We start from the raw sequence: 85399 nt of genomic DNA on the forward strand, positions 1-85399 counted from the left end.
GGCGCGGGCGGCATCCTTTTCGGCCACCACCAGGTCCTTGACCTGCCTACCGGCGCGCAGCAGTCCCGACAGCAGCGCCGCGCCCATACCTCCACCGCCGACGATCGCGATTCTGGCCATGCCGGAAAGCATGGCAGATGCGGGCCGGGCTACGCGCTCGGCACCATCGCGAGTTGGCGGGTCTGCACCACGATGTGGCCCTCGCTGTCGACGACGATGTGGTCCTCGTCGAACCAGTCCTGGCCGATCTGCACCGTCGTGCACAGCACGCGTAGCCACCCGTCGGCGGGCCGGGTGCGCAGGTACGCCGTCAATTGCACGGTGGGTGCCCACCCCATCCGGTTCACGCCGAACGTCACCGGGGCGGACACGTCTCCGCACAACAGCGCGAACAGCACGTCGGGCACCGCGCCCTTGGGCCGCACCCAGTGCTCGATCACCGGGGGCCCACCGTCGGACCGCGGCGCCAAGGAGGTCAGGGAGGGCCGGATGTCGCAGCCGTGCGCCAGATGCACGATGTCGGCCATCGGGTGGCCGGGCCCGATCGGTTCCAGACCCGGCGGCGGATCCGGCTGCATCAGCGGGATGACGGGGTTGACCGACAGTAGCGGCGCGACGTGGTGTTCGGGCTCGCCCAGCGTCACCGCGGCCCGCACGGCGGTGCGGTCGCCCTGGTTGAGTTCGACGTCGATCAGACTGACGCGACGGCCCCGCTTGCGCACCGTGGTGACCGCCCGCAGCGGGCCGGGATCCGGTGCCCACAGGAAGTTGCCCGACACCGCGATCGGCTCGACGTCGCCGCCGCCGTCGTCAGCGCCGCTGCGATATTCGGTGCGGGCCGCATTCGCACACAAGGCCAGCATCGCCCCGCCGTGCACCTTCGGGCCGATGGTCCAGTGCTCGTTGAGCGCACCGTCGTACACGCCGTCCCCGGCCGGGGTCAGCGCCATCGCGTCGGTGAACAGGGTTGAGCTCGACATGTGTCCTCACTTGTGATCAGCGCAGCAGATGCGCGCGGGCGAACTGCAGCGACTCGGCCAGCAGCGCCTCACGTTCGCCGGCCGTGCGCGCGCCCGAGGTGGTGACCTCAAGGATCACATGCCCGGAAAAGTCCCCGGCAGCCAGCATCTGGCAGATCTCGACGGTGGGCTGGGTGCCGCGGCCGGGCACCAGGTGCTCGTCGGTGGAGGCGCCGCTGCCGTCGCACAGATGAAGATGCACGAGCCCGTCGCCCATCCGGCGGGCCATCTCGATGGCGTCGGTGCCCGCGGTCGCGGTGTGGGACAGGTCCAGCGTGTAGTGGGCGTGGTTGCCGTCCAGCGGGTCGTAGGACGGGGCGAACGCCGAGATGCCCGGCCCCGGTTTACCGCCGCGCTTGCGCATCCGCTCGATCGAGGTCTGGCCCGCCCCGAAGAACCGGTCGGCGCGGAACGGGAACATGTTCTCGACCGCGACCAGCACGTCGCTTTTGGCCTCGAGTTCGGCCACCTGCTCGGTGAAGCCTTCGGCGTAGCGTCGCTGCCAGCGAAACGGCGGGTGCACCACCACGGTCTGGGCGCCGAGCTGTTCCGCGGCGCGCACGCTGCGCTCCAGTTTGGGGATCGGGTTGGCGCCCCACACCCGCTGCGAGATCAGCAGGCATGGCGCGTGCACCGACAGCACCGGCATGTCGTAGCGCTCGGAGAGCTTCTCGACGGCGTCGATGTCCTGGGACACGGTCTCGGCCCACACCATCAATTCGACGCCGTCGTAGCCCAGCTTCGCGGCGTACTCGAATGCGGCCTCGGTCCGCAGCGGATAGACCGAGGCCGTCGACAGGCCGACCTTGATGGCGGGGCGCACTGTGTTGTCGGCCGGCCCCTTAACCCGACTGCAGCAGCGCCAGCGGGCCCAGGGTCACCAACGCGCCCACGGCCACCGCGATCAGCGTGCTGCCGATGTCCTCGGTCTTGCGCACCACCCGCACCCCGACCACCAGGCCGAGGATCACCAGCACCGACAACACCAGCGCGACGATGTTGTTCCACATCCACAGCTGGTCGAACGCCACGAACAGCCCGGCGCCGAAGGCGACGGCCAGCACGCACTGCCCGACGACCAGGGCAGCGTGGGTGAACCTAGACATCCCGGACGGCTGGGCGGCGTCGTCGAGGTCGTCCTCGAGTTCGGCGTCTGGTTCGGTCTCGCGCGGCCCGCCACGGGCCAGATCGTCGGCGACGGTCTGGCCGCCGAACAGCGTGCCCCCGGTGGAGCGCAGGTAGGACGGCAGTTCGTCGCGGTCGTCGACATCGAGGTCGGTATCTCCGGCGACATCCAGGTCGGTTTCCTCGTCGTCCAGATCCTCATCCAGGTCTGGTTCGACGAGCGCGACCGCGGCATCGTCGTCCTCGGTGAGATCCGGGCCGGGGTCCGGGCTCATCTGCTCGGCGGCGGCCCCGGCCCCGTCCGCACCGAAGCGGCGCGGCGCGAAGGCCGAGCGCCGCGGCGGGGTGAAGAAGTCCAGGTCTTCGTCGGTCTCGCGGCGCGAGACGTGCTCCGCGTAGTCCGACACCGCGTCGGCGTAGTCGCCGTCGGTGTCCTCGGTGTCTTCGGCGTCTTCGTCTTCGGCGTCGGTGTCGGTGTCGGCACGGTCCCCGGGGGCTTCGAGTTCCTCGGGGGTTTTCTCGGCGATCTCCTGTGGAACCTCGGCCTTTTCGACGGCGGCCTCGGGTTCGTCGTCGACGGCAACCATCGCCTCGGCGGTCGGGGCGGGCTCGTCCTCGGGTGCCTCGTCCCGCACGATCGGGATCTCGCCGGTCAGCTCGGCGACCGTCACCGAGCCGTCACCGCGCCGCCGCCGGCGCCGGCCGCCGACGGGCGGGGCGCCGATCGTGCCGTTTCTCGCCAGCAACTCCGCGACCGAGATCGGGCGGGTGTTGCTCTGGCTGTCGTCTGGTCCTGTCATTTCTGTGTTGCCTCTGGCCTAGTACTTCGTTGACGTCGGCGCCGTGCGCGCCTGTGGTTCGCCGCTCAGCCTCCCTGCACGGGTGTCTGCACTGGAGCTTGATCGACGACACCGCCGACGAAGCCGCTGCCGTTCGCTTCGCTGTCGAGTTTCCGCAGAATCAGCCCTTCTCGCAACGCCCATGGACAGATGTCCACGGTTTCGATACCGAGAGCCTTCATGCTTGCCTCAGCTACCAACGCCCCGGCGACGATCTGTGGCGCCCGATCGGCACTCACCCCTTCCAACTCGGCACGGTCAGCCGCGGTCATCCTAGAGATGAATGCTATGAGCTGCCGCAAGCCCGTGGCCGTCAGTGTCCTCTTCACCCGCGGTCCTGCCCCGGACGGCGCCGCGCCCGTCAGCCGGGCCAGCGAACGGAACGTCTTGGAGGTGGCCACGGCGAGGTCGGGGGTCCCGGCTTCGAGCACCTCGGCACCGGCGTCGGCAAGCTCGGTGGCCAGCCAGTCGCGCAGCATCGCGACCCGGCGTCGGCCGGGCGGGTCGTCGGGCAGCCACTCACGGGTGAGCGTGCCCGCCCCCAGCTGCAGCGACAGCGCCACGTCCGGCTCCTCGTCGACCCCGTTACACAGCTCCAGCGAGCCGCCGCCGATGTCGATGTTCACGATGCGCCCGGCGCTCCAGCCGTACCAGCGCCGCACGGCCAGAAACGTCAGCCGCGACTCGTCGACCCCGGGCAGCACCTTGAGGTCCACCGTGGTCTCGGCCAGCACCCTGGCGAGCACCTCTTCGGAGTTCGTGGCGTCGCGCACCGCGGACGTGGCGAACGCCATCAGCTCCGCACAGCCCGAACTCGACGCGATCTTGGCGAACTCGTCGACGGTGTTGATCAGCTTGTCCGCGCACTTGCGGGTGAGCCTGCCCTCGCTGTCGATGGCCTCGGCCAGGCGCAGCGACGCCTTCGTCGAACTCATCGGCGTCGGATGGCCGCCGCGACGGGCATCGACCACCAGCAGGTGGACGGTGTTGCTACCCACGTCGAGCACGCCTAATCGCACGTCTCAAACCTAATGGGTTTACCGTTGATTCTTGTGAGCGCATCGCATCCTGGCGAGGTGGAACTCGACTTCGCCCGTGAATGGGTGGAGTTCTACGACCCAGACAACCCGGAACATCTGATCGCCGCCGACATGACGTGGCTGCTGTCGCGGTGGACGTGCGTGTTCGGCACCCCGGCCTGTAAGGGCACGGTGGAAGGCCGGCCCGACGACGGCTGCTGCTCGCACGGCGCGTTCATGTCCGACGACGACGACATCGCCCGCCTCGACGACGCGGTCAAACACCTGACCGACGAGGACTGGCAGTATCGCGCCAAGGGGCTGGGCAAAAAGGGCTACCTGGAGATGGACGAGTACGACGACAAGCCCAATCTGCGGACCCGAAAGTTCAAGGGCGCGTGCATCTTTTTGAACCGGCCGGGTTTCGAAGGCGGAATCGGGTGCGCACTGCACTCCAAGGCGCTGAAGATGGGCGTCGAACCGCTGACGATGAAGCCCGACGTGTGCTGGCAGTTGCCGATCCGGCGCACCCAGGAGTGGGTGGAGCGACCCGACGGCTCGGAGATCCTCAAGACCTGGATCACCGAGTACGACCGCCGCGGCTGGGGCGAGGGCGGCGCAGACCTGCACTGGTACTGCACCGGCGACCCGAACGCACACGTCGGAGCCAAGCCGGTGTGGGAGTCCTACGGGCCCGAACTCACCGAGTTGCTCGGCGAGAAGGCTTATGCCGAACTGGCGGCGATGTGTCGACGCCGCGGCGGGCTGGGCCTGATCGCCGTGCACCCGGCGACCCGCCTGGCCGAGTAGCGATTTCGGCGTGGCGGGTCGCGCTGAGCGCGACTGCGTGCACCGAAATCGCGGGTCAGCCTTCGAGTTTGTAACCCAGTCCGCGGACGGTGACCAGGTGCACCGGGTTGGCCGGGTCAGGTTCGATCTTCGAGCGCAGCCGCTTGACGTGCACGTCGAGGGTCTTGGTGTCGCCGACGTAGTCGGCACCCCACACCCGGTCGATCAGCTGCCCGCGGGTGAGCACCCGTCCGCTGTTGCGCATCAGATACTCGAGAAGGTCGAACTCCTTGAGCGGCAACGTGATCGGGTTGCCGTTGACCGACACCACGTGACGCTCGACGTCCATCCGCACCGGACCGGACTCCAGCACACCGTCGCCGACTGCGGCGTCGTCGTTGTCGGCGCCGCGGCGCAGCACCGCCCGGATGCGCGCGATCAACTCGCGCGCCGAATACGGTTTGGTGACATAGTCGTCGGCACCGAGTTCGAGCCCGACCACCTTGTCGATCTCGCTGTCGCGGGCGGTCACCATGATCACGGGCACGCTGGAGCGCGCCCGTAGTTGCCTGCAGACGTCGGTGCCGCTCATCCCGGGCAGCATCAGGTCGAGCAGGACGATGTCGGCGCCGGACCGCTCGAACTCAGCGAGGGCCGACGGCCCGTCGGTCACCACGGTGGCCTCGAAGCCCTCCCTGCGCAGCAGGAAGGCCAGCGGATCTGCCAAGGACTCTTCGTCCTCCACAATCAGCACACTGGTCATCGGTCGTGTCGGTCCTCTCCATCGGGTTGGCGCTCTTGGTCGTCTTGGCAGTCATCGGGATAGGCCGGAATCGACAGCGTGAACGTCGAACCGGTGCCGGGTTGGCTCCACAACCGGATCGACCCGTTGTGGTTGGCGGCGACGTGCTTGACGATCGCCAGCCCCAGTCCGGTGCCACCCGTGGCCCGCGACCGGGCCTTGTCGACGCGGAAGAACCGTTCGAACACCCGCGCCTGATCGGCCGGGTCGATACCGATGCCGCGGTCGGTCACCGCGATCTCGATATCGTCGCCGCGGCGGCGCCTGCTCACCGACACCGCGGTGCCCTCCGGCGAGTAGGAGATGGCGTTGGACACCAGGTTGGCGATGGCGGTGACCAGCAGCGACTGGTCGCCGAGCACGCGGTAGCCGGTCGGGGCGTCGGTGGTGATCTCGATGTCGGCGTTGTCGGCGGCCACCTTGTAGCGCGACAGCGCCTCGGCCACCACGGTGTCGACGTCGACAGCCTCCAGATCGGGCAGCCGCTCGCCGCCCTGCAGCCGGGACAGCTCGATCAGTTCGCCGACCATGTTGGCCAGCCGGGTGGATTCGGTGAGCATCTTGCCGGCGAACCGGCGCACGGTCTCGGGATCGTCGGCCGAGGCCATCACGGCCTCGGCGAGCACACCCATCGCCCCCACCGGCGTCTTGAGTTCGTGGCTGACGTTGGCGACGAAATCCCTGCGGGTGGCCTCCATCCGGGCGTGCTCGGACTCGTCGTCGGCGTAGACCACCGCGAACCGCCGATCCAGCTCGGTCAGCAGACGCACGTGGCCTCGCACCGAGAGCCCGGAGCGGCCGGTGGGCTTGCGCGGCGTGAGATCGACCTCGACGTCATCGCCGGTGGCCAGCGTGCGCTGCGCGGCCAGCCACGCGCGGTCGTCGAGCAACCGGCCGCGCACCACCCCGAGCTCGCCGGCGCGACGGTTGCAGTAGACGACGTCGCGGTAGGTGTCGACCACGACGATCCCGGTCGGCGACTGCGCGACGATGTGTTCGAGCATCTGGGAGACGGTGATGCCGGCCTGCGCGGTGACCCGCCGTTGCCGACGGTCACGGAACCGCGGCACCAGCCCCGCCCCGATGGCCACCCCGGCGGCCAGCGCGAGCAGTGCCATGAACACCGCGAGCAGCAGCGCCGAAACGACACTCACGTGAAAAGCGTACGCATACGGTGAACGGCATCCCAGCAGCGTGCGGCCGAACCGGGACACATCACACTCGGAATGCCCGAAATTCGGGGTTCCGACGGCCGCTGTTCACCCGGCGTTTGCCGGGCGGTGCCTCAGGGCGTTACTTCGCGCCCTGCGCGGCCACCGCGGCGGCGCCTGCGGCCGCGGCCTCGGGATCGAGGTAGGTGCCGCCGACGACCGTCGGCTTCAGGTCGCCGTCCAGGTCGTAGCGCAGCGGGATGCCGGTGGGGATGTTGAGCCCGACGACCTCCTCGTCCGACATCCCGTCGAGATGCTTGACCAGCGCGCGCAGCGAGTTGCCGTGCGCGGCGATCAACACGGTCTTGCCGGCCCGCAGGTCGGGTTCGATGGTCTGGGTGTAGTAGGGGACGAACCGCTCGACGACGTCCTTGAGGCACTCGGTGCGCGGCGGGCCGCCCTCGATGTCGGCGTAGCGCGGATCCCCGTCCTCGCTGTATCTGCTGCCGGGTTCGATCGGCGGGGGCGGGGTGTCATAGCTGCGCCGCCACGCCATGAACTGCTCCTCGCCGTACTTCTCCTTGGTCTCGGCCTTGTCCAGGCCCTGCAGCGCGCCGTAGTGGCGCTCGTTGAGCCGCCAGTGCCGGTGGACCGGGATCCAGTGCCGGTCGGCGCGGTCCAGGGCCAGGTTCGCGGTGGTGATCGCACGGCGCAGCAGCGAGGTGTAGAGCACGTCGGGCTGGCGGTCCAGTTCCTTGATCAGTTCGCCGGCGCGGACGGCTTCGGCCCGGCCCTTCTCGGTGAGGTCGACGTCGACCCAGCCGGTGAACAGGTTCTTCGCGTTCCAGTCGCTTTCGCCGTGGCGGAGCAGGATGAGCGTGGCAGTGTCTTTCGAGCCCATGACACAGAGACTAGTCGGCGGCCCGAGCGCGCCTGAGGTGGCTTGAGGCCCGCGCCGAGATCGACGAAATGGCGTGAGGTTCTCGCACAAATCCGCCCGTGTGTCCGTTGGGCGGAAAAAAGGGGTCAGTCGTCGTCGATCAGGTGCGCGAAGGCGCGCAGGTTCTTCAGCGATTCACCCCGCGACACCCGCCACTCCCACTCCTTCTGGATCGACGAGCGAAAACCCAACTCCAGCAGCGTGTTGAAGTCCGAGTCGACGGCCTCGAGCACCTGACCGAGGATCCGGTCGACCTCGTCGGGGGTGACCGACTCCAGCGACATCCGGCCCACCAGATAGATGTCGCCGACGTTGTCGAGCGTGTAGGCCACCCCGTAGAGCCTGCGGTTGCGCTTGAGCAGGAAGCGGTAGACGCCCTCGTGGTTCTCGTCGGGCTGACGGCAGACGAACGCCTCGATGCGCACCGAGTGCTCACCGATGGACAGGATCGTGTTGGTGGTCAGCCGGCGTTCACCGGGCAGTTCGACGATGATCCCGGGCAGCCCGCCGTGCGCGCCCTCGTGATAGGAGCACACCAGCCCGTTCTCTTTGCAGGCGTCCTCGATGACCTGCCGCGGGTTCACGCCCGCACCCCGCGCCGCATGGTGAAGCGCCGGCCGTTGCGCCGCGCGGGCAGGTCCGGTCCGCCCAGCCGGGCGCGGTGGTCGGCGATCGCGCGGCCGTAGCTGGCCAGCAGCGCGTCCACGGTGCGACGCCACGAGAACGACGCGGCGTGCTCGACCGCGGCGGTCCGCATCGCGTGGAGGTCGCGGCCCAGCAGTGCGTCGATGGCCCGCGCCCAGTCGCCGACGTCGTGGCCGTCGACCAGCGTTCCGGTCACCCCGTCGCGCACGGCCACCGGCAGCCCGCCGACCGCCGCGGCCACCACCGGGGTGCCGCAGGCCTGGGCCTCGATGGCGACCAGCCCGAACGATTCCGAATAGCTGGGCACGGCAACAAGATCGGCGGCCCGGTAGACGTCGGCGAGCGCTTCGCGCGTCTGCGGCGGCAGGAACGTCACATGCTCGGCGATCCCGAGGTCGTCGGCCAACCGGATCAGCGCGTCGGGGGCGGCCAGACCGCTGCCCGACGGACCGCCGGCCACCAGCACCCGCAGCCGGCTCTTGTCGGGGAGTTCGGCCGCCGCACGCAGCAGTACATCGGGGGCCTTGAGCGGCTGGATGCGCCCGACGAAGGCCAGCACCCGCTCGTCGTCGGCCAGCCCGAGCGCGGCGCGCGCGGCGCGGCGGTCACCGGGGGTGAACGTGTCGAGGTCGACGCCCGGGTGCACCACGTCGATGCGGGCCGGATCGGCGTTGTGCAGGGAAACGAGTTGCTGCGCTTCGGTTTCGGTGTTGACGATCAACCGGTCGGCCTCGTCGACCACCTGTTGCTCACCGACCGCGCGCAGCGGCGGTTCGGGCGTGTCGCCGTCGGCCAGTGCGGAGTTCTTGACCGCGGCCAAGGTGTGGGCGGTGTGCACCAGCGGCACGGCCCACCGGTCCCGGGCGAGCCAGCCCACCTGCCCCGACAGCCAGTAGTGCGAGTGCACGACGTCGTAGTAGCCGGGCTCGTGGGTGGCCTCCGCGCGCAGCACACCCGCGGTGAACGCGCACAGCTGGGTGGGTAGATCGTATTTGTCCAGACCCTCGAACGGCCCGGCCACCACATTGCGCACGATCACCCCCGGCGCCACCGGCACGACGGGCGCGTCGGTCGAGGACGTGGCCCTGGTGAAGATCTCCACTTCGACGCCGCGAGCGGCCATCTGGAGGGCGGTCTGCAGCACGTAGACGTTCATCCCGCCTGCGTCGCCGGTGCCCGGCTGCGCCAACGGGGAGGTGTGCACCGACAAAACGGCTACACGTCTGGGTGCCGGATCCGTGGCTGGGCGCACACACTCATGTCTACACCGTGGCTTCCGGGCGGGGCGCCAGCGCCCGGCGCATCGCCCCGACCGGGTCGGCGTAGAGGCCGCCGAGCGAGACCACCCCGGCGCCCGCCTCCTGCACCCGGTTCCCGAACGACGTGACCCGGATCTGGCGCGGGGCCATCACCGACCGCCCCGCGAATGCGGCCTCGACCAGCCCCATCCCCTCGGGATACTCGGTGAACCCCTGCCCACCGACCACCAGGTCGTCGGGGTTGAGCATGTCGCGCAGCAGCGCGACGGCCTCGCCGAGCACCCGCGCCCGCTCGGCGAGCAGCGCCTGGGCCCGGTCGTTGCCGGACCGGGCGGCCCTGAGCACGCCCGGCATCGTCGAGCCCGGTCCGTCGGCGGGTACGACGCGCGCCGCGCGCGCGGCGACCAGCACGGCCTCGTCGCTGACCGTGGACTCGAGTTGGCCGGTACCGCCCAGCAGTTCGGAGTGCGCGGGCAGCGCGGCGATGGTGCCCGGCCCGCTCTCCGGGGAGTGCACGCGGCCACCGATCGACAGCGCGTAGCCGACGGTCTCGCGGGCGTAGACGTACAGGCTCGTCGACGCCGGGGTGGGCGCCCGCCGGGTCCGCAGCAACAGTTCGGCGCCGGCCATCGCGTCCACGTGGGAGGCCACCGACACCGGAAGGCCCAGCGCCTCGGCCAGCACCGGCCCGACCGGGGCGTCCGACCAGCCGAGCCGCGGATGGTCGAGGGAGCCGGTGGCGCCGTCGACGACGCCGCCCGCGGCCACCCCCACCCACAGCGGGCGACGCCGGTGCCAGCGGCTCAGGTACCGGCGGGCGCTGTCGGCCAGCGACGCCAGCGCGGCGGACTGTGCCCCTTTCGGCGTCGGGGTCTCGACGACGTCGAGCGTGCGGCCAAACAGGTCGGTGGCCACGATGCTGGTGGTGCGGGCGCCGATGTGGATGCCCAGCGTCAGGTACGGCTCGTGGTTGACCTCGACAGGCACCCGTGGCCTGCCGACCGCGCCCGACACCGCCAAATCGGCGCGCTCACGCAGAATGCCGGCGTCGAGCAGCGCGGTGACCTGCCGGTTCACCGTGGCGATGCTCAGTCCGGTGACGCGGGCGATGACGTCGCGCGCGATCGGTCCGCGCGAACGGGCCGCGCCGAACACCGAGGCCGCGGCGGCGTCGGCCACCCGCAGCGAGGGGGCCACGACGTGGTGTCGGGCCAACAGCACGCGCTTGGCGTGAGCGGCCGAGGCGGGACGGGGAAGAGTGGTGGTGCGCACGGGGTGTCCTTCGGGGAGTCGACGGGAGGTGGGTCGGCGCCACACCTGGCGACTCAGCGGGACAGCGAAGCAGTTATCCGGGGTCGCTCAAGCGCGGCAGATCGCGCGGCGACAACAACAGCTCCGGGACACGAGGAGAAATTTAGCACGGGAACTACAGTTGGGCAGATGATGACCGCGAACAGTGACGGCCGGATTGCGGTGGTCACCGGCGCCAGCGCCGGCATCGGCGAAGCGACCGCGAAAACCCTTGCCGCCCAGGGTTTTCATGTGATTTGCGTGGCGCGCCGCGCCGAGCCGATCGAAGCGCTGGCCGCCGAGATCGGGGGCACCGCGATTGTGACCGACGTCACTGACGCCGACGCGGTGGCCGCGTTGGCCGACCGCGTCGACAGCCTGCCCGGGCAGGTCTCGGTGCTGGTCAACAACGCCGGCGGGGCCCGCGGCCTGGAATTGGTGGCCGAGGCCGACATCGAGAACTGGCGCTGGATGTGGGAGGCCAACGTGCTGGGCACGCTGCGGGTGACCCGCGCGCTGCTGCCCAAGCTGATCGACTCCGGCGACGGGCTGATCGTCACCGTCACCTCGATCGCCGCGTTCGAGACCTACGACGGCGGCTCGGGTTACACCTCGGCCAAGCACGCGCAGGGCGCGCTGCACCGCACGCTGCGCGGTGAGCTGTTGGGAAAACCGGTGCGGCTCACCGAGATCGCGCCGGGCATGGTGAAGACGGACTTCTCGCTGCGCCGGTTCGACGGAGACCAGGACCGGGCGGCCAAGGTGTACGAGGGGGTGACCCCGCTGGTCGCCGAGGACGTCGCGGAGGTGATCGGGTTCGTCGCATCGCGGCCGGCGCACGTCAACCTGGACTTCGTGGTGATCCGGCCGCGCGATCAGGCCAGCGCCTCGCGCTTCAACCGCCGCTAACCGGTGATTCGTGTGCGTTGAGGAGCGCTCACCGCAACAGAATGCACACAAATCGCTCAGCGGCCGGCCGGTTGCGGCGCCCCCGACGGCGTGGCGGGTGCGGTGCTGGGAATCGCGTCGGGCGAGGGCGCCTCGGTCAGCGCCGACATCGCCTTCCACTCCTCCCACGGCACCACCCAGTCCCAGATGTCGCCGTCGCTGTAGGACAACTCGATGCGGGTCCCGGTGACCTCGACGGGGTCGCCGTAGATCGCCGAGCGGAAGTACTGCTCGGCGTCGCCCTCGGACAGGTTGATACAGCCGTTGGTGACGTTGCTGCTGCCCTGCGACCCGAGGCTGGCCGGGTTGGCGTGGATGAACTCGCCGTTGTTGGAGATCCGCACCGCCCACCGCTCGTGGATGTTGGCGTAGCCGGCGGCCGGGTTGGTCATCCAGAAGTCCTCGTACTTCTCGGTGACGACGTGGATGCCGCTGCGGGTGACGTTGCGGTCCAGGTCGCCCTCGCCGTAGCTGCAGGCGAAGTCCATGATGACCCCACCCAGCTCGTCGATCACCTGGATCCGGTGCGACGGCGCGTGTGCCCGCACCACCTGGCGACGACCGATCTCGAAGTGCAGCGTCGCGTCCTGCGCGCCGTAGGCGCCGTCGCCGAACGGCACGCCGTAGAGCCGGGAGTCGACGTTGACCTTGGTGCCCGGCGGGAAGTACTCCCTGCTGCGCCAGTGCATGCGTGAGCCGCCGACCTCGTCGGGCAGCCACGCCCAGCCGCCCTCGACGGGCGGGTCGGTGGTCACGGTGACGGCCTTCTCGACGGCGGCCTTGTCGCTGACCGACGCATCGAACTGCAGGATGATCGGGGCGGCCACACCGACGACCTGACCGTCGGCGAGCTGGAACTGCCCGCTGACCTGTCGGACGGGGTTGACGGTGGTGAAGCCGCCTTCGACGGGCACGGCCTTGCCGTCGCGTCCGACCACCGAGCCGCTCCAGCCGTAGTCGACGCCATAGCCCAGCGGTTCGGTGGTGTGAAACGAGGTGCGGTCGCGGTCCAGCACCCCGGCGACGACCCTGCCGTCCGGGTTCCTCAGCGCGATGCGCTGAAACCAGCCGTCGGTGACCTCGATTCGCACCGGCGCGGTCGGGTTCACGTCGGTGGCGCCGGCGGCAGGCTCGAAGCTGATCGACGGGGCGGACGGTGCGCTCGCCTCGCCGGACGTGGTGGCCGACCGGCCCGCGCACGCGGCCAGCGCGCCGGGAGCGACGAGGCCGATCGCGAGCACGGTCAACGCCCGCCGCCTGCTGACGTGCGGCGGCACCGCGTCGAAGCTGGGGCCTGGGCTCACGTGAACCCAGCGTACCTACAGAGAGCAGCCGACCAGGGTCGGCTCGGGCACCAGATCGATCCCGAATGTCGTTCTCACACCGTCGCGTACCGTCCTTGCGAGCGCAATCACATCGGCGGTCGTGGCCCCGCCGCGGTTGGTGATCGCCAGCGCATGCTTGGTCGACAGCCGGGCGACCGCCCCCTCGCCGGGATAGCCCTTGGCGAAGCCGGCGCGCTCGACGAGCCAACCCGCGGCCAGCTTCACCCCGTCCGGCGCGGGGTAGTTGGGCACCGGACCCTCGACGCTGTCGCTGATCCGCCGCAACGTCGCGGGCGTCACCACCGGGTTGGTGAAGAACGAGCCGACGCTCCAGGTGTCGTGGTCGGGGTCGTCGAGCACCATTCCCTTGCGCGCCCGCAGCGCAAGCACCGCCGCCCGCACCTCGGTCGGATCGACCCGCGAATCCGGTTCAGCGCCAAGCGCCTTGGTCAACTCCCCGTAGCGCAGCGGTGCGCTTCGGCCGTCTGGGTCGAGCGCGAACTCCACTTCGAGCACGATCGAGTCCTGCGAGCCCTTGAGCACGCTGGTGCGGTAGCCGAACCGCAGCGTCTCCGGAGTCACCCAGCGCTGCTCGCCGGTGCGGCGGTCCAGCAGCCGCACCCGCCGGATGGTGTCGGCCACCTCGGCGCCGTAGGCCCCGACGTTCTGCACCGGGGTGGCTCCCGCCGAGCCCGGGATGCCCGACAGGCACTCCAGTCCCCCCAGCCCGTGTGCCAGGGAGGTGACCACCACGTCGTCCCAGGACGCACCCGCTTCGGCGCGCACCACCGTGTCCTCGACGGTGATCTCCGAGTTGGCGATCAACACCACCGTGAGGTCGGGCAGGTCGTCGGCCAGCACGACGTTGGACCCGCCCGCCAGGATCAGCGGATCACCGTCGAGCGTGCGCAGCACGTCGATGACCTTCTGAGTGGTGTCGCACCTGATCAGCCGCCGGGCCACCGGCCCGACCCGCAGCGTGGTCAACGGCGCCAGCGGCACCGCCTCCTCGACGGCCGCACCCCCGATGAGCGAACTGACCACGGGCGGTAACGGTAGCCTGGCCAGCTATGCCGCGCTCATTCGACATGGCCGCCGAATACGAAGGCACCGTCGAACAGGTCCACCAGGCGTTCAGCGACCAGCGGTACTGGCTGGCGCGGTTGACCGATTCGGGTGCCGACGACTACTCGCTGGAGTCGATGACCGTCGACGCCGACGGCGGCATCGACGTCGTGACGACGCAGACGCTGCGCTCCGACCGGCTGCCCGGCATCGTCACCCAGTTCCACCGCGGCGACCTGATCTTCATACGCGAGGAGACCTGGTCGCCTGTCCGGGACGGGCGGGCCACCGCGACGGTCAACGGCGCCATCAAAGGCGCGCCGGCCAAGCTCGGCGGCACCGCGGTGCTCGCCCCGACCGACGGCCGCTCACGGCTGGAGTTCACCGCGACCGTCGAGGTCAACGTGCCCCTGGTCGGCGGCAAGATCGAGAACTTCATCGGCAGTCAACTCGTCGAGTTGCTGATCGCCGAGCAGCGGTTCACCACGGCGTGGCTCACGGAGAACGCGTAGCGCCGCCCAGCGCGGTCAGGCAGAACCGCCACAACCGCTCCTTGAGCTCGTCGAGTTCGCCTTCGGCGTGCGGGGCGAAGGCATAGAAGTGGTAGACCGAGCGGACCAATTCGGTGATCAACCACGAATCCCACTCGGGATCACAGGGATTGAGCAGTCCGGCATCGATGGCGGCAACCACTTCGGTACGCACCAGATCGACGAACGGCTTCTCGGCGTCGGCCAGCTCCTTGGGAAACTGCCGATGCAACCGCCAGCGCGTCGACACCACGAACCGTGCCATCGAGGCGTCGCGGCTGTCGCCGCCCAGACGCTCCAACGTCGACATGATGTAGAAGCGCAGCCGCATCAGGGGGTCGGGCATCTCGGCGGTGGCACTGACCCAGCGTTCGCACGCATCCACCATCGCGTCGCCGACCACGGCCAGCAGCAACTCGTCCTTGCTGGCGAAATACCGGTAGAAGGTCTGCAGCGCGACCCCGGCTTCGGCGGCCAGTTCCTGGGTGGTGAACTCGTCACCCTTGGTGGCGACCAGCCGCCGCGCGGCATCGAGCATCTGGCGAACCTGCTGGGCGATGCGCTCGCGGGAGCGCTGTACGGCCGCCGATCGCTCCACGGCACGCTCCACCCAAGACACCGGGAAATGCTAGCGCTCAGGCCTGTCGCGTGGGTCGGCTCGACGACCGCGCGAGCAGCGCCGAGACCCAAAATGTCGCGGCCGCGTCCATCCAGTTGGGCAGCTGCATGGCGACGACGTCGCCGGGGCCCACCCCGCGGGCACGCAACCCGGCCGCCAGACGTCGCGCCACGGTCTCGACCTCGGCGAAGGTGCCGGTGAACGGCCGCACGCTCGAGTGCACCCGAAACGCGGTGTCGGGGCTGGCCGTCAGCGCCTCGGACACCAACGCGCCGAGGGTTTCCGACGTCCACCAGCCCTCGGCTTCGTACCGCGCGGTCAGAGTCGCGGGGACGGCGCCTGCGGTGATCAGTCGGTCCTCCATGGCGGTGCGAAGCCTGCATCCGAGCGGGTGTGATCATAGCAACACTCTTTGTGAGATGAGAGTGTGATTCTCGTTCTACATGCATCGAAAGCACCCTTTTGTGCCAGTACGCTGACGACATGCGGATCGCCCTCGCACAAATCCAAAGCGGCACCGAGCCCACCGCCAACCTCGGACTGGTCGAGGACTACACCCGGCGTGCCGCCGATGCCGGCGCCCGGCTGGTGCTGTTCCCCGAAGCGACGATGTGCCGGTTCGGTGTCCCGCTCGCACCGATCGCCGAACCGCTGGACGGGCCGTGGGCGTCCGGGGTCCGCGCGATCGCCGAGCGGGCGGGCGTCGTCGTCGTCGCGGGCATGTTCGTTCCCGCCGATTCCCGGGATGGCCACCCCAGGGTGACCAACACCCTGCTCGCGGCGGGCCCCGGCCCGGACGGATTCATCGACACCCACTACGACAAGATCCACCTCTACGACGCCTTCGGATTCACCGAATCGAACACCGTCGCGCCCGGCACAGAACCGGTGGTGATCACGGTCGACGGCGGTCAGGGTCCGGTCGCGGTCGGCCTCACGCTCTGCTACGACATCCGGTTCCCCGAGCTGTACATCGAATTGGCCCGCCGCGGAGCCCAACTCATCACCGTGCACGCGTCGTGGGGCAACGGCCCCGGCAAACTGGACCAGTGGACACTGCTGGCCCGGGCGCGCGCCATCGACACCACCGGCTTCGTCGCCGCCGTCGATCAGGCCTACCCGGGCGACGAGCTCGCGGCCGCCGGCCCCACCGGCGTGGGCGGCAGCCTGGTCGCCTCGCCGGTCGGGGCCACCGTGGTGGTGGCGGGTGCCGACCCGCAGCTGCTGGTCACCGACGTCGACCTCGACGCCGCGGCCAAGGTGCGCGAGACGATCGCGGTGATGAGCAACCGCGCAGAGTTCACCCGCACAGGTAAGGCAGAATCGCGGGGGTGACCGATCCCTGGGCTCGCCCCAATCAGCCACCCGAGCCACCCCAGCCACCGCCGCTTCCGCAGGGCCCCCCGCCACCTGCACAGGCTCCGCCGCCGGCGGCCGAAGGACCGGGCCCGCAGCCACCGGCTGAGCAGAAGCGCTCGCCGGCGGAGGTGCTCAAGAACCTGTTCCGCGACCCGCTGTCGATCGTTCTCGTGGTGGTCATCGTGGTGGCGCTGACGGTGGCCGGCGTGCTGGCCGGCGAGTTGTACGCCCGCAACCGCGCCGACAGCGTGGTGGCCAAGGTCGTCGAATGTGTGGTGCGCGACGACGCCAGCGCCTCCTTCGGCGCCCTGCCGCCGTTTCTCATCCAGCACATGTCGGGCCACTACACCAACATCCACATCGAGACCGCGGGCAACCAGATCCGCGACGCCAAGGGCATGCGGGTCAACCTGACCATCAAGGACGTGCGCCTCGAGAACACCCCGACCTCGAGCGGCTCGGTCGGCTCACTGGTCGCCGACATCAACTGGAGCGCCGACGGCATCCTTCGCACCATTCAGGACGCCATCCCGCTGGTCGGCTCCTTCGTCACCGGTGTGACGACCAACCCGTCGGCCGGAACGATCGAACTGGAGGGTGCGCTGGGCAGCGTCACCGCCAAACCCGTCGTCGACGACAACGGGATCGCGCTGGAAGTCACCAGGCTCACCGGGCTGGGCTTCAGCCTGCCCCGCGAGACCGTGCAGCCCGCGCTCGACGCGTTCACCTCGCAGTTGACGAAGAACTATCCGATGGGCATTCACGCCGATTCGGTTCAGGTCACCGACTCCGGTGTGGTGAGCCGCTTCTCGACGCAGAACGCATCGATCCCGAAGAGCGAGGACGATCCCTGCTTCGCGGGGCTGTAACCTCAGCCCAGTCGGTCACCCCAGCGAAAGCTGTTGACGTACTTGCCCATATCCATCGCCAGCTGAAGGTTGGCCCCGGAGGGATGGCCCGTCCCGAAGTCGCGGGTGAACTCGCGGTACGGGCCGATCGCCGCCGCGACCAACGCGTAGTCGTGCTTGACCGCCGTCATCACCACCAGCCGAAGTCTGGTGAATCTACCGCTGGCGTCCTGCGGATACTCGTCGGCGACGATGCCGTATCCCGGTTCGTATCCGACCATGGCATTGGGGATCTCGTACTCGACGGTGGCGTTCGGATACGTCGCCTTCACGAGGTCGTCGGTGATCTGCTGCGGGGTGCGGCCCTCGGCGGGCAGTCCGAGCAACTGCATGGTGCCGGTGTCGCCGCCGACGAAGTCCAACTCCACCCCGTCCGGTCGCAGTATCGCGTTGTAGGCCGTCCCCGGTCCGGGGTACTGCACGGAGAATTCTCCGTCGGCGGAGACGAAGCGCGGGTTGGACTCGACCGGTTCGGCGATCGGAGGCCGCCCGCAGTCCGGCGGGCACACGTACTTCGGCGCCTCCGGAGTGGCCAGTGCGGCGACCGTCACTCCCCCGGCGAACGCGACGGCCAGGCCCGCCCCGAGCACCGTCAGCAGTCGCGGGTATGAGGTGCGCCGAACCGGCACCGCCGCATAGGAATCCGCGGGCAGCGCATAGCCGGGCGCCGGTTCGGTCTCGCGGTCGGGTCGGGTGCCGGGCGACGCAGGAGGTGCCGCCCGCCGCGAGACCCCGCAGTTCGGGCAGAACTCCGTGTCGGGGATGACGTGCTCACAGTGCGGACACCGCGCGTGCGCACCCTCGGTCGTCGGTTCGTGCACCTCGCCCAGAAGCACGACCTGCAGGCCGAATCGCAGGGCCAGCAGCGCAATGACCGCGATGAGCAGATGCACCCCTGCGTGCATTCCCTCCAGCAGCGGCGACAGCTCCAGCGGCCCCACCGCGAGGTAAAGCCCCAGTGTCACAAGCACACCGAAGACAATGAGCTTGGGCCTGCCGAACCACAGCGCCGCGCCGACCAGTCCGCCCAGCGCCGCAGCGGTCAGCGGCAGCGCAACCCCCTGGATGGCCGCCTGCACCAGCAGGCCCCCGATCGGCCGGTCATGGTCGGTGATGCCGGTCGCGAACTGCGGCGCCGACCGGGTCAGTGTCCCCGCCGCGGTGAACACCAGCGCACCCCACGCCCCTATCGCGTAGCCGTCCAACGCTTCTCGGGTATCCGGCCGTGACAGTCGCATGACCACCACCGGCACCAGCATCAGCACCGCCGCGCCCACCGGGATCACCATTCCCAAGATGGTGTCCTCGACCGACGGTGCGGCGCCGAGCGCGACATCGTGGGTTTCGGCGATGATCCTGCCGGTCACCCAGGCCCAACCGATGCCCAGCGCGACGCCCACCCCGGCGGGCAGCGCCAGTGAACGGATCGGCAGGTCGCGACCGACACCGGACTCGCGCAGATACAGCGCGAAGATCAGCGGGGGGCCCAGCGCGCCGACGACGATCAGCGCCGCCTGACAGCGCACCAGGGCGAGGGTGAGCAGCGCCAGCGCCAGCACGGCCAGCCCGGCCCGGAACGGCGCGCGCGACGAGTGTGGCAGGTGCGGAAGCAACGAACTGGCCACGGCCAACCGGAGCGTGTGCTCGCCAGGGGCCGCCGCGTAGGCGCCCAGGCGCAACCGGGTGCCGTCGTCGTCGCGGCGCGCGAGACGGGCACCGCAGTTACCGCAGAACGCGGCGACGGGCACCTCGGCGCGGCACCCGGGGCAGTTCGTCGTCGGCACCGCAGGACCCGATCCACTCACCGAGGCGCCGTTCCCTTCTGGATGTCGAGAAGGTTGCGCGCGAGGTTGTAGGTGTTCGGGGTGCCCAGCCCGGTCACCAGGTCATAGCCGGGCTGAGCCAGGTCGACCGCGTTGCCGCCCTTGCGCACATCGCGGAATCCGGGACGGTTCGATCCGCTGGCGACCCGATACAACAGGGGGTTGAGGTCGCCGAGCAGTTGCCCGCCGTTGGCCAGCAGGTACTGGTTCATCAGCGCGGTCAGTGCGGCCCAGATCGGCGCGGCCTGCGACGTGCCGCCGCCGACCACCTCGCGCTGGTCGAAGATGAACCTGACGCCGGTGAACGGGTCGGCGACGGCGGCGACGTCGGGTGTCAGGCGGCGTCGTTTGGTGTCGCGCGTGACCGACAACTGCTCCTGCCACGGGGGCCGGTCGAACAGGGCCGACACCCCACCGCTGGTGCCCTGCGACAGCGGTGAATCCACCCACGCGTGTTCGGCCAGCCACTGCCCGCGCGGGCCGGTCGACAGCGTCGTGCCGCCCACCGAGGTCATCGTCGGCAGGGAGGACACCGAGTCCAGCCCGACGTCGTCGGGTCCCGGTGGGGCAGACCATTTCTCGCCGCCCTTGCACTCCAGGCCCGCGGTGTCGCCACTGGCGTCGAACGCCGACGTGCCGCGGCGCTGCGCGGCGGTCAGCGCGGCCTGCACCGGCGCGAGATCAGCTGCAGTCACCATCGCCTCGCAGCCCCACCCGATCGACAGGCTCCAGACCGCACCCGGGAACCGGCGGTCGGCCTCCTCGAACATCCGGCCGATCTTCTCGTAGGCGCCGTCGCCCTCCACGGTCGGCCGCGCGTTGACGAGGACGAGCTGGGCATCCGGCGCGATGGCGTGCGCCACCTGCAGATCCATCGCCGCCTCGCCGTTGGATTCCTCCGGCTGACCACCGACCAGCACGGGGGTGAACCGGGGCAGATCCGACGTGTCGGCGAACGTGTCGAGGTCTTCCTGGTCGGCTCTGTCGAAAGCGAAGACGACGATGGTCTGGCCCTTACCGGTGAAGCCGGCATCGACCAGCGGTGTGGCGTTGTAGGCATCGAGCAGTCCGCGCGGTGTCAACCCGCCCTTGGGCACGTCCAGCGGAAAGAAGCCCGGGCTGGCCGTCCGATGCGGCGTGTAGCTCATGATCCGGCCGACACCGGTGACCACGTCGCGCAGCGCGGCAGGCACCGACGGCTGCTGCGCAGAGGCGTAGAACTCCTGCCCGTCGAGGCCGCGGTAGTCGCGCACCGGCACGCCGAACGCGCGCGCCACGTCGGCCGCGGCGCCCTCGACGATCGCCCACCGGTCGCCGGTGCGCCATCGCACCCACAGGCCTTCGGCGCCGGCCCAGTCCGTCAGGGCCCGGGCGCCGTGCGTATCCGTCAGGGTGACGGTGAGCTGCGCGTCACCCGACCGGGATGGCCCCAGGTCGCTCGAGCTGGCCAGCAGCTTCGCATACGGGCCGGTGATCGTCTCCGCGGTGCGGGGCGCACACCCCGCGCACAGATCGGATGCGACCAGCAGCACCGCCGCCGCGGCCAGCGCCGAGAGCCTGTGCTTACTGACCCCGGGGGCCGTTGTGGCGGCCCGGTGTGGGCCCCTGAGCCGGAGGCGCATGAACGGTTGGCGAGAACGGGTTGGGGCCGGAGTCGATACGTGGCGCCTTCTCGGTCGGTTCCACGGGAGCGGCCGGAGACGTCGGGGTGGTCTCGGTGGTCGTCTCCGTCTGAGTTGTCTCAGTGGTTTCAGTGCCAGGGGCTTGCTCCTCGTCGCTGGAACAGGCCGCGGTCAAGGCGCCCATCGCGACGATGGCGCCCATACCGACAACCGCCGAAAGCCTGCGAAGCAAACGCGTGTGATCTGTCATGTGGAGATCCTATCTGCCGGTCTACCTGTTAGGAAGCGCTTCCGGCCAAGATCATCACACAGCTACCCACTGTTTACAGCAAATTTTCGCAGTCAGCGTCAATTATTGGCCTGGTCGTGCGGCCGATCATGAGGCTCTGCGTCCAGGCCGTCGAGCACCGTACGGGTGCCGGACAGGCCCAGGCGGGTGGCGCCCGACTCGAGCATGGCGATCGCATCGGCCGCGGTGCGGATGCCGCCGCTGGCCTTGACCTCGGCGCGAGGTGCGACGGTCGCGACCATGAGTTCGACCGCGCGCACCGAGGCACCGCCGGCGGGATGGAAACCGGTGGACGTCTTGACGAAGTCCGCCCCGCCGTCGACGGCCGCCAGGCACGCGTCGACAAGCGTCTGCTCGCCCGCGAGATCCAGCAACGCCGCCGACTCGACGATCACCTTCAGCGTGACCCGGTCATCGAGTGCGGCGCGGACCGCCGCGACGTCGTCGCGCACCGTGCTCATGGCGCCGGCCACCGCGGCACCGACGTCGATCACCATGTCGATCTCCGTCGCGCCCGCGGCCGCCGCCAGCCGCGCTTCTTCGGCCTTGATGACCGAAAGGTGTTTGCCCGACGGAAATCCCACGACGGCGGCGATCGTCAGCCCCGGTTCGGCCTCGCGACGGGCGGCCGACACCATCGACGGTGACACGCAGATCGCGTACACACCGAGTTCGGTGGCTTCGCGGGCCAACCGTGCCACGTCGGCGTCCATCGCCTCGGGCTTGAGCAGCGTGTGGTCGACAAGCGCGGCCACCTCGTCCCGGTGGTGACCGCGCATCAGAACGGTTCTTCGGTACCGCCGGGATTGCAGCCGGCCTCGAGCATCTGCTGTTCGGAGACCTCAGGCCGCCACGGTTCGAGGTTCCAGCTGCTCTTACCGGGTCTGCCGAGTTCGGCGAACTGCCAGTGGCAGTCGAACTGTTCGCGCATACCGGGCAGGTCGGCGTCGGGTGACAGCGCCAGCACCTCGGCCCATGCCGAGTCGGCGGTGACGGCGCTGCCCAGGCCGGACGCCTGGCGCCCCGAGGCCGTCGGATACACCCGCAGGCTGGACAGGTCGCCCCACTTGGCCCACGTGACGTTGTCGATGTAGGGCGGTGGGGGCGCGGGGTCGGCCACGGCGACGGGAGCGGCCAACAGTGGCGCGACGGTACACACGGCCGCTGCCGCGACCGCAGCCATCCCGCGCACTATCGCGACTTCCCCTGAATCTCAAGGATTTTGGGCCGCACATCGACGAGATAGACGCCGGCGGCGACCGCGGCGATCACGGTGCCGATGATGCTGGCGCCGAACACCAGCGCCAGCAGGACGCTGACACCGAGGATCACCAGCCAGACCGGCTTGGTCAGCTTGTCTGCGGCGGTGTACGCGTCGGGGCGCTGCATCGCGGCGTGCACGAACGAATAGACCGCCGCCACGATCACCGCGATCTGCAACGCGAAGAGGACGTAACCCACAAGGACTTGGAGATCCACGCTCCACAGCCTATGCGGGTTACGTCCCCTTGGTCGACTCCGGGCCGAAGCCCAGGTGTCGGATTTCTTACTTCTGGGTGACCTTCTTGGCCGCGGCCTTCTTGGCCGGCGCCTTCTTGGCCGCGGCCTTCTTGGCCGGCGCCTTCTTGGCCGTCGACTTGGCAGGCGGCGCCGACTTCTCGGCCTTCCGCGGCAGCTCGACGCCGACCAGCTTGGCGGCGCGCTCGCCGACGGCGCGGGTCTGCGCGGCGACGTTGCCCAGCGCCTCCTGCGTCAGCTCCACGGCCTGGTCGGTGTAGCCCTCGACGCGGCCCGCGGCCTCGTTGAGACCCGACTGGGTGCGCAGGCGCTCGATGGCCGCCTCGCCGCGCTCGACGAGCCGGTTGTAGGTGGTCTGCGCGGCATCGGCGTAGGTCTCGGCGAACTTGCGAAGCTCATCGGAGCTCAGCCGGTCGCGGATGTCGTCGAACTGGGTGGGCAGCTCCTCCTGCAGCTTGTTCAGGCGGGCGCGGCTCTCCTCGACGCGGGCCTCGGCGTCGGAGCGGGCGTCGCCGGCGCGGTCACGCAGGGTCGCCACGATCTCGTTGACACGCTCCAGGGCCAGGTCGGCAGCGCCCACCGCGGCAAGTAGCGGGGCCTTGAGGTCGTCAGCGGTCGGCTGGTTGCGGGCCGGAGTGGTCTTCTTGGCCATGTCGTAATTCCTTTCAGTACAGCGTTTTTGAAGTTTCTGATGTGGGTGTGGTCAGTCGGTGTGTCTAGTCAGTCGTGGGCTCCTCACCTTGGGCCTCGTTCTGCTGGCAAAATGACGTGTAGATGTCGAGCAGCACCTGCTTTTGCCGCTCGGTGATCGCCGTGTCGGTGACGATGGCGTCGCGGACTTCACTGGTCTCGCTGGGCTCGAGGATCCCGGCCCTGACGTAGAGCACTTCCGCGGAGACCCGCAACGCCTTGGCGATCTGACTGAGCACGTCGGCGGATGGCTTGCGCAATCCCCGCTCGATCTGGCTGAGGTAGGGATTGCTCACGCCGGCCTTCTCGGCCAACTGCCGCACCGAAACCTGGGCAGCTTCGCGCTGGGTCCGGATGAAGGTCCCGATGTCCTGCGCGGCGGTCTGTGCAGCACTGGACACGACGGTGGCAAGATTTTCATCCTGCGACATTCACGGCCCCCTCGACTCGTTCAGGTTGGATAACTCAGGTGCGACAACTCCAACCGTACGTCGGGGTGCTAACTTTTGCAAGCAGCGGTTAGCGCAGGTCAGAAGAGTAGTTGGGCTACGGAATAGATCACGAGCCCAGCCAGCGCCCCCACCACGGTGCCATTGATCCGGATGAATTGCAGGTCACGGCCCACGTGCAATTCGATGCGTCGACTCGCCTCGTCGGCGTCCCACCGCTCGATGGTCTCGGTGATGATCGCTGTGATCTGCACCCCATATTCGGTGACCAGGTGTTGGGCCGCGCGGATGATCCAGTTGTCGACCTTGTCGCGCAGGTCGGCGTCGTCGCGTAGCGACTCCCCGATGTGCACCGCGGCCGCGGCGATGCGGCCACGCAACGCCGAGGACGGGTCGTCGATGGATTGCAGGATGATCCGCTTGGCCGTCGACCAGGCCGTCTCGGCGGCCCGCGCCACCTCATCGCGGGCCATCACCTGCTCCTTGACGTTCTCCGCCCGCTGGATGGTGGCGTCGTCGTTCTGCAGGTCGTCGGCGAACTCGAACAGGAATCGAGTCGCCGAGCGGCGCAGCTCGTGGTCGGGGTTGCGGCGCACTTTGTCGGTGAAGTCCATCAACTCGCGGTGAATGCGGTCGCCGACCAGGTGGTCCACCCAGCGCGGTGACCAGGTCGGTGAATCCCGCTCGACGACGCGCTCGATGATGTCCCCGGCGTTCAGCGACCACTGGAAGGCCCGGTCGGCGAGCAGTTGGATGAGTGCTTCCTGGCGGCCCTCGGCCAGCAGCGAGGCGAGTACCCGCCCGATCGGCGGGCCCCACTTCGGTTCGGCGATGCCCTTGACGATCATCCGGTCCAGCACCTGCTGCACGTCCTCGTCACGCAGCATCTCCACCAGAACCCTGAGCACATTGGAGGTTTCGGCCGCGACCCGCTCGGCGTGCGAGGGTTCCGAAAGCCACTTGCCGAGCTGGCCCGCGACCTGCGCGTCGCGCAGCTTGGTCGCGATGACCTCCGGGGACATGAAGTTCTCCCGCACGAACGTGCCCAGGCCCTCGCCGAGCTGGTCTTTCTTGCGTTTGATGATCGCGGTGTGGGGGATCGGGATGCCCAGCGGATGCTTGAACAGCGCGGTGACCGCGAACCAGTCGGCCAGCGCGCCGACCATGCCGGCCTCGGCGGCCGCACGGACATAGCCGACCCAGCCCGCGGCGCCGTGCGACTGCGCCCAGGTGCAGACCAGAAAAACCACCGTGGCGCCGAGGAGGAAGGACAGCGCGACGACCTTCATTCGCCGCAGCCCGCGCTGCCGTTCGGCGTCGGCGGCGCTGTCGGCGCCCGCCAGCGACTCGGCGAAACTGGGGCGCGCTGCCGGGTTGGCCGTCATCGTGCGCCGGCCGGCGGGCGGTCTGTGTGCCACTGCTCCATCATCCGCTACGACGGGCGCGGGTTCGCTGCCAGAACGCTGACAGACAAGATCAGCCGTACTATCGAGGGGAACTACGGAACGGATCGCGGAGATAGTGGCACAGCAGACCGAGGCTATTGCCGTCAAGACCGATGGACGCAAGAGGCGCTGGCACCAACACAAGGTGGAGCGCCGAAACGAGCTGGTAGACGGCACCCTGGAGGCCATCCGGCGGCGCGGCAGCAACGTCAGCATGGACGAGATCGCCGCCGAGATCGGCGTCTCGAAAACAGTGCTGTACCGGTATTTCGTCGACAAGAACGACCTGACCACCGCGGTGATGATGCGGTTCGCGCAGACCACGCTGATTCCGAACATGGCAGCGGCGCTGTCGTCGAACCTGGACGGCTACGACCTGACCCGCGAGATCATCCGCGTCTACGTCGAGACGGTGGCCGCCGAGCCCGAGCCGTACCGGTTCGTGATGGCCAACAACTCGGCCAGCAAGAGCAAGGCGGTGGCGAACTCCGAGCAGATCATCGCCCGCATGCTGGCGGTGATGCTGCGCAGGCGGATGGCCGAGGCGGGCATGGACACCGGTGGCGTCGAGCCGTGGGCGTATCACACGGTCGGCGGCGTGCAGCTGGCCACGCACTCCTGGATGTCGAACCCGCGAATGACCTCCGACGAGTTGATCGACTACCTCACGATGCTGTCGTGGAACGCGCTGTGCGGCATCGTGGAGGTCGGCGGATCGCTGGAGAAGTTCCGTAAGGCGCCACACCCGTCGCCTGCGCTGCCGCCGAAGCAGTAGATCCGACTAGCCTGCGGGCATGTCCTCCTCCGATATGCCGCGTCTGCTGAGGTTCGCCGCCGGCGACCAGATCGCCGATCTCGACACACGGGCCACGCCCGGCTTCGGCGGCGACAAATCGGACGCCGCCGACGTGCAAGACGAACGCAGCGCTCGGCTGGCCGAGCTGCAGGAGATGCTGTACGCCAATCACAAGGCATGTGACGATCAGCGATCGGTGCTGTTGGTGCTGCAGGGCATGGACGCGGCCGGTAAGGGTGGAATTGTCAAACACGTTGTCGGCGTAGTCAATCCGATGGGCGTGCGCTACACCGCGTTCGGCAAACCGACGGAAGAGGAGCTGGCGCACCACTACCTGTGGCGGATTCGGCGGGCGCTGCCGCCGCCGGGGCACATCGGCGTCTTCGATCGCTCGCATTATGAGGATGTGCTCGTCGTGCGGGTGCACAATCTGGTGCCAGCCGACGTCTGGGAGCCGCGCTACGACGAGATCAACGCGTTCGAACGCGAACTCGTCGACGGGGGCACGACGGTGGTCAAGGTCGCGATGTTCATCTCGCTCGACGAGCAGAAGGAGCAATTGCTCGAACGGCTCGAGGACCCGACGAAATACTGGAAGTACAACGCGGGCGACATCGACGAACGCCTGCTGTGGCCCAAGTACCAAGAGGCTTACCAGGCGATGCTCGATCGCACGTCGACCGAGTACGCGCCGTGGCATGTCGTGCCGTGCGATCGCCGGTGGTACAGCCGCTTGGCGGTCACCGAAATGCTGATCTCAGCGCTCGAGGGGTTGGACTTGTCGTGGCCGCCCGCGGATTTCGATGTCGAGGCCGAGCGCCGTCGACTGCTCGACTCTTAGCGCGCCGAGCGTACGGTTGCTGACGCATATCGGCGATTTTTCGTCAGAAACCGTACTTTGGGGAACCGTTTGGCGGGTCCGTGCGCCTAATCAAATGTGGACGGCATCATCCTAGGAAGCCACGCGCTGGCCGCCGGCATCGTGACCCGCCAGACTCTGCGCACGAAATACGTTCAGGTGTATCGCAACGTCTATGCACCGGCGGGTCTCCGACTGACGGCGACGCACCGCGCTGTCGCGGCGTGGCTGTGGTCCCACGGGACGGCCACCCTGGTCGGATGCTCGGCCGCGGCGATGCATGGGACGCGTTGGCTGCCCGACAGAGGCCCAGCAGAGATCGCACATTCTCGCGGCTCATCACCGCCGGGCATTCTCATCCACCGCGGTGTCATCGCTGACGACGAGATCTGCATGCGCGCGAGCATCGACTGCACGACACCGGCCCGCACCGCGTATGACCTCGGTCGATGGACCGTCGGCGACACCGGAATCGAACGGATCGACGCGCTTCTCAACGCCACCGGATGCACCGTCGCCGACGTCGAGCACATCGCCGCCCGCTACCCCGGCGCGCGCGGTATCCGTCGGCTACACGCCGCGTTGGGCCTCGCCGACGGCGGCGCGGAATCCCCGAAGGAAACCGAACTTCGGCTTCTGCTCGTGCGCGGCGGGCTCCCTCGTCCCGTCACCCAGATCAGGGTCGGTAAGCGGCGCGTCGACATGGGCTGGCCGCAGTGGAAAGTCGGCGTCGAGTACGACGGCGAGCAGCACTGGACCAATCCCGACGACTATGCCGACGACATCGAACGCCTGGAATTCCTTGCCTCACAAGGCTGGACGATCGTCCGGGTGAGCTCACGCCAGCTGCGCTACCAGCGCGACGAGATCCTGCGGCGGGTCCGACGGGTGCTGGCTGCCTACCTGTAAACCTCCGCTACCTGTAAACCCCCGCTACGCATCAGGCCCCGCCCAATATATGGACGGGGCCTGATGGCCAAGCGTGTGGCTTAGTGGCTCAAGCCTGTCGGTTCCACTTCCTCCTCGCGGCCCGGGGGCCGCGCATCGTCAGTGGAACTGACCCTCCTCGGTCGAGCCCGCCAGCGCCGTCGTCGACGACGTCGGGTCGACCGTGGTGGCAATCCGGTCGAAGTAGCCGGCGCCGACCTCGCGCTGGTGCCGGGTCGCGGTGTAACCCCGCTCCTCAGCGGCGAATTCGCGCTCCTGCAGTTCGACGTAGGCGCTCATCTGGTTGCGGGCGTAGCCGTAGGCCAGGTCGAACATCGAGTAGTTCAGCGCGTGGAAGCCGGCCAGCGTGATGAACTGGAACTTGAAGCCCATCGCGCCGAGCTCCTTCTGGAACCGGGCGATCGTCGCGTCGTCGAGGTGCTTCTTCCAGTTGAACGACGGCGAGCAGTTGTAGGCCAGCATCTGGTCGGGGAACTCGGCCTTGACGCCCTCGGCGAACTGCTTGGCCAACTCGAGGTCCGGCGTGCCGGTCTCCATCCAGATCAGGTCCGCGTACGGCGCGTACGCCTTGGCCCGCGCAATGCACGGCTCGAGGCCGTTCTTGACCCGGTAGAACCCTTCCTTGGTGCGCTCACCGGTGATGAAGGGCCGGTCGCGCTCGTCGACGTCGGAGGTGATCAGCGTGGCCGCCTCGGCGTCGGTGCGGGCGATGACGACGGTCGGCACGTCGGCGACGTCGGCCGCCAGTCGGGCCGAGGTCAGGGTGCGGATGTGCTGCTGGGTGGGAATGAGCACCTTGCCGCCCAGGTGGCCACACTTCTTCTCCGACGCCAGCTGGTCCTCCCAGTGCGAACCCGCCACACCCGCGGCGATCATCGCCTTCTGCAGCTCGTAGACGTTGAGCGCACCACCGAAACCGGCCTCGCCGTCGGCGACGATTGGCGCCAGCCAGTTCTCCACCGAGGTGTCGCCCTCGACCTTGGCGATCTCATCGGCGCGCAGCAGCGCATTGTTGATGCGGCGCACCACCTGCGGCACCGAGTTGGCCGGATACAGGCTCTGGTCGGGGTAGGTGTGGCCGGACAGGTTGGCGTCACCGGCGACCTGCCAGCCCGACAGGTAGATGGCCTTGAGGCCCGCGCGCACCTGTTGCACCGCCATGTTGCCGGTCAGCGCCCCGAGCGCGTTGACGAACTCCATGTCGTGCAGCTGGTTCCACAGCACCTCGGCGCCGCGGCGGGCCAGCGTGTGCTCCTCGACGACGGAGCCCTGCAGGGCCACCACGTCGGAGGCGGAGTACTCGCGGGTGATGTTCTTCCAGCGAGGGTTGGTGTCCCAGTCCTTCTGGATCTCTTCGGCTGATCTCGGCTTGCCCACGGTTGACATGGCTGCTCCTTCGACTCCTGCGAGTTCTGTTAATACTGAGACGACATCGCTGTCGTGATGACTTGAGGATGCCTCATGACATAACCGCAGGTCCAGTCCATAGTTATGCGAACTTCAGCCAACGCGTCGCCGATTTCTGCAAATTTTGCGAAGACGCCTAACACTTGACCGGTTCAGAAGCTACCGGCCGGTAACACGTTTGCGCACGTCAGTACGGTCGTACTGTTTGATTCGCGCGGTCGGGCCCCGGCTACCGCGTGAAGATGCAGGCAACGGCCTTGGTCTCCGCGCCGACCACATATGTGAGCGTTGTAACAGTGCGATCGGTCAGGTCCGGGCCGAACTGATCGGTGGAACCCGGCGGATACACGTGGCTCAGAATCTCCAGCTTGTCGCCCAACGCCACCGCGGCGTCGTGCTCCATGGTCACCCGCAGGGGATGACGATTCACCTCGGGGTGATGGTGCAGGTAATCCTCGATGACCGACCAATACACCGAGTTGTTCATGTGGTCGAATATGTCGATGTCGCTGACGCGGATCGGGAAGTCACGAACCTGGTCGGCGTCGTCGCGGCTGCCCGCCGACAGGTACGCCTTCCACCGCAGCCGGTCGACGTCGGTGGTGCGCTGCAGGCCCTCCAAGAAGTCGTCCGAGATGCGCGCCGGCCCCTGTGTCTCCCGGTTGATGTTGATCCAGAAGGCCTCGGATTCGATCAGGCCGCCCTTGCGGCCGTCGATGCGCACCCGCATCTCGCACCATCGGTTCGACGTCCCCGAACACCAGCGCCGCAGCCGCAACATGTCCTGGAACTCGATGGGCCTGATCAGATCCACCATGGTGCGGCGCACGATCCACAGCGGATGTGTCTCCTGGAAACCCATCTCGCGCAACTGATCGGAGCCGATGTCCTGGATGTGTCGGGTGGCGGCGTCGAACTTCAACCGACCCTCGCGGTCCACGTCGGCGACCCGTAGGGGCCACTCGATGTCGAACACATCGGGGTGTGGGTCGGGAACGGGCATCATGTCTTTGCCCAGGCCCTGTGTGCCGAGTGCCCGCTTGGTACTCACGGAGGCCGATCCTGCCACAGCCGCCGGTCTGCCAACAATGCGAAGATGGCCTTCGCAGCGTTGTTAGGCTGGATGGCGTGGCGAAAACGTTTGTCGGCTCGCGCGTTCGACAGCTCCGAAACGAACGTGGTTTCAGTCAGGCGGCGCTGGCTCAGATGCTGGAGATCTCGCCGAGTTATCTCAACCAGATCGAACGCGACGTGCGTCCGCTGACCGTCGCGGTGCTGCTCCGGATCACCGAGGTGTTCGGCGTCGACGCCACGTTCTTCGCCTCCGAGGATGACACCCGGCTGGTCGCCGAGCTGCGTGAGGTGGCGCTGGACCGCGACCTCGACCTCGACATCGACCTCGCCGAGGTCGCCGACATGGTCGCCCAACACCCGACGCTGGCGCGGGCCATGGTCAACCTGCACCGGCGCTATCGGTTGACCACCACGCAGTTGGCCGCGGCCACCGAGGACCGGTTCACCGATGGCAGCGGCTTCAGCTCAGGGTCGGGGTCGATCACCATGCCGCACGAGGAGGTTCGCGACTACTTCTACGAGCGGCAGAACTATTTGCACGAACTCGACACCGCCGCCGAAGAACTCACTTCCACCATGGTCATGCAGCGCGGCGAGCTCGCGAGCGATCTGGCCAACCGACTGCGGATCGTGCACGGCGTCGTCATCCGCCGACGCGACGACCTCGGCGAGACAGTGCTGCACCGGTTCGACCCGACGACGAAAATTCTCGACCTCAGCGCCAGCCTGTCGTCGGGCCAGACGGTGTTCAAGATGGCCGCCGAATTGGCCTACCTGGAGTTCGGCGACCTGATCGACAAACTCGTCGACGAGGGCAAGTTCACCAGCGAGGAATCCACGACCCTGGCGCGCCTGGGGCTGGCCAACTATTTCGCGGCCGCAACGGTGTTGCCCTACGGTCAGTTTCACGACATGGCCGAGAACTTCCGCTACGACGTCGAACGCCTTTCGGCCTACTACTCGGTGTCCTACGAGACGATCGCCCACCGGCTGTCCACGCTGCAACGCCCGTCAATGCGTGGCGTGCCGTTCTCCTTCATCCGGGTCGACCGTGCGGGAAACATGTCGAAGCGCCAGTCCGCCACGGGCTTTCACTTCTCCTCCAGCGGCGGTACCTGTCCGTTGTGGAACGTCTACGAGACGTTCGCCAACCCGGGCAAGATCCTGGTGCAGATCGCCCAGATGCCCGACGGGCGCAACTACATGTGGGTCGCGCGCACGGTCGAGCGCCGCGCTTCCAGATATGGTCAGCCCGGTAAGACATTCGCGATCGGTCTGGGCTGTGAGCTTCGCCAGGCGCACCGGTTGGTCTACTCGGAGGGCCTCGACCTCTCCGGTGACTCGAAAGTCTCAGCGACGCCGATCGGGGCGGGTTGCCGCGTCTGCGAGCGCGACAACTGTCCGCAGCGCGCCTTCCCCGCCCTCGGCCGCGCACTGGATCTCGACGAGCACCGCAGCACGGTGTCGCCGTACTTGGTCAGGCAGACATAGACTCGCTCCGGTGAGCGCCATCGAGCCCGCGCGTATCGCGCCCGGCGGATTCAAGGAACTCGGCCCGCTGAACTGGGTCATCGCCAAGCTGGGCGCGCGAGCGATCCGGGCGCCCAGATTCAGCCTGTTCAATGTGCTTGGCCAGCACCGCCTTCTGTTCCTGGCCTGGCTGCCCTACAGCGGGATGCTGCTCGGACTGCTGAGCAAGCTGCCGGTCAAGGACGCCGAGACCGTCATCCTGCGGGTGGGCCACCTGCGCAACTGCGAGTACGAACTGCAGCAGCACCGTCGGCTGGCCCGAACCCGAGGTCTCGGCCCCGAGGTGCAGGCCAGGATCTTCGAGGGGCCGGATGCCGAGGGGCTCACCGACCGGCAGCGCGCACTGATCACCGCCACCGACGAGTTCGTCGTCACCCGCGGGGTGTCGGCCCAGACCTGGGCGGTGCTGGCCCGGCACCTGACCAAACCACAGCTCATCGAATTCTGCATGCTCGCAGCGCAATACGATGGACTGGCCGCGACCATCACCACGCTCAACGTGCCACTGGACTTTCCGGACTGACCGCCTACAGGTACGTCACGCCGAGCACGACCAGCGAGAACAGCACCGGCGAGACCGGCAGCGCCCACAGAAACGCCGCCCACACCTCGGACTTGCGCCGGTAGCAGCGCCAGCCCGTGGCCGCGCAGACCGCGCCGAGCACGAACGACGTCGCGGCGACCACGAGCACCCAGGTGCTGACGCTGGTGGTCGCGACGGCCAGCGAGATCTCGGCCAGCCACAAGATGTGCCCGACCACCAGTCCGCCGATGCCGGCGACCCAGATCGCCCTCAAAAGTTGATCATGTGGCCGGCCAGCCCGTGGAAGCACTCCTGCAGCGCCTCCGACAACGTCGGATGCGTGTGCACGTTGCGGGCCAGTTCGTTGACCGTCAGATCCCATTTCTGCGCCAGGGTCAACTCCGGCAGCAGTTCGGAGACGTCGTGACCGATCAGGTGTCCGCCGATCAGTTCGCCGTAGCGCCCGTCGGCGATCAGCTTGACGAATCCGCTCGGATCCCCCAGCCCGTGCGCCTTGGCGTTCGCGGTCAGCGGGAACTTGGCGACCTTGACGTCGTAGCCCTCCTCGCGGGCCTGCTCCTCGGTGAGCCCGAAGCTGGCGACCTGTGGCTGGCAGAAGGTGGCGCGCGGCATCATCCGGTAGTCGCCGAGCGTCAAAGTCTCTGCGCCTCCGATCGTTTCGGCGGCCACGATGCCCTGAGCCTCGGCGACGTGGGCGAGTTGCAGCTTGCCGGTGACGTCGCCGATGGCGTAGATGTGCGACACGTTGGTGCGCATGTAGTCGTCGATGCCGATCGCGTTGCGGTCGGTCAGCGCCACCCCCGCCGCGTCCAGGCCGTACCCCTCGACGTTGGGCGCGAACCCGATGGCCTGCAACACCTTGTCGGCCTTGAGCTCGTCGGACTTGCCGTCCTTGCTCACCTGGACGGTCACCGTCGATCCGTCATCGCTGATGGACTCCACCTTGGTGCCGGTGCGGATCTTGACGCCGAGCTTCTTGAACTGTTTCTCGATCTCCTTGGACACCTCGGCGTCCTCGTTGGGCAGGGCGCGGGGCAGGAACTCGACGATCGTCACGTCGACACCGAAGTTGCTCAGCGCGTAGCCGAACTCCATGCCGATCGCGCCGGCGCCGGCGATGATGAGCGAGGACGGCAACTCGCGCGACATGATGAGTTCTTCGTAGGTGACGACGTTGTCCGACAGCGAGGTGCCCGGCACGAGTCGGGTGCTGCTGCCGGTCGCGATGATCGCGTTGTCGAAGCTGACGGTCTCGGTGCCGCCCTCGTTGAGGTCGACCTTCAAGGTGTTGGCATCGGTGAACTTGCCGTAGCCGTGGATCTCGGTGATCTTGTTCTTCTTCATCAGGAAGTGCACACCGGCGACGCGGCCGTCGGCCACCTTGCGACTGCGGTCGAAGGCCACCCCGTAGTCCATGGTGGGTTCGCCGCTGATGCCGAAAGTCTTGGCCTCCTTGGTGATGATGTGGGCCAGCTCGGCGTTGCGCAGCAGCGATTTGGATGGGATGCAGCCGACGTTGAGACACACCCCGCCCCAGTACTTGGGTTCGACGATTGCGGTGTTCAGCCCCAGTTGTGCGGCGCGAATGGCTGCGACGTATCCGCCGGGACCTGCTCCGAGAACAACGACGTCATAGTGGGTCACGCCCCTACCCTAATCGCCCGGCGCGATGCCGACCTCAGTAAGGGATCAGGCCCACCAGACAGCGTTCGGCCCACTGGCAGAAGTACAGGCCGTGCAGCACTGCGGCGCCTGCGGTGGCGGCCAGGGGCGCCGACATCACCGCGACGGCCAGCCCCGACACCCACGGCCGGTTGGGCACCATCGCGATGAGCAGACCAATGACGGTGCACAGGATCAGGAAGACCAGCACGACGAACACCGGCGGCGTCTTGTCCAACGAGTGATACCACCAGTAATACAAGCCCCACCCGGCTGCGGCCGCGGCGAGCCACACACAGGCCACCACCGCCACGAACGTCCACCGCTTGAGGTACCGGTAGTTGCCGGGCACGACGACGGGGTGGGCGACGGGCTGGGCCGGTGGCGGCAACGGCGGGTCCGGCTGGGCCGGCTGGGCTGCCAACTCGCCGGTGAACTCGGGCAGGTACGGCTCGGTCGGCTCGCCCGTCAACACTTCGCCCCCGGTATCAGGCACCGCTCACCGCCTGGATCGCCACCAAAACCCCGAACCACCCCGGCGCGATGGCCAGCACGAACGCCCCGAACGCCGTGATCCAGCGTCGCCCGGAGAACAGGATCGCGAGCATGCCGATCGCACCGGGGATCCCGACCACGAGCGCGATCACCACGTCCGGCCGCATCGCGACGCTGACCAGCATGGTCGAGGCGATTCCCAAAATCAGCCCGACCGCGGTCCCCACCAGCAGGGCGCCGGTGAGCAGCCATGCGCGAGGCAGCGGTATCACGTATTCGAGGTTAGCGCCGATCCGGCGTCATCCTTTTGAGCCACGCGGTTGCGGCCGCACACCTCGTGCGTACTCGACACCCGTGATCGGCGGCTGTTCGGCCAGCGCCCGGTTCTCCTCGTCGGTGAATGCGCGGCCGCGGGACAGGAACCGCATGCCCTCGGGCGCCTCGATGCTGAACCCGCCGCCGCGGCCCGGCACCACGTCGATGACCAGCTGGGTGTGCTGCCACGCCTCGAACTGCGGGCCCGAGATCCATACCGGGGTCTCCGAGGCGGTGCCGGTGAGGATGCCGAGCAGGATGTCGCGGTCGCCGACGAGGAACTCACCTTCGGGGTAGCACATCGGCGAGGAGCCGTCGCAGCAGCCGCCGGACTGGTGAAACATCAGCGCGCCGTACCGGTCCTGCAGTGTGGCCAGCAGATCGGCGGCCGCCTCGGTGATCAGCACCCGCGCCGGCGCCGCCATCACACACCCCACCCGTATTGGCGGCCCCACCTCCGGCGCGAACGTTCATTACCGCTCGAAAGATCCGCGAAAAGTCGAGCGGTAATGAACGTTCGGCGGGAACGAAGTGTGGTGATCAGAAGAAGCCCTGGGCCTTGTCGCTGTAGCTCACCAGCAGGTTCTTGGTCTGCTGGTAGTGGTCCAGCATCATCTTGTGGTTTTCGCGGCCGATGCCGGACTGCTTGTAGCCGCCGAACGCCGCGTGCGCGGGGTAGGCGTGATAGCAGTTCGTCCACACCCGGCCGGCCTTGATGTCGCGCCCCGCGCGGTAGGCGGTGTTGCCGTCGCGGCTCCACACCCCGGCACCCAGCCCGTAGAGCGTGTCGTTGGCGATGGCGATCGCGTCGTCGTAATCGCGGAACGACGTGACCGCGACGACCGGGCCGAAGATCTCCTCCTGGAAGATGCGCATGGTGTTGGTGCCCTCGAAGATTGTCGGCTGCACGTAATAGCCGCCGTTGAGGTCCCCGCCGAGTTGTGCGCGCTCGCCGCCGGTGACCACGGTGGCACCCTCGGACTTGCCGATCTCGATATAGGACAACACCTTTTCCAGCTGGTCGTTGGAGGCCTGTGAGCCGATCATGGTCTCGGTGTCCAGCGGATCGCCCTGGCGCACGGCCTTGGTGCGGATCGCGGCGAGTTCGAGGAATTCGTCGTAGATGTCGGCCTGCACCAGGCTGCGCGACGGGCACGTGCACACCTCGCCCTGGTTGAGCGCGAACATGGTGAACCCCTCCAGGGCCTTGTCCTGGTAGTCGTCACCTGCCGCCATCACGTCGGAGAAAAAGATGTTGGGGCTCTTGCCGCCCAATTCCAACGTCACCGGGATCAGGTTCTGGGAGGCGTACTGCATGATCAGCCGGCCGGTGGTGGTCTCGCCGGTGAAGGCGATCTTGGCGATCCGGTTGCTGGAGGCCAGCGGCTTGCCCGCCTCGAACCCGAAGCCGTTGACGACGTTGAGCACACCGGCGGGCAACAGATCGCCGATCAACGACATCAGGTACAGGATCGACGCCGGGGTCTGCTCGGCGGGTTTGAGCACTACGGCGTTGCCCGCGGCCAGCGCCGGCGCCAGCTTCCAGGTGGCCATCAGGATCGGGAAGTTCCACGGGATGATCTGGCCGACCACGCCGAGGGGCTCGTGGAAGTGGTAGGCCACGGTGTCGTCGTCGATCTGGCTCAGCGAGCCCTCCTGGGCACGGATCGCCCCGGCGAAGTAGCGGAAGTGGTCGACGGCCAGCGGCAGGTCCGCGTTGAGGGTCTCGCGGATCGGCTTGCCGTTGTCCCACGACTCGGCCACCGCCAACGCCTCCAGGTTGGCTTCGATGCGGTCGGCGATCTTGTTGAGGATGACGGCGCGTTCGGCGGGTGCGGTCTTCCCCCACGCCGGCGCGGCGCCGTGGGCGGCGTCGAGCGCCTTGTCGATGTCGGCCTCGGTGGAGCGGGCCACCTCGGTGAACGGCTGGCCGGTGACCGGTGTCGGGTTCTCGAAATACTCGCCGGCGACCGGCGCCGCCCACTCCCCGCCGATGAAGTTGCCGTATCGCGACTCAAACGACATCAGGGCATCTGCCGATCCGGGACGGGCGTAAACAATCATCAGTGACTCCTCGTGAACGGTGTAACCGAGCTCACACTACGCCGAGCGGCCACAATGGTCGGTGTGGACGATCCCTACCTCTGGCTCGAAGACATCACCGGCGAAGCGGCGTTGGACTGGGTGCGCAAGCACAACGAACCGACGCTCGCCGAGTTCGGCGGCCAACGCTTCGAGCAGATGCGCGCCGAGGCGCTGGAGGTGCTCGACACCGATGCGCGCATCCCCTACGTGCGGCGACGTGGGGATCACCTCTACAACTTCTGGCGCGATGCGGCCAACCCGCGAGGCGTGTGGCGCCGCACCACGCTGGACAGCTACCGCCGGGAGGATCCCGACTGGGAGGTGATCATCGACGTCGACGCGATCGCGGCCGCCGAGGACGAGAACTGGGTGTGGGCAGGCGCCGACGTGATCGAGCCCGACCGCACCAGGGCGCTGGTCAGCCTGTCACGCGGCGGCTCGGACGCCGCAATCGTGCGGGAGGTCGACATGGGGACAAGGCAGTTCGTGTCCGGCGGGTTCGAGCTACCCGAAGCCAAGACCCAGATCACCTGGGCCGACGAGAACACCGTCCTGGTCGGCACCGACTTCGGCGGGGACTCCCTGACCGAGTCGGGCTACCCGCGTCTGGTCAAGCGGTGGCGGCGCGGCCGGCCGCTCGCCGACGCCGAGACGGTGTTCAGCGCGGAGACGACGGACGTCATCGCGGCGGCATCGGTGGATCGCACACCGGGCTTCGAGCGCACCCTGATCAGCCGGGCCGTCGACTTCTTCAACGACGAGGTCTACGAACTGCGCGGCACGGAACTGATCCGCATCGATGCGCCGACCGATGCCACCGTCTCGGTCCACCGCGACTGGCTGTTGATCGAGTTGCGCACCGACTGGTCCGTCGGGTCGACGACGTACCCGGCAGGGTCGCTGCTGGCGGCGGACTACAACGAGTTCCTCGCGGGCACCGCGGATTTGGCGGTGGTGTTCGCACCCGACGAGCACACCAGCCTGCACCACTACGCGTGGACCCGCGACAAGCTGGTGGTGGTGACACTGGCCGACGTGGCCAGCCGCGTCGAGGTCGTCACGCCGGGAACGTGGCGGACCGAGCCGGTAGCGGGGGTGCCCGCCAACACCAACACCGTGATCGTCACCGCGGACGATCTGGGTGACGAGATCTTCTTGGACTCAAGCGGATTCGATACGCCGTCTCGGTTGCTGCACGGAGCAGCCGGCGGCGAGCTGACCGAGATCAAGCGTGCGCCGTCGTTTTTCGACGCCGCCGATCTGGTGGTCTCCCAACACTTCGCACAGTCCGACGACGGCACCTCCGTCCCGTACTTCGTCGTCGGCCACCGCCACGTGACCGCGCCCGGCCCGACACTTCTCGGCGGCTACGGCGGCTTCGAGGTGGCTCGCACGCCCAGCTACGACGGTGTGCTCGGTCGACTGTGGCTGGCCAGGGGCGGCACCTATGTGTTGGCCAACATCCGTGGCGGCGGCGAGTACGGGCCGGGTTGGCACACCCAGGCGATGCGCGAGAACAGGCATCTGGTGTACGAGGACTTCGCTGCCGTCGCAAGGGATCTGGTGGCGCGCGGAATCACCACCGTCGAGCAGTTAGGCGCCCAGGGCGGCAGCAACGGCGGCCTGTTGATGGGTGTCATGCTGACCCGCTATCCGGAGCTGTTCGGCGCGCTGGTGTGCAGTGTGCCACTGCTGGACATGCGCCGGTTTCACCTGTTGTTGGCGGGCGCCTCCTGGGTAGCCGAATACGGTGATCCCGACAACCCCGACGACTGGAAGTTCATCTCCGAATACTCGCCATATCACAACATTTCAGCAGACACGACGTACCCGCCGGTGCTGATCACCACGTCCACCCGTGACGACCGTGTGCATCCGGGCCACGCCCGCAAGATGACCGCGGCGCTGGAGGCGGCGGGCCACCGGGTGCACTACTACGAGAACATCGAGGGCGGACACGCCGGCGCCGCCGACAACGCCCAGATGGCATTCCGGGCGGCGTTGATTCACGAGTTCTTGTGGTCCACGCTCAACTGACCAACATGTCACCGAGGAATCGGTCAGGACCGGTGACACCGGGCAGCACGAAGAAGAACCCGCCGCCGACGGGCAGGATGTACTCTTCGAGCGGTTCGCCCTTCAACCGGCTCTGCACGGTCAGAAAGCCCTTCTGCAGGCTGCGCTGGTAGGCGACGAAGGCCAGGCCCTGATCGAGGCGTCCGGCGCCGTCGAATCCGCGTGAATAGTTGAAACCCCTGCGCAGGATGAGGTTTTCCGCGGTCTGTGGTGTGCGGGGATTGGCCAGCCGGATGTGGGCGGTCAGCGGAATCCGCTTGCCCTCAGGGTCCTCGGCGTAGTCGGGGTCGTCGAACTCGTCGTCGCGGCCCAGCGGTGCGCCGCTGATCTTGTTGCGGCCGAAGATCACCTCCTGTTCGACGAGTTGGGTGCGATCCCAGAACTCGACGAACATCCGGATGATGCGGATCGCCTGATACGAGCCGCCGACTGCCCACTCCGGCTCGCCGTCGTCGGGCCCGACCCAGACGTGGCGGTCCATCACGGCGCTGTCATCGACATCGAGGTTGGAGGTTCCGTCCTTGAATCCCAACAGGTTTCGCGGTGTCGCCGCCTCCGACGCGCGACCGGCCCCGATACCGCGCGCATAGCCGTCGACCATCCACCGCAGCACCAGATCACTTCGGGTGCGACGCATCAACTGTCGCAGCGCGTACTGCACGGTGTCGTTGTGCCCGGCCTCGAAGATGATCGCCAGATCACCGTGGGAGAGTTTGGGGTCCAACCGGTCGTTGGCCAGAAACGGCATCGTGACCAGTTCCCTGGGCTTGCGGTCGGACAACCCGAAGCGGTCGTCGAACAACGACGCGCCGACGCTGACCGCGATCGAGAGGTCGTCGGCCGGTGGCTTGTCGCCGAGAATGCCGGAGTCGACGGGCGGGTAGGCGGGATCGCGGGTCTTCGGCGGCTCACCGGCCATCAAGCCGCGGATCTCCTCGGTGAGTTCGCGCAACGTCGCCTCGAGGCCGGCCCGGTCCTTGGCGTGCACGTTGAACGAGGCGATCATGCCCTGCTCTGGGATCGGCAGGGCGGTGATCCCGGTCTGGTGCGGCCCCTCGAACGGGACGAAGCGCCCCGCCCGCGCCGCCCGCGGCTCGGAATCCGACGACGCGCATCCGACCAGCCCACCGGCGCCCAGCGCGGCGCCTGCGCCTAGCGCGCCCGTGACGAAACCACGACGGGAGACGCGCGAAAACCGCCGAGTCACTTCAGGTTGAGCACTCCGGCGACTTGGGACAGATTCTCGGAGAGTCCGGCGAGCTCGGCCTTGAGCGTGTCGATCACCTGCGGGGACACGGTGACCTCCGGGCAGCGCGGCGAGGGGTACGGATCGTTCTCGGTGCAGAACAGCACCCAGCCGTCGCCACGGCGCAGCGGCGCCAGGGTCTCGAACACCGAGCCGACTCCGGCCTCGATCTTGCCCAGCAGCGCCGGATCGGCTTCGACCAGCGCCGGACTCAACTTGCCGACGGCGTCGCGCGAGCCCTGCAGGTTGGCGTCGAAGTCCCACAGGTCGGTCTTGGAGTAGCGGTCCTCCTCGCCGGTGATCTTGCCCTCCGAGATCTCCTCGATCAGTTCGGCCGCGCCGTTGGCCACGTCGACGGGCTTCACCTCAACCGCGGGGAACTGTGCCTTGAGCGCGGCGACGTCCGAGTCGAGTTGGTCGGCGAACGGGGCGGCGCCCTCGGTGGTGTTCTGCTCGAACAGGATGTATTCCAGGCGGTGCCACCCGGTGAACTCGGGATCGTCGACACCGGCGAAGTCGTCGACCCGGGCGTCGATCTTGCCGTCGATCTCCTCGACCAGACCTGCGATCGGCTCGATGCGCTCCCACGGCACCCGCGACGGGGCGTACGCGTCCTGGGCGGCCTGCAGGTCACCGGCGCGAACGGCGTCGGTGAAGACCTTGACGACCGCCTGGAGTTCGTCGATGTTGCTCTGCGCGTATGCCTTGTAGTCCTGAGCCGCCTTCTCCAGCACCTCGGGCGCAACGGCGGCGGCCGCCGACGTCGACGTCTCCTCGGTGGTGGTGGTGGTATCGGAGCTACCCGAGTCACTCGAGCAGCCGGCCAGGATCAGGCTCAGTGCGGCGACGGGCACGGTCCATCGGAGTATGCGGTTCATATGCACCTTCAAGCTCGGAGAGGGTGAACATAACATCCGGCAAGCTCTCAAGGTAGGCATACCTAATTGCCCGGATGCCGGTCGCCTCGGCTGCCAGACTTCAACCATGACGACCACGCCGCAGTTCGAGACTCTGCTGTATCGGGCCGACGGGCCCGTCGCCACCATCACGCTCAACCGGCCCGACCACCTCAACACCATCGTGCCGCCGATGCCCGACGAGATCGAGGCCGCCGTCGACCTCGCCGAACGGGATCCGGCGATCAAGGTGATCGTCCTGCGCGGCGCGGGTCGCGCGTTCTCCGGGGGGTACGACTTCGGGGGCGGGTTCACCCACTGGGGCGAGGCGATGAACACCGACGGCCGGTGGGACCCGGGCAAGGATTTCGCGATGGTCAGCGCCCGCGCGACCAGCCCGCATCAGAAGTTCATGGCGATCTGGCGGGCGTCGAAACCCGTCATCGCCCAGGTGCACGGCTGGTGCGTCGGCGGGGCCAGCGATTACGCGCTGTGCGCCGACATCGTGATCGCCAGCGACGACGCGGTCATCGGCACGCCCTACGCCAGGATGTGGGGCGCCTACCTCACCGGCATCTGGCTCTACCGGCTGAGCCTGGCGAAGGTGAAGTGGCATTCGCTCACCGGTGAACCGCTGACCGGAAAGGAGGCCGCCGCAGTCGAACTCATCAACGAGTCGGTGCCGTTCGAAAAGCTGGAGGCCCGCGTCGCGGAGATCGCCGACAAGCTGGCCCGGATCCCGCTGTCACAGTTGCAGGCCCAGAAGCTCATCGTCAACCAGGCTTACGAGAACATGGGCCTGGCCTCCACCCAGACGCTGGGCGGCATCCTCGACGGGCTGATGCGCAACACCCCCGACGCGCTGGACTTCGTCGAAACCGCTGCCTCACAAGGGGTTCGGGCGGCCATCGAGCAGCGCGACGGGCCGTGGGGTGACTACAGCCAAGCCCCGCCGGACAAGCGCCCCGACCCGTCGCACATCATCGAGCCCTGACCCTCGACGAGAGCAGCGCGTCGAGGTCGGCAAGCGCGCGCAGCGTGTCGTTGAGGTGCGTGCAGGTGCTGGTGCCGACCAGCTCACCGCGGACCCGGTCACGCACCTCGGCCAGCCGCATCCCACGGACCCGCGTCGCGCTGCCGATGGCGCCCGGACACTCCTGCCACGGCAGCACCTGGACCGTCGCGGCGACCGACGCGATCGTGCGGGTCGCGAGGTCCACCGATCCGGTGACCGTGTACTCGTGCACGATCGTCTCGACGCCCTCGTCGTCGACGTGGGAATCACGAAAGTGCGCGTCGAAGTCGGCTGTGTCGCCGGAACTGTCGACGGGAATCAGGTCCAGCCGCCGCAACCGACGCATGCCGTCGGGACGAAGCGGTGCCACGGCATGCATCCCGTCGGCGTCGAGGGGCGGAGCGATCGGACCGCGCGCGGTCGGGATGATGTCGTGGCGTCGGGCATAGGACACCATCGAGGCGTCGGGCGCGAACCCCGCGCAGATGCCGGCCATGCGGTTGGCGGTGCCGGCGGGCAGTTTCTCCTCGACGCCGTGGCGGATCGCCGCGTGCTGCACCCCGTAACCGGACACCAGCGCCGCGCCCACCCAGTCGTCGAGCAGCAGATTCAGCAGACCGGCCCGGCGCACCTCGTCGGGGAACAGCGTCGCGACGTGCGCGCGAAACCCCGGGCCGACGCGGCTGCCGGTGAGTTGTGCGAGCGGCCCGTCGGGAGCGATGTCGACGATGACGCGGTCGGCCAACCGCGCGCGCACTGCGACCTGTTCGAGTACCTCCACCGTGGGCGGCCCCGTGACCACCACGTCACGCGCACGGAGGTCGACCTCGGCGGCGCCCGTGCCGGCGGGATGGGTGTCGATGGTGCTGGTGCGCCGCAGCATCCCCGCGGTCAGCGGCGGCCACGCCTCGACCGGCCGCTGCGGGCCCACGATGTCGGTGACGAAGGGCATGGCCTGACGTTACTAGTCGCGCCTCCACAGGCCACCCACCATCGCGACCAGCACCCCGAACACCACCAGCGCGCCACCGCCGGCGAGCGTGTAGTTCAGCCAGGTGTGCAGGCTGTCTTCGGCGTGGCCCACCATGACCTCGGCGATCCGGCGGATATCACCCGAGGTCTGGTTCAGCGCACGGTTGATGTGGTCGCGCGCCACCTCCAGACCAGCCCACCCGGCGGCACCGACGAACAGCGCCGAAACCCCCAGCGCAGCAAGGCCTTTACCACGCGAGCGGGTGGCGGCCAACATCAGCAGAGCGAACACGCCGGTCAGGATCGTCGTTCCGACACTGACCCACGGCCCCCATGTCGACAGCAGCCGCAGCTGGCCGGGCCGCAACGCAGAGTTCTCCGGAACCGTGATCGGCACCGTCAATGTCTGCGGGACGGCCAGATCCAGATCGCCGAGCACCTGTGTGATCGACGGGTCGTTGAGCATCGGTGCGATGTCGACGAGCCACCGGTCACCGGCGCCGTCGTCGGCAGGCACCGAATCGGTGAACATCCAGCGGTGCGCGATGCGGTTGGCCTGGGCGAACTGCCCGGGGAAGCCGGGGTTGGCGGTGTAGGCCGTGGCTACCTCGCGGACCAGGGCCGTGTTGTTCAGCGGGTATCCGTTGCGTTTGGCCAGCGCGAGAATCTGGGTCGTCAACTCCGAGGCCATCGCGGTCTGCAGTTCGGGGTCCTGTGCGGCGTCGGCGGCCAGCGCGGCGTAACCGTGCTCGCTGACCACGTTTCGCTGCACCCACATGCTCGGCACCGCCACCGTCAGCAACACGGTCGTGACAAGCCACAAGAACACGGTCGCCACCAACCGCACGCGTGGTCCTCCCCAGGAATGTGAAAAGCGAAAAGTGACGCGTTATTTGGCCACGCGTCGGGGCGTGATGAGCGCGAGTTTGGTCATGAGCCGATTCATCCGCTTGAGCGCCTTCGGCGAGTTGTTGTAATAGTTACCGCCGGCGCCGATGTTGGTGCGCGGCGCGACCACCGTCTCCTGCCGACAGTACTTGCGCAACCCTTCGGCCCCACCGAACCGTGCCCCGAGCCCCGAGGTCTTCCAACCGCCCATCGGCGCCGTCGTGCACATCAGGTTGGAGATCACGTCGTTGATATTGACGGCTCCGCAGTCGAGTTCGACCGCAACGTCTTTCGCGCGCTTGACATCTTTGGAGAACACCGACGCGCTCAGCCCGTATGGACTGTCGTTGGCCAGCCGGACCGCTTCTCCGACCGTGGCGACCTTCATGATCGGCAGCGTCGGACCGAACGTCTCCTCGGTCATGCACAGCATCGAATGGTCGACGTCGACGATCACCGTCGGCGGATAGAAGTGGCCTTCGCCCGCGGGGCGTTCACCGCCGGTGAGCACCCGGGCGCCCTTGGCCTTGGCGTCGGCGATGTGCCGCTCGACCACCGAGATCTGGCTCTCGTCGATCATCGAGCCGAAGTCGTGGCCGTCACCGGCGCCGACCTTCAACTTCTCGACGTCCCGCAGCACGGCGGAGACGAACTGGTCGTAGACGCGGTCGAGGACGTACACCCGTTCGACCGACACACACGTCTGCCCCGCGTTGAACATCGCCCCCCACACCGCGGCGTGCGCGGCCAGGTCGATGTCGGCGTCGTCGAGCACGATCAGCGGATCCTTGCCGCCCAGTTCGAGACTGACCGGGGTGAGCCGGCGCGCCGCACGCTCCATCACCTTGGCGCCGGTCGCGCTGGAGCCGGTGAACTGGATGAAATCGGAGTTGTCGATGACGGCCTCGGACACCTCCCGCGCGCCCTGCGCCAGCGCGAGCACCTCGGGCGCCCCGCAGTCCTGCCAACCGCGCAGCAGCAACTCGGCGGTCAACGGTGTGCGCTCGGACGGCTTGAGCAACACCGCACAGCCCGCGGCCAGCGCGCCGATGGCGTCCATCAAGGCGTTGGCCACCGGATAGTTCCACGGCGCGATGATGCCGACCACCGGACGCGGCCGGTAGTGCACCTCGATCTTCTTGATCGACAGGAACGGCAGTGGCGCCGGCCTGCGCTCTGGCGCCAGCGCCTTCTCCATGGTCTTGATGTAGTAGGAGGCGATCATGATCAGCAGCGGCACCTCTTGGGCGGCGTCGGTCGCCGATTTGCCGGTCTCGGCCATCAGCAGCGACTCGATCTCCTCGCGGTGCTCACCCAGCCACACCGCGTAGCGGGCCAGCACCTTCGCGCGGCCCCCCGCGCCGCGGGCCTCCCACTCGGGCTGCGCCGCGCGCAGGCCGGCGGTGATGCGAGGCACGTCGGCGCGATCCGTCCACCGCACCGTGCCGGCCTCTGCGCCGGTCGCGGGATTGCGGATGCTGGCTGGCGGTTCGGCAGGCACATCGACGTCAGGCGTGGCGGTCATGGGTCCATGCTAACCGCCGCGTGTGACGCAGATCGCAGCAGGCTTGACACGTGTCAATTCCGGGTTGGCGACCAGCGCCGCCACGCACACGATCGCCGTTCCGAGCAGGACGCCACCGACCGTATCGGTGAAGTAATGCCACACGAACGCCTGACCGAGCATGCCGAGCAGGCTGACGATCACCGCCGCGACGATCGACCACACCGCGGCGGAGGCCACCAACACGACCATCCCCCACACCACCACCGTCACCGTCGTGTGGCCGCTGGGATAGGCGTAGAAGCCCTCCTTGCGCCGACCGAACAACACTTTCAGGCCCTGGACGAGCGCCCATGCCAGCGCCGGCGACGCCACCGCGACCGCGGCCAGCCGCCAGCGCCTGCGCGCCACGGCCACCGCCACCGCGACCGCCAGCACCGCTGCCAGCACCCACGGCTTGGAAAACCACAGCAGCCATTGAAGGTAGGGGTCGTCGCGGTAGGCGCGGAACCACTCGTCGAGCGGCGTGGAGTACTTGCCGACCGACACGCCCAGGATCACGAACGCGGTGAGGGCGACGGGTGGCCACCACCGGATCACGCGATGCCCCGCAGGTAGGCGGCCTGGCCGAGGTGCTGGGCACTGTCGTCGACGATGCTCACCAGGCGCACCCCGGCGGTCACCGGCGGGTCCCAGCGTTCGTCGACGATGCGGCTCAGCTCCTCGGGGGTCACCGAGGCGAGGTACTCCAGCGTCGCCTTGTGCACGGCGCGGTAGTACCCGGCGAGCAAGTCCGCCGGCGCGTGCACCTTGGCGACCTGGTCGGGGGTGTGCCCGTAGCCCATGTCCTCGCGCGGCAGATCCAGGCCGAACCGGTCCACCCAGCCGTCGCGTAACCAGATCTGTTCGGTGCCCGCGATGTCGCTGAGTTGGAGGTCGTGTTGGCGCGCGCTGTGCCAGATCAACCAGGCGATGCTGTTGGCGGAGGGGGTGGGTCGAAAGTCTGCGACCTCGTCGGTGAGCCCCTCGGTCAGCTCCTCGACGTGCTCGATGAGCCTGGTGAACGCGTCGCGCAGCAGTTCGCGGGCAGCCGCCGCATCTGGGGTCGCATCTGAGCCAGCCATGTCTCGACGGTACTGCGCTCAGCCCTGCGGTTGCGCGCCGTGGAAGACCGCCTCGATGTTGTTTCCGTCCGGGTCCCGGACGAACGCGCCGAAGTAGCCGGGGTGGTATTCGGGCCACAGCCGCGGCGCGTGCAGCGACTCGGCGCCGGCCTCGAGCGCGGTGTCGTAGAACGCGGTGACCGCCTCGGCGTCGGCGGCGCGGAAGGCGAAGTGCACCTCGCGGTTGGGGCCTGCCGCGTCGCCGGCGTTCATGTCGGCGATCCAGAAGTCCGGTTTACCGTCCCGGCCGTAACCGATGGCGACCTGATAGTCGAGCTGGCGGGTGTAGCCGAGCACCGCGAGGACCTTGTCGTAGAAGGTTTTGGATTTCTCCCAGTCGGCGCAGTTGATTCCGAAATGGTCAATCACCGGCTCATCCTGGCACGGCGTACCGACACCGTCGTAGATTCGACACATGTATGACGTGATCATCCGCAACGGCACGATCGTCGACGGTCTCGGTGGCGAACCCTGCGTGGGCGACGTGGCGGTCGCCGACGGCGTCATCGCCGCCGTCGGCGCGGTAGACGGTGCGAGCGCCCGGGAGATCGACGCGACCGGCCTGTTCGTCACCCCCGGCTTCGTCGACCTGCACACCCACTACGACGGGCAGGCGGTCTGGTCGGATCGGATGACGCCGTCCTCGGCGCACGGGGTCACCACCGCGGTGATGGGCAACTGCGGCGTCGGCTTCGCACCCTGCCGAGCCGAGGATCACGACGTGCTCGTCGACGTGATGGAGGGTGTCGAGGACATCCCCGGTGTGGTGATGGTCGACGGGCTGCCGTGGAACTGGGAGACGTTCCCCGAGTTTCTCGACGCGCTGGAGACGCGACGCCGCGACATCGATGTGGCCGCCCTGCTGCCGCACTCACCGCTGCGGGTCTACGTGATGGGCCAGCGCGGCGTGGCCCGTGAACCGGCCACCGCCGAAGACCTCGCGATGATGCGCAAACTGTCGGCCGAGGCGATCCAGGTGGGTGCGCTCGGCTTCGCGTCGTCGCAGTTGACCCTGCACAAGAGCGGAAGCGGCAGTCTCATCCCGAGTCACGGCGCGGCCTACGCCGAGTTCGAGGCCATCGCCCGTGGTGTCGACGACGCGGGCGGTGGCCTGCTGCAGTTCGTGCCCGACCTGGTCTCCGGTGACTACGAACCGGCGCTGAAGACGGTGTTCGACGTGGCCGAGGACGTCGGCCTGCCGGTGACGTTCACGCTGGCGATCGGCAGCGCCGGCGAGCCGTTCTTCCTCGACGCGCTGAGGATGGTGGAAAAGGCCAACGCGGCGGGCGGCGACGAGGGTCCCCGCGTCACCGCGCAGATCTACCCGCGGCCGATCGGCCTGTTGCTCGGCCTCGAGCTGTCCGGCAACCCGTTCGTGATGTACCCGAGCTACCAGGAACTGGCCGGGCTGCCGCTGGCCGAGCGCATCGCCGAAATGCGCAAACCCGAGGTGCGTCAACGCATTCTGTCGGACCAGCCATCCGGTGAGGGTCATCCGCTGATGTTCGCGGCGCAGGCGTTCGACTGGATATTCCCGCTCGGCGACCCGCCCAACTACGAGCCGCCGACCTCGGAGAGCATCGCCAACCGCGCCCGAGCCCGCGGGGTCAGCCCACTCGAAGAGGCATACGACCGGCTGCTCGACGAGGACGGGCACGCGATGCTGCTCGTCGCACTGGCCAACTTCCGCGACGGCAGCCTTGACACGATCGCCGAGTTGATCCGTCGCGAGGACGTGGTGCTCGGCCTCGGCGACGGCGGCGCTCACTACGGAATGATTTGCGACGCAAGCTATCCCACCTACATGCTGGCGCATTGGGCGCGTGACCGCGCGTCCGGACGGCTGTCGGTGGCCGAGGCGGTGCGCGAACTGACGTCGACGCCGGCCCGGGTCGCCGGCCTGGCCGATCGCGGCCGGATCGCGGTGGGCTACAAGGCCGACCTCAATGTCATCGACCACGACGCGCTGCGCTTGCACAAGCCGGTGGTCACCCACGACCTGCCTGCCGGTGGGCGCCGCCTGAACCAGACCGCCGACGGCTATGTCATGACGATGGTGTCCGGCGAGGTCATCGCCGAGAACGGTGTGCCCACCGCGGCGCGTCCCGGTCGGTTGGTCCGCGGTCGTCAACCCGCGCCGTCGACATGAGCGTCAAAGTCGACCTCGACCAGTTGGGCGGCACGCTGGCCGACTACCCGGTCGGGTACTTGATCACGGTCGGCGACGACTACCGGGCGCACACGGTCGCGGTGACGCCCGTACTCGCCGACGGCGTGCTCGACGTGGGCCCTGTCGGTGCCACCACGCAACGAAATGTCACCGCGCACAACGCCGTCACCGTTCTGTGCCCACCCGCCCAGCCCGGCGGCTACTCGTTGATCGTCGACGGCACCGGCCGTCTGACCGACACGTCGCTGCAGGTGCTGCCCGGCCGCGCGGTGCTGCATCGCAAGGCCGCCGAGGACTCGCGCGCGACAGACCCGGGTTGCCTGCACGACTGCGTGCGACTGGAAAGCTGACCTCAGGGCGCGAACATCGCCGGAAGGATGGCCCGCAGCAGGCCTTCGTCGCCGCCATACTCCGGCGGACCGGGCTCGGCGAGCAGGCTGAACGCGATGCGCCCCATCCAATGCGCAAGCAGTTGCGGTGCGACGTCGGCACGGACCTCCCCGGCGGCAGCCGCTTCGGCGATGCGATCGCCCAGCACCTCGTAGATCACCTGGCGCCAGGACTCCGAATGCTCCACGGCGCGGTGAGTCCAGGTCAGGTCGTTCGCCGAGATCAGCGATTGCAGCGCCGGCGACTTTCGGCCGATCTCGACACCGGTCACGGTCGCGGTGATCACCCGCTCCACGAACGGCATGTCGGCTTCGAAGCAGCGATTCACGGCGGCCATCACCTCCTCGATCGCGCGCATGAAACAGGCGGCCAGGATCGCGTCACGGTTGGGAAAGTAGCTGTAGACCGTCGTGCGGTGCACGCCCGCCTTGGCCGCGATGTGGGTCATCTTGGTGCGACTGGGTCCACGTTCGGCGTAGCAGGCTTCGGCGGCGCTCAGCAGTCGCTGCCTGGCCTCGTCCTCGTCGAGGACGACGCCGTCGCCCCACGCGGGCGCCCGATTCGTCGCTGTCACGGCCCCATCAGACATTCCAGCAGTATGACGCACTGTTGATAAAAACTACACTTTTCCATATTGTGTCGTTTGGCCGGTACCGGCTCGTCTGAGGGGATCCGCGTTGACCAACGCCACCGCTAGTGCGCGCAAACTCGTGATCGGAGCCAGCGGCTTCCTCGGCTCCCACGTCACCGGGCAACTGGTAGAGCGCGGCCACCAGGTGCGAATCATGTTGCGGCACAGCAGCTCGACCAAAGCGATCGACGACCTCGACGTCGAACGGCACTACGGCGACATCTTCGACGATGCGGCACTGCGCGAGGCGATGGCCCGCTGCGACGACGTCTTCTACTGCGTCGTGGACACCAGGGCGTGGCTGCGCGATCCCGCGCCGCTGTTCCGCACCAACGTCGAGGGCCTTCGACACGTGCTCGACGCCGCGGTCGACAGCGACCTTCACCGGTTCGTGTTCACCAGCACCATCGGCACCATCGCGCTCAGCGAGGACGGTCGCCCCGTCACTGAAGATCTCCCGTTCAACTGGATGGACAAGGGCGGCGCCTACATTCGGTCCCGGGTACAAGCCGAGGAACTGGTGTTGGAGTACGCGAAACACCGCGGCCTGCCTGCGGTGGTGATGAATGTGTCCAACACCTACGGCCCCGGCGACTATCAGCCGACACCGCACGGCTCGCTGGTGGTCGCGGCCGCTGCCGGCCGGATGCCGGTGTATCCCAAGGACATCGCGTCGGAAGCGGTCGGTATCGAGGACGCCGCCACCGCACTGATCCTGGCCGCCGACAAAGGCCGCGTCGGCGAACGCTACATCGTCTCCGAGCGCTTCATCTCCGCGCGTGAACTGTACGCGACCGCCGCCGTCGCAGCGGGCGGTAAACCGGCGCGGTTCGGCGTCCCCCGAAAAGCCCTGTACGCGCTGGGCTTTGTCGGTGAGCTGGCGGCGCGGGTGCTTCGCCGCGACATGCTGCTGGGCACCCTGTCGGTCCGGTTGCTGCACATCATGTCGCCGATGGACCACAGCAAGGCCGCGCGCGAATTGGGCTGGACACCGGAACCGATTCACGATGCGGTGCGCAAGGCCGTCGAGTCCTACCGGGCACAGGGCCTGGTCCCCTAGGAGCGAACACGATGCGAATTATCGTCACGGGCGGCAACAGCGGGGTCGGCAAGGCGACGGCGGCCTCGCTGGCCGCCGCCGGCCACCGGGTGCTCATCGCGTGCCGCGACGTGGCCAAGGGAGAACAAGCCGCGGCGGGCATGGCCGGCGAAGTCGAGGTGCGCCAACTGGACCTGGCCGACCTTGCCGATGTGCGGCGGTTCGCCGATACGGTCGACACCGTCGACGTATTGGTGAACAACGCAGGCGTATTGGGTGTTCCGTTGCAGCGCACCGCAGATGGCTTCGAGATGCACATGGGCACCAACCATCTCGGCCATTTCGCTCTCACGTGTCTGCTCGGTGACCGGATTCGCGACCGGATCGTGGTGGTGGCCAGCACCAACCATCAACTGGCCCGTCTGCATCTCGACGATCTGAACTGGCATCGACGCAAGTACCGGATGTGGTCGGCATACGGCGAGTCGAAGCTGGCCAACGTGCTGTTCGTGTCCGAACTGGTGCGCCGGGGCCGCACCGCCTACACGTCGGACCCCGGGATGACCGACACGGCGATCACCCGCAACAGCTCCGGAATGCTTCGCCGGGCAAGCGTTCTGCAGTCCCGCATCGCCCAGACCCCCGCCGACGGCGCCCGCTCGACCATCCAGGCCGTCACCACCGATCTACCCAACGGCACATACATCGCTCCCCGTGGGCTCGCACACCAGTGGGGCGGACCGAAACCGACCAAGCTGCGTGCCCACGCACGAGACCCGCGCAGTGCGCGCCGCCTGTGGGACCTCTCCGTCGAGCTCACCGGCTGCGATCTTCGGTAATCCTGGCCGCAGAGACGAAGAAGCCCGGGGTGCCGAAGCACACCCGGGCTTTTTCGTTGGACGGACTTAGAAGTCCATGCCGCCCATGCCGCCGGTCGGGTCGCCCACGGGAGCGGCCGCCTTCTCCGGCTTGTCGGCGACGACCGCCTCGGTGGTCAGGAACAGCGCCGCGATGGACGCCGCGTTCTGCAGCGCCGAACGCGTCACCTTGACCGGGTCGGCCACGCCTGCCTTGAGCAGATCCTCGTAGTCACCGGTCGCGGCGTTCAGACCGGTGCCCGCAGCGGAGTTGCGGACCTTCTCGGCGACAACGCCGGGCTCCAGACCCGAGTTGAACGCGATCTGCTTCAGCGGGGCTTCCAGCGCCACCTTGACGATGTTGGCGCCGGTGGCCTCGTCACCGTCGAGCTTGAGGTCGTCGAGCGCCGGGGCCGACTGCAGCAGGGCCACACCGCCACCGGCGACGATGCCCTCCTCCACGGCGGCCTTGGCGTTGCGGACCGCGTCCTCGATACGGTGCTTGCGCTCCTTGAGCTCCACCTCGGTGGCAGCGCCGGCCTTGATCACCGCAACACCGCCGGCCAGCTTGGCCAGGCGCTCCTGCAGCTTCTCGCGGTCGTAGTCGGAGTCGCTGTTCTCGATCTCGCTGCGGATCTGGGCGACCCGGCCCGCGATGGCCTCGCTGTCGCCTGCGCCCTCGACGATCGTGGTCTCGTCCTTGGTGACCACGACCTTGCGCGCCTTACCGAGCAGCGAGACATCGGCGGTCTCCAGTGAGAGGCCGACCTCCTCGCTGATGACCTGACCACCGGTGAGGATGGCCATGTCCTGCAGCATCGCCTTGCGGCGGTCACCGAAGCCCGGCGCCTTGACGGCGACCGACTTGAAGGTGCCGCGGATCTTGTTGACCACCAGGGTCGACAGCGCCTCGCCCTCGACATCCTCGGCGATGATCAGCAGCGGCTTACCCGACTGGATGATCTTCTCCAGCAGCGGCAGCAGATCCTTGACGGTCGACACCTTCGAGGACACGAGCAGGATGTAGGGGTCCTCGAGGACCGCTTCCTGACGCTCGGCGTCGGTGACGAAGTAACCCGAGATGTAGCCCTTGTCGAAGCGCATGCCCTCGGTCAGCTCGAGCTGCAGGCCGAAGGTGTTGGACTCCTCGACGGTGATGACACCCTCGTTGCCGACCTTGTCCATGGCCTCGGCGATCAGTTCACCGATCTGCGTGTCACCGGCCGAGATGGCGGCGGTGTTGGCGATCTGCTCCTTGGTCTCGACCTCCTTGGCCGACTTGAGCAGGGTCTCGGTGATCTTCTCGACGGCCTTCTCGATGCCGCGCTTCAGGCCCAGCGGGTTGGCGCCCGCCGCGACGTTGCGCAGGCCCTCGCGAACGAGTGCCTGGGCCAGCACCGTCGCCGTCGTCGTTCCGTCTCCGGCGACGTCGTCGGTCTTCTTGGCGACCTCCTTGACCAGCTCGGCGCCGATCTTCTCGTAGGGATCCTCCAGCTCGATCTCCTTGGCGATGGACACACCATCGTTGGTGATCGTGGGGGCGCCCCACTTCTTCTCCAGGACGACGTTGCGGCCCTTGGGCCCCAGCGTCACCTTTACCGCGTCGGCGAGGCTGTTCAGGCCCCGCTCCAGGCCGCGGCGGGCCTCTTCGTCATACGCAATTGTCTTGGCCATTGCGAAGTGTTCCTCCGGATTGGGGATGCACGTCTCTCGGCCGGGTGCAGTGCCCGCGACGGACGGCTTCGGGTGTGCTCCGCTGGTGCGGCCCCTCGCCTCACCGTCCCGACCTAGCACTCACCGGTCGCGAGTGCCAATTGCATTCTTAGCACTCGACCAGGGAGAGTGCAAGGTCGGTTACGGTACCCGCAGCCCGTTCAGCACGACATCGACGAGCCACGATGCGGCAACAATCGGAGTGCATGCTCCGTTTCCCACCCTTCCGAGGAGACCCCATGGCCAAGTGGACAACAGCCAACATCCCCGATCAGACCGGCCGTACCGCGGTGATCACCGGCGCCAACACTGGCCTTGGCTACGAGACTGCCAAGGAACTGGCCGCCAAGGGCGCCCACGTCGTGCTGGCTGTCCGCAACGTGGACAAGGGCAAAGACGCCATCGAACGCATCACCGCGGCGGTCCCCGGCGCCGGCGTCGCCATCCAGGAGCTCGACCTCGGTTCACTCGAATCCGTCCGCGAGGCCGCCGCCGCGCTGCGGTCCGACTACCAAACCATCGATCTGCTCATTAACAACGCCGGGGTGATGATGCCGCCGAAGTCCACGACCAAGGACGGTTTCGAATTGCAGTTCGGCACCAACCATCTGGGGCATTTCGCGCTCACCGGCCTCCTGCTGGACCGCCTGCTGGCGGTACCGGGCTCCCGCGTCGTCACGGTCAGCAGCTCCGGGCACCGCGCAAGCCGCCGCGGAATCCGCTTCGACGACCTGCACTGGGAGCGCGGTTACCGCCGGGTGGTCTCCTACGGTCAGTCCAAGCTCGCCAACCTGATGTTCACCTACGAACTGCAGCGCCGACTGACCGGCACCACCACGATCGCGGCGGCCGCACATCCGGGCGGCTCCAATACCGAGTTGGCGCGCAACCTGCCCGTCGCGGTGCGCTTGGCCATGTCCGCGCTGGCGCCGATGATGCAGGGCCCCGCGATGGGGGCACTGCCGACCTTGCGGGCGGCCACCGACCCCGGCGTGCTCGGCGGGCAGTACTTCGGCCCGGACGGGTTCGGCGAGCAACGCGGCCACCCGAAGCTCGTCGAGTCCATTCCGGCCTCGCACGATTTCGCCGCCCAGCAACGGCTCTGGGCCGTGTCGGAGGAGTTGACCGGAGTCACCTTTCCGGTCGGCTGACTATGGCAGGCTGACCACCGATGTCACTCGTCGATCCCCGGCAGGTGCCGCCTTACCCACCCCCGCGCTACACCGCACCCGAACCGCAGGCCAGTGCCTGGGTGCGGCGCGGCACCCAACCGGCCGATTACGACTCGTTCGGGTTGGTGAAGTATCACTACCTCGCCGACCAGAAAGCCACCGCCGGGGATTACGGGCTGTACCGCGTCGAGATCGCACCGAAGGGCGGCGGCCCGGGACCGCACTTCCACCGCGCGATGTCCGAGGCGTTCTTCGTCCTGTCCGGAACGGTCAAGCTCTACGACGGCAACGGCTGGACCGACGGACATGCCAACGACTTCTTGTACGTGCCGCCTGGAGGCATCCACGGGTTCCGCAACGAGGCCGACGAGCCGGCGTCGATTCTGATGCTGTTCGCGCCCGGCGCGCCGCGCGAGCACTACTTCGAGGGCTTCGCCGCGCTGGGCGACTTGACCGACGACGAGCGTCGGGAGTGGTTCATCAAGAACGACAACTTCTTCATCGAGTGACCCACCGCGCCGCCAGATACGGCGCCGTCCGGCTGCCCTTCGCCTGACTCACCTTCTGCGGAGTGCCCGCCACGACGACGCGACCACCGTCGTGGCCCGCGCCCGGTCCCAGGTCGATCACCCAGTCCGCCCCGGCGACCATCCGCATGTCGTGTTCGGCCACCACCACCGTGTTACCCGCGTCGACGAGGCGGTGCAGTTGCGCGTCGAGCAGATCCACATCGGCCGGATGCAGCCCCGTCGTCGGTTCGTCGAGGACGTAGAGCGTGTGGCCGCGGCGGGGCCGCTGCAGTTCGGAGGCCAGCTTGATGCGCTGGGCCTCCCCGCCGGACAACTCGGTGGCGGGCTGGCCGAGCCGCAGATATCCCAACCCGACCTCGCGCAGCGTCGCCAGGCTGCGGGACGCGCCCGGGATGTCCGCAAGAAACTGTGCGGCTTCGTCGACGGTCATGGCCAGGACGTCGGCGATGGAGTGGTCGCGGTAGCGCACCCGCAGCGTGGCTTCGTTGTAGCGGGCGCCCCCGCACGTCGGACAGGTGGCGTATGTGCCTGGCAGGAAGAGCAGTTCGACCGATACGAAGCCCTCCCCCCGGCAGGTCTCGCATCGGCCTTCTGCGACGTTGAACGAGAACCGGCCCGCCGTCCAGCCCCGGCGGCGTGCCGCCGGCGTCGCGGCGAACGCCCGCCGCACGGCGTCGAACAGGCCGGTGTAGGTGGCGAGCGTCGAACGCGGGGTGCGCCCGATCGGTCGCTGGTCGACAGCGACCAGTCGGTCGATCACGTCGACGCCCTCGGCCGTTACCCCGATGCTGGCGTCGTGATCGAGGTCGACGATCTCGGCGTCGAAATCGTCGGTGTCACCGTCGCTTTCGGCCAGGCCCACGTCGCGGCCCAGATGACGCTTCACCACATCGCCGAGAACCTTGACCACAAGCGTCGACTTACCTGAGCCGGACACACCGGTGACGGCGGTGTAGACGCCGAGCGGCAGGTCGACATCCACGTCGCGCAGGTTGTGAAAACAGATGCCCCGCAATAAAAGCTGCGATGCCGGTTCACGAGGGGCCCGCGGTTCGGCCGCCTCGCCACCGAACAGGAAGCGACGGGTGATCGACTCGTCGACCTCCTTCAGGCCGGGCACGGGTCCGCTGTAGAGCACCCGCCCTCCTAGCTCGCCTGCGCCGGGGCCGACGTCGACGATCCAGTCGGCCCGGCGCACGACATCCATGTCGTGCTCGACGATGAACAGTGAATTACCCGCCCGCCGAAGGCGATCCAGCACATCGAGCAGCGGCTCCGCATCGGCGGGATGCAGGCCGGCCGACGGCTCGTCCAGCACGTAGAGCACCCCGAACAATCCGGCTCGCAACTGCGTGGCCAGACGCAGCCGCTGCAGTTCACCCGGCGACACGGTCGGGGTGCGACGGTTCAGCGTCAGATAGCCGAGGCCGAGGTCAACGAGCACCTGGATACGCGCGACCAGATCGGCGGCGATCATCGTGGCGACCTCGGTGTGCTCGCCGGACTCTGTCGACTCGAACGCCGCCGCGGCGTCGTGCGGGCCGCGGTCGGGCGCAGCACATCGGCGAGGTCGGCCAACGGCATCGCGACGAAGTCGGCGATCGTCCGACCGGCGAAAGTCACCTTCAGCGCCTCAGGTCGCAGACCCGAGCCGTGGCACAATCCGCAGTCCACGCTGTCGACGTACTGCAGGACGCGACGGCGCATCGTCGCGCTCTGCGAGTTCGCCAGCGTGTGCCGGACATGGCGTTCCGCGCTGGAGAAGGTTCCGTTGTAGTAGTAGTCGGCGGTGACCGGATGCTGGCTCGGATCGATCTCGACGGTGGGCTGCTCGTCGGTGAACAGGATCCAATCACGTTGGCGCTTGGCAAGTTTGCGCCACGGCTTGTCGATGTCAAACCCCAGCGTGATGAGGATGTCGCGCAAATTCTGTCCCTGCCAGGCGCCCGGCCACGCCGCGACGGCGCCTTCGCGAATGGTCAACGAGGGGTCCGGCACGAGCGTCTGCTCGGTCACCTCGTGGATCCGGCCGATACCGTGACACTTCGGGCAGGCACCGACGGCCGTATTCGGAGAGAACGCATCGGAGTCGAGTCGTTCGGTGGCGCCGCGCGGATACGTCCCAGCACGGGAGAAGAGCATCCTCAGGAGGTTGGACAGGGTGGTGACGGTGCCGACCGTGGACCGTGACGTGGCCGACCCCCTGCGCTGCTGCAGTGCCACGGCGGGGGGCAGCCCGGTGATGTCGTCCACCTTCGGCGCGCCGGTCGGCAGCAACAGTCGTCGCGCATACGGCGCGACCGACTCGAAGTACCTGCGCTGCGCCTCGGCGTAGATGGTGCCGAACGCCAGCGACGATTTGCCGGAACCGGAGATGCCCGTGAACGCCACCAGCGCGTCGCGCGGCGCGGCGACGTCGACGCCCCGTAAGTTGTGTACGCGGGTACCGAAGACACGAACGCACGGGTCGATGTCGTCGCTGGGCGTGGTGGGGGTTGCCGACATGGTTGGCGCAGAGTACCCACGTCGCGCCAGGACAACCAGCGTGTTAGCTGTGGGTGCTTTCGGGCCGTCTGTAACGCGGCGTCGGCCACTCGGCGCCGGCGGGCGGATCGCGGCCACTGGCCACACTCGACACACCGGCCGCCCCGGCGACACGCCACACAGAGATGCGCGGCCGTAATCCCTTGCGCTAGGCTGCTGTCCGATCAGTGAGGAGTCTTTGGGTGCGGGCAGACACAGCGCCCGACACCCAGGCTTTGCGAGGCTGGCAGCGTCGGGCATTGGTGCGGTATCTTGGTGCCAAACCGCGTGATTTCCTCGCTGTCGCGACCCCGGGCGCGGGTAAGACTACGTTTGCCCTGCGCGTGGCCGGCGAGCTGTTGGCCGACGGTACCGTCGAGCGCATCACCGTCGTCGTGCCGACCGAGCATCTCAAGATCCAGTGGGCGCTGGCCGCCGCCAGGCTCGGCCTGTCGCTGGACCCGAAGTTCTCCAACAGCGCCGCGCACCACTCGTCCGAGTACCACGGCGTCGTCGTCACCTATTCCCAGGTGGCCAGCCACCCCACCCGGCACCGGGTGCGCACCGAGAACTACCGCACCCTCGTCGTCTTCGACGAGATCCACCACGGCGGTGATGCGAAGAGCTGGGGCGAGTCCATGCGCGAGGCGTTCAACGACGCCACCCGCCGACTGGCGCTGACCGGCACACCGTTCCGCAGCGACGACAGCCCGATCCCGTTCGTCACCTACGAACCCGACGGCACCGGGGCGATGCGCTCGCGCGCCGATCACGTCTACGGGTACTCCGAGGCGCTGGCCGACGGCGTGGTGCGGCCCGTGGTGTTCATGGCCTATTCCGGCGAGGCCCGCTGGCGAACCAGTGCTGGTGAGGAGTACTCCGCGCGTCTCGGCGAACCGCTCAACGCCGAGCAGACCGCGCGGGCATGGCGCACGGTGCTCGACCCGAACGGCGAATGGATCCCCGCGGTGCTGCAGGCCGCCGACACCCGACTCAGCCAGCTGCGTAACGGCGGTGTGCCCGACGCGGGCGCGATGGTGATCGCGTCGGACCAGAAGGCCGCGCGCGCGTACGCCAAGGTGCTGACGACGCTGACCGGTGAGGCGCCGACGCTCGTCCTCTCCGACGATCCCGGCTCCTCGGACCGCATCGCGGAGTACGCCACGGGCACGTCCCGGTGGCTGGTCGCGGTGCGCATGGTCTCCGAAGGCGTCGACGTGCCGCGCCTGGCCGTCGGCGTCTACGCGACGTCCGCGTCCACCCCGCTGTTCTTCGCGCAGGCGATCGGCCGCTTCGTCCGCTCCCGGCGGCCCGGCGAGACCGCGAGCATCTTCCTGCCGTCGGTGCCCGCGCTGCTCGACCTGGCCAGCGAGATGGAGGCACAGCGCGACCACGTGCTCGGCAAACCGCACCGCGAGTCGCAGGGCGAGTGGGACGACGCGGCGCTCGAGGACGCCAACAAGCAGAAGGACGAGCCGGGCGATCCGGCCAACGGCTTCGAGATGTTGGGCGCGGACGCCGAACTCGACCAGGTGATCTTCGACGGCTCGTCGTTCGGCACCGCGGCGGCCGTCGGCAGCGAGGACGAGGCCGACTACCTCGGCATCCCCGGCCTGCTCGCCCCCGACCAGATGCGGGACCTGTTGCGGCGCAGACAAGAAGAGCAGATGACGCGTCAGACCGCATCGGGCGAGGTGCCGCGGGTCTCCACGCACGGCCAGCTGCGCGAACTACGCAAGGAACTCAACACGCTGGTGTCGATCGCCCACCACCGCACCGGTAAACCGCACGGCTGGATTCACAACGAGTTGCGCCGGATCTGCGGCGGGCCACCCGTCGCCGCGGCCACGACCGATCAGCTGCGGGCGCGCATCGAGGCCGTGCGCACGCTGCGGGCCTGACACCACCGTCCGCGAGCGGGGAGGGGTCGGACTAGCGCGACTCGGCGATCGAGGCGAGGTTCTTCAGCGAGTTGTCGAGGTGCTGCGGCTCGAACGGCGGGAACTCGATGTCGCGCATGTGCGGCACCACGTTCGACCAGTCGTAGGTCAACGTGACCGCCGTCTGCTCTGGCCCCGATGCTTCGAGGTCGTATCGCCAGATCCACCCGCCCCATTGGAGCTCAGTGCCGTTCATCAGATAACCGCGCTGCTCGGGACCCTGGCCCGGCTGCCAAGCGATGGCGTGCGGCTGGTCGAAAACCTCGAGTAGGTTGGCCATCTCGTAGTGCTTCTCGGGATGGTTGTCGTGATACATGGCCATCCGGAAGACCTGGCCGACCTCGGTCAGCGGTTCACCGTCGAGCGGCTCGCGTACCCATCCGGTCCCGTCGATCAGCTGATGCGTCGACGGGTCGGCGAGCACCTCGAACACGGTCTCGATCGGGGCGTTGACGATTGTGGTCGCGTGGAGGTGTTGTTCTGTCATGTCGATACAGACCGCGGCGGGCGCGAGAAGTCATCGTCAGAACACTCCGCAGCCGGCCACGCCGCACAGGTGCGAACTGACCAGCAGCACCGGCCACAGCGCCACCATCACCGCCAGCGCCGCCAGATCCGCGAAGATCGTGAAGTCGCCGGACAGCGCCGACTCGAGTTCACCCATCAACTCGATGTGCAGCGCCGTGTAGATCACCCCGAAGATGAGGTAGCCCAACGCGAGCCACAGCACCAGCTCCAACACGGTGTTGACACCGCGCTTGAACAGCGCCTGCTCCATCCGCTCCCACAGATTCTGATCGGCCATCACAGCCCCAGCAACGCGGGCAGGTCGGCCACCGACTCCACGACGTGGTTGGGCTGCATCGCGAATTCGTCGGCGGCCCACCGGTCCAGCGTGTCCTGACGGAACTTGCCGGTCCGGACCAGCACACCGGTCATGCCGACGACCTGGCCGGGCAGCACGTCGTTGGTCAGGTCGTCGCCGACCATGTACATCTCGTCGGGATCCACGCCCAGACGGTTCGCCGCGGCCAGGAACCCCTCCGGGGCCGGCTTACCGACCGCGGTGGCCTTACGCCCCGAGGCGGCTTCCATCCCCGTCAAATACATACCGGTGTCGATGCGCAGGCCGTCGGTGGTCGTCCACGCCGTGCTGCGGTGCATCGCGACCACCGGCACGCCCTGGGCCATCCAGTCGTAAACCCACGACAGCGTGGTGTGGCTGTACTCCGGGCCCGCCCCGCCGAGCAGGACCACGTCGGGGGTTTCCGGGGTCCGCGGCCCGCTGGAGTCGCTGGAGTACACGAAGTCGACCCCGGGCATGTCCTCCTCGGCGATGCGGCCGTTGTTGACCAGGAAGCACCGCGCGTCGGGGTAATGGTTGCGCACATACTCGGCGGTGAGCACCGCGGCGGTGATGATCTCGTCGGCGCGTACCGGCATGCCCGCATCGGTGAGCAGATCAGCGATCTGGGCCCGGGTGCGGGTGGTCGTGTTGGTCAGATATGAGCAGGCGATCTGCCTGTCGGTCAGCGTTCGCAACGTGTCGGCCGCGCCCGCGATCGGCTTCCACGACGTCACCAGGACACCGTCGATGTCGAAGAGCACCCCGCCGATAGCCATGGCCACGACCCTAAACGGCCGTTGTCTCAGCGCAACTCCGCCACCCACCTGCTGTCGGCCACCCAGGGCGACGCCTCCGCGGCGATCGACCACGCCAACCGGGCCGGGACGTCGACCACCCGGTACTGTTTGACCCCGGCGGCGGTGGCCGCGATCAGCGTCGCCACGCCCGCCCTGCGCTGCATGAAGGTCTGGCGCACGGTCCAGCCGATGATGCCCGCAGCGGCGATGCAGTCGCGCCTGCGGTGCAGGCTGCCCGCCCGCGCGACCAGCCATCCGTCCCCGACCCGGTGCCCGAGCGACCGCGCCCGGTCGTTCGCCAGCAGCGCGCAGCATCCGGTGCCCACCGCCCACAACGCCCACGCCCACGCCCACGCCCACGCCCACGGTGGCACGGTCGCCACCAGCATGAACACCGCGACGACCGCGGGAAGGGCCAGCGCCCTGGTCCACCGCCTGCGGGTCGCCGCGGGCCCGTGGCCACGCAGCGGGCCGCTCACCGCGTCGGGCCTGCCGATCAATTCGCTCAGCACGGCCTCGGCGGTCGGCTTCGGACACGGCGGCAACAGCATCGAGGCCTCGCCCGCCCCGCCGACCCCCGTCATCACCGCGTCGAGCCGGGCCCCGCCGAACAGCCGCACCAACAACGGCTCCCGCAACGTCCCGCCGCGCAGCCTGCGCATGTCGTAAGTGTGCTCGCGCCGCCGCAGCAGGCCGTGTTGTAGATGCAGCACGTCGGCGTCCTTGCGTAACAGCAGGTTTCCGTGGGTCAGCAACGACTGCAGCACCGACAACACCACGGAGGCCACCAGCACCACCACCACGACGGCCGCGACCACGGTCACCACCCCGAACCGGTCGGCGGCCGCCGCGCCCGAGCGCTCGATCATCGACTCCTGCAGTGCCGCACCGACGCCCGCCTGATAGACCAGGCCGACAGCGGCCGCGATCATCGCCAGACCGGTGAAGGTCAGCGGGCTGTAGCGCAGCCAGGACGGCTGCCAGCGGGCCAGCACCCGACCGGGTGCGATCGGCTGGTCGTCGGCGGGTGCCAGCGAGTCGGCCAGCAGGATCGCGCGCAGCCTGGGCGCCTCCTCGGCGGGTACCGCGTCGAGCGCGAAGGCGGCGTCGCCGGCGGCCTGCTGTCCGGTGCTCAACCGCAGCACGGTCAGACCGAGCAGCCGGTGCAGCAGCCGGGCGTCGGTGGACACCGAGCGAATCCTGTTGCGCGGCACCGAGAGCACCTTGCGCTGCAGCACACCCTCGCGCAGTTGCACCTCGCTGGGTCCGATGCGATAGGTCGTCGTGAACCACCGCGCGATGCCGAACGCCACCGTCAGCCCGAGCACGGCGAACGCCACCAGATTGTTGCCGGTGGCCGAGCCGAGCAGCACGGACCCGATGAGCACCGGGATCTGCCGGATCACCTCGTGCACCGGATGCACCAGCAGCATGCGCGGACTGAGCCGTTGCCAGCCCGGTTCGGCGGGCGGCGGGTGGGGTCCGGTCACGTCGCGTCCTCGGTGCCGATCGCGGCGATGTCGGTCAGTTGCGCGACGACCTGGTCGGCCACGTCGGAGTCCAGCGCGACGATGCGCACCGCCCCCGCCGACGACGCCGTCGTCACCGTGACGTTGGCGAGCCCGAACAACCGGTCCAGTGGACCGCTGTAGGTGTCGACGGTCTGGACCCGCGAGATCGGCGCGATGCGGCGCTCCTGCACCAGCCAGCCCGTGCGGGTGTACACCGCTTCGGGGCTGACGTCCCAGCGGTGCACGCGGTAGCGCCACAGCGGGACCACGACGACGAACACCAGCACGCCGAGCGTGGTGGCCGCCGCCGCGATCGCGTTCAGCCACCACATCCGGTGGTCGACGACGAACCACACCACCTGCGCCATCGCCAGCACAAGCCACGGAATCGCCGCGCCGACCGCCCAGACCAACGGTGCTTTCGGGCTCGGCCGGCGGGCGGGGTCGACGAGATCCATGTTTCGAGCATGACGCATCCACCGCTGAGTATGTTGTGGCCATGAGCAAATGGACGGCCGCCGACGTGCCCGATCAATCCGGCCGGGTGGCCGTCGTCACCGGCGCCAACAGCGGTCTGGGTTACGACACCGCGGCGGCGCTTGCGGGCAAGGGGGCGCACGTCGTGCTCGCGGTGCGCGACACGCCCAAGGGCAACGCCGCCGCCGACCAGATCAGGAAAGCCAACCCCGACGCCACGGTCACGCTTGCGCAACTCGACCTGACGTCGCTGGACAACGTCCGCGCGGCGGCCGACGAGCTGCGCACCAAGTTCCCCCGCATCGACCTGCTGATCAACAACGCGGGCGTGATGTATGTGCCCAGCCGCGAAACCACCAAAGACGGCTTCGAGATGCAGTTCGGCACCAACCACGTCGGCCACTTCGCGCTGACCGGCCTGCTGCTGGAGAACATGATCGGCGTGCAGGGCTCGCGGGTGGTCACGGTCAGCAGCGTCGGGCACCGCATCCTGGCCAAGATCCGCTTCGACGACCTGAACTTCGAGCGCAACTACAACCGGGTCGCGGCCTACGGGCAGTCCAAGCTCGCCAACCTGTTGTTCACCTACGAACTGCAGCGGCGCCTGGCCGCCAAGGGCGCCCCCACCGTCGCACTCGCCGCGCACCCCGGCCTGTCCGACACCGAGTTGATGCGCCACCTGCCCAGCCTGATCCCCGATTTCGTGTGGAAGATCGCCGCCCAGCCCGCTGCCAAGGGCGCGCTGCCGACCCTGCGCGCGGCCACCGACCCGCAAGCCCAAGGCGGGCAGTATTACGGGCCCGATGGCATCGGTGAGGTCAAGGGCAACCCGAAAGTCGTTGCCTCCAGCGCACAATCGCACGACGAAGCGCTTCAGCGCCGGCTGTGGACGGTGTCTGAGGAGTTGACCGGCGTGACCTACCCGCTCTGATGCGCAGCGTCGAGGAACATCGTCGCGTCGTCGCCGACCTGATCAACCCCAGACCTGCGGTCACCGCGCCGCTGGCCGACACTCTGGGGCTGGTGCTCGCCGAGGACGTGGTGGCGCCGCTGTCGCTGCCCGGCTTCGACAATTCGGCGATGGACGGATATGCGGTGCTCGCCGAGGACGTCGCGTCCGCGTCCGACGAGCGGCCCGTGCTGTTGCCGGTCGCGGAGGACATCCCGGCCGGCCGCACCGACATGCTCACCCTGAAACCCGGTACCGCACACCGGATCATGACCGGCGCGCCGCTGCCCGCCGGTGCGACGGCCGTCGTGCCGGTCGAGGCGACCAACGTCGCCACCGACACCGTCGAGATCCGCGCGAGCGCCAAACCCGGCAGGCACATCCGCCGGGCGGGCGAGGACGTCACCGCGGGCACCACGGTGCTTCGCGCGGGTCAGGTGCTCACCCCGGCGGCACTGGGCCTGGCGGCCGCGCTCGGGCTGGGCGAGTTGACCGTGATCCCGCGGCTACGGGTGCTGGTGTTGTCGACCGGTTCGGAACTCGTCGCCCCCGGCACCCCCCTGCAGCCGGGCCAGATCTACGAGTCCAACGCGGTGATGCTCGCCGCCGCGGTGCGCGAGGCGGGCGCCGAGGCAGTGGTCGCCCCGATGACCGCCGACGACGTCGAGACGTTCCGCGCCACCCTGGCCCGCCACACCGGTGAGGCCGATCTGGTGGTCACCACCGGCGGAGTCAGCGCGGGCGCCTACGAGGTCGTCAAGGACGCGTTGAGCGGTTCCGTGGAGTTCGTCAAGGTGGCCATGCAGCCGGGGATGCCCCAAGGCAGCGGCACTCTTGACGGCACTGCGATCGTCACCCTGCCCGGCAACCCGGTCAGCGCTCTGGTGTCGTTCGAGGTGTTCATCCGCTCGCCGCTGCGCGCTGCGATGGGCCAACCGCACCCCGACCGCCCACGCCGCACCGCGGTGTTGACCGAGGACCTCACCTCCCCGGCCGGTAAGCGCCAGTTCCGCCGCGGCGTGTTCGACGCCGAGGCAGGCACGGTCACCAGCTACGGACCGCCGGCATCGCATCACCTGCGCTGGCTGGCGTCGTCGAACTGCCTGTTGGAGCTCGACGAGGACACGACCGAACTGGCCGGCGGTTCACAAATCCGGGTGTGGGATCTGGCGTGAATCCCGGCGTCTGCGGGCACGCCCGTAGAATCGGCCCACGATGGCCAGACGCCCCGACCTCCGATCAGGCCCCGCCCGGCTGGCGGCGCTGGTCCGGTCCTCGATACCGCCCATGCACCCCGCAGGTCTGCCGTTCGTCGGCGCGAGCCTGGCCGTGGCCGCGCTCGGCCGCAAGAACAGCTGGGTGCGACGCGCCGGGCTGGCATCGGCCGCGGCCAACGCCGCGTTCTTCCGTCATCCGCCCCGCGTGCCGCCGACCCGGCCCGGGCTGGTCGTCGCACCCGCCGACGGGCTGGTCTGCCTGATACAGGACGCGGTGCCGCCGGCCGAACTCGGGCTGCCCGCAACGCCGTTGCCGCGGGTGAGCATCTTCCTTTCGGTGTTGGACGCACACGTGCAGCGCGCCCCGATCGGCGGCGAGGTGATCTCGGTCGAGCACCGGCCCGGGCTGTTTCACTCCGCCGAACTGGAGGCCGCCAGTGAGGACAACGAACGCAACAGCGTGCTGATCCGCACGCCCGACGGCGTCGAGGTGATCGCCGTGCAGATCGCCGGCCTGATCGCGCGCCGGATCGTGTGCGACGCCAAGGTCGGCGACAAACTCTCGATCGGCCAGACCTACGGCCTGATCCGCTACGGCTCCCGCCTGGACACCTACCTGCCCGCCGGCTCCGACATCCTGGTGACCACGGGCCAGCGCGCACTGGCGGGCGAGACGGTACTGGCCGAGCTGCCATGATCAAACCCCGGGTGAAACCAGTGGTCAGCCTGCGCATCCTGCCCAGCGCAATGACCGTCGCGGCGATCTGTCTGGGCCTGAGCGCGGTCAAGTTCGCCCTCGACCAACGCCCCACCGAGGCCATGGCGTTTCTGGCCGCCGCCGCCATTCTCGACGCGCTCGACGGTCGGATGGCCCGCGTGCTGAAGGCGACGTCACGGATGGGCGAGGAAATCGACTCACTGGCCGACGCGGTGAACTTCGGTGTGGCACCGGCGTTCATCGTCTACGGCACGCTGCTTTCGCAGTCCCGCGTCGGCTGGATCGTGGTGCTGCTCTACGCGGTGTGCATCGTGCTGCGGCTGGCCCGGTTCAACGCGATGCTCGACGTCGACAAGCCCGCCTACGAAAAGGAGTACTTCGTCGGCATGCCCGCACCCGCCGGTGCCATCGGCTCGATCGGCCCGCTGGCCGCCAAGATGCAGTTCGGCGACGGCTGGTGGACGTCGGAGCCCGCGGTGGTGATCTGGATGGTCGGGGTGTCGTTGCTGGTGGTCAGCACCATCCCGATGCGCAAGATCCACACGTTCTCGGTGTCGCCCAACATGGTGGCTCCGCTGCTGGCGCTGCTCGCCATCGGTGTGACGGCGGCGATCCTCTACGGCTATCTGGTGATCCTGCTGATCATCGCCGCCTACGTCATCCACATCCCGTTCGCGGTCCGGACCCGGCGGTTCTTGGCCGCGCATCCGGAGATCTGGGACGACAAACCCCGCCAACAGCGCGCGGTCCGGCGAGCCATCCGGCGGGCGCAGCCACACCGCAGGTCCATGCTGCGACTCGGGTTGCGCAGGCCGGGCTCCTGACGTGACGGGGTTCGACGAGGACACCTCCCGGGCCGACCGGTCGGCGGCCAAACAGCACCTCGCCCTGACCGCCCGGTTGAACACCTCGGCGCTGGACTCCCGGCGCGGGGTGGTGCGCCTGCACCCCGAAGCCATTGCCGCGTTGGGGATCCGGGAGTGGGACGCCGTGTCGCTGACGGGTTCGCGTACCACGGCCGCGGTGGTGGGCGTCGCGCCTGCGGACATCCCGGCCGGTACCGCACTGCTCGACGACATCACGCTGTCCAACGCCGGGGTGCGCGAGGATTCGACGGTGCTCGTCGCGCCGGTGACGGTCTACGGCGCGCGATCGGTCACGCTGTCCGGCTCCAAACTGGCCACCCAGTCGATCTCACCCGCCACCTTGCGCCAGGCGCTGTTGGGCAAGGTGATGACCGTCGGTGACACGGTGTCGCTGCTGCCGCGTGAACTCGGGCCCGACATCCCGACCTCGGCGGCCACCTCGGCGCTGGCCTCGTCGGTCGGCATCACGTGGACCTCGGAGTTGTTGACCGTCACCGGCAGCGACCCGTCCGGTCCGGTGAGCGTGCAACCGAATTCGGCGGTCACCTTCGGACCCCCGTCGTCGACGGGCGCATCGGCCACCGCCCAACCCGACCGAGGCGTGGGCGCACCGGCCGAAGAGTTCAAGGCCGTCAGCTTCGACGACCTCAAGGGCTCCCATGCGCAGGCCTCCCGGCTCACCGAATGGCTGACGCTCGCCCTCGACCAACCGCAGCTTCTCGAAACACTCGGCGCCACAGCCAACCTCGGTGTGTTGGTGTCGGGTCCCGCTGGTGTCGGCAAGGCCACGATGGTGCGTACCGTGTGCGCGAACCGGCGGCTGGTCGAACTGGACGGGCCGGAGGTCGGGGCGTTGCGCGCCGAGGACCGGCTCAACAAGGTGGCGGCCGCGGTGGCCGCGGTCCGCGACGGCGGCGGGGTGCTGCTGATCACCGACATCGACGCGCTGCTGCCGTCGCCACCGGAACCTGTCGCGACGTTGATCCTCACCGAGCTGCGCACGGCGGTGTCCACCGGAGGGGTGGCGTTCATCGCGACCTCGGCGCTACCCGACAACGTGGATCCGCGGCTGCGCGGGCCCGAGCTGTGTGACCGCGAGCTGGGACTGAGCCTGCCCGACGGCGAGATCCGCAGACAGCTGCTCGAGGTGCTGCTGCGCGATGTTCCGTGTCAAGGCCTCGACCTCGACGAGATAGCCGAGCGCACACCGGGATTCGTGGTGGCTGACTTGAGCGCGCTGATACGTGAGGCGGCGCTGCGGGCCGCGGCACGGGCCAGCGCGGACGGTAAGCCGCCGTCGTTGACCCAGGCCGACCTGACCGGTGCGCTCAGCGTGATCCGCCCGCTGTCGCGGTCGGCCACCGAGGAGATCTCGGTGGGGTCGGTGACGCTCGACGACGTCGGCGACATGGCCGACACCAAACAGGCGCTGACCGAGGCGGTGCTGTGGCCGTTGCAGCATCCGGACACCTTCGAACGGCTCGGCGTCGAACCGCCGCGCGGCGTGCTGCTCTACGGTCCGCCTGGCTGCGGCAAGACGTTCGTGGTGCGAGCGCTGGCCAGTTCCGGACGGTTGTCGGTGCACGCCGTCAAGGGCGCCGAGTTGATGGACAAGTGGGTCGGCGCATCGGAGAAGGCGGTGCGCGACCTGTTCCGTCGGGCCCGTGACTCCGCGCCGTCGCTGGTGTTCCTCGACGAGATCGACGCGTTGGCCCCGCGACGGGGCCAGAGTTTCGACTCCGGGGTCACCGACCGGGTGGTCGCCGCGGTGCTGACCGAACTCGACGGCATCGAACCCCTGCGCAACGTGGTGGTGCTCGGCGCGACGAACCGGCCCGACCTCATCGATCCGGCACTGCTGCGGCCCGGCCGGCTGGAGAAGCTGGTCTTCGTCGAGCCGCCCGACGCCGAGGCGCGACGCGAAATCCTGCGTACCGCAGGCAAGTCCGTGCCGCTGAGCGACGACGTCGACCTTGATGCGCTGGCCGCCGAACTCGGCGGCTACAGCGCCGCCGACTGTGTGGCGCTGTTGCGGGAAGCCGCGCTGACCGCGATGCGCCGATCCATCGACGCCGCCGACGTCACGGGCGCCGATGTCGCCACCGCCCGCGAGAACGTGCGGCCGTCACTGGACCCGGTCCAGGTCGAGTCGCTGCGGGCGTTCTCGGCCGCGCGTTGATCAGGGGCGGGCTTCCAGCACGAGGTTGAACGGCGTCTCGGTGGCTCGCCGGAATCGTGTGAAGCCACCGCCGTCGACGACCACCTCGCGCAGCCGCGACTCACCGGCCTGAGCGCCGAGGGCCGGGCCCTGGCGGGCCAACGAGACCGGGATGCAGATCTGAGTGGAGGCGCCGTACAACACTCGGCCCACCGGATTCAGGTTGTCTTGCACCCGGTCGTTGGCGAACGGCTCGACGATCATGGCGGTGCCGTCGTCGTTGATCGCGTCACGCGCGTGCCGGGACACGCTGACCGGGTCGCCCATGTCGTGAAGGCAGTCGAAGAACGCGATGAGATCGAAATCCGTCTCCTGGTAGCCGACCGCGTCGGCGACCTCGAATCGCGCGTTGGCGGCGCCCGCGGCGGCCGCCTTCTCGGTGGCCACCCCGATCGACTCGTCGTGGTAGTCGTAGCCGATGAATTCCGAACTCGGGTAGGCCAAGGCCATCAGGATGGTGCTGGCGCCGTGGCCGCACCCGACATCGGCGACTTTGGCTCCGTCCCGCAGTTTGTCGACTACGCCGTCCAGGGCGGGCAGCCACGAATCGAGCAAACTCGTGTTGTAGCCGGCACGGAAGAACCGTTCTGTCCCCTCGAACAGGCACGGGTGGTGCTCTCCCCACTCCATACCGTGGCCGGATTTGAAATTGGCGAGCGTGTGCTCGAGCGCGTGAAACGTCGCCTCGACGATGTTGTACGCGCCGGGCAGGTCCACCGGCCCGTTCGGATCGGTCAGGCACATCGCCTGCTCGGTGCTGAGCGACCATTCGTCGGAGGCGGGATCGAACTGCACATATCCCCCTGCGCCCTGGTTGCCGAGCCATTCGCGGACATAGCGCTCGTTGGTTTCGGTGCGTCGCGCCAACTCGGCAGCAGTCATCGAACCCTTCGCCAGCTCGCGGTACAACCCGAGTCGGTCTCCGACGAGTATCAGTGTCGCGCTCATCGCTGCCCCGAGATCTCCCACCGCCATCGCGAGAAACTCGTTGAGCTTGCTTTCGTCAACAGTCATGGCCGGCTCCTTCCGACTGTTCAGCGAAGGCTTCCATCGTCGTGGCTGAACCGACCGCAGCATTGAACAATGGCCAAACTCTTCGGCGGGTCTGTGCCTGCGGAAATTTATCTTGACAGTGCCTAGATATGCGTGCACTGTAAAAAACTAGACATTGTCAAGATCGAGGACGGGAGACTCCATGACTGCCCCAGCAGCCGTTCGCGCCGGCGACCGTGAGCGGGACAAGACCGCGGACCAACTGGGCCGCGCGCTCGCCCAGGGCTACCTGGCGATGGACGAGTACGACGCCCGTCTGCAGGCGGCGTTCGCCGCACACACCACCGCCGATCTGCGCGCATTGCTCGCCGACCTGCCACTGGACCGGATTCGGCGCAACGACCCACAGCGGCGCGAGGCACGCAGGCGGGCCGCGCGCCGCGGCGTCCAGATACACCTCGCGGGCTATCTGGCCATGGTCGCCATCGTGCTGACGGTCTGGCTGGCCGTCGGCCTGACCGCGGGCTCCTGGTACTTCTGGCCCATCTGGCCGATCATGGGCGCGGGCATCGGCGTCGTCGCCCATGCACTGCCGGTGCGGTTCGGCTAGCAGTGGTTTCAATGCCCTGGCCACAGCCGTGTTTGTGCGACGTGCTAAGAGACTCGGGTGCACGCCGTAACCAGTCACCCGGTGATCCGAGCCGCGCAACACCGCGTCCGCGACGACCTCAACGGTCTTCGCGGCATCGCGATCGCGCTGGTCGTGGTCTATCACCTCTGGTTCGGAAAAGTCTCCGGCGGCGTCGACGTCTTCCTGGTCCTGTCCGGATTCTTCTTCGGGGCCCGGCTGCTGCGACACGGGGCTGACGGCCGCCCCGGCCGGGCGCTGACGAGCTCTCTGGTCCGGTTCGCGCGCCGACTGCTGCCCGCGCTGGTGGTGGTGCTGGCCGCCTCGGCGGTGCTGACCGTGCTGATTCAGCCGCGGACCCGTTGGGAAGCATTCGCCGAGCAGACCCTGGCCAGCCTGTTCTACTACCAGAACTGGCATCTGGCGGCGACGGCGAACGACTATCTGCGAGCCGGCCAGAGTGTCAGCCCGCTGCAGCACATCTGGTCGATGTCGGTGCAGGGCCAATTCCTGGTCGCGATGCTGCTGCTGGCCACGCTGGTCGCCGCGGTGGTGCTGGCGACCGGCCGGGCCGCGCGACGACGCACCGCGATGATCGCAGTGATCGCCGTGGTCACCGTCGCGTCGTTCGTCTACGCCACCATCACCCACCACGTCGACCAGACCCTGGCCTACTACGACAGCTTCGCCCGGGCGTGGGAACTGCTGGCCGGGGTGCTGGCCGCGGTGGTCATCTCCGCGGTGGACCTGCCACGGTGGGCGCGCGTCGCGGCGGCGGTCGTCGGGCTGGGCGCGATCTTCAGCTGCGGCATCCTGCTCGACGGCGCCGCGCAGTTCCCCGGGCCGTGGGCACTCGTCCCGGTCGGTGCGACCGTGCTGCTGATCTTCAGCGGCGCGGGTGTTTCGAGCACCGACCCGTGGCCGAACCGGTTCATGGCCGCCGCGCCGTTGGTCACCCTGGGGTCGATGGCGTACTCGCTGTATCTGTGGCACTGGCCGCTGCTGATCTTCTGGCTCGTCTACACCGACCGCGAGACGGTGGGGTTCGGCGACGGCCTGCTGGTGTTCGCCGCGTCGCTGGCGTGCGCGTACCTGACCCTGCGGCTCGTCGAGGACCCGCTGCGCGAACGCGGCCCGTCGCCCACCGCGGAGGTACTTGCGCCCCGCCGGGCCACCGCCGCGCTGGGCTGTTTCGTCGCCCTGCTGGCGGTCGCGCTGACCGCGGCATCGGTGACCTGGCGCGGGCACGTCGACGCGGTGCGGGCCGACGGCACCGAACTGCAGACCCTCGCGGCCCGCGACTATCCGGGCGGTCGCGCGTTGATCGACCAGTTACGGGTGGCCCAACTGCCGGTGCGGCCCACCGTCCTGGAGGCCACCGCCGAAGTCCCCGCCACCACGGTCGACGGATGTATCACCGATTTCGCCGGCACTCATGTGATCCGCTGTGTGTACGGCGACCCCGAGGCACCGCGAACGATCGCGTTGGCCGGCGGTTCACACGCCGAGCACTGGATCACCGCCCTGGATCTGCTCGGGCGCAGCCACGGCTTCCAGGTGGTGACCTACCTGAAGATGGGCTGCCCGCTGACCACCGACGAAGAGCCGCGCATCGCGGGCTCGAAGAAGCCCTACCCCGAATGCCGGGAATGGGTGCGCACGGCGATGGACACGATGATCGCCGACCGGCCCGACTACGTGTTCACCACCACCACCCGGCCCGACCCGCGGGCGCCCGGCGACATGGTGCCCGACGGCTACCTCGGCATCTGGGACGAGTTTGACGCCAACGGCCTACCGATACTCGGCGTGCGGGACACACCGTGGATGTCGCGGGACGGGATGATGTTCTCCCCCGTCGACTGTCTGGCCAACGGCGGCGACGCCGAATCCTGCGGAGTGCCCCGCGACGAGGCGCTCGCCGACCACAACCCGACGCTGGCACACACGCACCGCTACCCCCTGCTCACCGCGCTGGACCTCAGCGATGCGGTGTGCCGCGACGACGTGTGCCGGGCCGTCGAGGGCAACGTGTTGATCTATCACGATGCCCACCACCTCTCGGCGACCTATGTGCGGACGCTCGCCGACGAACTGGGTCGGCAGATCGCGGCGGCGACGGGCTGGTGGTGACCGCGGCGCGGTCGTCGCACCCGGGCCATTATCACAGCCGAGATCGCAACGACGCCGCAGGGTGGCGGTATCGCCCCACGTAAACTGACTTTCGACCAAAGCCAGTCGCAAGCCATTGGAACCGGCTGACACCCCGACCAACGCCGTCGCATCGGAGTGCCATGCTCGCCGTCTTATCCGCCCACGCGGTCGCCGCCGCGTTGGCGCCCCTGCTTGTGCACAGGTGGGGTCGGATGGCGTTTCTGCCCCTGGCGCTGGTGCCGCTGGCGTCGCTGCCGTGGGTGGTGCTGAACTGGCCCACCGACGGCCGATCGCGCTCGGTCGACGTGCAGTGGGTGCCCGAGTTGTCGATGGACATCACGCTGCGGTTCGACGCGCTCGCGGCGATCATGAGCGTGCTCGTGCTCGGTATCGGCGCGCTGGTGCTTTTCTATTGCACCGACTATTTCCACCACCGCGACGGCCGCAAGGAGGATCGGCTACCCAGCTTCGCCGCCGAACTCGTCGCGTTCTCCGGCGCGATGTTCGGCCTTGTGGTCAGCGACAACATGCTGGTCCTCTACGTGTTCTGGGAAATCACGTCGGTGCTGTCGTTCCTTCTGGTGGGCCACTACGCCGAGCGCGCCGTGAGCAGGCGCGCCGCCACCCAGGCGCTGTTGGTGACGACGTTCGGCGGGTTGGCGATGCTGGTGGGCATCGTGGTGCTCGGCGAGATGGCGGGCACCTATCTGCTGTCCGAGGTCATCGCGGCGCCGCCGACGGGCGTCGCGGCGTCGGTCGCGGTGATCCTGGTGATCATCGGTGCGCTGTCGAAGTCGGCGCTGGTGCCGTTCCACTTCTGGCTGCCCGGCGCGATGGCCGCCCCGACACCGGTCAGCGCCTACCTGCACGCGGCGGCGATGGTGAAGGCCGGCGTCTACCTGATCGCGCGGATGACTCCCGGGTTCGCCGACTTCCCGGTGTGGCGGCCGACGTTGATCACGCTCGGGTTGGTGACGATGATCCTGGCCGGCTGGCGCGCCTCGCGGGAGTACGACCTCAAGCTGATCCTGGCCTTCGGCACGGTCAGCCAACTCGGGTTGATCACTGTGATGGTCAGCGGGGGCGGCAGCGACATGATGCTGGCCGGGTTGGCCATGCTGTGCGCACACGCCATGTTCAAGGCGGCGCTGTTCATGGTCGTCGGCGTGATCGACCACGCCACCGGCACCCGCGACATCCGCAGGTTGGCCTGGCTCGGCAACCGGTCGCCGGCACTGCTTTACATCGCGATCGGCGCGGCGGCCAGCATGGCGGCGCTGCCGCCGTTCTTCGGCTTCGTCGCCAAGGAAGCCGATTTCGAAACCGTCCTGTACAGCCCGTCTCTCGGGTCGGCCGCGCCGTTCGTGCTGGCGGGCATCGTGCTCGGCTCCGTGTTCACCACGATCTACAGCCTGCGCTTCCTGTTCGGTGCGTTCGCCCGCAAGGGCCGGTCGGAGCCCAGCAGGCGGGTTGCCGAGATGCATCGGCCGACGGTGACATTCCTCGCCGCGCCGGGCGTGCTGGCACTGGCCGGGCTGGTCTTCGGGTTGTGGCCGTCGGCCGTCGACGATCTGCTCGCCGACTACGCCGACACCGTGCCCGGCGGCAACGACTATGACCTGGCGCTGTGGCACGGGCTGGGTGCCCCGCTGCTGTTGTCGATGCTGGTGCTGGCCACCGGCGCCGGCGCCTACTTCGGTCGCGAGCGGTTGCGGCGCATCCGCACCGTGCGCCAACCGCTCGGCAACGCCGACCTGGCCTACAACGCCCTGGTGCGTGGGCTGGATCTGCTCTCCGTGCGGATCACCGCGCTCACCCAACGCGGCTCGATTCCGGCCACCCAGTCGGCCATCCTGACCACCCTGGTGCTGGTGCCGATGATCGTGTTGGCAGTCGGCGCCCGCGACCGTCCCGAACTGGGGCTGTGGGACTCGGCGCCTCAGGTGATCGTCGGGCTGATCATGTTGGTCGCGGCGCTCGGCGCGACCGTGATGCGCAACCGGTTGGCCGCGGTCCTGTTGGTCGGCGTGACGGGGTACGGATGCGGCGCGGTCTTCGCGTTCCACGGTGCGCCCGACCTGGCGTTGACCCAGTTCCTCGTCGAAACGCTGATGCTGGTGATCTTCGTGCTGGTGCTGCGGACGCTGCCCGCCGAGGCCGACAGCACCCAGATCCGGCGCTTCCGGTGGCCCCGCGCCGCGCTGGCCATCGCGGTGGGCGCGACGGTGACCACCCTGGCGGTGTTCGCCACGGCCGCCCGCAGCGGCATCTCGATCTCGGAGTTGATTCCGGAGGCCGCCTACTACCGGGGCCATGGCGCCAACGCCGTCAACGTCCTGCTGGTCGACATCCGCGCCTGGGACACCATGGGTGAAGTCATGGTGCTGCTGGTGGCGGCGACGGGTGTGGCCTCGATGGTGTTCCGGCACAGACGGTTCGGTGCGCCGCCGCGCGTGGCTGATGCGGGTCAGCCCGATATCGGGCCGATCGGCTCGGCGCACTATCCCGGCGTCGGCTGGCTGCGGGGCAGCGAGTTGCGCGATCCGCGGCACCGCTCGCTGATCCTCGAGATCGCCACCCGGATGATCTTCCCGCTCATCATGGTGCTGTCGGCGTACTTCTTCTTCGCGGGCCACAACGCCCCCGGCGGTGGGTTCTCCGGCGGCCTGATCGCCGGTCTGGCGCTGGTGCTGCGGTATCTGGCGGGCGGTCGGTACGAACTCGGAGAAACCCTGCCACTGGATGCGGGCAAGGTGATGGGGACCGGCTTGTGCCTGTCGGCGGGCACCGCAGTGGGTTCGCTGTTGCTGGGTGCGCCCGCGCTGTCGTCGGCGCTGATCGAGATCGACCTACCGGTCATCGGCACGGTCAAGCTCGTCACGGCGCTGTTCTTCGACCTGGGCGTGTACCTCATCGTCGTCGGTCTGGTGCTCGACGTGCTGCGCAGCCTGGGCGCCCGCATCGACGCCGAGATGGCCCAGTCCCCGACGACCACGGTGGTGAGCACCCGGTGATCTCCTACCTCGTGCCGCTGGCTTTGATCGGCGGGCTCACCAGCACCGGTGTCTATCTGCTGCTGGAGCGAAACCTGACCCGGATGTTGTTGGGGCTGCTGCTGATCGGCAATGCGATCAACCTTCTGGTGCTCTACGCCGGTGGACCCGCGGGCAGTCCCCCGGTCTGGGACCGCACCACCGAGGGGGAAGTCGCGAACGCAGATCCGTTGGCGCAGGCGATGATCCTGACGGCCATCGTGATCACGATGGGTGTTGCGGCGTTCGTGTTGGCGTTGGCCTACCGGTCGTACCGGTTGACCACCGAGGAACACGTGGGCGACGACCCAGAGGACGCGAAGGTCTCCGAGATGGCGGCCAAGGACGCCACCGTCGTCGACGAGGATCTGCCCACGCCCGAACCGTCGCGCGACACCGATCTGCCCGACGAATTGGACGCCGTGCCGGGTTACGAGGGGTCGCAGTGAGTCTCGCGATGGTGCTGACCCCGCTGCCGGTGCTGATCCCGACCATCGCCTCGGCGGTGGCACTGTTCTTCGGCCGAAAACCGCGACTGCAGCGGGCGATCGCCCTGGTGGCGCTGTCGTTGGTGGTCGCGGTGTGCGCCGCGTTGCTGTTGCTCACCGACAGGGACGGCCCGCTGGTGGTCTTCGTCGGCGGCTGGGGACAGACGGTGCCCGGACTGGGGCCGCTGGGCATCGTGTTGGTGGTCGACCGCCTTTCGGCGTTGATGCTCGTGGTCTCGGCAATCGTGCTGCTGACCGTCGCGTTCTACGCGATCGGTCAGGGTATCCGCGACGGCGATGAGCGCCAACCGGTTTCGATCTTCCTGCCCACCTACCTGGTGCTGACGGCGGGGGTGTGCATCGCGTTTCTGGCGGGCGACCTGTTCAACCTCTTCGTCGGGTTCGAGGTGCTGCTCTCGGCGAGTTTCGTGCTGCTGACCATCGGCGCCAGCAAGGACCGCGTGCGCGCGGGCATCTCCTACGTGATGGTCTCGATGGTGTCGTCGCTGTTGTTCCTGTTCGGCATCGCGCTGGTCTACGCCGCGACCGGAACACTGAACATGGCCGAGCTCGCGGTGCGGCTCGACGACGTGACACCGGGCACGCGGGCGGCGCTGTTCGCGGTGCTCATGGTGGCATTCGGGATCAAGGCCGCGGTGTTCCCGCTGTCGGCGTGGCTGCCCGACTCCTACCCGACCGCACCCGCGCCGGTGACCGCGGTCTTCGCGGGCATCCTGACCAAGGTCGGTGTCTACGCGATCATCCGGACGCACTCGCTGTTGTTCCCCGGCGGCGGGCTGGATCCGCTGCTGCTGGTGGCGGCGCTGTTGACCATGCTGATCGGCATCCTGGGCGCGATCGCGCAGAACGACATCAAACGAATGCTGTCGTTCACCCTGATCAGCCACATCGGCTACATGGTGTTCGGGGTAGCGCTGTCCAGCCAGCTCGGCATGTCGGGCGCGATCTACTATGTCGCCCACCATATTCTCGTGCAGACGACGCTGTTCCTGGTGGTCGGCCTGATCGAACGGCAGGCGGGAGCGTCGACGTTGCATCGGCTCGGCGGGCTCGCCGCGGCCAGCCCGCTGCTGGCGCTCGTGTTCGTCATCCCGGCCCTCAATCTCGGTGGTATTCCGCCCTTCTCCGGGTTCATCGGCAAGGTGGCGCTGCTGGAGGCCGGCGCTCAGGACGGCTCGGTGCTGGCCTGGGTGCTGGTCGGCGGCAGCGTGCTCACCAGCCTGCTGACGTTGTATGTGGTGACGCGGGTGTGGACGAAGGCGTTCTGGCGTTCGCGGCAGGACGCACCGGAGGGCCACCTGTCGGCGGCCGCACCCTCGGTGTTGCTCGACGAGCCCGAGGACATCGAGTTCGTCGATCGAGATCACGTCGGCAGGATGCCGGCGGGCATGCTGGTGCCGACAGGTGCGCTGATCGCCGTGGGCCTGGCGCTGACGGTGCTGGCGGGGCCGATCTTCGCGTACAGCGAGCGGGCCGCCACCCAGGTTCTCGACCGTAACGAGTACATCAGCGCGGTGGTGGGGGTCGACCGGTGACGAATCACGAGGTGACCAACGGCGCGCGCACCAGGCGTCTGGTGCTGCGCGGCTGGGTGCTGTGCTGGCTGGTTCTGGTGTGGATCCTGTTGTGGGGCAGCTTCTCCGTGGGCAACATCCTGTCGGGACTGGGCATCGCGTTGCTCATCACCATGCTTCTGCCGCTGCCCGAGGTGCCCGTCCAGGGCAGGGTGCATCCGATCTCACTGATGTGGCTGGTCGTCAAGGTGGCCTACTACCTGATCCGGTCGTCATTCCAAATCGCCATCCTGGCGATCAAACCCGGGCCACCGCCGTTGTCGGCTGTGCTGCGGGCGCACCTGTCACTGAAATCCGATCTCGTGCTCGCACTGTCGGTCAACATCTTCAACCTCATCCCCGGATCCATCGTGCTCGAGATCGACCTCGAGCACCGGATGCTCTACATGCACGTGTTCGACGTCGGATCCGACCGCGGGCTCGACCGGTTCTACCGTCAGGTCTCCGATGTCGAGCGGATGCTGATCCGGGCCTTCGAACGCGAAGAGGACTGGCACCCGGCGAACCAGCAGGAGAGCGCATGACCACTGTGTTCGCCATCGCCGCCGTCATCCTCACCGCCGCGGCCTGCATCACCACCTATCGGCTGCTGGCCGGCCCGAACACGCTGGACCGACTCGTCGCGGTGGACACCCTGATCGCGGTGGCGATGGCCGGCATCGGCATGTGGGCGGCCTACAGCCTGGATTCCACCGTGACCTACGCGATGACCGCGCTGGCATTGATCAGCTTCGTCGGATCGGTGAGCGTCGCGCGGTTCCGGGTGCCCGACATCGAGCGGCCACGACGCGCACGGAGGTCACGATGACGGGCTTCGACATCGCCACCAGCGTTTTGGTGCTGACCGGTTCGGCGCTGGCGCTGACCGCGGCCATCGGCATCGCGCGTTTCCCCGACACGCTGAGTCGGATGCACGCCGCGTCCAAACCCCAGGTGCTGGGCCTGCTGATGGTGTTGGCGGGCGCGGCGATCCAGTTGCGGGGGCAGGCCGACGTCGGCATGCTGGTGCTGACCGGCATGTTCGTGTTGATCACCGCGCCGGTGATCGCCCAGCGCGTGGGGCAGTTGGCATATCGCGAGGGCAGTGTCCGCGACGACCTGCTGACTGCCGACGAATTGCAGGAGTCCACCGAAAGCAGCGGGGATGGCAGGGGCGATGGCTAGAAGCGACGACGACAGCTGGGACATCGTCGAAGGCGTCGGCGCCACCGCGCTGGGAGTGGCGTGGTCACGGGCGCAGGAAGAGTCCTCGGACTGCCCGCTGTTCACCGATCCGTACGCGAAGCTGTTCCTCGACGCGGCGCGGCAGCGGGGGTGGCAGCCGCCACCGGAGCACATCGCCAAGCGGATCCGGGCCATCTCCGGGTATGCGGCGTCGAGAACGAGGTGGTTCGACGAGTTCTTCATCGCGGCGGGCGCCCACGGCATCGTGCAAGCGGTGATCCTCGCGGCCGGGTTGGACGCCAGGGCGTGGCGGCTGCCGTGGGTGGACGACAGCGTGGTGTTCGAAATCGACCAGCCCAAGGTGCTGGAGTTCAAGACCGCCACACTGGCCGAGCACAACGCCACACCGGCCGCCCGGTACGTGTCTGTCGCCGTCGACCTTAGACAGGACTGGTCGAAAGCGTTGCTGGAGGCCGGCTTCGACCCCGCCGAGCCGACCGCGTGGGCTGCGGAGGGGCTGCTGCCGTACCTGTCGGCACAGGGTCAGGACCTGCTGTTCGAGCGGGTTCACCAACTGAGCGCCCGCGGCAGCCGCATCGGCGTGGAGTCGTTCGGCGCGGGTTTCTTCGACTCTGACTACCTGGCCGGGCGCCGGGCCAAACTGCAGCAGTATCGGCAAGAAGCCGGCGTGGAGGACACCGACGACTCGTTCGACGTCGAAAAGCTGTGGTATGTCGAGGAGCGCACGGACGTCGCGACGTGGCTGACCGACCACGACTGGGACGTCACCACCGTCGAGGCCTGGGACCTGATGGACCGCTACGACCGGTGCAGCCAGGAACCGGCCGACGATGCCATTCCCAGAACGGTTTTCGTCGAAGGTCAGCTCACCCGCTGAACTCCTCGCCGCGCTAGTCGCCGGAGGACAGCTGGAATTCCACCATCGCGGTCACGGTTTCCACGGCGTCGCGCAGCGCCGCCAGACGCTTCGCAGGGGTCGGCGCGGCCAGCACGGCATGCCGGTCGGCCTGGCCCATCGGCAGCCGGGAGGTCAACGCGTACAACCACATCCCGATGTCGCCCGACGCGTCCGCACCGGCCACGATGTCGCGGCTGTTCACTTCCGCGCCGCGCGCCGCGGCGATCCGCTCGAACAACGCGACGATGCGGTCCTCCACGTCGCGGATGGCATCGACATCGACCGGGTCGCCGGGTTCGTCGGGCCACGGCTCGACTGCGGCCCGCGGATACGGGTCGTCGGGCTGCCATTCGAGCACCCGGATACGTTCGCCCATCACGCATTTGAGTCGGTAGCGGCCATCGCCGAAATCCGCGCATTCGGTGATGCGGGCCAGCGCGCCGACGTCGCTGCGGGTGTCACCACCACCCACCTCGCGGCCCGCGGTGATCAGCACCACGCCGAAGGCGGGGTCCTCGGCGGCCAGGCAGTCTTCGACCAGCTTGGTGTAGCGGGGTTCGAAGATGCGCAGCGGTAGTTCCTCACCGGGCAGCATCGCCACCTGCAGTGGAAACATCGGCAGGGCGGCCACCGCTAGATGTCCAACTCGGCGACCAGCGAGTCGACCACCGCGCGCAGATCTCCGTCGGTCTCCTCGGCGACCCGGCGCTGGCGTTGATACGACGCGCCCGTCTGGTAGATATCGGCGACGCGACGAAGTTCGTCAGCGCAGTTCAACGACTTGGCTACCGGTTCAAGACGATTCAGCAGATCTTCGAGGTCGTCGGTGACCAGCCGCTCGTTGCTGTCGGCGTCCAGGATGATCTCGGCGTCCAGCCCGTAGCGCGCGGCACGCCACTTGTTCTCCTGCACGTGCCAGGGCGGCATGGTGGGCAGCGATTCGCCGGCGTCCAGACGGCGGTCCAGGTCGACGACCAGGCAGTGTGTCAGCGCCACCAGCGCGCTCAGCTCACGCAGGTTGGAGACCCCGTCGAAGATCCGCACCTCCACCGTGCCGATGTGCGGCGAGGGACGGATATCCCAGCGGATCTCGTTCATGTGGTCGATGATGCCGGTCTTCTTCTGGTCGTAGACGAACCGCTCCCACTCCGCCCAGGTCTGGAAGTGGAACGGTAACCCGGCCGTCGGCAGCTGCTGGAACATCATCGCCCGGTTGGAGGCGTAGCCGGTATCCTCGCCGTCCCAGTACGGCGACGAAGCCGACAGCGCCAACAGATGCGGATAGTGGTTGAGCAACGAGGTGTTGATCGCCATCACCTTGTGTGCCGACCGGATGCCCACGTGCACGTGCACGCCCCAGATCAGCATCTGGCGGCCCCACCACTGCGTGCGCTTGATCAGTTCGGCGTATCGGGGGGCGTCGGTGAGGCTCTCGGCGGACCACTTCGCGAACGGATGCGTGCCCGCGCAGAACAGCTCCATGCCCCGGCCTCTGACGATCTTGCGGGCGGTCTGCAACGTGGCACGCAGGTCGTCCACCGCCTCCGGCACGGAATCACATATGCCGGTGACGATCTCGACCGTGTTGCGCAGAAGTTCCTTGTGCACGCGGGGGTTGTTTTCGCCGAGCTCCTCGATCACCTGCGAGGCTTCGTTGCTGACGTCGCGTGACTCGGCGTCGACGAGAGCGAACTCCCATTCGACACCAACCGTCGGCCGGGGCGACCCGGCGAAGTCGATGTGGCTGCTGACCGGTGTCTTACCGGGCGGTGATGACACCGCATGCCACCCGCGCGCCGGCGTCACCGGTCGCCAGAGTGATCGCATCCGGCGGCGGGTCACCATTGACCTGCTGGTAGCGCTCCGGCGGAATGTTGGCGAAGTTGTCCGGCTTCTCGTGGATGATGATCGCCGTTCCCTCCCCGGCGGTCAGATCCTCGGCGGTGAACGCGTCCGTCGTCGTCACCAACTTGGCCGAGCCGTCCTCGCGCACCTGCAGCGACGGCAAGTCGCCGCTGGCGGGGTGGCCGGTTCCGTCGCCCTCGGTGTGGAAGTGCCCACCCGCGGAGTTGAAGTTCGCGGGCGCGCCACCGGTGGGTGCCACGGAATTGGCCTCACACTTGCCGACCGCGTGGATGTGCAGCCCATGGAAGCCCGGTGTGAGCTTGCCGCTGGCGGTGGTCTCCACGGTGACAGTGGCATACCCGCCTGCGAAGCCGATGTCGGCGGTGGCGACCCTGCTGCCGTCGGCCAGTTTCAGCTCGGCGGTCAGCGTCTCCCCGGCGGCCTGTCCGTGGCCCTCACCGCCACCGTGGCCCTCGTCGGCTCCTGGCGGTGCCGACGGCGACGGCGAGCCGGTCCAGATCGACGGTGTGGTCCCGGGAGTGTCGCTGGGTTCTTCCGGCGCGGTGCATGCGCTCAGCGCGAGCGCGGGCACGGCGAACAAGGCAGCGGCGGCGACGGTCTTGAACATGAGCAAGAGCCTAACCGGTAACCACCACGACCACGCCGGGCGGTTGCTCGGCCAATTCGGGCAGCCGCGGTTCGACGGGCGCCTCCAATAGTCGACCCACTTCCTCGGCGGCTTCGCGCTCGCCGGGGGCGTCGCTGAAGTACACGGTGGTGACCGGCACGTCGGGCAGGCTCAGGTTGCCGGTCTCGGTGACGTTCCAGTCGGCCTCGCGCAGCCGCGTCGCGGTGGCCTCCGCCGCGCCCTGGACCTCCGAGACGTTGAAGACCCGCACGTCGGCCCGTGCCGGTTCGGCGGTCGGCGACGGGCTCGAGGTGGTCGTGGTGATGGTCGTGGTCCCGATCGGCGATTCGTCGGCCTCGTCGTCGGCGCCGGAACCCATCGCCTGGAACCCCACCAGCAAGAACACCACGCCCAAGAACAGCAACACCATCACCATGGCGCGCAGCGGGAGCCCGGAGGAGTTTCGCTGGTTCATTGCAGCCACTGTAACGAGCGGACGAACCCGCTCGGGTCAGCTAGGTGGTGACGTCGAATCCGAGTCGGCGCGCGGCCCGCGCCTTCTGCCGAGAAGCCCGCAATCTGCGCAGCCGTTTGACCAGCATCGGATCGGCCGCCAGCGCCTCCGGGCGGTCGACGAGCGCGTTGAGCACCTGGTAGTAGCGGCTGGCCGACATCGAGAACAGCTCCTGGATGGCGTCCTCCTTCGAGCCGGCGTATTTCCACCACTGCCGCTCGAAGGCCAGGATGTCGTGTTCTCTTCGGGTCAAGCCGTCGGTCAGATCAGCGTCGTCCCCGGATTGCTCTGTCCGCGCGATCGCGCCGTCCATCTCGATTCCTGGACCCTTCCCGACACTCGAAATGACATCGCTGTGGTTCGGCGATCATTCAACCACGGCTTTGAAGGCTAACGCGGCAGCTAGCCCCGCGAGTCGGCGCATTCCGATTGCCGACTTAAGCTTTCCAGCATGGCCGTCGTTCCCATTCGCATCGTAGGAGACCCCGTCCTGCACACCGCTACTGAGCCGGTGCCCGTCGCGGACGACGGTTCACTGCCTGCCGAAATCGCCGACCTGATCACCGACCTCTTCGACACGATGGAGGCCGCCAACGGCGTGGGACTGGCCGCGAACCAGATCGGCGTGTCGAAACGGGTCTTCGTCTACGACTGCGCCGAGGAGCGCGGCCGCATCACCCGGCGCAAAGGCGTGGTGGTCAATCCGGTGCTGGAGACCTCCGAGGTGCCCGAAACCATGCCCGATCCAGACGAAGACGACGAGGGCTGCCTTTCGGTGCCCGGGGAGTCGTTTCCGACCGGCCGGGCCGATTGGGCCAGGGTGACGGGTCTGGACGCCGACGGCACGCCCATCACCGTGGAGGGCACCGGACTGTTCGCGCGGATGCTGCAGCACGAGACCGGCCATCTCGACGGGTACCTGTATCTGGACCGGTTGGTGGGCAGGCACGCCCGCGCCGCCAAGCGCGCGGTGAAGGGACACGGTTGGGGGGTACCCGGGTTGTCGTGGATGCCCGGCGAGGATCCCGATCCGTTCGGACACTGATGGAGATGCCCGAGGTCGGCACCCGGGTGATGATCCGGTACCGACTGCCCGCAGGCGCGACGCCACCGCTGACCGACGTGATCGGTCATCTGTTGGAGGCCGGGCCGACGCTGCGCGTGCGCACCAAGGACGGAGAGGTCGTCGCCGTCGACACCGCCGACATCATGGTGCTCCGGGCTCTACCACCGAAACCGGTGCGCACCGCCGACATCCGCAAGCTCGAACACGCCGCGGCGCTAGCCTGGCCCGGTCTCGAGCAGCGCTGGGTCGACGGCTGGCTGCTGCGCGCCGCCGGCGGTCACACCCACCGCGCCAATTCGGCTGTGCCGCTGGGGTTCGACGCCGACGCCAGGGCGATTCCGGCGATCATCGACTGGTATGGCCAACGGGGGCTGACGCCGTGGCTCTCGCTGCCCGACCGGTTGTTCCGACTCTACGAACCGAAGTCCCACCTCGAAACCACCGTCATGACACGCACTTTCGACTCCGTACCGGACGTCGAGGCGGTACCGCTGAACTCCACGCCCGACGCCGACTGGCTGCGACTGTACGGACGTGACGTGCCCATCGACGTGCTGACGGCCGTCGTCGATGGCACCGTGACGTTCGCGTCGATCCCCGGTGTCGCCGTCGGGCGCGGTGCGGTGACGTCGGCTCCCGACGGCAGTCGCTGGCTCGGCCTGTCCGCCGTGCGGGTCGACGATGCCCACCGGCGCCGTGGCCACGCCCGCCGGCTGTGTTCGGCGTTGTCGGCCTGGGGCGTCGCCTGCGGCGCGCAGCGCGGCTACGTGCAGGTGCTGGCCGACAATGCGGCGGCGCTCGCGCTCTACGAGTCGATGGGCTTCACCGTGCAGCATCGCAGCCGCTGCGTACGGGCCGATGCCCT

84 protein-coding genes and 4 pseudogenes (1 of these 88 cut by a window edge) are annotated in these 85399 nt (G+C 68.3%); 35 read left to right on the plus strand and 53 right to left on the minus strand.

The features are described 5' to 3' along the window. From proC to ABQE89_RS19165, 5 genes are all read right to left on the minus strand, one after another. Positions 1–120 carry the start of a pyrroline-5-carboxylate reductase gene (gene proC / locus ABQE89_RS19145; RefSeq protein ID WP_448419479.1) on the minus strand. 762 nt of this gene lie to the left of the window's left edge, so 120 of the gene's 882 nt are visible here — the first part of the coding sequence; its start codon is at positions 118–120; its stop codon lies beyond the left edge, outside the window. A 29-nt stretch (positions 121–149) separates the two neighbouring features. Then, the gene (locus tag ABQE89_RS19150; RefSeq protein ID WP_448419481.1) at positions 150–980 is read right to left on the minus strand and encodes a thioesterase family protein; all 831 of its coding nucleotides are present in this window, start codon (positions 978–980) and stop codon (positions 150–152) included. Between the two features lie 16 nt (positions 981–996). After that, on the minus strand, positions 997–1842 hold the full coding sequence (locus ABQE89_RS19155) for a sugar phosphate isomerase/epimerase family protein (protein ID WP_448419483.1): 846 nt from the start codon (positions 1840–1842) through the stop codon (positions 997–999). Between the two features lie 19 nt (positions 1843–1861). Then, positions 1862–2944 (minus strand): Rv0497 family membrane protein, encoded by a 1083-nt coding sequence (locus tag ABQE89_RS19160; RefSeq protein ID WP_448419485.1) that lies wholly within the window; start codon positions 2942–2944, stop codon positions 1862–1864. Between the two features lie 65 nt (positions 2945–3009). Further along, on the minus strand, positions 3010–4002 hold the full coding sequence (locus ABQE89_RS19165) for a Ppx/GppA family phosphatase (protein ID WP_448419487.1): 993 nt from the start codon (positions 4000–4002) through the stop codon (positions 3010–3012). A gap of 12 nt (positions 4003–4014) precedes the next feature. Between ABQE89_RS19165 and ABQE89_RS19170 the strand changes: the two genes are divergently transcribed. Beyond that, entirely contained in the window at positions 4015–4812 is a 798-nt protein-coding gene (locus ABQE89_RS19170) for a DUF3109 family protein (RefSeq protein WP_448419488.1), read from the plus strand. Positions 4813–4867: 55 nt separating this feature from the next. Here ABQE89_RS19170 and regX read toward each other — a convergent pair whose 3' ends face one another. The 6 genes and pseudogenes from regX to ABQE89_RS19200 form a co-directional block, all read right to left on the minus strand. Then, positions 4868–5554 (minus strand): two-component sensory transduction protein RegX, encoded by a 687-nt coding sequence (regX, locus tag ABQE89_RS19175; RefSeq protein WP_448419490.1) that lies wholly within the window; start codon positions 5552–5554, stop codon positions 4868–4870. Beyond that, positions 5551–6747 (minus strand): ATP-binding protein, encoded by a 1197-nt coding sequence (locus ABQE89_RS19180; protein ID WP_448419492.1) that lies wholly within the window; start codon positions 6745–6747, stop codon positions 5551–5553. The genes regX and ABQE89_RS19180 overlap by 4 nt, the downstream gene beginning before the upstream one ends. A gap of 139 nt (positions 6748–6886) precedes the next feature. Then, a complete protein-coding gene (locus tag ABQE89_RS19185) occupies positions 6887–7645 on the minus strand; it encodes a phosphoglyceromutase (RefSeq protein ID WP_448419494.1) in 759 nt (252 codons plus the stop codon). 125 nt (positions 7646–7770) lie between these two features. Next, positions 7771–8268 carry a type III secretion system chaperone family protein gene (locus ABQE89_RS19190; protein WP_448419496.1) on the minus strand — a complete coding sequence of 166 codons (498 nt, stop codon included), beginning with the start codon at positions 8266–8268 and terminating at the stop codon, positions 7771–7773. Beyond that, a pseudogene (gene mshA, locus ABQE89_RS19195) lies at positions 8265–9652 on the minus strand (D-inositol-3-phosphate glycosyltransferase); the annotation flags it as partial. The pseudogene mshA and the gene ABQE89_RS19190, both read right to left, overlap by 4 nt. Positions 9653–9813: 161 nt before the next feature. Further along, positions 9814–10905: pseudogene (locus ABQE89_RS19200) on the minus strand (ROK family protein); the annotation flags it as partial. A gap of 126 nt (positions 10906–11031) precedes the next feature. Between ABQE89_RS19200 and ABQE89_RS19205 the strand changes: the two are divergent. Further along, positions 11032–11787: an SDR family oxidoreductase gene (locus tag ABQE89_RS19205; protein ID WP_448419498.1), complete on the plus strand. Its 756-nt coding sequence runs from the start codon at positions 11032–11034 to the stop codon at positions 11785–11787. Between the two features lie 56 nt (positions 11788–11843). Here ABQE89_RS19205 and ABQE89_RS19210 read toward each other — a convergent pair whose 3' ends face one another. Further along, positions 11844–13130 (minus strand): L,D-transpeptidase, encoded by a 1287-nt coding sequence (locus ABQE89_RS19210; RefSeq protein WP_448419500.1) that lies wholly within the window; start codon positions 13128–13130, stop codon positions 11844–11846. A 15-nt stretch (positions 13131–13145) separates the two neighbouring features. Further along, positions 13146–14195 carry a UDP-N-acetylmuramate dehydrogenase gene (locus tag ABQE89_RS19215; RefSeq protein ID WP_448419502.1) on the minus strand — a complete coding sequence of 350 codons (1050 nt, stop codon included), beginning with the start codon at positions 14193–14195 and terminating at the stop codon, positions 13146–13148. Between the two features lie 26 nt (positions 14196–14221). On the opposite strand from ABQE89_RS19215, the gene ABQE89_RS19220 reads away from it, so the two are divergent. After that, the gene (locus tag ABQE89_RS19220) at positions 14222–14728 is read left to right on the plus strand and encodes a DUF2505 domain-containing protein (protein WP_448419504.1); all 507 of its coding nucleotides are present in this window, start codon (positions 14222–14224) and stop codon (positions 14726–14728) included. Here ABQE89_RS19220 and ABQE89_RS19225 read toward each other — a convergent pair. Both ABQE89_RS19225 and ABQE89_RS19230 read right to left on the minus strand, forming a co-directional pair. After that, the gene (locus ABQE89_RS19225; protein ID WP_448419645.1) at positions 14712–15284 is read right to left on the minus strand and encodes a TetR/AcrR family transcriptional regulator; all 573 of its coding nucleotides are present in this window, start codon (positions 15282–15284) and stop codon (positions 14712–14714) included. The two genes, ABQE89_RS19220 and ABQE89_RS19225, sit on opposite strands and share 17 nt — an antisense overlap. A gap of 133 nt (positions 15285–15417) precedes the next feature. Next, a pseudogene (locus tag ABQE89_RS19230) lies at positions 15418–15729 on the minus strand (AMP-binding protein); the annotation flags it as partial. A gap of 119 nt (positions 15730–15848) precedes the next feature. Between ABQE89_RS19230 and ABQE89_RS19235 the strand changes: the two are divergent. Together ABQE89_RS19235 and ABQE89_RS19240 are read left to right on the plus strand one after the other, a co-directional pair. Beyond that, entirely contained in the window at positions 15849–16700 is an 852-nt protein-coding gene (locus ABQE89_RS19235) for a carbon-nitrogen hydrolase family protein (RefSeq protein ID WP_448419506.1), read from the plus strand. Beyond that, positions 16697–17593: an LmeA family phospholipid-binding protein gene (locus ABQE89_RS19240; protein WP_448419508.1), complete on the plus strand. Its 897-nt coding sequence runs from the start codon at positions 16697–16699 to the stop codon at positions 17591–17593. Before ABQE89_RS19235 ends, ABQE89_RS19240 begins: the two co-directional genes overlap by 4 nt. A gap of 2 nt (positions 17594–17595) precedes the next feature. Here ABQE89_RS19240 and ABQE89_RS19245 read toward each other — a convergent pair whose 3' ends face one another. The 8 genes from ABQE89_RS19245 to ABQE89_RS19280 form a co-directional block, all read right to left on the minus strand. Beyond that, positions 17596–19437 (minus strand): zinc ribbon domain-containing protein, encoded by a 1842-nt coding sequence (locus ABQE89_RS19245; protein WP_448419510.1) that lies wholly within the window; start codon positions 19435–19437, stop codon positions 17596–17598. Next, entirely contained in the window at positions 19434–21077 is a 1644-nt protein-coding gene (locus ABQE89_RS19250; RefSeq protein ID WP_448419512.1) for a S53 family peptidase, read from the minus strand. Before ABQE89_RS19250 ends, ABQE89_RS19245 begins: the two co-directional genes overlap by 4 nt. 348 nt (positions 21078–21425) lie before the next feature. Continuing rightward, the gene (gene deoC / locus ABQE89_RS19255) at positions 21426–22145 is read right to left on the minus strand and encodes a deoxyribose-phosphate aldolase (protein WP_448419514.1); all 720 of its coding nucleotides are present in this window, start codon (positions 22143–22145) and stop codon (positions 21426–21428) included. Continuing rightward, on the minus strand, positions 22145–22549 hold the full coding sequence (locus ABQE89_RS19260) for a DUF2599 domain-containing protein (RefSeq protein ID WP_448419516.1): 405 nt from the start codon (positions 22547–22549) through the stop codon (positions 22145–22147). Before ABQE89_RS19260 ends, deoC begins: the two co-directional genes overlap by 1 nt. 8 nt (positions 22550–22557) lie before the next feature. Then, complete coding sequence (locus ABQE89_RS19265) at positions 22558–22845, minus strand: DUF2516 family protein (RefSeq protein ID WP_448419518.1); 288 nt, start codon at positions 22843–22845, stop codon at positions 22558–22560. A 67-nt stretch (positions 22846–22912) separates the two neighbouring features. Beyond that, entirely contained in the window at positions 22913–23536 is a 624-nt protein-coding gene (locus ABQE89_RS19270) for a heparin-binding hemagglutinin (RefSeq protein ID WP_448419520.1), read from the minus strand. 64 nt (positions 23537–23600) lie between these two features. Continuing rightward, positions 23601–24005, minus strand: coding sequence for a helix-turn-helix domain-containing protein (locus ABQE89_RS19275; RefSeq protein WP_448419522.1), 405 nt, complete (start codon positions 24003–24005; stop codon positions 23601–23603). Positions 24006–24103: 98 nt separating this feature from the next. Then, positions 24104–25408: a DUF445 domain-containing protein gene (locus ABQE89_RS19280; protein WP_448419647.1), complete on the minus strand. Its 1305-nt coding sequence runs from the start codon at positions 25406–25408 to the stop codon at positions 24104–24106. A 136-nt stretch (positions 25409–25544) separates the two neighbouring features. Here ABQE89_RS19280 and ABQE89_RS19285 point away from each other — a divergent pair, with 136 nt between their 5' ends. The 3 genes from ABQE89_RS19285 (at position 25545) to ABQE89_RS19295 (ending at position 28032) form a co-directional block, all read left to right on the plus strand. Continuing rightward, a complete protein-coding gene (locus ABQE89_RS19285) occupies positions 25545–26243 on the plus strand; it encodes a TetR/AcrR family transcriptional regulator (protein ID WP_448419524.1) in 699 nt (232 codons plus the stop codon). Positions 26244–26262: 19 nt separating this feature from the next. Beyond that, on the plus strand, positions 26263–27105 hold the full coding sequence (locus ABQE89_RS19290; RefSeq protein ID WP_448419526.1) for a polyphosphate kinase 2 family protein: 843 nt from the start codon (positions 26263–26265) through the stop codon (positions 27103–27105). Between the two features lie 96 nt (positions 27106–27201). Then, the gene (locus ABQE89_RS19295; RefSeq protein WP_448419528.1) at positions 27202–28032 is read left to right on the plus strand and encodes an endonuclease domain-containing protein; all 831 of its coding nucleotides are present in this window, start codon (positions 27202–27204) and stop codon (positions 28030–28032) included. A gap of 138 nt (positions 28033–28170) precedes the next feature. On the opposite strand, the gene aceA is transcribed toward ABQE89_RS19295, so the two are convergent. Together aceA and ABQE89_RS19305 are read right to left on the minus strand one after the other, a co-directional pair. Next, entirely contained in the window at positions 28171–29457 is a 1287-nt protein-coding gene (gene aceA, locus ABQE89_RS19300) for an isocitrate lyase (protein WP_448419530.1), read from the minus strand. Between the two features lie 250 nt (positions 29458–29707). Beyond that, positions 29708–30484 carry an acyl-ACP thioesterase domain-containing protein gene (locus ABQE89_RS19305; RefSeq protein WP_448419649.1) on the minus strand — a complete coding sequence of 259 codons (777 nt, stop codon included), beginning with the start codon at positions 30482–30484 and terminating at the stop codon, positions 29708–29710. A gap of 122 nt (positions 30485–30606) precedes the next feature. On the opposite strand from ABQE89_RS19305, the gene ramB reads away from it, so the two are divergent. Both ramB and ABQE89_RS19315 read left to right on the plus strand, forming a co-directional pair. Beyond that, positions 30607–32043, plus strand: coding sequence for an acetate metabolism transcriptional regulator RamB (ramB, locus tag ABQE89_RS19310; RefSeq protein WP_448419532.1), 1437 nt, complete (start codon positions 30607–30609; stop codon positions 32041–32043). A 10-nt stretch (positions 32044–32053) separates the two neighbouring features. Then, on the plus strand, positions 32054–32605 hold the full coding sequence (locus ABQE89_RS19315; protein WP_448419534.1) for a carboxymuconolactone decarboxylase family protein: 552 nt from the start codon (positions 32054–32056) through the stop codon (positions 32603–32605). Between the two features lie 4 nt (positions 32606–32609). Here the strand turns inward: ABQE89_RS19315 and ABQE89_RS19320 are convergent, their stop codons facing one another. From ABQE89_RS19320 to adh, 6 genes are all read right to left on the minus strand, one after another. Beyond that, positions 32610–32879, minus strand: a complete 270-nt coding sequence (locus tag ABQE89_RS19320) for a hypothetical protein (protein ID WP_448419536.1) — start codon at positions 32877–32879, stop codon at positions 32610–32612. After that, positions 32876–34270, minus strand: a complete 1395-nt coding sequence (gene lpdA, locus ABQE89_RS19325) for a dihydrolipoyl dehydrogenase (RefSeq protein ID WP_448419538.1) — start codon at positions 34268–34270, stop codon at positions 32876–32878. The genes ABQE89_RS19320 and lpdA overlap by 4 nt, the downstream gene beginning before the upstream one ends. 34 nt (positions 34271–34304) lie before the next feature. Continuing rightward, positions 34305–34784 (minus strand): hypothetical protein, encoded by a 480-nt coding sequence (locus tag ABQE89_RS19330; protein ID WP_448419540.1) that lies wholly within the window; start codon positions 34782–34784, stop codon positions 34305–34307. Beyond that, positions 34777–35055, minus strand: coding sequence for a putative holin (locus ABQE89_RS19335; RefSeq protein WP_448419542.1), 279 nt, complete (start codon positions 35053–35055; stop codon positions 34777–34779). The genes ABQE89_RS19330 and ABQE89_RS19335 overlap by 8 nt, the downstream gene beginning before the upstream one ends. A 27-nt stretch (positions 35056–35082) precedes the next feature. Continuing rightward, positions 35083–35523: a DUF779 domain-containing protein gene (locus ABQE89_RS19340; RefSeq protein ID WP_448419544.1), complete on the minus strand. Its 441-nt coding sequence runs from the start codon at positions 35521–35523 to the stop codon at positions 35083–35085. A gap of 115 nt (positions 35524–35638) precedes the next feature. Further along, positions 35639–37162, minus strand: coding sequence for an aldehyde dehydrogenase (gene adh / locus ABQE89_RS19345; RefSeq protein ID WP_448419546.1), 1524 nt, complete (start codon positions 37160–37162; stop codon positions 35639–35641). A 54-nt stretch (positions 37163–37216) separates the two neighbouring features. Between adh and ABQE89_RS19350 the strand changes: the two genes are divergently transcribed. Next, positions 37217–39220, plus strand: coding sequence for a prolyl oligopeptidase family serine peptidase (locus ABQE89_RS19350; RefSeq protein ID WP_448419548.1), 2004 nt, complete (start codon positions 37217–37219; stop codon positions 39218–39220). Here the strand turns inward: ABQE89_RS19350 and ABQE89_RS19355 are convergent. Together ABQE89_RS19355 and ABQE89_RS19360 are read right to left on the minus strand one after the other, a co-directional pair. Further along, a complete protein-coding gene (locus tag ABQE89_RS19355; protein ID WP_448419550.1) occupies positions 39213–40466 on the minus strand; it encodes a Dyp-type peroxidase in 1254 nt (417 codons plus the stop codon). The two genes, ABQE89_RS19350 and ABQE89_RS19355, sit on opposite strands and share 8 nt — an antisense overlap. Next, positions 40463–41383 (minus strand): EfeM/EfeO family lipoprotein, encoded by a 921-nt coding sequence (locus tag ABQE89_RS19360; protein ID WP_448419552.1) that lies wholly within the window; start codon positions 41381–41383, stop codon positions 40463–40465. The genes ABQE89_RS19355 and ABQE89_RS19360 overlap by 4 nt, the downstream gene beginning before the upstream one ends. 106 nt (positions 41384–41489) lie before the next feature. On the opposite strand from ABQE89_RS19360, the gene ABQE89_RS19365 reads away from it, so the two are divergent. Further along, complete coding sequence (locus ABQE89_RS19365; protein ID WP_448419554.1) at positions 41490–42395, plus strand: crotonase/enoyl-CoA hydratase family protein; 906 nt, start codon at positions 41490–41492, stop codon at positions 42393–42395. On the opposite strand, the gene ABQE89_RS19370 is transcribed toward ABQE89_RS19365, so the two are convergent. The 6 genes from ABQE89_RS19370 to ABQE89_RS19395 are packed head-to-tail and all read right to left on the minus strand — an operon-like array spanning position 42382 to position 47312. Further along, positions 42382–43368 carry a DUF2889 domain-containing protein gene (locus ABQE89_RS19370; RefSeq protein WP_448419556.1) on the minus strand — a complete coding sequence of 329 codons (987 nt, stop codon included), beginning with the start codon at positions 43366–43368 and terminating at the stop codon, positions 42382–42384. The two genes, ABQE89_RS19365 and ABQE89_RS19370, sit on opposite strands and share 14 nt — an antisense overlap. 12 nt (positions 43369–43380) lie before the next feature. Next, positions 43381–44235, minus strand: coding sequence for a hypothetical protein (locus ABQE89_RS19375; protein ID WP_448419558.1), 855 nt, complete (start codon positions 44233–44235; stop codon positions 43381–43383). A gap of 42 nt (positions 44236–44277) precedes the next feature. Beyond that, entirely contained in the window at positions 44278–45801 is a 1524-nt protein-coding gene (locus ABQE89_RS19380) for an aldehyde dehydrogenase family protein (protein ID WP_448419560.1), read from the minus strand. A gap of 9 nt (positions 45802–45810) precedes the next feature. Then, positions 45811–46380, minus strand: a complete 570-nt coding sequence (locus tag ABQE89_RS19385; protein WP_448419562.1) for a phosphatase PAP2 family protein — start codon at positions 46378–46380, stop codon at positions 45811–45813. After that, on the minus strand, positions 46377–46904 hold the full coding sequence (locus ABQE89_RS19390; RefSeq protein WP_448419564.1) for a mycothiol transferase: 528 nt from the start codon (positions 46902–46904) through the stop codon (positions 46377–46379). The genes ABQE89_RS19385 and ABQE89_RS19390 overlap by 4 nt, the downstream gene beginning before the upstream one ends. A gap of 18 nt (positions 46905–46922) precedes the next feature. Beyond that, positions 46923–47312: a VOC family protein gene (locus ABQE89_RS19395; protein ID WP_448419566.1), complete on the minus strand. Its 390-nt coding sequence runs from the start codon at positions 47310–47312 to the stop codon at positions 46923–46925. Positions 47313–47358: 46 nt separating this feature from the next. Here ABQE89_RS19395 and ABQE89_RS19400 point away from each other — a divergent pair, with 46 nt between their 5' ends. Together ABQE89_RS19400 and ABQE89_RS19405 are read left to right on the plus strand one after the other, a co-directional pair. Next, on the plus strand, positions 47359–49092 hold the full coding sequence (locus ABQE89_RS19400) for an N-acyl-D-amino-acid deacylase family protein (protein ID WP_448419568.1): 1734 nt from the start codon (positions 47359–47361) through the stop codon (positions 49090–49092). Next, positions 49089–49463, plus strand: coding sequence for a pyridoxamine 5'-phosphate oxidase family protein (locus tag ABQE89_RS19405; protein ID WP_448419570.1), 375 nt, complete (start codon positions 49089–49091; stop codon positions 49461–49463). Before ABQE89_RS19400 ends, ABQE89_RS19405 begins: the two co-directional genes overlap by 4 nt. Before the next feature lie 2 nt (positions 49464–49465). Here the strand turns inward: ABQE89_RS19405 and ABQE89_RS19410 are convergent, their stop codons facing one another. After that, positions 49466–50077, minus strand: coding sequence for a TetR/AcrR family transcriptional regulator (locus tag ABQE89_RS19410; protein WP_448419572.1), 612 nt, complete (start codon positions 50075–50077; stop codon positions 49466–49468). Positions 50078–50180: 103 nt separating this feature from the next. Here ABQE89_RS19410 and ABQE89_RS19415 point away from each other — a divergent pair, with 103 nt between their 5' ends. Together ABQE89_RS19415 and ABQE89_RS19420 are read left to right on the plus strand one after the other, a co-directional pair. Next, positions 50181–51194 carry an NAD-dependent epimerase/dehydratase family protein gene (locus tag ABQE89_RS19415; protein ID WP_448419574.1) on the plus strand — a complete coding sequence of 338 codons (1014 nt, stop codon included), beginning with the start codon at positions 50181–50183 and terminating at the stop codon, positions 51192–51194. Positions 51195–51205: 11 nt separating this feature from the next. Then, entirely contained in the window at positions 51206–52012 is an 807-nt protein-coding gene (locus ABQE89_RS19420) for an SDR family NAD(P)-dependent oxidoreductase (RefSeq protein WP_448419576.1), read from the plus strand. Between the two features lie 66 nt (positions 52013–52078). Here ABQE89_RS19420 and groL read toward each other — a convergent pair whose 3' ends face one another. Beyond that, on the minus strand, positions 52079–53704 hold the full coding sequence (gene groL, locus ABQE89_RS19425) for a chaperonin GroEL (protein WP_448419578.1): 1626 nt from the start codon (positions 53702–53704) through the stop codon (positions 52079–52081). A gap of 278 nt (positions 53705–53982) precedes the next feature. On the opposite strand from groL, the gene ABQE89_RS19430 reads away from it, so the two are divergent. Together ABQE89_RS19430 and ABQE89_RS19435 are read left to right on the plus strand one after the other, a co-directional pair. Next, positions 53983–54894 carry an SDR family NAD(P)-dependent oxidoreductase gene (locus ABQE89_RS19430; protein WP_448419580.1) on the plus strand — a complete coding sequence of 304 codons (912 nt, stop codon included), beginning with the start codon at positions 53983–53985 and terminating at the stop codon, positions 54892–54894. Between the two features lie 20 nt (positions 54895–54914). Further along, the gene (locus ABQE89_RS19435; protein WP_448419582.1) at positions 54915–55424 is read left to right on the plus strand and encodes a cupin domain-containing protein; all 510 of its coding nucleotides are present in this window, start codon (positions 54915–54917) and stop codon (positions 55422–55424) included. 4 nt (positions 55425–55428) lie between these two features. Here ABQE89_RS19435 and ABQE89_RS19440 read toward each other — a convergent pair. Next, positions 55429–57950: pseudogene (locus ABQE89_RS19440) on the minus strand (ABC transporter); the annotation flags it as partial. Between the two features lie 221 nt (positions 57951–58171). On the opposite strand from ABQE89_RS19440, the gene ABQE89_RS19445 reads away from it, so the two are divergent. After that, a complete protein-coding gene (locus ABQE89_RS19445) occupies positions 58172–59869 on the plus strand; it encodes a DEAD/DEAH box helicase (protein ID WP_448419584.1) in 1698 nt (565 codons plus the stop codon). A 31-nt stretch (positions 59870–59900) separates the two neighbouring features. Here ABQE89_RS19445 and ABQE89_RS19450 read toward each other — a convergent pair whose 3' ends face one another. From ABQE89_RS19450 to ABQE89_RS19470, 5 genes are read right to left on the minus strand one after another with little or no spacing between them, the layout of a single operon-like run. Beyond that, a complete protein-coding gene (locus ABQE89_RS19450; RefSeq protein ID WP_448419586.1) occupies positions 59901–60395 on the minus strand; it encodes an SRPBCC family protein in 495 nt (164 codons plus the stop codon). A 36-nt stretch (positions 60396–60431) separates the two neighbouring features. Beyond that, on the minus strand, positions 60432–60713 hold the full coding sequence (locus ABQE89_RS19455; RefSeq protein WP_448419588.1) for an addiction module protein: 282 nt from the start codon (positions 60711–60713) through the stop codon (positions 60432–60434). After that, positions 60713–61531 carry an HAD-IIA family hydrolase gene (locus ABQE89_RS19460; protein WP_448419590.1) on the minus strand — a complete coding sequence of 273 codons (819 nt, stop codon included), beginning with the start codon at positions 61529–61531 and terminating at the stop codon, positions 60713–60715. Before ABQE89_RS19460 ends, ABQE89_RS19455 begins: the two co-directional genes overlap by 1 nt. Before the next feature lie 26 nt (positions 61532–61557). Continuing rightward, positions 61558–62985: a PH domain-containing protein gene (locus ABQE89_RS19465; RefSeq protein WP_448419651.1), complete on the minus strand. Its 1428-nt coding sequence runs from the start codon at positions 62983–62985 to the stop codon at positions 61558–61560. A 53-nt stretch (positions 62986–63038) separates the two neighbouring features. Then, positions 63039–63539, minus strand: a complete 501-nt coding sequence (locus tag ABQE89_RS19470; protein ID WP_448419592.1) for a PH domain-containing protein — start codon at positions 63537–63539, stop codon at positions 63039–63041. A gap of 23 nt (positions 63540–63562) precedes the next feature. On the opposite strand from ABQE89_RS19470, the gene ABQE89_RS19475 reads away from it, so the two are divergent. The 5 genes from ABQE89_RS19475 to ABQE89_RS19495 are packed head-to-tail and all read left to right on the plus strand — an operon-like array spanning position 63563 to position 69469. Then, on the plus strand, positions 63563–64471 hold the full coding sequence (locus ABQE89_RS19475; RefSeq protein WP_448419594.1) for an SDR family NAD(P)-dependent oxidoreductase: 909 nt from the start codon (positions 63563–63565) through the stop codon (positions 64469–64471). Continuing rightward, complete coding sequence (moeA, locus tag ABQE89_RS19480; RefSeq protein ID WP_448419596.1) at positions 64471–65664, plus strand: molybdopterin molybdotransferase MoeA; 1194 nt, start codon at positions 64471–64473, stop codon at positions 65662–65664. Before ABQE89_RS19475 ends, moeA begins: the two co-directional genes overlap by 1 nt. Positions 65665–65704: 40 nt before the next feature. After that, positions 65705–66403: a phosphatidylserine decarboxylase gene (locus ABQE89_RS19485; RefSeq protein WP_448419598.1), complete on the plus strand. Its 699-nt coding sequence runs from the start codon at positions 65705–65707 to the stop codon at positions 66401–66403. Further along, the gene (pssA, locus tag ABQE89_RS19490) at positions 66400–67248 is read left to right on the plus strand and encodes a CDP-diacylglycerol--serine O-phosphatidyltransferase (protein WP_448419600.1); all 849 of its coding nucleotides are present in this window, start codon (positions 66400–66402) and stop codon (positions 67246–67248) included. Before ABQE89_RS19485 ends, pssA begins: the two co-directional genes overlap by 4 nt. 1 nt (position 67249) lies before the next feature. Further along, the gene (locus tag ABQE89_RS19495; RefSeq protein WP_448419602.1) at positions 67250–69469 is read left to right on the plus strand and encodes an AAA family ATPase; all 2220 of its coding nucleotides are present in this window, start codon (positions 67250–67252) and stop codon (positions 69467–69469) included. On the opposite strand, the gene ABQE89_RS19500 is transcribed toward ABQE89_RS19495, so the two are convergent. Then, positions 69470–70522: a class I SAM-dependent methyltransferase gene (locus tag ABQE89_RS19500; RefSeq protein ID WP_448419604.1), complete on the minus strand. Its 1053-nt coding sequence runs from the start codon at positions 70520–70522 to the stop codon at positions 69470–69472. Between the two features lie 181 nt (positions 70523–70703). Here ABQE89_RS19500 and ABQE89_RS19505 point away from each other — a divergent pair, with 181 nt between their 5' ends. The 9 genes from ABQE89_RS19505 (at position 70704) to ABQE89_RS19545 (ending at position 80460) form a co-directional block, all read left to right on the plus strand. Further along, positions 70704–71111 carry a DUF1707 domain-containing protein gene (locus ABQE89_RS19505; RefSeq protein ID WP_448419606.1) on the plus strand — a complete coding sequence of 136 codons (408 nt, stop codon included), beginning with the start codon at positions 70704–70706 and terminating at the stop codon, positions 71109–71111. A 57-nt stretch (positions 71112–71168) separates the two neighbouring features. Beyond that, complete coding sequence (locus ABQE89_RS19510) at positions 71169–73262, plus strand: acyltransferase family protein (RefSeq protein WP_448419608.1); 2094 nt, start codon at positions 71169–71171, stop codon at positions 73260–73262. Positions 73263–73423: 161 nt separating this feature from the next. Further along, complete coding sequence (locus ABQE89_RS19515; protein ID WP_448419610.1) at positions 73424–76297, plus strand: Na+/H+ antiporter subunit A; 2874 nt, start codon at positions 73424–73426, stop codon at positions 76295–76297. After that, a complete protein-coding gene (locus ABQE89_RS19520; RefSeq protein ID WP_448419612.1) occupies positions 76294–76764 on the plus strand; it encodes a Na(+)/H(+) antiporter subunit C in 471 nt (156 codons plus the stop codon). The genes ABQE89_RS19515 and ABQE89_RS19520 overlap by 4 nt, the downstream gene beginning before the upstream one ends. Further along, positions 76761–78359: a Na+/H+ antiporter subunit D gene (locus tag ABQE89_RS19525; RefSeq protein WP_448419614.1), complete on the plus strand. Its 1599-nt coding sequence runs from the start codon at positions 76761–76763 to the stop codon at positions 78357–78359. Before ABQE89_RS19520 ends, ABQE89_RS19525 begins: the two co-directional genes overlap by 4 nt. Further along, complete coding sequence (locus ABQE89_RS19530) at positions 78356–78922, plus strand: Na+/H+ antiporter subunit E (protein WP_448419616.1); 567 nt, start codon at positions 78356–78358, stop codon at positions 78920–78922. Before ABQE89_RS19525 ends, ABQE89_RS19530 begins: the two co-directional genes overlap by 4 nt. Continuing rightward, the gene (locus tag ABQE89_RS19535) at positions 78919–79206 is read left to right on the plus strand and encodes a monovalent cation/H+ antiporter complex subunit F (RefSeq protein ID WP_448419618.1); all 288 of its coding nucleotides are present in this window, start codon (positions 78919–78921) and stop codon (positions 79204–79206) included. Before ABQE89_RS19530 ends, ABQE89_RS19535 begins: the two co-directional genes overlap by 4 nt. Next, positions 79203–79562: a monovalent cation/H(+) antiporter subunit G gene (mnhG, locus tag ABQE89_RS19540; RefSeq protein WP_448419620.1), complete on the plus strand. Its 360-nt coding sequence runs from the start codon at positions 79203–79205 to the stop codon at positions 79560–79562. Before ABQE89_RS19535 ends, mnhG begins: the two co-directional genes overlap by 4 nt. Continuing rightward, the gene (locus ABQE89_RS19545) at positions 79555–80460 is read left to right on the plus strand and encodes an SAM-dependent methyltransferase (RefSeq protein WP_448419622.1); all 906 of its coding nucleotides are present in this window, start codon (positions 79555–79557) and stop codon (positions 80458–80460) included. Before mnhG ends, ABQE89_RS19545 begins: the two co-directional genes overlap by 8 nt. Positions 80461–80473: 13 nt before the next feature. Here the strand turns inward: ABQE89_RS19545 and ABQE89_RS19550 are convergent, their stop codons facing one another. From ABQE89_RS19550 to ABQE89_RS19570, 5 genes are read right to left on the minus strand one after another with little or no spacing between them, the layout of a single operon-like run. Beyond that, positions 80474–81112 carry an LON peptidase substrate-binding domain-containing protein gene (locus tag ABQE89_RS19550; protein ID WP_448419624.1) on the minus strand — a complete coding sequence of 213 codons (639 nt, stop codon included), beginning with the start codon at positions 81110–81112 and terminating at the stop codon, positions 80474–80476. A gap of 2 nt (positions 81113–81114) precedes the next feature. Further along, positions 81115–82260, minus strand: coding sequence for a glutamate--cysteine ligase (locus tag ABQE89_RS19555; protein WP_448419626.1), 1146 nt, complete (start codon positions 82258–82260; stop codon positions 81115–81117). Further along, positions 82241–82954 carry a superoxide dismutase[Cu-Zn] gene (gene sodC, locus ABQE89_RS19560; RefSeq protein WP_448419628.1) on the minus strand — a complete coding sequence of 238 codons (714 nt, stop codon included), beginning with the start codon at positions 82952–82954 and terminating at the stop codon, positions 82241–82243. The genes ABQE89_RS19555 and sodC overlap by 20 nt, the downstream gene beginning before the upstream one ends. 10 nt (positions 82955–82964) lie before the next feature. Beyond that, entirely contained in the window at positions 82965–83429 is a 465-nt protein-coding gene (locus ABQE89_RS19565; protein WP_448419630.1) for a LytR C-terminal domain-containing protein, read from the minus strand. Positions 83430–83469: 40 nt separating this feature from the next. After that, positions 83470–83781, minus strand: a complete 312-nt coding sequence (locus ABQE89_RS19570; RefSeq protein ID WP_448419631.1) for a nucleoid-associated protein NapA — start codon at positions 83779–83781, stop codon at positions 83470–83472. A 138-nt stretch (positions 83782–83919) separates the two neighbouring features. On the opposite strand from ABQE89_RS19570, the gene ABQE89_RS19575 reads away from it, so the two are divergent. Together ABQE89_RS19575 and ABQE89_RS19580 are read left to right on the plus strand one after the other, a co-directional pair. After that, positions 83920–84513, plus strand: a complete 594-nt coding sequence (locus ABQE89_RS19575) for a peptide deformylase (RefSeq protein ID WP_448419633.1) — start codon at positions 83920–83922, stop codon at positions 84511–84513. Next, positions 84513–85399 (plus strand): N-acetylglutamate synthase, CG3035 family (locus ABQE89_RS19580; protein ID WP_448419635.1); only part of this gene is annotated, 887 nt, incomplete at its 3' end. The genes ABQE89_RS19575 and ABQE89_RS19580, both read left to right, overlap by 1 nt.

It is taken from the genome of Mycolicibacterium sp. XJ1819 (genome assembly GCF_053483675.1).

What these genes read in the sequence shown, in the direction of transcription:
- ABQE89_RS19150 (WP_448419481.1), bottom strand. Translation starts at nt 980, where the DNA reads ATGTCGAGCTCAACCCTGTTCACCGACGCGATGGCGCTGACCCCGGCC.
- ABQE89_RS19160 (WP_448419485.1), bottom strand. Translation starts at nt 2,944, where the DNA reads ATGACAGGACCAGACGACAGCCAGAGCAACACCCGCCCGATCTCGGTC.
- ABQE89_RS19170 (WP_448419488.1), top strand. Translation starts at nt 4,015, where the DNA reads ATGGGTTTACCGTTGATTCTTGTGAGCGCATCGCATCCTGGCGAGGTG.
- regX (WP_448419490.1), bottom strand. Translation starts at nt 5,554, where the DNA reads ATGACCAGTGTGCTGATTGTGGAGGACGAAGAGTCCTTGGCAGATCCG.
- ABQE89_RS19185 (WP_448419494.1), bottom strand. Translation starts at nt 7,645, where the DNA reads ATGGGCTCGAAAGACACTGCCACGCTCATCCTGCTCCGCCACGGCGAA.
- ABQE89_RS19205 (WP_448419498.1), top strand. Translation starts at nt 11,032, where the DNA reads ATGACCGCGAACAGTGACGGCCGGATTGCGGTGGTCACCGGCGCCAGC.
- ABQE89_RS19220 (WP_448419504.1), top strand. Translation starts at nt 14,222, where the DNA reads ATGCCGCGCTCATTCGACATGGCCGCCGAATACGAAGGCACCGTCGAA.
- ABQE89_RS19225 (WP_448419645.1), bottom strand. Translation starts at nt 15,284, where the DNA reads ATGCTCGATGCCGCGCGGCGGCTGGTCGCCACCAAGGGTGACGAGTTC.
- ABQE89_RS19235 (WP_448419506.1), top strand. Translation starts at nt 15,849, where the DNA reads ATGCGGATCGCCCTCGCACAAATCCAAAGCGGCACCGAGCCCACCGCC.
- ABQE89_RS19250 (WP_448419512.1), bottom strand. Translation starts at nt 21,077, where the DNA reads ATGCGCCTCCGGCTCAGGGGCCCACACCGGGCCGCCACAACGGCCCCC.
- deoC (WP_448419514.1), bottom strand. Translation starts at nt 22,145, where the DNA reads ATGCGCGGTCACCACCGGGACGAGGTGGCCGCGCTTGTCGACCACACG.
- ABQE89_RS19260 (WP_448419516.1), bottom strand. Translation starts at nt 22,549, where the DNA reads ATGGCTGCGGTCGCGGCAGCGGCCGTGTGTACCGTCGCGCCACTGTTG.
- ABQE89_RS19270 (WP_448419520.1), bottom strand. Translation starts at nt 23,536, where the DNA reads ATGGCCAAGAAGACCACTCCGGCCCGCAACCAGCCGACCGCTGACGAC.
- ABQE89_RS19275 (WP_448419522.1), bottom strand. Translation starts at nt 24,005, where the DNA reads ATGTCGCAGGATGAAAATCTTGCCACCGTCGTGTCCAGTGCTGCACAG.
- ABQE89_RS19280 (WP_448419647.1), bottom strand. Translation starts at nt 25,408, where the DNA reads ATGACGGCCAACCCGGCAGCGCGCCCCAGTTTCGCCGAGTCGCTGGCG.
- ABQE89_RS19290 (WP_448419526.1), top strand. Translation starts at nt 26,263, where the DNA reads ATGTCCTCCTCCGATATGCCGCGTCTGCTGAGGTTCGCCGCCGGCGAC.
- aceA (WP_448419530.1), bottom strand. Translation starts at nt 29,457, where the DNA reads ATGTCAACCGTGGGCAAGCCGAGATCAGCCGAAGAGATCCAGAAGGAC.
- ABQE89_RS19305 (WP_448419649.1), bottom strand. Translation starts at nt 30,484, where the DNA reads ATGATGCCCGTTCCCGACCCACACCCCGATGTGTTCGACATCGAGTGG.
- ABQE89_RS19340 (WP_448419544.1), bottom strand. Translation starts at nt 35,523, where the DNA reads ATGGCGGCGCCGGCGCGGGTGCTGATCACCGAGGCGGCCGCCGATCTG.
- adh (WP_448419546.1), bottom strand. Translation starts at nt 37,162, where the DNA reads ATGATTGTTTACGCCCGTCCCGGATCGGCAGATGCCCTGATGTCGTTT.
- ABQE89_RS19350 (WP_448419548.1), top strand. Translation starts at nt 37,217, where the DNA reads ATGGTCGGTGTGGACGATCCCTACCTCTGGCTCGAAGACATCACCGGC.
- ABQE89_RS19360 (WP_448419552.1), bottom strand. Translation starts at nt 41,383, where the DNA reads ATGAACCGCATACTCCGATGGACCGTGCCCGTCGCCGCACTGAGCCTG.
- ABQE89_RS19365 (WP_448419554.1), top strand. Translation starts at nt 41,490, where the DNA reads ATGACGACCACGCCGCAGTTCGAGACTCTGCTGTATCGGGCCGACGGG.
- ABQE89_RS19370 (WP_448419556.1), bottom strand. Translation starts at nt 43,368, where the DNA reads ATGCCCTTCGTCACCGACATCGTGGGCCCGCAGCGGCCGGTCGAGGCG.
- ABQE89_RS19380 (WP_448419560.1), bottom strand. Translation starts at nt 45,801, where the DNA reads ATGACCGCCACGCCTGACGTCGATGTGCCTGCCGAACCGCCAGCCAGC.
- ABQE89_RS19390 (WP_448419564.1), bottom strand. Translation starts at nt 46,904, where the DNA reads ATGGCTGGCTCAGATGCGACCCCAGATGCGGCGGCTGCCCGCGAACTG.
- ABQE89_RS19400 (WP_448419568.1), top strand. Translation starts at nt 47,359, where the DNA reads ATGTATGACGTGATCATCCGCAACGGCACGATCGTCGACGGTCTCGGT.
- ABQE89_RS19405 (WP_448419570.1), top strand. Translation starts at nt 49,089, where the DNA reads ATGAGCGTCAAAGTCGACCTCGACCAGTTGGGCGGCACGCTGGCCGAC.
- ABQE89_RS19420 (WP_448419576.1), top strand. Translation starts at nt 51,206, where the DNA reads ATGCGAATTATCGTCACGGGCGGCAACAGCGGGGTCGGCAAGGCGACG.
- groL (WP_448419578.1), bottom strand. Translation starts at nt 53,704, where the DNA reads ATGGCCAAGACAATTGCGTATGACGAAGAGGCCCGCCGCGGCCTGGAG.
- ABQE89_RS19430 (WP_448419580.1), top strand. Translation starts at nt 53,983, where the DNA reads ATGGCCAAGTGGACAACAGCCAACATCCCCGATCAGACCGGCCGTACC.
- ABQE89_RS19435 (WP_448419582.1), top strand. Translation starts at nt 54,915, where the DNA reads ATGTCACTCGTCGATCCCCGGCAGGTGCCGCCTTACCCACCCCCGCGC.
- ABQE89_RS19450 (WP_448419586.1), bottom strand. Translation starts at nt 60,395, where the DNA reads ATGACAGAACAACACCTCCACGCGACCACAATCGTCAACGCCCCGATC.
- ABQE89_RS19455 (WP_448419588.1), bottom strand. Translation starts at nt 60,713, where the DNA reads ATGGCCGATCAGAATCTGTGGGAGCGGATGGAGCAGGCGCTGTTCAAG.
- ABQE89_RS19460 (WP_448419590.1), bottom strand. Translation starts at nt 61,531, where the DNA reads ATGGCTATCGGCGGGGTGCTCTTCGACATCGACGGTGTCCTGGTGACG.
- ABQE89_RS19465 (WP_448419651.1), bottom strand. Translation starts at nt 62,985, where the DNA reads ATGCTGCTGGTGCATCCGGTGCACGAGGTGATCCGGCAGATCCCGGTG.
- ABQE89_RS19470 (WP_448419592.1), bottom strand. Translation starts at nt 63,539, where the DNA reads ATGCGTCATGCTCGAAACATGGATCTCGTCGACCCCGCCCGCCGGCCG.
- ABQE89_RS19475 (WP_448419594.1), top strand. Translation starts at nt 63,563, where the DNA reads ATGAGCAAATGGACGGCCGCCGACGTGCCCGATCAATCCGGCCGGGTG.
- moeA (WP_448419596.1), top strand. Translation starts at nt 64,471, where the DNA reads ATGCGCAGCGTCGAGGAACATCGTCGCGTCGTCGCCGACCTGATCAAC.
- ABQE89_RS19485 (WP_448419598.1), top strand. Translation starts at nt 65,705, where the DNA reads ATGGCCAGACGCCCCGACCTCCGATCAGGCCCCGCCCGGCTGGCGGCG.
- pssA (WP_448419600.1), top strand. Translation starts at nt 66,400, where the DNA reads ATGATCAAACCCCGGGTGAAACCAGTGGTCAGCCTGCGCATCCTGCCC.
- ABQE89_RS19500 (WP_448419604.1), bottom strand. Translation starts at nt 70,522, where the DNA reads ATGACTGTTGACGAAAGCAAGCTCAACGAGTTTCTCGCGATGGCGGTG.
- ABQE89_RS19505 (WP_448419606.1), top strand. Translation starts at nt 70,704, where the DNA reads ATGACTGCCCCAGCAGCCGTTCGCGCCGGCGACCGTGAGCGGGACAAG.
- ABQE89_RS19515 (WP_448419610.1), top strand. Translation starts at nt 73,424, where the DNA reads ATGCTCGCCGTCTTATCCGCCCACGCGGTCGCCGCCGCGTTGGCGCCC.
- ABQE89_RS19535 (WP_448419618.1), top strand. Translation starts at nt 78,919, where the DNA reads ATGACCACTGTGTTCGCCATCGCCGCCGTCATCCTCACCGCCGCGGCC.
- mnhG (WP_448419620.1), top strand. Translation starts at nt 79,203, where the DNA reads ATGACGGGCTTCGACATCGCCACCAGCGTTTTGGTGCTGACCGGTTCG.
- ABQE89_RS19545 (WP_448419622.1), top strand. Translation starts at nt 79,555, where the DNA reads ATGGCTAGAAGCGACGACGACAGCTGGGACATCGTCGAAGGCGTCGGC.
- sodC (WP_448419628.1), bottom strand. Translation starts at nt 82,954, where the DNA reads ATGTTCAAGACCGTCGCCGCCGCTGCCTTGTTCGCCGTGCCCGCGCTC.
- ABQE89_RS19565 (WP_448419630.1), bottom strand. Translation starts at nt 83,429, where the DNA reads ATGAACCAGCGAAACTCCTCCGGGCTCCCGCTGCGCGCCATGGTGATG.
- ABQE89_RS19570 (WP_448419631.1), bottom strand. Translation starts at nt 83,781, where the DNA reads ATGGACGGCGCGATCGCGCGGACAGAGCAATCCGGGGACGACGCTGAT.
- ABQE89_RS19575 (WP_448419633.1), top strand. Translation starts at nt 83,920, where the DNA reads ATGGCCGTCGTTCCCATTCGCATCGTAGGAGACCCCGTCCTGCACACC.